Source organism: Variovorax sp. GW821-FHT09D05 (assembly GCF_059416325.1).
The window spans coordinates 333,765-443,767 of the sequence record NZ_JBWKOZ010000006.1 but is presented as its reverse complement, the minus strand read 5'-3'; the positions used below and the strand labels follow the sequence as shown (position 1 = coordinate 443,767).

Annotated in this window: 109 protein-coding genes (2 of these 109 cut by a window edge); 40 read left to right on the top strand and 69 right to left on the bottom strand. The window is 67.0% G+C overall.

Annotated features, from left to right (window positions below; genetic code table 11):
• On the top strand, positions 1-1,276 hold the final stretch of the coding sequence (locus AC07O3_RS19115) for an amino acid adenylation domain-containing protein (protein WP_495340040.1). The gene continues 2,759 nt to the left of window position 1, outside the view; only the last 1,276 of its 4,035 coding nucleotides appear in the window; its start codon lies beyond the left edge, outside the window; it ends in the stop codon at positions 1,274-1,276.
• A gap of 47 nt (positions 1,277-1,323) precedes the next feature.
• Here the strand turns inward: AC07O3_RS19115 and AC07O3_RS19110 are convergent, their stop codons facing one another.
• The 4 genes from AC07O3_RS19110 to fhuF form a co-directional block, all read right to left on the bottom strand.
• Complete coding sequence (locus AC07O3_RS19110) at positions 1,324-3,714, bottom strand: TonB-dependent siderophore receptor (RefSeq protein WP_354337786.1); 2,391 nt, start codon at positions 3,712-3,714, stop codon at positions 1,324-1,326.
• A gap of 167 nt (positions 3,715-3,881) precedes the next feature.
• Entirely contained in the window at positions 3,882-5,183 is a 1,302-nt protein-coding gene (locus AC07O3_RS19105; protein ID WP_495340039.1) for a lysine N(6)-hydroxylase/L-ornithine N(5)-oxygenase family protein, read from the bottom strand.
• A 91-nt stretch (positions 5,184-5,274) separates the two neighbouring features.
• On the bottom strand, positions 5,275-6,111 hold the full coding sequence (locus tag AC07O3_RS19100) for a formyl transferase (protein WP_093077844.1): 837 nt from the start codon (positions 6,109-6,111) through the stop codon (positions 5,275-5,277).
• A gap of 62 nt (positions 6,112-6,173) precedes the next feature.
• Positions 6,174-6,914, bottom strand: a complete 741-nt coding sequence (gene fhuF / locus AC07O3_RS19095; protein ID WP_495340038.1) for a siderophore-iron reductase FhuF — start codon at positions 6,912-6,914, stop codon at positions 6,174-6,176.
• A gap of 268 nt (positions 6,915-7,182) precedes the next feature.
• On the opposite strand from fhuF, the gene AC07O3_RS19090 reads away from it, so the two are divergent.
• From AC07O3_RS19090 to AC07O3_RS19060, 7 genes are all read left to right on the top strand, one after another.
• On the top strand, positions 7,183-8,874 hold the full coding sequence (locus AC07O3_RS19090) for a cyclic peptide export ABC transporter (RefSeq protein WP_093077841.1): 1,692 nt from the start codon (positions 7,183-7,185) through the stop codon (positions 8,872-8,874).
• On the top strand, positions 8,871-9,455 hold the full coding sequence (locus AC07O3_RS19085; protein WP_495340037.1) for a Fur family transcriptional regulator: 585 nt from the start codon (positions 8,871-8,873) through the stop codon (positions 9,453-9,455). Before AC07O3_RS19090 ends, AC07O3_RS19085 begins: the two co-directional genes overlap by 4 nt.
• Positions 9,456-9,476: 21 nt before the next feature.
• On the top strand, positions 9,477-10,640 hold the full coding sequence (locus tag AC07O3_RS19080; RefSeq protein ID WP_495340074.1) for an efflux RND transporter periplasmic adaptor subunit: 1,164 nt from the start codon (positions 9,477-9,479) through the stop codon (positions 10,638-10,640).
• Positions 10,637-12,649: an ABC transporter permease gene (locus AC07O3_RS19075; protein ID WP_426389447.1), complete on the top strand. Its 2,013-nt coding sequence runs from the start codon at positions 10,637-10,639 to the stop codon at positions 12,647-12,649. Before AC07O3_RS19080 ends, AC07O3_RS19075 begins: the two co-directional genes overlap by 4 nt.
• Positions 12,646-14,133 carry an efflux transporter outer membrane subunit gene (locus AC07O3_RS19070; protein WP_495340036.1) on the top strand — a complete coding sequence of 496 codons (1,488 nt, stop codon included), beginning with the start codon at positions 12,646-12,648 and terminating at the stop codon, positions 14,131-14,133. Before AC07O3_RS19075 ends, AC07O3_RS19070 begins: the two co-directional genes overlap by 4 nt.
• Positions 14,134-14,309: 176 nt before the next feature.
• On the top strand, positions 14,310-14,489 hold the full coding sequence (locus tag AC07O3_RS19065) for a hypothetical protein (RefSeq protein WP_093077835.1): 180 nt from the start codon (positions 14,310-14,312) through the stop codon (positions 14,487-14,489).
• Between the two features lie 11 nt (positions 14,490-14,500).
• Positions 14,501-14,713, top strand: coding sequence for a hypothetical protein (locus AC07O3_RS19060; RefSeq protein ID WP_143696781.1), 213 nt, complete (start codon positions 14,501-14,503; stop codon positions 14,711-14,713).
• 13 nt (positions 14,714-14,726) lie between these two features.
• Here the strand turns inward: AC07O3_RS19060 and AC07O3_RS19055 are convergent, their stop codons facing one another.
• Positions 14,727-15,791: a FecR family protein gene (locus tag AC07O3_RS19055; RefSeq protein WP_495340035.1), complete on the bottom strand. Its 1,065-nt coding sequence runs from the start codon at positions 15,789-15,791 to the stop codon at positions 14,727-14,729.
• Positions 15,788-16,405 carry an RNA polymerase sigma factor gene (locus tag AC07O3_RS19050; RefSeq protein ID WP_093051594.1) on the bottom strand — a complete coding sequence of 206 codons (618 nt, stop codon included), beginning with the start codon at positions 16,403-16,405 and terminating at the stop codon, positions 15,788-15,790. Before AC07O3_RS19050 ends, AC07O3_RS19055 begins: the two co-directional genes overlap by 4 nt.
• Before the next feature lie 311 nt (positions 16,406-16,716).
• Between AC07O3_RS19050 and AC07O3_RS19045 the strand changes: the two genes are divergently transcribed.
• Positions 16,717-17,469, top strand: coding sequence for a siderophore-interacting protein (locus tag AC07O3_RS19045; protein WP_495340034.1), 753 nt, complete (start codon positions 16,717-16,719; stop codon positions 17,467-17,469).
• A 23-nt stretch (positions 17,470-17,492) separates the two neighbouring features.
• On the opposite strand, the gene AC07O3_RS19040 is transcribed toward AC07O3_RS19045, so the two are convergent.
• Together AC07O3_RS19040 and AC07O3_RS19035 are read right to left on the bottom strand one after the other, a co-directional pair.
• Positions 17,493-18,926 (bottom strand): FAD-binding oxidoreductase, encoded by a 1,434-nt coding sequence (locus AC07O3_RS19040; RefSeq protein WP_495340033.1) that lies wholly within the window; start codon positions 18,924-18,926, stop codon positions 17,493-17,495.
• Positions 18,923-19,396: a DUF2069 domain-containing protein gene (locus tag AC07O3_RS19035; protein ID WP_307614962.1), complete on the bottom strand. Its 474-nt coding sequence runs from the start codon at positions 19,394-19,396 to the stop codon at positions 18,923-18,925. Before AC07O3_RS19035 ends, AC07O3_RS19040 begins: the two co-directional genes overlap by 4 nt.
• Between AC07O3_RS19035 and AC07O3_RS19030 the strand changes: the two genes are divergently transcribed.
• Positions 19,395-20,606 carry a YihY family inner membrane protein gene (locus AC07O3_RS19030; protein WP_093051585.1) on the top strand — a complete coding sequence of 404 codons (1,212 nt, stop codon included), beginning with the start codon at positions 19,395-19,397 and terminating at the stop codon, positions 20,604-20,606. The two genes, AC07O3_RS19035 and AC07O3_RS19030, sit on opposite strands and share 2 nt — an antisense overlap.
• On the opposite strand, the gene AC07O3_RS19025 is transcribed toward AC07O3_RS19030, so the two are convergent.
• Positions 20,603-20,941 (bottom strand): Mpo1-like protein, encoded by a 339-nt coding sequence (locus tag AC07O3_RS19025; protein WP_093176935.1) that lies wholly within the window; start codon positions 20,939-20,941, stop codon positions 20,603-20,605. The two genes, AC07O3_RS19030 and AC07O3_RS19025, sit on opposite strands and share 4 nt — an antisense overlap.
• Before the next feature lie 123 nt (positions 20,942-21,064).
• On the opposite strand from AC07O3_RS19025, the gene AC07O3_RS19020 reads away from it, so the two are divergent.
• Together AC07O3_RS19020 and AC07O3_RS19015 are read left to right on the top strand one after the other, a co-directional pair.
• A complete protein-coding gene (locus AC07O3_RS19020; protein WP_093077829.1) occupies positions 21,065-21,451 on the top strand; it encodes a thioredoxin family protein in 387 nt (128 codons plus the stop codon).
• A 14-nt stretch (positions 21,452-21,465) separates the two neighbouring features.
• Entirely contained in the window at positions 21,466-22,128 is a 663-nt protein-coding gene (locus AC07O3_RS19015) for an NAD-dependent epimerase/dehydratase family protein (RefSeq protein ID WP_495340032.1), read from the top strand.
• Between the two features lie 9 nt (positions 22,129-22,137).
• Here the strand turns inward: AC07O3_RS19015 and AC07O3_RS19010 are convergent, their stop codons facing one another.
• The gene (locus tag AC07O3_RS19010) at positions 22,138-23,079 is read right to left on the bottom strand and encodes a LysR family transcriptional regulator (RefSeq protein ID WP_093176940.1); all 942 of its coding nucleotides are present in this window, start codon (positions 23,077-23,079) and stop codon (positions 22,138-22,140) included.
• A 116-nt stretch (positions 23,080-23,195) separates the two neighbouring features.
• On the opposite strand from AC07O3_RS19010, the gene AC07O3_RS19005 reads away from it, so the two are divergent.
• Both AC07O3_RS19005 and AC07O3_RS19000 read left to right on the top strand, forming a co-directional pair.
• Positions 23,196-24,623, top strand: a complete 1,428-nt coding sequence (locus AC07O3_RS19005) for a M20 family metallopeptidase (RefSeq protein WP_495340031.1) — start codon at positions 23,196-23,198, stop codon at positions 24,621-24,623.
• Positions 24,624-24,631: 8 nt separating this feature from the next.
• Positions 24,632-25,621 (top strand): Bug family tripartite tricarboxylate transporter substrate binding protein, encoded by a 990-nt coding sequence (locus AC07O3_RS19000; RefSeq protein ID WP_093176943.1) that lies wholly within the window; start codon positions 24,632-24,634, stop codon positions 25,619-25,621.
• Positions 25,622-25,633: 12 nt separating this feature from the next.
• On the opposite strand, the gene AC07O3_RS18995 is transcribed toward AC07O3_RS19000, so the two are convergent.
• Positions 25,634-26,440, bottom strand: a complete 807-nt coding sequence (locus tag AC07O3_RS18995) for an alpha/beta fold hydrolase (RefSeq protein ID WP_495340030.1) — start codon at positions 26,438-26,440, stop codon at positions 25,634-25,636.
• A gap of 1 nt (position 26,441) precedes the next feature.
• The gene (locus tag AC07O3_RS18990) at positions 26,442-27,752 is read right to left on the bottom strand and encodes an O-acetylhomoserine aminocarboxypropyltransferase (RefSeq protein WP_093051563.1); all 1,311 of its coding nucleotides are present in this window, start codon (positions 27,750-27,752) and stop codon (positions 26,442-26,444) included.
• Between the two features lie 164 nt (positions 27,753-27,916).
• Here AC07O3_RS18990 and AC07O3_RS18985 point away from each other — a divergent pair, with 164 nt between their 5' ends.
• Positions 27,917-28,369, top strand: coding sequence for a CBS domain-containing protein (locus tag AC07O3_RS18985; RefSeq protein WP_093051560.1), 453 nt, complete (start codon positions 27,917-27,919; stop codon positions 28,367-28,369).
• A 15-nt stretch (positions 28,370-28,384) separates the two neighbouring features.
• Here AC07O3_RS18985 and AC07O3_RS18980 read toward each other — a convergent pair whose 3' ends face one another.
• From AC07O3_RS18980 to AC07O3_RS18970, 3 genes are all read right to left on the bottom strand, one after another.
• Positions 28,385-29,410, bottom strand: coding sequence for a nucleoside hydrolase (locus AC07O3_RS18980; RefSeq protein WP_495340073.1), 1,026 nt, complete (start codon positions 29,408-29,410; stop codon positions 28,385-28,387).
• Between the two features lie 70 nt (positions 29,411-29,480).
• The gene (locus AC07O3_RS18975) at positions 29,481-30,458 is read right to left on the bottom strand and encodes a Bug family tripartite tricarboxylate transporter substrate binding protein (protein ID WP_256216819.1); all 978 of its coding nucleotides are present in this window, start codon (positions 30,456-30,458) and stop codon (positions 29,481-29,483) included.
• 8 nt (positions 30,459-30,466) lie between these two features.
• On the bottom strand, positions 30,467-31,567 hold the full coding sequence (locus AC07O3_RS18970; protein ID WP_495340029.1) for an adenosine deaminase family protein: 1,101 nt from the start codon (positions 31,565-31,567) through the stop codon (positions 30,467-30,469).
• A gap of 88 nt (positions 31,568-31,655) precedes the next feature.
• On the opposite strand from AC07O3_RS18970, the gene AC07O3_RS18965 reads away from it, so the two are divergent.
• On the top strand, positions 31,656-32,618 hold the full coding sequence (locus AC07O3_RS18965) for a LysR family transcriptional regulator (RefSeq protein WP_093176949.1): 963 nt from the start codon (positions 31,656-31,658) through the stop codon (positions 32,616-32,618).
• On the opposite strand, the gene AC07O3_RS18960 is transcribed toward AC07O3_RS18965, so the two are convergent.
• Complete coding sequence (locus tag AC07O3_RS18960; protein WP_093051548.1) at positions 32,615-33,835, bottom strand: polyhydroxyalkanoate depolymerase; 1,221 nt, start codon at positions 33,833-33,835, stop codon at positions 32,615-32,617. The two genes, AC07O3_RS18965 and AC07O3_RS18960, sit on opposite strands and share 4 nt — an antisense overlap.
• Before the next feature lie 81 nt (positions 33,836-33,916).
• Between AC07O3_RS18960 and AC07O3_RS18955 the strand changes: the two genes are divergently transcribed.
• Positions 33,917-34,573: a glutathione S-transferase gene (locus AC07O3_RS18955; protein ID WP_093051545.1), complete on the top strand. Its 657-nt coding sequence runs from the start codon at positions 33,917-33,919 to the stop codon at positions 34,571-34,573.
• 10 nt (positions 34,574-34,583) lie between these two features.
• Here the strand turns inward: AC07O3_RS18955 and AC07O3_RS18950 are convergent, their stop codons facing one another.
• Positions 34,584-35,411 carry a helix-turn-helix domain-containing protein gene (locus tag AC07O3_RS18950; protein ID WP_495340028.1) on the bottom strand — a complete coding sequence of 276 codons (828 nt, stop codon included), beginning with the start codon at positions 35,409-35,411 and terminating at the stop codon, positions 34,584-34,586.
• A 110-nt stretch (positions 35,412-35,521) separates the two neighbouring features.
• Between AC07O3_RS18950 and AC07O3_RS18945 the strand changes: the two genes are divergently transcribed.
• Together AC07O3_RS18945 and AC07O3_RS18940 are read left to right on the top strand one after the other, a co-directional pair.
• The gene (locus tag AC07O3_RS18945; protein WP_495340027.1) at positions 35,522-36,508 is read left to right on the top strand and encodes a tripartite tricarboxylate transporter substrate binding protein; all 987 of its coding nucleotides are present in this window, start codon (positions 35,522-35,524) and stop codon (positions 36,506-36,508) included.
• Positions 36,509-36,526: 18 nt separating this feature from the next.
• Positions 36,527-37,843, top strand: coding sequence for a Rieske 2Fe-2S domain-containing protein (locus AC07O3_RS18940; RefSeq protein WP_495340026.1), 1,317 nt, complete (start codon positions 36,527-36,529; stop codon positions 37,841-37,843).
• Here the strand turns inward: AC07O3_RS18940 and AC07O3_RS18935 are convergent.
• From AC07O3_RS18935 to AC07O3_RS18910, 6 genes are read right to left on the bottom strand one after another with little or no spacing between them, the layout of a single operon-like run.
• The gene (locus tag AC07O3_RS18935) at positions 37,840-38,187 is read right to left on the bottom strand and encodes a DOPA 4,5-dioxygenase family protein (protein ID WP_093051535.1); all 348 of its coding nucleotides are present in this window, start codon (positions 38,185-38,187) and stop codon (positions 37,840-37,842) included. The two genes, AC07O3_RS18940 and AC07O3_RS18935, sit on opposite strands and share 4 nt — an antisense overlap.
• 7 nt (positions 38,188-38,194) lie before the next feature.
• Complete coding sequence (locus tag AC07O3_RS18930; protein WP_495340025.1) at positions 38,195-38,824, bottom strand: DUF4166 domain-containing protein; 630 nt, start codon at positions 38,822-38,824, stop codon at positions 38,195-38,197.
• On the bottom strand, positions 38,821-39,855 hold the full coding sequence (locus tag AC07O3_RS18925) for an SRPBCC family protein (protein WP_495340024.1): 1,035 nt from the start codon (positions 39,853-39,855) through the stop codon (positions 38,821-38,823). Before AC07O3_RS18925 ends, AC07O3_RS18930 begins: the two co-directional genes overlap by 4 nt.
• 43 nt (positions 39,856-39,898) lie before the next feature.
• Entirely contained in the window at positions 39,899-40,855 is a 957-nt protein-coding gene (locus AC07O3_RS18920) for an SAM-dependent methyltransferase (protein WP_495340023.1), read from the bottom strand.
• A gap of 35 nt (positions 40,856-40,890) precedes the next feature.
• Entirely contained in the window at positions 40,891-41,301 is a 411-nt protein-coding gene (locus AC07O3_RS18915) for a thiol-disulfide oxidoreductase DCC family protein (protein ID WP_495340022.1), read from the bottom strand.
• Between the two features lie 60 nt (positions 41,302-41,361).
• Entirely contained in the window at positions 41,362-41,955 is a 594-nt protein-coding gene (locus AC07O3_RS18910; protein WP_495340021.1) for a GbsR/MarR family transcriptional regulator, read from the bottom strand.
• A gap of 120 nt (positions 41,956-42,075) precedes the next feature.
• Here AC07O3_RS18910 and AC07O3_RS18905 point away from each other — a divergent pair, with 120 nt between their 5' ends.
• Entirely contained in the window at positions 42,076-43,170 is a 1,095-nt protein-coding gene (locus AC07O3_RS18905) for a PA0069 family radical SAM protein (RefSeq protein WP_093051516.1), read from the top strand.
• Here the strand turns inward: AC07O3_RS18905 and AC07O3_RS18900 are convergent.
• Positions 43,167-43,721, bottom strand: coding sequence for a MarR family winged helix-turn-helix transcriptional regulator (locus AC07O3_RS18900; RefSeq protein ID WP_093051513.1), 555 nt, complete (start codon positions 43,719-43,721; stop codon positions 43,167-43,169). The genes AC07O3_RS18905 and AC07O3_RS18900 overlap by 4 nt on opposite strands.
• Before the next feature lie 311 nt (positions 43,722-44,032).
• On the opposite strand from AC07O3_RS18900, the gene AC07O3_RS18895 reads away from it, so the two are divergent.
• The 6 genes from AC07O3_RS18895 to AC07O3_RS18870 all read left to right on the top strand — a co-directional run bounded on the left by AC07O3_RS18895 (position 44,033) and on the right by AC07O3_RS18870 (position 48,360).
• Positions 44,033-44,965, top strand: a complete 933-nt coding sequence (locus AC07O3_RS18895; protein ID WP_426389414.1) for a LysR family transcriptional regulator — start codon at positions 44,033-44,035, stop codon at positions 44,963-44,965.
• 429 nt (positions 44,966-45,394) lie between these two features.
• Positions 45,395-46,069, top strand: a complete 675-nt coding sequence (locus tag AC07O3_RS18890; protein WP_495340020.1) for a hypothetical protein — start codon at positions 45,395-45,397, stop codon at positions 46,067-46,069.
• Positions 46,066-46,608, top strand: a complete 543-nt coding sequence (locus tag AC07O3_RS18885) for a GTP-binding protein (protein ID WP_093077800.1) — start codon at positions 46,066-46,068, stop codon at positions 46,606-46,608. The genes AC07O3_RS18890 and AC07O3_RS18885 overlap by 4 nt, the downstream gene beginning before the upstream one ends.
• A complete protein-coding gene (locus AC07O3_RS18880; protein ID WP_093051489.1) occupies positions 46,605-47,000 on the top strand; it encodes a roadblock/LC7 domain-containing protein in 396 nt (131 codons plus the stop codon). Before AC07O3_RS18885 ends, AC07O3_RS18880 begins: the two co-directional genes overlap by 4 nt.
• 48 nt (positions 47,001-47,048) lie before the next feature.
• The gene (locus AC07O3_RS18875; RefSeq protein WP_093051487.1) at positions 47,049-47,408 is read left to right on the top strand and encodes a hypothetical protein; all 360 of its coding nucleotides are present in this window, start codon (positions 47,049-47,051) and stop codon (positions 47,406-47,408) included.
• A 28-nt stretch (positions 47,409-47,436) separates the two neighbouring features.
• Positions 47,437-48,360: a LysR family transcriptional regulator gene (locus tag AC07O3_RS18870; RefSeq protein WP_093176966.1), complete on the top strand. Its 924-nt coding sequence runs from the start codon at positions 47,437-47,439 to the stop codon at positions 48,358-48,360.
• Positions 48,361-48,384: 24 nt separating this feature from the next.
• On the opposite strand, the gene AC07O3_RS18865 is transcribed toward AC07O3_RS18870, so the two are convergent.
• The 3 genes from AC07O3_RS18865 to AC07O3_RS18855 are packed head-to-tail and all read right to left on the bottom strand — an operon-like array spanning position 48,385 to position 54,349.
• A complete protein-coding gene (locus tag AC07O3_RS18865) occupies positions 48,385-49,875 on the bottom strand; it encodes an efflux transporter outer membrane subunit (RefSeq protein WP_256216818.1) in 1,491 nt (496 codons plus the stop codon).
• Positions 49,872-51,137, bottom strand: coding sequence for an efflux RND transporter periplasmic adaptor subunit (locus tag AC07O3_RS18860; protein WP_093176969.1), 1,266 nt, complete (start codon positions 51,135-51,137; stop codon positions 49,872-49,874). The genes AC07O3_RS18865 and AC07O3_RS18860 overlap by 4 nt, the downstream gene beginning before the upstream one ends.
• Positions 51,134-54,349 (bottom strand): efflux RND transporter permease subunit, encoded by a 3,216-nt coding sequence (locus tag AC07O3_RS18855; protein ID WP_495340019.1) that lies wholly within the window; start codon positions 54,347-54,349, stop codon positions 51,134-51,136. The genes AC07O3_RS18860 and AC07O3_RS18855 overlap by 4 nt, the downstream gene beginning before the upstream one ends.
• 109 nt (positions 54,350-54,458) lie before the next feature.
• Between AC07O3_RS18855 and AC07O3_RS18850 the strand changes: the two genes are divergently transcribed.
• Complete coding sequence (locus tag AC07O3_RS18850) at positions 54,459-54,965, top strand: gluconokinase (RefSeq protein ID WP_256216817.1); 507 nt, start codon at positions 54,459-54,461, stop codon at positions 54,963-54,965.
• Here AC07O3_RS18850 and AC07O3_RS18845 read toward each other — a convergent pair.
• On the bottom strand, positions 54,955-55,440 hold the full coding sequence (locus tag AC07O3_RS18845; RefSeq protein ID WP_495340018.1) for a MarR family winged helix-turn-helix transcriptional regulator: 486 nt from the start codon (positions 55,438-55,440) through the stop codon (positions 54,955-54,957). The two genes, AC07O3_RS18850 and AC07O3_RS18845, sit on opposite strands and share 11 nt — an antisense overlap.
• A 57-nt stretch (positions 55,441-55,497) precedes the next feature.
• Between AC07O3_RS18845 and AC07O3_RS18840 the strand changes: the two genes are divergently transcribed.
• Entirely contained in the window at positions 55,498-56,025 is a 528-nt protein-coding gene (locus AC07O3_RS18840; RefSeq protein WP_093077792.1) for a thioesterase family protein, read from the top strand.
• Between the two features lie 3 nt (positions 56,026-56,028).
• On the opposite strand, the gene AC07O3_RS18835 is transcribed toward AC07O3_RS18840, so the two are convergent.
• Both AC07O3_RS18835 and gnd read right to left on the bottom strand, forming a co-directional pair.
• On the bottom strand, positions 56,029-56,586 hold the full coding sequence (locus AC07O3_RS18835; RefSeq protein WP_440532031.1) for a GNAT family N-acetyltransferase: 558 nt from the start codon (positions 56,584-56,586) through the stop codon (positions 56,029-56,031).
• A 4-nt stretch (positions 56,587-56,590) separates the two neighbouring features.
• Entirely contained in the window at positions 56,591-58,018 is a 1,428-nt protein-coding gene (gene gnd, locus AC07O3_RS18830; protein WP_093176976.1) for a decarboxylating NADP(+)-dependent phosphogluconate dehydrogenase, read from the bottom strand.
• 154 nt (positions 58,019-58,172) lie between these two features.
• On the opposite strand from gnd, the gene AC07O3_RS18825 reads away from it, so the two are divergent.
• Entirely contained in the window at positions 58,173-59,132 is a 960-nt protein-coding gene (locus tag AC07O3_RS18825) for an AraC-like ligand-binding domain-containing protein (protein ID WP_495340017.1), read from the top strand.
• 8 nt (positions 59,133-59,140) lie between these two features.
• Here AC07O3_RS18825 and arsH read toward each other — a convergent pair whose 3' ends face one another.
• The 4 genes from arsH to AC07O3_RS18805 are packed head-to-tail and all read right to left on the bottom strand — an operon-like array spanning position 59,141 to position 61,889.
• Positions 59,141-59,860 carry an arsenical resistance protein ArsH gene (arsH, locus tag AC07O3_RS18820; RefSeq protein WP_489013576.1) on the bottom strand — a complete coding sequence of 240 codons (720 nt, stop codon included), beginning with the start codon at positions 59,858-59,860 and terminating at the stop codon, positions 59,141-59,143.
• Positions 59,844-60,275, bottom strand: a complete 432-nt coding sequence (gene arsC, locus AC07O3_RS18815) for an arsenate reductase (glutaredoxin) (RefSeq protein WP_495340016.1) — start codon at positions 60,273-60,275, stop codon at positions 59,844-59,846. Before arsC ends, arsH begins: the two co-directional genes overlap by 17 nt.
• A 19-nt stretch (positions 60,276-60,294) precedes the next feature.
• On the bottom strand, positions 60,295-61,578 hold the full coding sequence (locus AC07O3_RS18810; RefSeq protein WP_495340015.1) for an arsenic transporter: 1,284 nt from the start codon (positions 61,576-61,578) through the stop codon (positions 60,295-60,297).
• Positions 61,572-61,889 carry an ArsR/SmtB family transcription factor gene (locus AC07O3_RS18805; protein WP_495340014.1) on the bottom strand — a complete coding sequence of 106 codons (318 nt, stop codon included), beginning with the start codon at positions 61,887-61,889 and terminating at the stop codon, positions 61,572-61,574. Before AC07O3_RS18805 ends, AC07O3_RS18810 begins: the two co-directional genes overlap by 7 nt.
• 143 nt (positions 61,890-62,032) lie before the next feature.
• On the opposite strand from AC07O3_RS18805, the gene AC07O3_RS18800 reads away from it, so the two are divergent.
• Entirely contained in the window at positions 62,033-62,761 is a 729-nt protein-coding gene (locus AC07O3_RS18800; RefSeq protein ID WP_093051448.1) for an alpha/beta fold hydrolase, read from the top strand.
• A 15-nt stretch (positions 62,762-62,776) separates the two neighbouring features.
• Here AC07O3_RS18800 and AC07O3_RS18795 read toward each other — a convergent pair whose 3' ends face one another.
• From AC07O3_RS18795 to AC07O3_RS18750, 10 genes are read right to left on the bottom strand one after another with little or no spacing between them, the layout of a single operon-like run.
• Entirely contained in the window at positions 62,777-63,385 is a 609-nt protein-coding gene (locus AC07O3_RS18795) for a 3'-5' exonuclease (protein WP_495340013.1), read from the bottom strand.
• Positions 63,382-63,792 (bottom strand): TfoX/Sxy family protein, encoded by a 411-nt coding sequence (locus AC07O3_RS18790; RefSeq protein WP_489013567.1) that lies wholly within the window; start codon positions 63,790-63,792, stop codon positions 63,382-63,384. The genes AC07O3_RS18795 and AC07O3_RS18790 overlap by 4 nt, the downstream gene beginning before the upstream one ends.
• The gene (locus tag AC07O3_RS18785) at positions 63,789-64,178 is read right to left on the bottom strand and encodes a VOC family protein (protein WP_495340012.1); all 390 of its coding nucleotides are present in this window, start codon (positions 64,176-64,178) and stop codon (positions 63,789-63,791) included. Before AC07O3_RS18785 ends, AC07O3_RS18790 begins: the two co-directional genes overlap by 4 nt.
• 22 nt (positions 64,179-64,200) lie before the next feature.
• Positions 64,201-64,695: a GNAT family N-acetyltransferase gene (locus tag AC07O3_RS18780; protein ID WP_256216816.1), complete on the bottom strand. Its 495-nt coding sequence runs from the start codon at positions 64,693-64,695 to the stop codon at positions 64,201-64,203.
• A gap of 48 nt (positions 64,696-64,743) precedes the next feature.
• Positions 64,744-65,622 carry an S-formylglutathione hydrolase gene (gene fghA, locus AC07O3_RS18775; RefSeq protein WP_093176985.1) on the bottom strand — a complete coding sequence of 293 codons (879 nt, stop codon included), beginning with the start codon at positions 65,620-65,622 and terminating at the stop codon, positions 64,744-64,746.
• On the bottom strand, positions 65,619-66,542 hold the full coding sequence (locus AC07O3_RS18770; protein ID WP_495340011.1) for an alpha/beta fold hydrolase: 924 nt from the start codon (positions 66,540-66,542) through the stop codon (positions 65,619-65,621). The genes fghA and AC07O3_RS18770 overlap by 4 nt, the downstream gene beginning before the upstream one ends.
• A gap of 19 nt (positions 66,543-66,561) precedes the next feature.
• The gene (locus tag AC07O3_RS18765) at positions 66,562-67,668 is read right to left on the bottom strand and encodes an S-(hydroxymethyl)glutathione dehydrogenase/class III alcohol dehydrogenase (protein WP_097201034.1); all 1,107 of its coding nucleotides are present in this window, start codon (positions 67,666-67,668) and stop codon (positions 66,562-66,564) included.
• Positions 67,669-67,720: 52 nt separating this feature from the next.
• On the bottom strand, positions 67,721-68,368 hold the full coding sequence (locus AC07O3_RS18760; protein ID WP_495340010.1) for a glutathione S-transferase family protein: 648 nt from the start codon (positions 68,366-68,368) through the stop codon (positions 67,721-67,723).
• Positions 68,365-69,207 (bottom strand): aromatic ring-hydroxylating dioxygenase subunit alpha, encoded by an 843-nt coding sequence (locus AC07O3_RS18755; protein WP_495340009.1) that lies wholly within the window; start codon positions 69,205-69,207, stop codon positions 68,365-68,367. The genes AC07O3_RS18760 and AC07O3_RS18755 overlap by 4 nt, the downstream gene beginning before the upstream one ends.
• A gap of 9 nt (positions 69,208-69,216) precedes the next feature.
• Positions 69,217-69,894 carry a Rieske 2Fe-2S domain-containing protein gene (locus AC07O3_RS18750; protein WP_495340008.1) on the bottom strand — a complete coding sequence of 226 codons (678 nt, stop codon included), beginning with the start codon at positions 69,892-69,894 and terminating at the stop codon, positions 69,217-69,219.
• A gap of 109 nt (positions 69,895-70,003) precedes the next feature.
• Between AC07O3_RS18750 and AC07O3_RS18745 the strand changes: the two genes are divergently transcribed.
• Both AC07O3_RS18745 and aroQ read left to right on the top strand, forming a co-directional pair.
• On the top strand, positions 70,004-70,972 hold the full coding sequence (locus tag AC07O3_RS18745) for a LysR family transcriptional regulator (RefSeq protein WP_495340007.1): 969 nt from the start codon (positions 70,004-70,006) through the stop codon (positions 70,970-70,972).
• A 27-nt stretch (positions 70,973-70,999) separates the two neighbouring features.
• Positions 71,000-71,440 (top strand): type II 3-dehydroquinate dehydratase, encoded by a 441-nt coding sequence (gene aroQ, locus AC07O3_RS18740; protein ID WP_093051415.1) that lies wholly within the window; start codon positions 71,000-71,002, stop codon positions 71,438-71,440.
• 11 nt (positions 71,441-71,451) lie between these two features.
• On the opposite strand, the gene AC07O3_RS18735 is transcribed toward aroQ, so the two are convergent.
• The 19 genes from AC07O3_RS18735 to AC07O3_RS18645 all read right to left on the bottom strand — a co-directional run bounded on the left by AC07O3_RS18735 (position 71,452) and on the right by AC07O3_RS18645 (position 93,137).
• Positions 71,452-72,984: a SpoVR family protein gene (locus AC07O3_RS18735; RefSeq protein WP_093051412.1), complete on the bottom strand. Its 1,533-nt coding sequence runs from the start codon at positions 72,982-72,984 to the stop codon at positions 71,452-71,454.
• Complete coding sequence (locus tag AC07O3_RS18730; RefSeq protein WP_093051409.1) at positions 72,981-74,273, bottom strand: YeaH/YhbH family protein; 1,293 nt, start codon at positions 74,271-74,273, stop codon at positions 72,981-72,983. Before AC07O3_RS18730 ends, AC07O3_RS18735 begins: the two co-directional genes overlap by 4 nt.
• Before the next feature lie 51 nt (positions 74,274-74,324).
• Positions 74,325-76,247, bottom strand: coding sequence for a PrkA family serine protein kinase (locus AC07O3_RS18725; RefSeq protein WP_093051862.1), 1,923 nt, complete (start codon positions 76,245-76,247; stop codon positions 74,325-74,327).
• Positions 76,248-77,009: 762 nt separating this feature from the next.
• Entirely contained in the window at positions 77,010-78,149 is a 1,140-nt protein-coding gene (gene dnaJ / locus AC07O3_RS18720; protein WP_093051406.1) for a molecular chaperone DnaJ, read from the bottom strand.
• 108 nt (positions 78,150-78,257) lie between these two features.
• Positions 78,258-80,195, bottom strand: coding sequence for a molecular chaperone DnaK (dnaK, locus tag AC07O3_RS18715; protein WP_093051403.1), 1,938 nt, complete (start codon positions 80,193-80,195; stop codon positions 78,258-78,260).
• 121 nt (positions 80,196-80,316) lie between these two features.
• Positions 80,317-80,889 carry a nucleotide exchange factor GrpE gene (gene grpE / locus AC07O3_RS18710; protein ID WP_093051400.1) on the bottom strand — a complete coding sequence of 191 codons (573 nt, stop codon included), beginning with the start codon at positions 80,887-80,889 and terminating at the stop codon, positions 80,317-80,319.
• A gap of 151 nt (positions 80,890-81,040) precedes the next feature.
• Positions 81,041-81,391, bottom strand: a complete 351-nt coding sequence (locus AC07O3_RS18705; RefSeq protein ID WP_013540334.1) for an FKBP-type peptidyl-prolyl cis-trans isomerase — start codon at positions 81,389-81,391, stop codon at positions 81,041-81,043.
• A gap of 84 nt (positions 81,392-81,475) precedes the next feature.
• Positions 81,476-81,907, bottom strand: coding sequence for a winged helix-turn-helix transcriptional regulator (locus AC07O3_RS18700; protein WP_093077949.1), 432 nt, complete (start codon positions 81,905-81,907; stop codon positions 81,476-81,478).
• 136 nt (positions 81,908-82,043) lie between these two features.
• Positions 82,044-82,895, bottom strand: coding sequence for an archaetidylserine decarboxylase (gene asd / locus AC07O3_RS18695; protein WP_495340006.1), 852 nt, complete (start codon positions 82,893-82,895; stop codon positions 82,044-82,046).
• 104 nt (positions 82,896-82,999) lie between these two features.
• Positions 83,000-83,995 carry a Bug family tripartite tricarboxylate transporter substrate binding protein gene (locus AC07O3_RS18690; protein ID WP_495340005.1) on the bottom strand — a complete coding sequence of 332 codons (996 nt, stop codon included), beginning with the start codon at positions 83,993-83,995 and terminating at the stop codon, positions 83,000-83,002.
• A 36-nt stretch (positions 83,996-84,031) separates the two neighbouring features.
• A complete protein-coding gene (locus tag AC07O3_RS18685; protein WP_495340004.1) occupies positions 84,032-85,099 on the bottom strand; it encodes a lactonase family protein in 1,068 nt (355 codons plus the stop codon).
• Between the two features lie 11 nt (positions 85,100-85,110).
• Entirely contained in the window at positions 85,111-86,088 is a 978-nt protein-coding gene (locus AC07O3_RS18680) for a Bug family tripartite tricarboxylate transporter substrate binding protein (RefSeq protein WP_093051388.1), read from the bottom strand.
• Positions 86,089-86,168: 80 nt separating this feature from the next.
• On the bottom strand, positions 86,169-86,930 hold the full coding sequence (locus tag AC07O3_RS18675) for an SDR family NAD(P)-dependent oxidoreductase (protein ID WP_093077767.1): 762 nt from the start codon (positions 86,928-86,930) through the stop codon (positions 86,169-86,171).
• A gap of 34 nt (positions 86,931-86,964) precedes the next feature.
• Complete coding sequence (garD, locus tag AC07O3_RS18670) at positions 86,965-88,548, bottom strand: galactarate dehydratase (RefSeq protein WP_495340003.1); 1,584 nt, start codon at positions 88,546-88,548, stop codon at positions 86,965-86,967.
• Positions 88,549-88,562: 14 nt separating this feature from the next.
• Positions 88,563-89,858, bottom strand: coding sequence for a TRAP transporter large permease (locus AC07O3_RS18665; RefSeq protein ID WP_093051379.1), 1,296 nt, complete (start codon positions 89,856-89,858; stop codon positions 88,563-88,565).
• Positions 89,859-89,864: 6 nt separating this feature from the next.
• Complete coding sequence (locus AC07O3_RS18660) at positions 89,865-90,353, bottom strand: TRAP transporter small permease (RefSeq protein WP_093051376.1); 489 nt, start codon at positions 90,351-90,353, stop codon at positions 89,865-89,867.
• Positions 90,354-90,417: 64 nt separating this feature from the next.
• On the bottom strand, positions 90,418-91,395 hold the full coding sequence (locus tag AC07O3_RS18655; protein ID WP_093051373.1) for a TRAP transporter substrate-binding protein: 978 nt from the start codon (positions 91,393-91,395) through the stop codon (positions 90,418-90,420).
• Positions 91,396-91,435: 40 nt separating this feature from the next.
• Positions 91,436-92,332 carry an SMP-30/gluconolactonase/LRE family protein gene (locus AC07O3_RS18650; RefSeq protein ID WP_495340002.1) on the bottom strand — a complete coding sequence of 299 codons (897 nt, stop codon included), beginning with the start codon at positions 92,330-92,332 and terminating at the stop codon, positions 91,436-91,438.
• Complete coding sequence (locus AC07O3_RS18645; protein WP_426389386.1) at positions 92,322-93,137, bottom strand: NAD-dependent epimerase/dehydratase family protein; 816 nt, start codon at positions 93,135-93,137, stop codon at positions 92,322-92,324. The genes AC07O3_RS18650 and AC07O3_RS18645 overlap by 11 nt, the downstream gene beginning before the upstream one ends.
• Before the next feature lie 224 nt (positions 93,138-93,361).
• Here AC07O3_RS18645 and AC07O3_RS18640 point away from each other — a divergent pair, with 224 nt between their 5' ends.
• From AC07O3_RS18640 to AC07O3_RS18610, 7 genes are all read left to right on the top strand, one after another.
• Positions 93,362-94,228 carry a FadR/GntR family transcriptional regulator gene (locus AC07O3_RS18640; protein ID WP_495340001.1) on the top strand — a complete coding sequence of 289 codons (867 nt, stop codon included), beginning with the start codon at positions 93,362-93,364 and terminating at the stop codon, positions 94,226-94,228.
• Positions 94,229-94,340: 112 nt separating this feature from the next.
• Complete coding sequence (locus AC07O3_RS18635; RefSeq protein WP_093051361.1) at positions 94,341-95,339, top strand: Bug family tripartite tricarboxylate transporter substrate binding protein; 999 nt, start codon at positions 94,341-94,343, stop codon at positions 95,337-95,339.
• Positions 95,340-95,393: 54 nt separating this feature from the next.
• Positions 95,394-96,305 carry a 5-dehydro-4-deoxyglucarate dehydratase gene (gene kdgD / locus AC07O3_RS18630; RefSeq protein WP_093051358.1) on the top strand — a complete coding sequence of 304 codons (912 nt, stop codon included), beginning with the start codon at positions 95,394-95,396 and terminating at the stop codon, positions 96,303-96,305.
• Positions 96,306-96,350: 45 nt separating this feature from the next.
• On the top strand, positions 96,351-96,800 hold the full coding sequence (locus tag AC07O3_RS18625; protein WP_093051355.1) for a nuclear transport factor 2 family protein: 450 nt from the start codon (positions 96,351-96,353) through the stop codon (positions 96,798-96,800).
• Positions 96,801-96,805: 5 nt separating this feature from the next.
• Positions 96,806-97,792: a Bug family tripartite tricarboxylate transporter substrate binding protein gene (locus AC07O3_RS18620; protein ID WP_093051351.1), complete on the top strand. Its 987-nt coding sequence runs from the start codon at positions 96,806-96,808 to the stop codon at positions 97,790-97,792.
• Positions 97,793-97,808: 16 nt separating this feature from the next.
• Complete coding sequence (gudD, locus tag AC07O3_RS18615; RefSeq protein WP_495340000.1) at positions 97,809-99,170, top strand: glucarate dehydratase; 1,362 nt, start codon at positions 97,809-97,811, stop codon at positions 99,168-99,170.
• A 13-nt stretch (positions 99,171-99,183) separates the two neighbouring features.
• Positions 99,184-100,620, top strand: a complete 1,437-nt coding sequence (locus AC07O3_RS18610) for an aldehyde dehydrogenase family protein (protein ID WP_093077759.1) — start codon at positions 99,184-99,186, stop codon at positions 100,618-100,620.
• Between the two features lie 7 nt (positions 100,621-100,627).
• On the opposite strand, the gene AC07O3_RS18605 is transcribed toward AC07O3_RS18610, so the two are convergent.
• Entirely contained in the window at positions 100,628-102,181 is a 1,554-nt protein-coding gene (locus AC07O3_RS18605; protein ID WP_093051342.1) for an ABC transporter permease/substrate-binding protein, read from the bottom strand.
• Between the two features lie 105 nt (positions 102,182-102,286).
• Between AC07O3_RS18605 and AC07O3_RS18600 the strand changes: the two genes are divergently transcribed.
• Positions 102,287-103,357, top strand: coding sequence for an ROK family protein (locus AC07O3_RS18600; RefSeq protein ID WP_489013528.1), 1,071 nt, complete (start codon positions 102,287-102,289; stop codon positions 103,355-103,357).
• 13 nt (positions 103,358-103,370) lie between these two features.
• Here the strand turns inward: AC07O3_RS18600 and AC07O3_RS18595 are convergent, their stop codons facing one another.
• From AC07O3_RS18595 to AC07O3_RS18575, 5 genes are all read right to left on the bottom strand, one after another.
• Positions 103,371-105,038, bottom strand: a complete 1,668-nt coding sequence (locus tag AC07O3_RS18595) for an Ig-like domain-containing protein (RefSeq protein ID WP_495340072.1) — start codon at positions 105,036-105,038, stop codon at positions 103,371-103,373.
• A 280-nt stretch (positions 105,039-105,318) separates the two neighbouring features.
• Positions 105,319-106,851, bottom strand: a complete 1,533-nt coding sequence (locus tag AC07O3_RS18590) for an efflux transporter outer membrane subunit (protein WP_495339999.1) — start codon at positions 106,849-106,851, stop codon at positions 105,319-105,321.
• A gap of 15 nt (positions 106,852-106,866) precedes the next feature.
• Positions 106,867-107,994: an ABC transporter permease gene (locus AC07O3_RS18585; RefSeq protein ID WP_495339998.1), complete on the bottom strand. Its 1,128-nt coding sequence runs from the start codon at positions 107,992-107,994 to the stop codon at positions 106,867-106,869.
• Between the two features lie 11 nt (positions 107,995-108,005).
• The gene (locus tag AC07O3_RS18580) at positions 108,006-109,142 is read right to left on the bottom strand and encodes an ABC transporter permease (protein WP_495339997.1); all 1,137 of its coding nucleotides are present in this window, start codon (positions 109,140-109,142) and stop codon (positions 108,006-108,008) included.
• On the bottom strand, positions 109,139-110,003 hold the 3' end of the coding sequence (locus tag AC07O3_RS18575) for an ATP-binding cassette domain-containing protein (RefSeq protein WP_495339996.1). 926 nt of this gene lie beyond the right edge of the window; 865 of the gene's 1,791 nt are visible here — the last part of the coding sequence; its start codon lies beyond the right edge, outside the window; the stop codon is at positions 109,139-109,141. The genes AC07O3_RS18580 and AC07O3_RS18575 overlap by 4 nt, the downstream gene beginning before the upstream one ends.

The window sequence follows — 110,003 nt, the reverse complement described above, 5'->3', positions numbered from 1 at the left end:
AAGCGGAGCCCGACTGGTGGGCTATGTCTCCGCCCACGCCGGGCAGGCCATCGAGACAGCCGTGTTGCGTGAACGTCTTGCCGGGGCGTTGCCGGACTACATGGTGCCGGCGGCGCTGGTGGTGCTGGATACATTGCCGCTGAACGCCAATGGCAAGGTCGACCGCAAGGCGTTGCCGGCGCCGGAGTTCGGGGAGGCGCGGGCAGGCGAAGAGCCACAGGGGTTGGTGGAGGGCGCACTGGCAGCGATCTGGGGGCAGGTGCTGGGCGTGCCGCACGTGGGGCGCCACGACAACTTCTTCGAGCTCGGTGGCGATTCCCTTGTCGCGCTCAGGCTGCTGGCCAGGATCAACAAGTCGCGTGCGCTGGGCGTGAAGATCTCCCTGCAGGACCTGCTTCAGAAGCAGACGATCGCCAGGCTGGTTGCACAGCTGGACATCGGAGCGACTCCGCAGCCTGTCCAGTTGCTGAACGCGTATGCCGGGCCGGCAGAAGCGATGCCGCTCTTCTGCGTGCCGCCCGGGCTGCGCCATCCGGTCGACTATCGGCCGATGGCGCGCCACCTGGAAGACTCGCGTGCCGTCTACGGCCTGAGCTACACGGACGACATCACCGGGCTGGAGTCGATCGGGCAGATGGCCCGGTACTACGTCGATCTCATCCGCAAGACGCGGCCGCAGGGTGCCGTTGGCATCGTCGGCTGGTCACTGGGAGCGGTTGTTGCAGTGCATGTCGCCAGCCTGCTGGAGCAGGAGGGCGTGGACGTCGCCTTCCTCGGCATGGTCGACAGTTTCCTGCTGGACGAGGGCTTCGATCCGGACGGCTGGTATCAGGACTTCCGCGATTTCGTTCTGGACACCGCGAACGGCAGCATGGGCCGCGAGGCCGTCGAAGCGATGCTCGACAGGTTCGAACCGATCCGCTCAGCATCGGACGAGACCGTGCGCGACGCTGTCGAAGAAATCGTGGCCGCGGCCGGCATGAGCATGAAGACGGCCGACATCGTCCAGGGGATCGTCGCAACCCGGCGCATGAACGCGATCACGGAAAAGATCGCCGCGTTCCCGCGCCTGAACGTGGCGCCGCATTTCTGGTGGAAGAAGGGAAGAGCGGCTGCGGAAAAGGCCGCGCTCCTGTCGCAGTTCGACGGCGAAGCGCGTGCTTCAGTCGAAGTGGATGCCGACCATCAGGGCATCGTGCGCCACGCTGCGATGTTGAGCCATCTGCATGCGGCCATGTGCGATGCGCAGGACAGGGAGACAGCAGGCGCGCGCTGATGGATGGCCTCGCCCCCCGCATTCACGCGGGGGGCGAGGCTGATCGATCAGAACTTGTACCGGGCGGTCAGGGTCGCCGCGCGAAGGGTGCCCTGGTAGCACTCGCCGTGGTAGCAGATCGAGTTGTACTTCTTGTTCGCCAGGTTGGAGACGTTGAGCGCGAAGCGCCACGGGCCGGTTTCGTAGTGCACGGCCGCATCGACGAGCGTCACGCCGCGTTCGAACGTGGTGTTGTACTCGTCGTTCTGGCGCTTGCCGATGTAGCGCACGCCGCCGCCGAAGCCCAGGCCGTTGCCCAGGGTGTAGTCGAGCCACACCGAGGCGGACTGCTTGGGCACGAGCGGCGGGATCTTGCCGATTTCGTCCGGATCGGCGCTGGCGAGCACTTTCATGTCCAGCCAGGTGTAGGCAGCAGCGATGTTCAGGCCCGGTGCGAGTTCGCCCTTGGCTTCCAGCTCGATGCCGCGTGAGCGCTGCTTGCCGATCTGGCGCCCCTCGGAGGTTGCCGGGTCGTAGGTGACCACGTTGGTCTTGCGCAGGTCGAAAGCCGCGGCGGTGAACAGGGTGCGCGTGCCTTCGGGCTGGAACTTGACGCCGACCTCGACCTGCTTGCCGCGGCTGGGATCGAAGGGCTGGTTGTTCGCGTCGACGCCGCTGTTGGGCAGGAAGGACGTGGTGTAGCTCATGTAAGGCGCCCAGCCGTTGCCGAGCAGGTAGCTAAGGCCTGCCCGGCCGCTGAACGCACTGTCCGACTTCCGCGTGAAGGTCTCGCTCAGGTAGTTGCTGGTGCTCTGGCGTACCTGATCCTGGCGGCCACCGACGGTGAAGACCCATTTGTCGCCGAACTTGATCTGGTCCTGGGCGTAGATGCCGATCTGGCGCGTCGACTGCGACAGATCAGTCACCGGGATGGTGGGCGTTGCCACGGCCTGGCCGTAGACGGGTGCGAGCACGTCGAGGTCCGGTGCCGCGCCGCGGAAACGCCGCTGCTTGCCGTTCTGGTCGGTGTAGTCGAAACCGAGCAGCACCGTGTGCTGGACGGAGCCGTACTGCAGCTTGCCCTGCACGTTGGTGTCGAGCGTTGCCAGGTTCACGGGGTCGTTCCAGCTTCTGGCAACGCGGGAGAGCGTGCGCTGGTCATCGCCGAGCGAGCCGGCCCAGACTGCTCGCCTGTTCAAGTCGATCCTGCTGTAGCGGAAGTTCTGGCGGAGGGTCCAGGTGTCGTTCAGGGCCGTTTCGAAGCGGTAGCCGATGGCGGCCTGTTTCTGCTTGAGCTGGCCGAAGCTGTAGTCGCCCACCTTCACGGGGTAGAGAACGTAGTCCTGGGTGAGGTAGTACGGGTCTTCAGACGTGTTGTTCTTGAGGTACTCCGCAAAGACGGTCAACGAGGTCGTTGCATTGGGCTGCCAGCGCACGGAAGGCGCGATGTAGGTGCGCGTGTGGTTCAGCTTGTGGCCGTCGGGGTATCTGTCCTGGTCGTTGCTGTCGAGGCCTACGCCAACCAGGCGATAGCTCAGGTCGGTGTTGTTGCCGATCTTGTCGCCGAGGTCGAACGCCAGTTGCTTGCGTTGGTAGCTGCCGTACTGGAGTTCGATTTCGCGGCTCTTCTCCCCGGTCGGCTCCTTGCTCACGCGGTTGACGATGCCGCCTGCGTCGCCCTGGCCGAACACCATCGACGACGGGCCGCGCAACACCTCCACGCGCTCCAGCCCATACGGTTCGCTCAGGTAGTAGGTGGGGCCGAACGCCGGCTGGGCGAGCCCGTCCCGATAGACGCCGTTGGCGGAAGTGCTGAAGCCCCGCAGCAGGATGTATTCCCAGCCACGGTTGTCGGGGCCGTACGTGTTCGTCGTGACGCCAGGCGTGTAGCGAATGGCCTCCATGACGTCCTGCGCGCCGCGCGCCTCCATTTCATTGCGGCCGATGATGGAGATCGACTGCGGCACTTCGAGCACCGGCGTGTCGGTCTTGGTGGCCGTGCTGCTGCGGCGGGCCACGTAGCCGGTGACCGGGCCGGTGGGCGATTCGTCGGCGTTGGCCACCACCTGCACCGCGGGCAGAGTGCCCTGGGAGCTGGCAAGGTCGGCGGTGCGGCGGATCGTGAAGCTGCCGTTGGCGGCGCGCGTCGCCTCGAGCGAGGTGCCGGCGAGCATCTGGCCCAGGGCCTGATCGACCGTGAGCTTGCCTTGCACGGCGCGCGAGTTCTTGCCCGCGACCACCTCGCCGGCAGCAAACACCTGCACGCTGGTCTGGCGCGAGAGCTCGTTGAGCGCTGCACCGAGTGCCTGCGACGGCACTTTCACGTCGAACACCTGCGCCGCGGCCTGGCCGGAAGCCTGCGCTTGCGCTGAAGCCAGTGGGGCCCAGACGGTGAGAACGGAACCGAACGCCGCGGCAAGCGCGGCATTCAGCAGATGTTGACGAGGCAGGGGACGCATAAAAGAACAACTCCAGTTTTTTGAATTACGACGCATTCACATTCAGGTGCGGATGCCGGCCCAACTTCCGGTCTCTGGCGCATCTATGAGTAAGACGTTCGAACTCATCAAACAGAGACACTCTCCCTGCACAAATCTTTAGTACGCCGGGGTGCGGCGCCGGAATTTCAGTTCTGGACGGCCTCGGGTTCCGGCCGGAGGTGCACTGCCGCGCCGGCCGGCGTGGCCAGCAGGGCGCTGCCGATTTCGCCGGTTCTGACCGAGGTGACGGACAGCAGGGTGTCGCTCAGGCCATGCGAATCCTCGCAGGCGCCTTGCAGGTAGATGGCCGGATGGAAGTCGGGCGTGGCCAGGACGCGGTAGTGCCGGTCGACCTCGTAGCTGCCGAGATAGCCCGCCAGCGGCGCGAGCAGAGCCTTGTGGTGCTCCCGGACATAGCCGGTGGCGAGCACCACGGCGTCGTAGCGCACGGCGTGCTCGCGCAGGGCGTTCTGGTCCCACAGCGTGAGGTGCACGCCCTGGTCGTCGGCCATGACGTTGCGGATGTCGTGCCGGCGCAGGAAGCGCAGGCGGTTGCCGCCGGTCACCCGCTGTTGGTAGAAGGCCTTGTAGATCTGCTGGATCAGCTCCAGGTCGGCCACCGCATAGTTGGTATGCCAGAACTCGTCGAGCAGCGCGGCGCGTTCCTCGTCGGAGCGGCTGAAGGTGTAGTCGGTGAACTCGGCGTTGAAGATCTCGTTCACGAAGGGGCTGTCGTCGGCCGGGCGGATCGAGCGCGAGCGCGTGACGAGGTCGACCTGCGGCGCGCCGGGCCGGCCCTGCAGGTCCATGAAGATCTCGGCCGCGCTTTGCCCCGCGCCCACCACGGCGATGCGGCGGGCGTCCGGCAGCTGTGCGATGTCCTGCAGGTAGCTGCTCGAATGGAAGACGCGCGGGTCGTTCCGGAGCGTGCGAAAGCCGTCGGGGATGTTCGCCATGCCGCCGATGCTGACCACGAGGTTGCGCGCGAGCCGCTCGACCAGCTTGCCCGCATGGTTGCGCGAGCGCACGCGCAGCAGGGCCACCTCGCCGCCCTTTTCTTCGGGCAGCACCTCGAACACCTCTTCGCCGTAGGCGCAGGCGTCTTCGAACTGCTCGGCGGCCCACGAGAGGTAGTCGTTGAACTCGTGGCGGCTGGGGAAGAAGCTCTTCAGGTTGGCGAAGTCGGTCAACCGGCCTTTTTCGTGCAGGTAGTTGATGAAGGTGAAGCGGCTGGTCGGGTTGCGCAGCGTCGCCAGGTCCTTCAGGAAGGAGATCTGCATGTGCGCGTGGTCCAGCAGCATGTGCGGGTGCCAGGCGAAGCTCAGCTGCTTCTCGATGAACAGCGCGTCGAGCGGGCGGCCGGCATGGCGCTTTTCGTCGAGGGCGATGGCCAGGGCGATGTTGGACGGGCCGAACCCGATCCCGACCAGATCATGGACGTGTGGCATTGAAATCAACTCCTGTGGTGGAGGGCGGCGCGCCGCATGCGGCAGCCCACCCTGGGCCGTGTGTAAGAAGACGCTCGGCGGCGCGGGATGTTCACGCTTCCACGGTCTCGGCCATCAGGGCCAGGCCCTGGTGGAGCGCGGGAAAGAGGCTGCGGTTGAAGTTGTTCCAGCGCAGCTCGAGGATGGTGTCCGCGGGGTCGATGTCGGTGCCCAGCACGTCGAAGATGACTTCGCCCGAATCGATGCCGGTGTCCACGTAGTGGAAGGAGGCGCCGGTCTTCAGCACCGGCTCGATCGCGACCGTCTCGCGCGTGCGCCAGTCGACCACCCGCTGGCCCTTGGCGCCGTACAGCGCGTCGAGCGTGGCCCAGGCGCCGCGGCGCTCGAACGGCGACTCCAGGCGCGTGATGCCCGGATGGATGTTCACGATCCGGCGGAAGAAGGGACTTTCGGGGCGCGCCAGCTGGTCGAGGATCACCAGCAGGCCGTCGAGCACGACAAGGTCGGCCTCCAGCGCGGTGAGCCGCTCGAGCAGGCGCTGCTCGAACTCCTTCTTTCCGGCTGCGCGCTCGGCGGCCGCGTCCAGCGGCAGCCGCCGGTAGGTCGACGGTACGTTGTGGAAGATGTCGTTGGCCCGGCGGCCCTGCACCTGCAGATCGCCCGGGTAGATCCATTGGCGGGCCGGATCGAAGCCGAAGCCGTAGTCCTGCAGCGCCTGGCGGTCGCGCGGCGAGCCTTCGTCGTCGTCGAAGAGCACGGCCTCCAGCGAGTAGGCATCGCCCAGCGGCGTGCGCTCGAGTGCCTCGGCCAGGTACTCCAGCGGGGACTTCATGTAGCGCTGCCCGCCCTTGTAGTCGATGTACTGGCCGGCCTTGTCGGCCGCCGCATTCCTCAGGGACATGATGTAGACGAGTTTTGCCTTGGACATGGATATGCGCTCGATGGATGGGTGGATGGAAGAAGTGATGACTTGATGACGTGATGGCGTTGTCAGCGGTGCGCCGGCGACAGCGGGCAAGCGCCGCAGTAGCCTTCGCGTGGCAACAGATGGAAGAGGCAGCACTGGCGGTGCAGCTTCACGGTCCGCTCGCGACCCTCGAGGCGCACGCGGATTTCGCGTTGCCGGCCGGGCAGGGGGTTGCTCCACGCCGGCCAGGCGGGGTTGTGCAGCAACTGCTGCCTGTCGCCAGCGATCGGCGGCGACCCGCCGGTCAACGCAAGCGCCTGGTCGAGCACCGGTTCGAGGTTGCGCGCCGCGTTGCCCCAGAGGATCTTGGCGGCGATGCCCGTCAGGCGGCACAGCGCCGAGAACAGCGGCTCCAGGTGCTGCCGCAGCAGCGCCGAGTAGCGTTCTTCGGTGGTCGCGCCGCGTTGTGGCTGGCCCAGTTCGCGGATGTGGAAACTCAGTGGGTGGGCGTGCGGGCCGAGGCGCACCCAGACCTGGTCGGGGGCAACGGGAAATCCATGCTGCAGCACGCTGGCCGCGGCCGCGACCGGCGGCAGCAGCATGCCGAGGTAGTCCAGGCTCCAGGCCGAAGCCACCGCGCGCAGGTCCTTGCCCTCGACCCCCAGGTGCGACGCATGCAGACGCAGTACACGGCCCAGCAGTTCGGGCGAGTGCACCAGGTCGGCAACGCGCAGCGCGCCCGCGGGCGGCTGCGGCGCGCACTGCAGCGCCTCGCCATGCGGCGCCAGGTTGCCCTGGAACAGGGGTTCCAGCATGGCGATCATGGCGTCGTCGCGAAAGAGGGGGCGCCGGCGGTGCGGCGGTTTGCAGGGGGCATGAAGCTAGGACGGATGGGCCGCGCAGGTGTTCATGCCGCGCGGCGTGAACATTTGCGCGGGCCACCCGTCAAGTGGGGTACAGGCGGTCCGTTGCCGCCCGCAGCCCTGTGGCCCAGTCGGCGCGGCAGGGGTGCATCCATCCGTTTCGCGTCCGGCGGCAGGGCTTGCCCATGCCGCCGGACCCCAGTCGCCCAAGGGCGGAAAGAGTTCTTGCATGACAACTGCCCCCGCTCCCGACGGCGAGTTCGCACGCCTGCTCAAGCCGTTCCTGCCGTGGATCCTGCTGTCGGCGGTCATGGGCATCGGCGCGGGCGCGGCCACGGTCGCGCTGCTGAGCACCATCAACCAGGTGCTCAACCGGCAGGGCGGCCTGTCCGGCGGCCTGCTGCTGACGTTCATCGGGCTGTGCGCGGTGGCGCTGTTCGGGCGCATGGTGTCCGATGTCTCGACCAACTTCGTCGGCCAGCGGGTGGTTGCGCAGGTCCGCAAGAGCCTGGCGCAGAAGATCCTTTCGGCGCCCATCGATGCGCTGGAGCGCTACCGTACCCATCGGCTGATGCCTGTGCTGTCGCAGGACGTGGACATGGTCAGCGACGTGGCATTCGCGCTGTCCGCGACGCTGATCGCCTGTGTCACCGCGCTCGGCTGCCTGGCCTACCTGGCCTACCTGTCGCTGCCGCTGTTCGGTGTGCTGCTGGTGGCGCTGGCGATCGGCGCGACGGTGCAGGCCATGGCGCAGTTCCGCGGAGTGAGCGGTTTCTGGAAGGCGCGCGAACATGAAGACCAGCTGCACAAGGCCTACCGCGCGATCAGCGAGGGCGCCAAGGAGCTGCGCATGCACCGCGTGCGCCGCCAGCGCATGTTCGGCGGCCAGATCGAGCGCATCGTCGACAACATCCGCACGGTCAACGGGCGCGCGATCAACACCTTCGTCATTGCCGCCGCATTCGGTTCGGGCCTGTTCTTCCTGCTGATCGCGCTGATCCTGGGCTGGGCCTCGTTCCGGCCGACCGAGCCCGCGGTGCTCAGCGGCTTCGTGCTGGTGCTGCTGTTCCTCAAGGGGCCGATGGACCAGATCGCCGGTGCCCTGCCTGCCGTGGGTCGAGCGCGGGTCGCATTCCGGCGCATTGCCGACCTGTCGGCGCGCTTCGCCACGCCGGAGCCGCACCTGCACGTCGGCCATGCGGGCAGCGAGCTGAAGTTCGAGCACGAGATCGCGCTGCGCGGCGTGCGCTATGCCTTCGATGCGCCCGAGGGTGGCGAGGCCTTCGCGCTCGGGCCGATCGACCTGCGGCTTCGCCGCGGCGAGATGGTGTTCGTGGTGGGCGACAACGGCTCCGGCAAGACCACGCTGATCAAGCTGCTGCTCGGCCTGTACGCGCCGCACGAAGGCGAGGTGGCAATCGACGGCACTCCGGTGGGCCCTGAGCGCCGCGACGACTACCGCCAGCTTTTCACCACGGTGTTTTCCGACTTCTACCTGTTCGAGGACCTCGCAGCCGGCCCGGACGAAGAGCAGGGCGAGGCCAGCATGCAGGTGCTGCCGCAGCGCGCCTTGCCCTACCTGGAGCGCCTGGAAATCGCACACAAGGTGAGCCTGAAGAACGGTGCGTTCACCACCACGGACCTGTCGACCGGCCAGCGCAAGCGACTGGCGCTGGTGCACGCCTATCTCGAGGGGCGCCCGGTGCTGGTGTTCGACGAATGGGCCGCCGACCAGGACCCGACCTTCCGCCACCTGTTCTATACCGAGCTGTTGCCCGAGCTGCGTGCCAAGGGGCACCTGCTGGTGGTGATCTCGCACGACGACCGCTACTTCCACCTGGCCGACCGCATCATCACCATGAGCGCCGGCCGCATCGCGGACGACCGGCCCCGCGCCCACCTGGAGAGTCTTGCTGCATGACCGACGGCCCGCAAACCAACGATACGCAGCGGCCGGTGTTCATGTCGCAACTGCGGGCGGCGCGAATCCGGCCGTCCGTGGTCCGGCTGTGCGTGCTCCAGACGCTGGCGGACGCGGGCAGCGAATGGCAGCGCGGTGAAGAAGTCTTTCGCCGCATGCTGCTGCGCGGCACCTCGGCCAGCCTGACCACGGTCTACCGCATCCTCAAGGAGTTCGAACATTCGGGGCTTGTCGAGCGCGAATGGGCGCGCAGCCGCGGCGGTGCGCTGGCGGTGTTCCGCTACGCCGCGCCGGGTGCGAATGCCGATGCCTTGAGCGTGCGCATGCGCTGCAACGGATGCGGCACGTTCACCGAGGTGCAGGACCGCGAGCTTCACGAGGCGCTGATGCGCGTGGCCCAGAGCAAGGGCCTGCCGCTGGCGGGCACCTTCGACGTGCAGATCCACGGCTCATGTTCGTCCTGCGAGCACCGGTCCGCGGGGGAATCGTCGAGCGAGCACCAGTCGTCGCGCGAGCACGGCAGGATGCTGCCGCTCGCGGGCTTCCGCGCTCGCCCGCGCGCGCAGCGCCTTGCCGCTTGACGAGGAGCCGGCGTGAGTGATGTGCGTCAAGGCGCCTGGCGCCGCCGTGCGGTCGCCGCGGTGCTCGTGTCTCTTTGCGCGGCGGCCGGCGCGGGGTTGCTCTGGGGAAGGGGCGAGCCGATGGACGTCGACTCCGTGCCGGTCGCGCGCGGCACCATCGAGTCCAGCGTCTCGGCACTCGGGGTGCTGCAGCCGCGGCACTACGTGGACGTGGGCGCGCAGGTCTCCGGGCAGATCCTTCGGCTGCATGTGCAGCCGGGCGACGTCGTCAAGCGGGGGCAGTTGCTGGTGGAGATCGATCCCAGCGTGCAGCGGGCCACGGTCGATGCGGGCCGAGCCTCGCTGGCGGGGCTGCGCGCGCAGCGCGACGACCAGCAGGCCCAGCACGTGCTGGCGCAGCAGCAGCATGCGAGACAACGCCAGATGGCTGCCGACGGCGCCACGCGGGACGAGGACGTGCAGGCCGCGCAAGCCGCGCTGGCGTCGGCCGGCGCGCGCGTGAGACAGCTCGAGGCGCAGATCGCACAGACCCAGGCGACGCTGAAGGCTGACGAGGCCCGCCTCGGCTACACCAGCATCTACGCGCCGATGGCCGGCACCGTCGTGTCGGTGGAGGCGCGCGAGGGCCAGACGCTGAACGCGACCTACCAGACGCCCAATGTGCTGCGCATCGCAGACCTGTCTTCGATGACGGTGTGGTCGGAGGTTTCCGAGGCCGACGTGCGGCGCATCAAGACCGGCATGCCGGTCTACTTCACCACGCTCGGCGAGAGCCAGCGCCGTTGGCAGGGACACGTGCGGCAGCTGCTGCCCGCGCCGCCGGCGCCCGAGAGCAAGACGGGCAGCGACAGCAGCGCCAAGCCTTCCGCCGCGGCGAGCAAGGTGGTGGTCTACACGGCGCTGTTCGATGTCGACAACGCCGACGGCGAGCTCATGCCGCAGATGACGGCCAAGGTCGCCTTCGTCGAGTACGCCGAAAAAGACGCGCTTTCGGTGCCGCTCGCCGCGCTGGTGCCGGTGGCCGGCAGCAGCGACCGCTTCACGGCACGCGTGCTTCGCCCCGATGGCAAGGTCGAGGTCCGGCAACTGCGCGTCGGCGTGCGCAACCGGCTCGCTGTGCAGGTGCTGGAAGGCGCGCAGGCCGGAGACCGCATCGTCATCGCCGCCAGGGCTTCGAAGCCATGACGACCGCGGCGCGTGCGCCGGGCGATGCGCCGCGGCCGCTGATCGAACTGCAGGACATTCGCAAGTCGTACGGCGGGCGCGGTGGCCGGGGCGGCAAGGAAGCAGGGGCGGGCAGCCCGGCAACGACCGTGCTGCATGGCATCTCGTTGCGCCTGTACGCGGGCGAGTTCGTGGCCGTCGTCGGTGCTTCGGGCTCCGGCAAGTCCACGCTGATGCACATCCTGGGTTGCCTCGATCGGCCGAGCGCCGGGCGCTACCTGTTCGACGGCCAGGACGTGGCCAGCTTCGATGCCGACGCGCTCGCCTGGCTGCGCCGCGAGGCCTTCGGTTTCGTGTTCCAGGGCTACCACCTGGTGCCCAGCGAGTCGGCGCGCGAGAACACGGAAATTCCCGCGCTCTATGCCGGCATGCCGGAGGCCGAGCGGCGTGCGCGCGCCACCGCACTGCTCGAACGGCTGGACATGGGCGCGCGGCTCGACCATCGCCCGCACCAGCTGTCGGGCGGGCAGCAGCAGCGCGTGGCGATCGCGCGTGCGCTGATGAACGGCGGGCGCATCATCCTGGCCGACGAGCCCACCGGCGCGCTCGACAGCAAGAGCGGCGCCGAAGTGATGGCGCTGCTGCACGAACTGGCGGATGCGGGCCACACCATCATCCTCATCACGCACGACCGCTCGGTGGCCGCGCAGGCGCGGCGGATCATCGAGATTCGGGACGGGCGCATCGTGGCGGACTCGGGTGAGCACACAGGCGAAGGCGCGGCGGCAATCGCTGCCGCGCCTTCGCCGGTCTTCAGTCGCCCATCGGTCACTGGCGGCGCCTCGCTGCCTGCCGACATTCGCGAGGCGACACGGGCCGCGTGGCGCGTGATGTGGAGCAACCGGTTCCGCACCGGGCTCACGCTGCTGGGCATCGTGATCGGCGTGGCCTCGGTCATCGTGATGCTGGCGGTCGGCGGTGGCTCGCAGCGCAAGGTGATGGCGCAGTTCGAGACCTTCGGCACCCGCACCATGTTCGTTTCCGTGCAGCTCGCCAGCCTGCGCAACCCGAGCGCGCCGCTCACGCTGGACGACGCGCTGGCCGTTCGCGCGCTGCCCAATGTCGAAGGCGTCGCGCCCTACATCGAGGACAGGGTGGTCGTGCGCCGCGGCAATATCGACCACCTCACCGAGGGCGGCGGTGCCACGGTCGATTTCTCGCGAGTGCTCGGCTGGGGCGTGAGTCGGGGAGTGATGTTCGACGCCGAGGACGAACGGCGCATCGCCAAGGTCGCGGTGATCGGCGAAACGGTGCGCCAGCGCCTGTTCGCCGACGGGCAGGACCCCGTCGGACAGGACATCCTGGTGGACAAGGTGCCGTTCCAGGTCGTCGGCGTGCTGGCGTCGAAGGGCGCCACCAACGGCGAGGACCAGGACGACCGGGTGGTGGTGCCGCTGTCTTCCGCGGCCACGCGCGTCTACGGCCATCCCCACCCGACGTGGCTTGCAGTGCAGGTGCGCGACATCGACAAGGCGCAGGAAACGGCCACCGCCATCGAGGCGCAGCTCGAACGCCAGCAGGCCGGGCGCCACGTGCTGATATGGAACCGCGTCGAGGCGCTGCGCGTGCAGACCGAAACCGCGCGCGCCATGACGCTGATGTTGGGGCTGATCGCCATCGTGTCGCTGATCGTGGGCGGTATCGGCGTGATGAACGTGATGCTCATGACGGTGCGCGAACGCACGCGCGAAATCGGCATCCGCGTGGCGACGGGCGCGCGCCAGCGGGACATCCTGCGGCAGTTCATGACCGAGGCGGTGCTGGTGACGTCGGTGGGCGGCACCGTGGGCGTTGTTGCCGGGCTGGGCATCGTCGTGGGGCTGATGCTGGCCGGCGTGCCGGTGCTGTTTTCGCTGGCGGCGAGCGTGGGCGCCTTCGGCTGCGCGGTGCTGACGGGCGTGATCTTCGGGTTCATGCCGGCGCGCAACGCTGCGCGGCTGGACCCTGTGGTGGCGCTGGCGGGGGAATGACGGTGTTGTTGCGAACGCGCTCTGGATGCGGCTGGTGGGCGGCTTTGTTGTGTGCGGCGCTGTCGTCGGGCTGCGCGCTGCATGGCGATCGCGCCGAGCGCGCGATAGAGCTCCCCTCTGCATGGCGACATGCGCAGGTATTCGGCGACACGGGGCCGGTCGATGCGCAGTGGTGGCGCAGTTTCGGCAGCACGGAACTCGACACGCTGATTGCGCGCGCGCAATCGCAAGGCAACGATCTCGCAGCCGCTGTCGCGCGGGTGCGGCAGGCCGACGCGCGGGCGCGCATCGCCGGCGCGGCGCTGCGGCCGCAGGTGACGGGCACTCTCGGCGTCAGTCGCGAGGGCCGCCTGGGCGGCAATGCAACGGTTGCCGGCAGCACTTATGCGGCGGGTTTTGCCGCCAGCTATGAACTCGACCTGTGGGGCCGCGATGCCGCGCTGCGCGACGAAGCGCTGCAAGGCCTGCGCGCAAGCGCCTTCGACCGCGACACGGTACGGCTCACCGTGACGGCCGATGTCGCCGCCACCTGGCTGCTGGCGCTGGCCCTGCGCGAACGCGCCGAAATTGCGGCACGCAACCTCGACAACGCGCGCCGCGTGCTGGCGCTGGTGGAGGCCCGCAGCCGCGCCGGCGCGGTGTCGCCGCTGGATCTTGCACAGCAGCGCGGTCTGGTGGCCGCGCAGCAACGTGCGCTCGCAGCGCTGCATCAGCAGGCGGGCGACGCCGAGACCGCGCTGGCGCTGCTGCTGGGCACTGCGGCGCCGGCGTTCGAACTGCGGGGGCCGCGGCTCGATGCGCTTCAGGTTCCCGTCGTTGGCGCGGGCGCGCCTTCTGCATTGCTGGTGCGGCGCCCGGACATCGCACGCGCGGAGGCTCATCTGGCTGCGGCCGATGCCAACGTGCTGGCGGCGCGCGCTGCGCTGCTGCCGACCGTCTCCCTGAGCGCCACGGTAGGCACCGGAGATAGCCGCTTCGGCAGGCTCTTCGACAACCCGCTCTACAGCCTGGCTGCCGGCCTGACCGCGCCGGTTTTCGACGGTGGGCGACTGGCGGGCGGCCAGCACCTGGCCGAGGCGAAGCGCGAAGAATTGCTGGCCGCCTACCGGGGCGCGATCGTCGGTGCGTTCGCGGACGCGGAGACTGCGCTGAACGGCGTGTCGGCCATCGATGCGCAGGCAACGGCGCAAGGCGCCGAACTGGCCGAGGCGCGCCGCGCGGCAGATCTGTCGGAGGCCCGCTACCGTGCGGGCGCAGAGACACTGCTGACCTTGCTCGACGCGCAGCGCACCCTCTACACCGCGCAGGACCTGGCGGTCCAGTTGCGCATGGCGCGCTTGCAGGCACGGGTCTCGCTCTACCGTGCAATGGGCGGTGGATGGCGGCAGGCCCGGTGCGCGGATGCCGCACCCGCCGCAGTCGAAGGACATGCCGAATGCGTTTTGGACGCTCGTGGCCCTGCATCGCCGGGCCGGCCTCCTTGAACATTCGGGGCCGCGGATCGTCTTTTTCTCTAGACGCCTGCGCGCCGGCATTTTCCGGTGCGCATCGGCCTCGACGGTCATCCCCCTGAATCAACAACACAGCGCCTGGAGTAGCAGTGGCCCCGCAAAACCATCCGGAGGCGCCGTCCGCCGAGGAGACCGCATGGCGTCTCTACATGGACCTCCGAGAGAATCCATGCCGCACGGGCGCGTTGAAGCTGACGCACTGGCTGCGGGAAGACCAGGCACATCCGCCCGCATTCGACCGCGCCCTGCGCCTCTGGGCACTGGCGGGCGCCGCTCTGGTCGTCAGCCGCCGCAGGAATTTTCATCCGCCCACGGGCGGGCTCGAATGAGGCGCGCCGGGTTGGCCGCGCACTGCCTCGTGCCCGATGAATGCGTCCGCACCGCGGCGTCGCTTTTCGCTTGCATGCACGCCTCGCCGACCCTGCAGAACACGGAGGAACTGGCCCGATGGCTCGGGAAAGACCCCCGGCACCTGCGCGCGCTCGACATCGCGCTGGCGGAGTGGGGCCTGGTGCAGTCCGGCCACCCCGTGGGGAATGTGCGCGGCGCCTGACGCGGCGAAGGACTCAGCGCGTTCGCAGGGTCACGCTGCCGTCCGGCTGCGGTTCGGCGGCCAGAGGCAGGATCGTCGGCAGGGCGGCCACGAGGCCGTCGGAATCGTTGGTGCGGAAACGGCCCGACAGCCGCATCGCGTCGACGCGCGAACTCGTGCTGACGATGGGCCGTGCGCGATAGCTGTTGACCGCGGCCAGAGCGTCGCCGAGCGGTGTGTTCTCGAAGACGAGCCAGCCATTGCGCCACGCAGACAGGGCTGCCGTGTCGGTTTGCCGCACTGCGGCGGCACGGCCGTCATCGATTTCAAGCAGCTCGCCCATGCGCAGGTCGATCACTTCCGTCTCTGCGCCGGTGGACCCGTCGCGCGGCGGCATGTGCACGCGCACATGGCCATGCTCCACGCCCACGGTGATCGGGCCGCCACGGTCGCGCACGGTGAACGCGGTGCCGACCACTTCGATGGTGACGCCGCGCGTGCGGACCCTGAAAGGGCGGTCTGCATCGCGCGCCACCTCGAAGCGCACTTCGCCGTGCGCCATGTCGACGGCGCGGTGCTGGCGATAGAGCGCCACGTCGATCGCGCTCTGCGGTGCCAGGTCGAGTAGGCTGCCGGGCGCGCCGCTGCGGCCGTCGGTCAGCGTCACCTTCAGCATCTGCGCGGTACGGGTTTCGTAGGCTGCGCGGAACACGGGTTGCTGCCAGTACCACTGCACGCCCCGGCCCGCGACCAGGCCAGTGCCCAGCAAGGCGGCGACCGAAAGCAGCATCTTGCGGCGCTGCTGCCGGTGCGTCGATGCGGCGGCAGTGGCGGCTGCGTTGGCCATCAGCGCGGCGTCGGGTTCGTCGAAGTGCGCGCGCAAGTCGTTCGCCATGCCGCCGAGTGCGTCCCAGCGCTCGCGTGCCTCCTGCACGGCCGCTGCATGTTCCGCCGATTTGCCGCGCCACTGGTTGAGCAACGCGCGGGCGCGGCCCGCGGCCTCGCCGGGTGCGATCTCTCCTTCGACGATCAGCGCGAGCGCGCGCTCGATCAGCCGTTCGCGCGGAGGAGCGCCTGCCGCCATGCTGTCGCCGTTCACGAGAAGTCTTCGGCCAGCGCCGCGTCGAAGCCCGGCCGGCTCAGCACGACCTGCGGCTCGATCAGCTCCGAGCGCAGTTCGGCGAACACGCGCGAGCAATCGATGGTGGCGCGCAGCAGGTGCTTGGCCACGGCCATCTCGGTGATGTTCAGCCGCTGCGCAATTTCAGCGCGCGTGTGGCCGTAGGCGCGGAACAACAGGAACACCTCGCGCCGGCGCGGCGGCAGTTGTTCCATGGTTTCGACCACTCGCGCCAGCACCCGTTGCTGGGCCACGACGTATTCGCTGGACTGGGCCGTCTGGTGCGTGCCGATGCCAGCATGCGTGCTGACCCATTCCTGCGCGACCTTGCGCCGGCGTGCATCGTCGACGCACAGGTTGCGCGCCACGCGAAACAGCAGGGCGCGGGGCGATTCGATGGAATAGGCGGCGTCCTGCAGATCGGGCAGGGCATCGCCGCGATTGCCGCCGCGCGTCTTGAGCGACGCCGCATAGACCCGCTCGAAGCTGGACTGCGCGATGTCGGCCGCGTAGTGCGGGTCTCTCAGGTCGCGAGTGAGCTGCCGGCGCAAGTCCGCGTAGTGAGCTACCAGTTCCTGAACGAGGTCGCGCATCCGGCCGCCTTCTCGCAAGCATCGACGATGGACCCCGGGGTCGTTCGCCAGAACGCACCGACGGATTCGCCCCGACTTCCGCATGGGAAGAGGCGAGCTGGCCGCAGAAGCATTTGGTTTTGAAAATCCCCGGGAAGGGTGAATAAGAACTATTCTTATTGGAGTGTATCACTGAATTGTTAGCTGAAGACATGACTGTGGCGCGTCGCGGATGAGCCGCCTTTGCCACTTTTGCCAATGGCTGTCGAAACTAACTTGTCAGGTTCTCGCGGCGTTGCCGCATCCACTCACTGTCCAGAGAGTTCCTTCTTATGTCTTCTTCCCGTTTCGCGGCGCCTTCGCCTGATGCCCCCCAACCCGGGCTGATCGAACGCACGTTCACCCGCCTGTTCCTGCGTCCGGTGCGTGTCATTGCGGCCACCAGCCTGTCGACGCACTTCCGGTTCATCGACCTCGAAGGCGCGGCTTTCGAAGGCCATCGCTGGTCGCCCGGCCAGAAGCTCCAGATCAAGGTCGGCGGCACATTCGAGGCGCGCACCTACACCCCCGCGTCCTTGGATGTGGCGCGCGGTGTCATGCGCATCGTGGCGTTTGCGCACGGCGAGGGGCCGGGCAGCGAATGGGTGCGCCGCACCCGGCCCGGCGACGAACAGCAGGTGTTCGGGCCGCGCCGCTCGCTGGAACTCGAGCCGCTGCCGGCATCGACGATCCTCTTCGGCGACGAGACCTCCTTCGGCCTCGCGGCGTCGCTGTGCGGCAGGGATGCGCCCGGGCAGGGCGTTCGCGCCGTGTTCGAGGTGAACGCCATCGCCGAATCGCGTCAGGTGCTGGATGCGCTGGGCGTCCAGCCGCTCGCGCTGATGGAGCGCCGCGCCGACGATTCGCATATCGGCGAGCTGCTGGCCGCGATGGTGCCGCCCATGGAAGGCAGCACGCACTATGTGCTGACCGGCAAGGCCGCGTCGATCCAGCAGGTGAGTCGGGCGCTCAAGGCGCAGAGCGTCGAGGCGCGGCGCATCAAGGCCAAGGCCTACTGGGCACCGGGGAAGACCGGGCTCGACTGAACGCAGTCCGCAAGCGGGCCAGGCTAGACCCGGATCACGCGGCCCGGGTTGAGGATGTTCTTCGGATCGAGCCCGCGCTTGATCGCCCGCATCATCTCCAGCGCCACCGGCGACTTGTGCTTTTCCAGCTTGTCGACCTTGAGCGAGCCCACGCCATGCTCGGCCGAGAACGAGCCGCCGAACTTCTCGACCGCGTCGTACACCAGCGTGTTGATGCGCTCTTCTTCGTTCTTCAGGAACGCCTTGGTGTCGATGTTCTCCGGCGCCTGCACGTTGTAGTGCAGGTTGCCGTCGCCCAGGTGGCCGAAGTTCACCAGCCGCACGCCGGCAATTTCACGCGCCAGCAGCGCATCGGTTTCTGCCACGAAGGCCGGGATGCGCGACACGGGAATCGAGATGTCGTGCTTGATGTTCAGGCCTTCCTCGGCCTGCGCGAGCGGAATGCTTTCGCGGATGTGCCACAGCTGGTGCGCCTGCGTGAGGTTCTCGGCCACCACCGCGTCGGTGACGCAGCCGTCTTCGAAGGCGGTTTCGAGCAGCGCCTCGAAACGCGCACGTGCGTGGTCTTCGGATTCGCTGTCGGAGTTTTCGAGCAGCACACAGTACGGCACGGCCTCATCCTCGATGAAGGGCACGCGCAGCTGCGGCATGTGCTTGTCGACCAGGCTCAGTGCAAACTTGCCCATCACCTCGAAGCCCGTGAGGCCCGAGCCCAGGTGCTTGTGCGCAAGGCCCAGCAGCGTGACCGCATGGTCGAGCGATGGCACCGCCGCCCAGGCCGTGAGCTGCGCGGCCGGCAGCGGGTAGAGCTTCATGGTCGCGGCGGTGATGATGCCGAGCGTGCCTTCGCTGCCGATGACGAGGTCGCGTAGGTCGTAGCCGGTGTTGTCCTTGCGCAGGCCGCTGGTGCCTTCCCAGATCTCGCCCTGCGGCGTGACCACTTCGAGGCCCAGGCACAGCTCGCGCGTATTGCCGTAGCGAACCACCTGCGTGCCGCCCGCGTTGGTCGCGAGGTTGCCGCCGATGGTGCAGCTGCCTTCGGCAGCGAGGCTCAGCGGGAAGAGGAAGCCGGCCTTCTCGGCGGTCTCCTGCAGCGTTTGAAGAATGCAGCCGGCCTCGACGGTCATCGTGAGGTTGGCGCCATCGATGGTGCGGATCGCGTTCAGGCGCTGCAGGCTCAGCACCACCTGCGTGCCGCTCTCGTCCGGAATGGAGCCGACCGCCAGGCCAGTGTTGCCGCCCTGCGGAATGATGGCGGTGCCGGCGGCCGCACAGGCCTTCACCACGTCGGCCACCTGCTGCGTGGTGCCGGGCCGCACCACGGCCAGCGACTTGCCGCGCGCGCGCTTGCGCCAGTCCTGCTCGTAGGCAGTGAGGTCGCCCTCGTTCAGCACGTTCGCCGCGCCGACGATGGCGCGCAGTTGATCGATCAGGGAAGAAGAAGCAGCAGTGGTCATTGGGCGGAAGCCTCCAGTTGGCGGGCAGCGTTCTTGGCGTGGCGCAGGCGCAGCCGCACATGCCATGCGCAGGCCGCGAAGAGCACGAGGCACAGCAGCACCTCGACGAGCGCGAGCACCTGGCCCACGCCGTTGGTGTCGCTCCAGGCGCGCACAACGCCCTCGGTGAAATAGAGCCAGATCATCAGGCTGACCCAGCGGTAGGTGTACATGCGGTTCTTCCACAGACCCGCGAGCGGAATGACGAGCGGCAGCACCTTCAGCGCCAGCAGCGAGCCACCCGGGCGCAGCGGCGCCAGCCACAGCTCCCAGGCCAGGCCCAGCACGATGAGGCCGACGAGGCTGCCCACGGCGGCCCAGCGGGTCGCGCGAACGGAAGAGGGCGGGAGCGGAGTGTCGGACACGTTGGGCGGCGAAGAGAAGAGAGCGCCCGGCAGGCGGCCAGCGGCGACAAAAAGAGCGGATGGCATGATAGCCGCCATGAATCGCAGGCAACTCTGGAGGGATCTTTCGCGCTTTCCGTGGCGCAACACCGCAGCGGTGCTGGGCGAGCGTTTTCGCGAAGACCGGCTCGGCCTCACGGCCAGCAGCCTGACCTTCACCACCACCATCGCGATGGTGCCGTTCTTCACGGTGGCGCTGGCACTGTTCACCGTGTTCCCGATGTTCGCGAAGATGCAGGGCCGACTGCAGCGCTGGCTCATCGAGAGCCTGATTCCCGACAACATCGCACGGCAGGTGCTGGGCTACCTGAACCAGTTCGCGAGCAAGGCCAGCGGGCTGGGCATCGCGGGCCTGATCGTGCTGCTGATCACCGCCATCGCGCTGATCCTCACCATCGACAAGACGCTCAACAACATCTGGCGCGTACGCTCGCCGCGGCCGTTCGCGCAGCGGGTGCTCATCTACTGGGCGGCCATCACGCTGGGGCCGATCATCCTTGCGGTGAGCCTGTCGACCACTTCGTACGTGGTCTCGGCCACCAGCGACGTAGTGGGGCGCGGCATGGTCAAGCTGTTCTTCGACACCTTCGAGTTCGCGCTGCTCGCGGTCGGCATGGCGTCGCTCTACCACTACGTGCCCAACACCAATGTGCGGTGGTCGCATGCATGGGCCGGCGGCATCTTCGTGGCGGCCGCCATCGAAATCGCCAAGCGCGTGCTGGCCTACTACCTGAGCCTGGTGCCGACCTATTCGGTGCTGTACGGCGCCTTTGCCACGGTGCCGATCCTGCTGGTATGGATCTACGTGGCCTGGGTGATCGTGCTGCTCGGCGCGGTCATCGCGGCCTACTTGCCGAGCCTGCTCACGGGCGTGGCACGGCGCGGCGGCACCGCGGGCTGGCCCTTGCAACTGGCAATGGAAGCGCTGCAGCACCTGGCCCGCGCGCAGGCCACGCCGGCCAAGGGCATGGGCGCGACCGAACTGGTCACGCGCATGCGGGTCGATGCGCTGCAACTGGCGCCGGTGCTCGAAACGCTGGTGGCACTCGACTGGATCGCGCCGCTGGCGGAAGAGCCCGCCAACGAAGACCCGCGCTACGTGCTGCTCGCTGACCCTTCGACGCCCATCGAGCCGCTGCTGAAGGAACTGCTGATGCCGCAGGCCGAGCCGCTCGAAGACCTGTGGCAGAAAGGCCCATTGCGCTCGCTGCGCCTGGGCGACGTGCTCCTGATCTAGATCTTCACCCGACCGAGCCAGATGTCGCGGTACATCGCCCAGTCGCCCATGAAGGAGTAAAGCGGCCGCTTGAACGAGGCCGGCTTGTTCTTCTCGAACCCGAAGTGCCCGACCCAGGCAAAGCCGTAGCCCGCCACCAGCCCGGCCAGCAGCCACAGCGGGTTGAGCGTGACCACCAGCGCCACCAGGCACAGCAGCGAAATGGTCGAGCCCGCGAAGTGCAGCCGCCTGCAGGTGAGGTTGGCGTGCTCGGTCAGGTAGAAGGGATAGAACTGCGCAAAGCTCTTGAATTGACGCGGATCGACGGCAGATCCTGGGGCAGTCGTGGTGTTCATCGTGCGAGTCTCCTGTGCCCCTGAAACCCGGTGGTCCCGGCGGATGAGGGCTTTGTCCATAATAGCCACGACCTTCCGGCCGCACCACCCCGGCCTTCCGATCACACCACCGACGCATCAGCCTTGAGCGCCCTTCCAAGCACCCCCGAATCCGTCGAGCCGGCCAGCAACGATGCGCCTTGGGTCGTGTGCCTTTGCGCCGAATGGTGCGGCACCTGCCGCGACTACCGGCCGCTGCTCGAAGAGGTGGCGCGCGCGCACCCGCAGTTCCGCTTCGCCTGGGTCGACATCGAGGACCACGCAGACATCGCCGACGCCTTCGACGTAGAGACCTTCCCGACCCTGCTGGTTGCGGGCGCCGACGGCACGCGTTTTCTGGGCCCGCTGCTGCCGCATGCCGAGACGCTGTCGCGCATGCTCTCCGCGCTGCAGCCGCCGAAGCCTTCGAGTCTGGACGTCGACCTGCTGCTCGCCGTGCTCAACAAGAAACCGGCCGTCTTCACGGTCTGACCGGAAGCTCCGTCATGAAAATCCTGATCTTCGGCGCCACCGGCATGGTGGGGCAGGGTGTGCTGCGCGAGTGCCTTCTGGCGCCCGACGTCGAGAGCGTCGTCGCGGTCGGCCGCAATGCCACGGGGCAGCAGCATCCCAAGCTGCGCGACCTGGTCCACAAGGACATGTACGACTACAGCGCCATCGAGCCGCAACTGCAGGGCTTCGACGCCTGCTTCTTCTGCCTCGGCGTGTCGTCGGTCGGCATGAAGGAGCCTGAATACAAGCGCATCACCTACGACCTGACGCTGGCCGCCGCCACCGTGCTCGCGCGGCTCAACCCGGCCATGACTTTCACCTACGTGACGGGTGCCGGCACCGACAGCAGCGAGCGCGGCAGCAGCATGTGGGCGCGCGTGAAGGGCGCGACCGAAAACGCCTTGTTGCGCCTGCCGTTCAAGGCGGCCTACATGTTCCGGCCCGGCATGATCCAGCCGCTGCATGGCATTCGCTCGAAGACGCCGCTCTATGACGCTGCGATCGTCGTGCTCAGGCCCGTGCTCGGGCTGGCCCACAGCCTGTGGCCGAACAAGGTGACGACCACCGAGAAGATCGGTCGCGCCATGCTGGCCGTGGCGCGCAACGGCGCATCGAAGGTGCTGCTCGATCCGGCGGACATCAACGCGCTGGGCTGAAGAGCTTCTTCAGGCTGCCGCAGCCCGCGCGCGCCCCAGCTTGCGCCGGCCCGCGCTGGCGATCGCGCTCACCAGGTGCCGGACGAAGTCCTGCGCCAGCGGCGGCAGCGTGCGGCCTTCGAGCGCCAGCACCTGCAACTGCCGCTGCTGCAGCGGCGCCTCCGCAAAAGGCCGCGCCACCACCGTGCCCGCGTCGATCAGGTGCATCACCGTGAGCAGGCCCGACAGCATCACGTCGGGTGTGCGCAGCAATGGAAGCAGCACTGAAGAGAAATTGCTCACGAACAGCGCGTGGTACTGCAGCCCCTGCAGGCTGCAGGCCTGGTCGAACAGCTGGCGCGCGGTCACGCCCCTGTCGCCCACGGCCAGCGGATAGCGCACCGCATCGGCCACCGACACCACGCGCTGGCGCGCCAGCGGATGGTCGGGGCGCAGCACCGCGTACACCGGCGCGGTGGCCGTGTGCTCGATCTTCAGGCCCGGCTCGGGCGCAACCACGTACTTGAGTGCGATGTCGGTCTCGCCGCGTGCCAGCAGCGCGCTCACGCCGTCGGGCGAGCCCACGTGCAGTTCGAGCTGGCAGCCCGGATTCGCCGTCTCGAAGCTGCGCATCACCAGCGGCATGAAATGCCCCGCGAAGCCCTCGGTGCAGGCCATGCGAATGCGCCGCGCGCGTTGCCCGCCGAGGTCGCGTACCTGCTCGACCACCTGCTCGATGTCGAGCTGCGCATTGCGCAGGTGCGCGGCCAGCCGTTCGCCGGCGGCCGTGAGCGCCATGCCGCGCGCATGCCGTTCGAACAGCGGCGTGCCCAGGCTGTCTTCGAGCTTGGCGATCTGCCGGCTCACCGCCGAAGACGCCACGAACAGCCGCGCCGCCGCCTGGTTGACCGAGCCGCTGCGCGCCACTTCGAGGAAGTGGCGCATCGGGATGCTGAGAAGCGGGAGAGTCATGACGCCAGGGTGTTGCCTTCAAGGCAATGGTAGCTTGCCAAAACGATGCTGGAAGCATCGGCCTTCAGGCCTTGTACTTGCTGCACCCGATGGACAGACAGACAAGGAAGCTCTTCATGCAACGCACAGACAGCCTGGCCGCTGCCGCCGCCTACTTCGACGGGGGCGGCTTCTTCGCCGACCTCCGGCGCCGCATCGCCTTTCGCACCGAGAGCGACACCGGCGCCGCAACGCCCGCGCTGGAGGCCTACCTGCGCGAAGAATTGATGCCGCCGCTCGCGGCGCTCGGCTTCGCCTGCGAGGTGATCGCCAACCCGGTGCCCGGCGGCGGGCCGTTCCTCATCGCGCGCCGCATCGAAGACCCGGCCCTGCCCACGGTGATGACCTACGGCCACGGCGACGTGGTCAGCGGGCAGGACGCGCACTGGGAAGAGGGCCTCGCCCCGTGGGCGCTGACCGTGCGCGGCGAGCGCTGGTACGGGCGCGGAACCGCCGACAACAAGGGCCAGCACAGCATCAACCTCGGCGGGCTTGCTGCCGTGCTCGAGGCGCGCGGCGGGCGCCTGGGCTACAACATGACGTGGCTCGTCGAGATGGGCGAGGAGGCCGCCTCGCCCGGCCTGCACGCGGTGTGCGCGCAGGAACGCGACAAGCTGCGCGCCGACGTTTTCATCGCCAGCGACGGCCCGCGCGTGAGCGCCGCGCGGCCCACGCTGTTCCTCGGTTCGCGCGGCGCGGTCAACTTCAGCCTGCGGCTGCGCGCCCGGCCGCGCGGCTACCACTCGGGCAACTGGGGCGGTGTGCTGGTCAATCCGGGCACAGTGATCAGCCATGCGGTGGCCTCGCTGGTGGATGCGCGCGGCCGCATCCTCGTCGAAGCGTTGCGCCCGCCGCCGGTTACGCAGGCCGTGCGCGATGCGCTGGCCGACATCGCCATCGGCGGCGGCGCGGACGACCCCGCGGTCGACGAGGGCTGGGGCGAGCCCGGCCTGAGCCCGGCCGAACGGCTGGTGGCGTGGAACACCATCGAAGTGCTGGCGCTCGGCGCGGGTTCGGCGCAGCGTCCCGTCAACGCGATTCCGTCTGAAGCCGTGGCGCATTGCCAGCTGCGCTTCGTGGTCGGCACGCCGTGGCAAGACCTGGAGAAGATCGTGCGCGCGCACCTGGATACGCACGGCTTCGGCCAGGTCGAGGTGCAGATCACGCTGACCGGCGCGGCGACGCGGCTCGATGTCGAGAACCCGTGGGTGGGCTGGGCGCGCCACTCCATCGCGCAAAGCAGCGGGCAGCGCGTCGACCTGCTGCCCAACCTGGCGGGCTCGCTGCCCAACGACGTGTTCGCCGACCTGCTAGGGCTGCCCACGCTGTGGGTGCCGCATTCGTACCCGGCCTGCGCGCAGCACGCGCCCAACGAACACCTGCTCGCGCCGCTGGCGCGCGAGGGCCTGCAGATCATGGCCGGCCTCTACTGGGACCTGGGCGAGCCGGGGCTCGCGCCGTGGGCCGCCGGGCAACTGCCGCCATCCGTTTCTTCCCTTTCCTGACACGCACCATGAACCTCGTCATTTCCCGTCGCGCCTTCGGCCTGCTGCTTTCCGCTTCCGCCGTCCTGGGCGCCCAGGCACCCGCCTTCGCGCAGAGCGCATGGCCTGATCGGCCGGTCAGGCTGGTCGTGCCCTTTCCGCCGGGCGGCGGCACCGACATCGTGGCGCGGGCAATGGGGCAGACGCTGTCGGAGCACCTCGGCCAGCCCATCGTGGTCGACAACAAGCCCGGCGCCTCCACCATCATCGGCACCGATGCGGTCGCCAAGGCCGCGCCTGACGGCTACACGCTGCTGCTCTCGGGCTCTACCAGCTACAGCGTGAACCCGGCCCTGCGCGCCAAGCTGCCGTACGACCCGGTGCGCGACCTGGCGCCCATCGCCATCGTGGCGCGCACGCCGCTGGTGCTGGTGGTGGGCAAGGGCACGCCCTGGCACTCGATGCCCGAGCTCATCGCCGCGGCCAAGGCCAAGCCGAAGAGCATCCGCTACGCCACCTTCGGCTCGGGTTCGGGCCCGCACCTGGCCGGCGAACTGCTCGCGCTGGCCGCCGGCATCCAGCTCCAGGACATTCCGTACAAGGGCAGCAGCCAGAGTTCGATGGCGGTGATCGGCGGCGAGATCGAGATCGGCATCGACACCGTGGCCGCCGTGGCGCCACATGTGCGCTCGGGCAAGCTGCGCGCGCTCGGCATCGTGGGCGCGACCCGCTCCAGCATGCTGCCCGAAGTGCGCACGCTGGCCGAGCAGGGGCTGCCCGACGCCACCTTCGATGCCTGGTATGGCTTTGCCGCGCCAGCCCGAACCCCGGCGCCGGTGATAGACAAGCTCGCCCGCGCGGTCACCGCGACCATGGGCAACCCTGCGCTGCAGGCGCAACTGCGAGCGCAGGGCATGGAGCCGGTGGCAATCGGCGCAGCGGCGTTCCGTACGCAGATGGAGGGCGAGATCTCGCGCTACCGTGCGCTCGCACACCGCGCGGGGATCGCGGCGGAATAAGGGCGTGCCTGCTCAGGCTGTCGCGAAGTCGCGCAGCGCGAACAGCACCTCGTCGGGCGCCTCGCTCATCAGCGAGTGGCCGGCATGCACCATCACCACCTTGGCGTTGCGCGCCTTGCCCACCAGCGCCTTGGTGGCGCGCGGCGGCGTCATCTGGTCGGCATCGCCGAGCAGGAACAGCACCGGGCACTGCACCCTCTCCATCGCGGCCTCGCCGTTGGCGTAGTCGTTGCAGGCCTTGAAGCCGATGTGGAACACGTTCGCATCGCGGTTGCTCGCGAGCACGCGGCGCATCAGCGCGCGCGAGCTGCCGTAGAGCCAGGTGCCCGGGCCGAGCGAGGAGGGCGGCGGCGCCAGCAGCGAGTGCGAGAAGGTGTTGACCATGGCGATGGCGCGCTGCGGGTCGCTCACCGAGCTTTCGAGCAGCGCGGGCGACACCACCATCGGGTAGGCCGTGCCGACCATCGCGAGGTGCGTGATGCGGTCGGGTGCGCGCGAAGCCGTTTCGAGTGCGATCAGCGAACCGAAGCTGTGGCCGACCAGTGCGGCCTTCTGCACGCCGGCCGCGTCGAGCAGCGCAATGACGAACTGCGCCGCGTCCTCCACGCTGGCGGGTGGCGGGCCTTCGCTCTTGCAGTGGCCGGGCAGGTCGACTGCGAGCACGTTCCAGCCGTGGTTGGCGAACCAGCGGCTCTGCAGGATCCACACGCTGTGGTCGTTGAGCACGCCGTGGATGAACACCACGGTTGGCTTGGCCGCATCGAAGGGCTTGCCGCCGGTGTAGCAGTAGGTGGTGTGGCCGTTGACGGTGTAGTTCATGTCAGGCGCCCGCCTTTTCCGCGGCCTTCAGGGCACGCTTCAGGTCGTCGATCAGGTCGGCCGGGTCTTCGAGCCCGATCGACAGGCGAATCGTGCCTTGCGAGATGCCCGCACCCGCCAGCGCCTCGTCGGTCATGCGGAAGTGCGTGGTGCTCGCGGGGTGGATCACCAGGCTGCGGCAGTCGCCCACGTTGGCCAGGTGGCTGAAGAGCTTCAGCGCCTCGATGAAAGCCTTGCCCTGCGCGCGGCTGCCCTTGATGTCGAAGCTGAACACCGCGCCCGCGCCGCGCGCGCCATGGCGCAGCAGCTTCTGCGCGAGCACGTGGCTCGGGTGCGATTCGATCAGCGGATGTCCCACGCGCGACACGAACGGGTGGGTGGACAGGAACTCGACCACCTTCTGCGTGTTGTCGATGTGCCGCTCCATGCGCAGTGGCAGCGTCTCGATGCCCTGCAGGATCAGCCAGGCCGTGTGCGGGCTCATCGAGGCGCCGAAGTCGCGCAGGCCCTCGCGGCGGGCGCGCAGCAGGAAGGCGCCGACGGTGCTTTCCTCGCTGAACACCATGTTGTGGAAGCCGTCGTAGGCCTGGGTCAGCTCGGCGAATTTGCCGGACTTTTCCCAGTCGAAGCTGCCGCCGTCGACCACCACGCCACCGATGACGGTGCCGTGGCCCGACAGGAACTTGGTGGCCGAGTGATAGACCAGGTCGGCGCCCCAGTCGAAGGGCTTGATCAGGTAGGGCGAGGTGAGGGTCGAGTCGACCAGCAGCGGCACGCCGGCCTCGTGGGCGATGTCGCTCACCGCCGGAATGTCGAGCACGTCGAGCCCGGGGTTGCCCACGGTCTCGCCGAAGAACAGCTTGGTCTCGGGGCGTACCGCGGCGCGCCAGCCGTCGAGGTCGCCGGGCTTCACGAAGGTGGTGTCGATGCCGAAGCGCCGCATCGTGTAGTGCAGCAGGTTCTGCGAGCCGCCGTACAGGGCTGTGCTGGCCACGATGTGCGAGCCAGCGCCCATCAGCGTGGCCACCGACAGGTGCAGCGCCGCCTGCCCGCTGGCGGTGGCGATGGCGCCGATGCCGCCCTCGAGCGCAGACACGCGCTGCTCCAGCACCGCATTGGTCGGGTTGCTGATGCGCGAGTACACGTGGCCCGCGCGCTCCAGGTTGAACAGGGCGGCCGCGTGGTCGCTCGACTCGAAGACGAAGGAGGTGGTCAGGTGGATCGGCACCGCCCGTGCGCCGGTGGCGGGGTCGGGCGCGGCGCCGGCGTGCAGCGCGAGGGTGTCGAAACCGGGGTCGGAATAACCGGGCATGAGGGCCTTTCTGGGTCTGAGCAGTTGTCTCCTGGCAATGCCCCGTTACGTATGCAATTCATGCGTCCGCGACATGGGCGCTCAGGTCGGCGTCGATTGTGGGCTATATTCAAAAACGGCACGCCCGCCTAGATAGCCGAGATTGAGTCCGAGAGGAGCACACGATGAAAGTCAGCGACATCCTTCGCGTCAAGGGCAATACGCTCTTCACCATCACGCCAGACGACCTGCTGGCAGAAGCCGCCAACACCATGGCGGAAAAGGACATCGGTTCGCTGGTGGTCATGGAGCACGGCGACCTGGTCGGCATGCTCACCTTCCGGGAAGTCATCGTGGCCATCGTCGGCAACGGCGGCCAGGTCGGCACCACGCTGGTCCGCAAGGCCATGGACGACGCCCCCGTCACCTGCACGCTGGAAACCGACCTCGACGAAATCCGCCGCATCATGCTGGAGCGCCACGCGCGCTACATGCCCGTGATGGACAAGCGCATGCTGATGGGCGTGATCAGCTTCTACGACGTGGCCAAGGCCGTGGTGGACAGCCAGAACTTCGAGAACAAGATGCTCAAGGCCTACATCCGCGACTGGCCGGCGGAAGACGAAAAGGCCGGCTGATCCTGGCCAGCCCGCTCAGGGCAGCCGCGCGATCTGCGCGCGCAGTAGCGCGTAGAAGCCTTCGGTATCGGCCTCGCTGATCCACAGCGTATTGGGCGTGCGGCGGTTGTAGCCGCGAAAGTCGACCACCGTCGCGCCGGTCGTGAACTCGCCCTTGGTCTCCACGTCGACGCTCACCTTCGCGCCCTTGAAGAGTTCGGGCTTGAGCAGATACGCGATCACGCACGGGTCGTAGATCGGCCCGACCGCCACGCCCCGGCGGCGCTGGCCGTACGCCATCATCGAATCGAAGATATCCGCCACCACCTTGCTGGCGTTGTTGCCCATGGTGCGGAAGGGCCCGATGCGCTCGGGCGTCAGCAGCACGCGGCGCGCCGCGTCGTGCGACATGGCCGTGACAGGCACGCCGCTGCGGAACACGATCGATGCCGCCTCGGGGTCGGCGTACACGTTGAAGGTGGCGGCGGGCGTGATGTTGCCGCCTACGCCCCAGGAGCCGTCCATCACCACGATCTCGGCAATGGCTGGCTTGATGTCGGGCGCCGAGTTGAGCGCCGCCGCGAAGTTGGTCAGCGGCCCCAGGCCCACGAGCGTGATGCTTTTCGGCGCTGCGGCGCGCAGCGTGTCGATGAGGTACTGCACCGCGTGCGTGGGCATCAGCGGTCCGCGCGGCTCGTGCAGCGTCGGGCCTTCCATGCCGGTCTTGCCGTGTACGTCGTCGGCGAAGATGGGTTCGCGCACCAGCGGGCGCGGGTAGCCGGCGTAGACCGGAATCTCGGGCCGGCCTGCCCAGTCGCGCACGATGCGCGCGTTCTTCTCTGTCACCGTCAGCGGCAGGTTGCCCACGCTCACCGTCAGCGCCTTGATGTCGAGCCGGTCGGTCGCGGCCATGGCCATCAGCAGCGCGATGGCGTCGTCCTGGCCGGGGTCGGTGTCGATGATGACCTGGCGCTTGCCTGCCACGGGCGGCAACCGCGTGGCGGGCGTGCCGGCAAGCGCCTGTGCCAGTTCTGCGGGGCTTGGGCTCTGCGCGAAGGCCATGCTGGCGAGGCCGGCGGCGGACACGCCCAGCAGGGCGCGGCGGGACAGCTTGGGCGTCGTCTTCACGCGCTCACTCCTTGATGTTGGCCGTCTGCACGATCTTCTGGTTGCGCGCGTACTCCGTCTGCACGAACTTCGCGAAGCTCTCCGGCGTGCCGCTGCCCGGCAGCGCGCCTTGCTCCATCAGCTTGCCGCGCACGCCTTCTTCCTGCAGCACCGCGTTGAGCTCGTGGTTGATCTGCGCGACCACGGCCGGCGGCGTTTTCGCAGGCGCGAAGATGCCGGTCCAGCTCACCATGTCGAAGCCCTTGAGGCCGGGCATCTCGTCGAAGGTAGGCACGTTGGGCAGCGCGGCCAGCCGCTTGCTGCTGGTGATGCCGAGCGCCTTCAGCCGCTTTCCGTTCACGTGCGGAATGGCGCTGGTGCTCACCAGCATCGCCAGGTCGACCTGGTCGCCGATCACGTCGGTGGCAATCTGCGCGCCGCCGCGGTAGGGCACGTGCGTGACGAAGATGCCGCTGCGTTCCTTCAGCAGTTCCATGGCCAGTTGCAGCACCGTGCCCACGCCCGAGGTCGCGTAGTTGTATTTGCCGGGCTTGGCCTTCGCGAGCTTCACGAAGTCGGAGAAGGTCTGGGCCTCGAGGCCGGGGCGCGCCACCAGCACCATCGGCGCGGTGTTGAGCAGGCCGACCGGCGCCAGGTCTTTCAGCGGATCGAAGCGGAAGGCCGTGGGGTTGACCAGCTTGCCGATGGCGATGGCGCTGTCGGGCCCCACCACCAGCGTGTAGCCGTCGGGCGTGGCATTCACAGCCTTGGCAACGCCGATGGCGCCGCCCGCGCCACTCACGTTCTCGATGACGACCGACTGCTTGAGCCGCTCGCCAAGGCGCTGTGCGACGAGGCGCGCGTTGACGTCCACGCTGCCGCCGGCTGTGTAGGGAACGATCAGCGTGATGGGCTTGGCAGCGGGCCATGCCTGCGCGAGGGCCGCGGTGGGAAGCGCGGCGCAGAGTGCGGCGGCGAGAAGCAGGCGGCGGGGTGTGTTCATGGCGTGGGTCATTCGAGGGTGGTGGGGGCGGGTTCGGTATCGAGGCGGGCGCGCAGCGTGTCGAATTCATCGCTCCACTGCGTGCGCCATGCGCGGCGCTGCGTGTCGTCGATCCACGCACCGTCCAGGCCGTTGTGCATGAAGCCGCGCAGGTCGTCCAGGCCGAAGCCGAAGTCGCGCACCATCATCAGCCAGGCCTGCGTGGGCGTGACCTTGTGCAGCGTCGGGTCGTCGGTGTTGGGGTGGATGCGCAGGCCCAGGCCGGGCATGCGGCGGATCGGATGATCGATGGCCCATCGCTCGGGCGGCAGCGTGCGCAGGTAGTACGAGTTGGTCGGCACTACCGTGAAGATCACGCCGCGATCAGCACATTCGCGCGCGAAGTCTGGCTGGTCGACCACCGTGTAGCCGTGGTCGATGCGGTCGACCTGCAGCACGTCGAGCGCAGTGCGCACGTTGGTCCAGGGCATGCCGAACTCGCCCGCGTGCGCGGTGGTCTTGAGGCCCGCCTTCTTCGCATCGGCATAGGCCTGCGTGAACAGTTCGGGCGGACGGTCGACCTCGCGGTAGTCGATGCCGATGCCGATCACCTCCTCGCAGCGATGCGCCTTGACCCACTCGACCATCTCCACGGCCGCCTCGGGCCTGGCTTCGCGGTCGATGGCGGCGATGAGGCGGCCGACGATGCCGAATTCTTGTTGCGCGTCCTGGATCGCGCGGACGATGGCGCCTTGCGCGAGCGGGTAGGCAATGCCCGACTCGTGCACCGTACCGGTCGGGTTCCAGAAGAACTCGGCGTAGCGCACGTTGTGCGAGGCCGCGTCCTGCAGGTATTCGAGCGTGAGCTGATAAAGGTCGCCGGCGCTGCGCACCAGCTGGGCGTCGAGCGCGCGCAGCACCCGCAGCACGCCGACGGGCTTTTCGCCGCGCGTGTAGAAGCCCTCGATTTCGTCGGCTGCCAGCGGCGAGCCGGCGCGCAGGTTGAGCTGCTTGAAGGTTTCGTGGCGCACCGTGCCGAACAGGTGGCAATGCAGCTCGGCCTTGGGCATGGCGCGGAGCATCGATTCCAGCGTGAGGGGCGCGTGGGGAGCAGGCGTGGGGCTGGTCATGCTGACCAGTCTAGTAACGGCGCTCTCATAAAGAAAATTTTGAATTTCTATAATTTGATTCACTGAATCAATAACCGGGGATTCGCCCATGGCCGCCTTGCCTCTGCGTGCACTCACGTTGCGCCAGCTGCAGTTCTTCTCGGTGCTGGTGGAAGAAGGCCAGTTCGGCCGCGCCGCGCGCCGGCTGGCCATCACGCAGCCGGCCTTGAGCAACGCCATCAAGCAGATGGAGAAGCTGCTCGGCGCCGAACTGCTCACGCGCTCCACCCACCGGCTGGAGCTCACGCCCGTGGGCGCCGAGGTGCTGGCGCGCACCGACTTCCTGGTCAATACCTTCGAGGTGGCGCTGCGCGACATCGAAAGCACGGTGCAGCGCGGCCGCGCCTTCGTGCGCATCGGCGTGATTCCCTCGGCCAGTGCGCGCGTGGCGGCGGCTGCCAGCGAGTTTTTGCAGAGTGGGCAGCGCGAGGTGGAGCTGGCCTGGCGCGACGCCCCCTCGAACACGCTGCTGGCCGAACTGCGCAGCGGGCAGATCGACATGGCGGTGGCCGCCATCACCGAGCCGCCGGGCGGGCTGACCTGCATCGACCTGTTCCGCGACCCGCTGGTGCTGGTGGTGCGGCGCGACCACGCACTGGCAGCGGCCGGCGATGCCCAGTGGGAGGCCATCGGCAAGGAGCGGCTGGTGCTGTTCGAACGCGGCAGCATGCCTGCGCTGGGCAACCCGGCGCGCGCGCAGTTCGCGCAGGGCCCGGAACCGTACCGTGTGAGCTATTCCGAGACGCTCTATGCGCTGGTGCGCAGCGGGCAGGCGCTGGGCCTGATGCCGCGCCTGTACACCTCGTCGCTGCGCGACCCCGAACTGGTGGTGGTGCCGCTGCTGAAGCCGCGCGTCGAGCGCCGAGTAGTGCTGGCCTACCTGCCGGGGCCGATGCGCAACGTGGTGGCGCAAGAGCTGATCGCGTTCCTGCGCGAGCGCCTGCCGCAGGCCGGCGAGGCGACAGTGCGGCGCGTGAGCGGCAAGGGCGTGCGCGCGCGGCGCCAGTCCTAGCCGTTCAATTCAGCCGCGGCGTGGATCGTCTCGCGCACGCGCGGATAGATCTGCGCATTCCACTTGCTGCCGCTGAACACTCCGTAGTGCCCCACGCCGGCTTGCAGGTGGTGCGTCTTGAGGTACGGCCGGATGCCCGTGCAGAGGTCTTGCGCCGCCACCGTCTGGCCCACGGCGCAGATGTCGTCGCGCTCGCCTTCCACCGTCAGCAGCGCGGTGCGGCGGATGGCGGCGGGGTTCACGGTGCGGTCGCCCACGGTGAGCACGCCTCGTGGCAGGTCATACGTCTGGAAGACTCGTTCGACGGTCTCCAGGTAGAACTCGGCCGGCAGGTCGTTCACGGCCAGGTACTCGTCGTAGAAGGTGCCGATGGTGCGGGCCTTCTCGATGTCGCCCTCGACCAGGTGGCTGTACATGTCCTCGAACTGCTTCTTGTGCCGCTCGGGGTTCATGCTCATGAAGGCCGAGAGCTGCAGGAAGCCCGGGTACACGCGCCGCATCATGCCCGCGTGCGGCCACGGCACGTGGCTGATGAGGTTGCGCCTGAACCACTCGATGGGCTTGCTGGTGGCCAGCGTGTTCACGCCGGTCGGATTGATGCGGCAATCGACCGGGCCGGCCATCAGCGTGAGGCTGCGCGGCGTGGCGGGGTTGTCGTCTTCGGCCATCAGTGCGGTGGCGGCCAGCGCGGCCACGCAGGGCTGGCAGACCGCGACCATGTGCACGCCCGGCCCCACGGCCTCCAGGAAGCTGATGAGCTGCCGCGTGTAGTCGTCCAGGCCGAAGCCGCCGTGCCACAGCGGCACGTCGCGCGCGTTGTGCCAGTCGGTCAGGTACACGTCGTGGTCGCGCAGCAGGGTGCGCACGGTTTCGCGCAGCAGCGTGGCGAAATGGCCCGACAGTGGTGCGGCCAGCAGCACCGGCGGGTGCACCGCATCGGTGTCCTTGCGGAAATGCAGCAGGGTGCCGAAGGGCGAAACGAGGGTCGTCTCCTCGTGTACGGCCACTTCCGCGCCGTCGACCATGACGCTGTGTATGCCGTAGTCGGGCCGCGTGTGGGTCAGCCGCATGCGCGAGAACACCTCGAACTGGGCGGCCATGCGCCGCAATATGGTGCGCTCCGTGCCGTCTTTCCACAGTGCCTTGCTCATGTACTGCGCCGCGAGCCGCGCCGGAGAGAGCAGGTCGGCTTGGTTCTGGTAGGCCCGGTACAGCATGAATACCTCGCAGGCAAGTTGCGGGCCAACCGCATGGCATGGCGCTTGCACGCAACAGCACAACGCCCAAGGAGCTTCACGATGGCCAAACCCGTTCTCACCATCAGCAGCAAGAACTACGGCGCGTGGGCGCTGCGCGGCTGGCTGATGTGCAGGCTGGCCGGGCTGGACTTCAGCGAGAAGGTCATTCCGCCCGACGATCCGGCCATGAAGGCCGAGATGCTGCTGCTGTCTTCGTCGATGCTGGTGCCCTCGCTGCAGCACGGCAGCGTGAAGGTGTGGGACACGCTGGCCATCGGCGAATACCTCAACGAGATCAAGCCCAAGGCCGGCCTGCTGCCAGACGACGTGGCGGCCCGCGCCCATTGCCGCGCCATCTGCGGCGAGATGCACTCGGGCTTCGGCTCGATGCGCGGCGCGCTGCCGATGAACATCAAGGCCCACTTCAAGAACTTCAAGGTGTGGTCTCGCGCGCAGGCCGACATCGACCGCATCGTCGCCATCTGGCGCGAATGCCTCAAGGCGTACGGCGGCCCCTTCCTGTTCGGCAAGCAGCCGGGCATGGCCGACGCGATGTACGCGCCGGTGGTCACGCGCTTCCTGAGCTACGACGTGGCGCTAGACAGCGTGTGCGCGGCTTACTGCAAGCGCGTGATGGAGCTGCCGGCCATGAAGGAATGGGTGACGGCCGCGAAGCAGGAGCCGGAAGAGATCGACGAGCTCGACGCAGAGTTCTGAGCCGCGCGCTTCATGAACTCGCTGGGGGCGGCTCGAAGCCGGCCTGCGCCAGCTTGCGCTCGATGTTCTGCGCGGCCTGCTGCAGGTCGGCCAGGTGGGCCGAGACGATCTCGCGCTCGCTCTTCACCGCCGGCAGCCAGGCGCAGCTGAGGCAGCCCACCACCAGCTCGCCTTGGCGCAGTGGCACTGAGATCGCGCCGAAGCGGTCGGGCGAATCCATGCTGGTCGAAGTCGGGTCGCGCGCCACGTAGCCGAGGTCGCGCGCGTGCGCCACCATGCGCCGGATGTTTTCGGGCCGCCGCGCGCTGCGGTCGAAGTCGTTGGGCGAACGCGCCAGCGCCGCGAGGATTTCGCGTCGCTCGTCTTCCGGGCAGAACGAGAGATAGCAGCGCCCCAGTGAAGACAGCAGCATCGGCGGACGAAAGCCCAGTGCACGGTAGTTGACGGCCAGGCCGTTGCGCGGCCGGTCGGTGTCGAGGATGAGCATGGCCGTGCCGTCTCGCACGCCCAGGTCGATGGGCCACGGCACCACCCGCTGCAGCGTGGCGCGCGCGGGCGCCGCCAGCGCTGACAGGCGCGTGCGCCATGCCATTGCAGGCCCCGACTGCCCGGTGGCCGACGTGGGCACGTAGCGCCTGTCGTGCTCGCTGCGCTCGGCCCAGCCCGCCTGCTGCAGTGTCTTGAGGATGCGCAGCAACGTGGCCTTCGACAGGCCGGTCTGGCGGTGCAGCTCCTGCAGCGTGACGGCCGACGAGCGCTGGATGGCCAGCATCACGTCGAGCCCGCGGCGCAGCGCGTCGATGGCTTTCACGCTCTGCGCGCCTGTGGTGTCCGACATGCCGGTCTCCGGAAAAAAGTTCACTGAGTGAAACTATATCTTCTGGCTTCGAGGCCCCGTTCCTACAGTGCGGACGACACCAACGTCGTCCCACCGAGAAGGAAAAGAGCATGATGTTTCACCCGCGGAACGCGGTCCGTGCCGCTGCAGCAGCCGTTCTTTCGCTATGCGCCGCCACCGCGGCCATGGCGCAGGCCTGGCCCTCCAAGCCGATCACCATCGTCGTGGCCTACCCGGCCGGCGGCGACACCGACGCCATCGCGCGCACCTATGCCGAGAAGCTGTCGCAGCGCATCGGCCAGCCGGTGCTGGTCGACAACCGGCCCGGCGCGAGCGGGATGATCGGCAACGTCTGGGTCGCCAAGGCGCCGGCCGACGGCTACACGCTGCTCTTCACGCCCAGCACCTTTCCCATTGCGCAGCACGTGCTGAAGACCGGCCCCGGCGTGGCGCACGACGTGGTGAAAGACTTCACGCCCATCGTGAAGACCGGAAACATCCCGCTGCTGCTGGTGACCGCGCCGTCAACCGGCATCCAGAGCGTGGCGCAACTCGTTGCCGGCGCGAAGGCCGGCAAGACCACGACCTACGGAACGCCCGGTGCCGGTTCGCCGATGCACATTGCGGGCGAACTGCTCAACAAGGACGCGAGCATCGCGGCCACGCACGCGCCCTACCGCGGTGTGGCGCCGGTGGTCAACGATGCATTGGGCGGCCATGTCAGCGTGGGCTGGATCACGCCCGGCGCCGTGGCAGGCCACATCGCCGCGGGCAAGCTGATTCCGCTCGCCGTCGCGGAACGCCAGCGAACGAAGCTGATGCCCAACGTGCCCACCTTCATCGAGCTGGGCTTCAAGGACGTGGACGTGAGTGCCTGGATGGGGTTGCTCGGCCCGAAGGCGATGCCGGCCGAAGTCGTGCAGGCGCTCAACAAACACTTCAACGAAATCCTGAAGATGCCCGACGTGCAGGCAAAGATGGCCGCGCTCGGCATCGAGCCCGTGGGCGGCGCGCCCTCCGTGCTGGCGCAGCAGATTGCAGACGACGACCAGCGCTTCGGCAAGCTGGTGCGCGAGTTCGGCATCCGCGCCGATTGAAGAAGAAGGAGACGATGCATGTTGAGCGAAGAAAAGAACCGCCTGCTGACCGAAGTGGGCCCCGGCAAGCCGATGGGCGACTACCTGCGCCGCTACTGGCACCCGATTGCCGGTGCGAGCGAGTTCGACGACAAGGCCGTGAAGCCGCTGCGCATCCTCGGCGAGGACCTGGTGCTCTACAAGGATCTGAGCGGCAACTACGGCCTGGTCGACCGCCGCTGTCCGCACCGCAATGCCGACATGTCGTACGGCTACGTCGAGCAGTGCGGCCTGCGCTGCAGCTACCACGGCTGGCAGTACGACCAGAGCGGCCAATGCGTGCACCAGCCCTTCGAGGAAACGCTGGACCCCGGCGCGCGCATGCGCAAGAACACGAAGATCAAGGCCTACCCGGTGCAGGAGAAGGCCGGCCTGCTATGGGCCTACATGGGCCCGCAGCCCGCGCCGCTCTTGCCCGACTGGGAGCTGTTCAACTGCAGGAACGGTTTTGCGCAGGCGGTGTTCGCGGAGATTCCGTGCAACTGGTTCCAGTGCCAGGAAAACTCCATCGACCCGGTGCACTTCGAGTGGACCCACAACAACTGGACCACGCGCCTGCAGGGCGAAGAAGGGCCGTACGTGCCCACGCACCTGAAGCTGGCCTTCGAGGAATTCGAGCACGGCTTCGTCTACAAGCGCCTGCGCGGCGGCGAGCGCGAAGACAACGTGATGTGGACCACCGGGCGCGTCACGCTGTGGCCGAACGGCTTCTTTCTCGGCCATCACTTCGAATGGCGCGTGCCCATCGACGACCATCACACGCTCAGCGTGCTGTGGGTGCTGAGTCGCGTGCCGAGCGAGCAGGAGCCTTATGTGCAGGAGTGCATTCCTTCTTGGTACGGGCCCATCAAGGACCCGGCGACGGGGCGGTGGATTACCAGCCACGTTGCCAACCAGGACTTCGTGGTGTGGGTCGGGCAGGGCGCCATCACCGACCGCACGCGCGAGAAGCTGGGCCAGAGCGACAAGGGCATCGTGATGATGCGCCGCCGCTTCTTCGAGGAACTCGAGGCGATGCAGGCCGACCCGGCGCACGAGCCCAAGGGGCTGATCCGCGATCCCGAGAAGAACCGCGATGTGTTCCTGCCGTCAGCCTGCCGCGACGAGATGCTGAACGGCTTGCCGCGTGCCGAGCTGGCCGCGCATCCGCTGCTGGGGCCGTATCTGAAGGATTTCTTCGGCCAGGCCGGGCAGCCTGAGGACGTGCGCGCGGCCTATGAGAAGGCCATTGGCCAGAAGGTCGAGGGCGCGACCTTCTTCAAGGTGCACGGCGCCGGGGTCGAAGAAAAGGCCTAGTGGCGGAACATCCGCAGGTCGAGCGCGCTTTCTTCGCCCAGCCACATGGCATGGGCTGTGTGGTCGGCAAAGTCGTCGCCCGTCACGCCGTGCACGAACACGTCGAGGCCGTTGCGGTTGGCGTCGAGCCAGCCGATGACCTGGTCGAACTCGGCGGCGTCGAAGGCGAGCTGGCAGCTCCAGTGCGGATGCGGCCCCACCAGCCGCTCGTGCACGCGGCCGACCACCACCATCAGCTCGTGGCCCGCACGCTCGCAGAGGGCGCGCGCCTGCGCCACCGTGTCGGGCGCGAAATAGACGTGGGCGTGGTACTGGGCGTAGAGGTTTTCAGGGCGGCGTGGCATGGTGCGCTCATTGTGGCCCTAACCGCGGGCCCAGGTGAAAACGCCCGCTGTAGCGGAACACGTCGCCGAACCAGCGGTGGCGCAGCAGCATCTTCATGGTGAAGTGGTCGGCATCGGCGGGGTCGGGCCGCTCCTCGACATAGGCGGTGCCGAGAAAGAGGCCCAGCGGCAGCGGAATGCGCAGCCCCGCGATGCGCCAGATGTAGCCCATGTCGCGGAACACCACCGCGCCGTCTTCTGCGCTTACCGCCAGGCGCATGCCGATGCCGAAGCGCACGTATTCGATCACCTCGCTGCCTTGCTTTGCATCGTGTTCCATGTGCGAGCGGAAATGGAAGGGCGGCTTTCCCGGAAAGTGGAAGATACGGTCCCAGTAGAGATTGGCGTCGTCGGGGTGGCAGCGGTAATGCACCTCGATCGGCACATTCGTGCCCTGGTGCGGAACGAGCGCGCCGAACAGCCGGCCGAAGGGCATCAGCAGCGCGGCCCAGGGGGCGTGCCAGACCTCGTTCATCGTTCCGCGCACGCATACGTAGTCGCCGGAGAACGGCGTCATCGCGTAGTGGCGGCGGATGACGTCGCCGAGCCGGTCCCACGCGGGGCCGAGCGCCTGCTGGAAGACGGGTTGCATCGTCATCCTGCTGCCGCCGTTGCCGTGGCTTCGCTGCGCGCCTTGTAGAAGCGCAGGATGTTCTCCGAGGCGTCATTGAGCAGCATCTGCATGACCCGGTCCGCATACCAGTTGAAGCGCGTGCTCAGGCGCCACGACACTTCTACGCGCAGCTCGGTGCCGCCCTCACGCGGGGTCAGCGTGTAGGTGGCGTCGCGCAGGTCGAAATACTGGCCGCCGATCATGACGTGGTCGTCGAGCGCCCCGGCGGGGAAGGAGTCGGGCGAGAAGCGAAAGCGCCACTTCAGCAGGCGGTTGGGCTGCCACTCGGTGACGATTTCTTCGAAGTGCACGTTCTTCTGCCATTGCACCTGGCGCACGCGGCCCTCGGGCGTGTCGACGGTCACCCCGGACACCGGCATCGGCACGCCGATGCGGTAGGCCCATGCGTCGCCGACTTCGGCGGGGCGGATGTCGCGCGCGGCATTGAGTTCGTGCCACACGCGCTCGGTCGGCGCGGCAATGAAGAGCGTGCGCGAGGTGTTCGAGAACTGGTCCGGGTTGGGCAGTTGCGGCTCGATGCCGCCGAGCAGCAGCGGCATCAGGGCGAAGCTGTACAGCGCGGGCTTGGGCCAGTTGGTGATGCGGCACACGATGCCCATTGCCAGGCCGCCGACGCTGCCCATCACCGCGAACAGCGGAATGATGACGATGGCGCAGATGATGCCTTCGATGAACACCGCCAGCGTGCCGGTGACGAACAGCGCTGTCGCCACCCAGGGTGCCCAGAGGTAGTAGCCCCAGCTGCGCCGCTCGATGCGCTCGGCCAGGTAGACCGTGACCGCGCCGCACACGGCGGGCACGAAGTACACGAACGACCCGAGCATCGGGGAGAAGCGCTGGCCAGGCCCGCCGCTGAAGACGACACGCAGCACCAGCGCGACGAGCGCGCCCGCCAGGATCGGCCAGAACCATGCGAAGGGCATGCGGCGCCGGGCCTCGGCCTGCTCGGCGGGGGCGAGTTCGGAGAGCCTGCTTTCTTCGTTGTCGTTGCTCATGTGGAAACCTCTTCTCCTCGTTGTGCTTGTGTTGTTCGTTCTGTCAGTCGGCACGGCGCTTCGCCGTGACCATGCAGTAGTCGAAGTCGCGCCAGAACATGCCCAGCGCGAGCGCGCAGTAGCTGGCCACGATGTGCTTGCGCCGCCACGGGCTGAGCTTGCCGCGCGCCTTCCAGAGCTCGGCCAGCGTGAAGCGGGTGGCCAGCACCGGGATGTGCAGCGCGCTGGGCGCCACGCGCCAGCGCAGCGACTTCACCTCGATGTCGTCGAAGCCGTGCTCGCGCAGCGCGGCGACGAAGTCTTCGCGCACGGCCAGCGTGGGCACGGCCCAGCTGTCGGCCCACAGGCGGTGCAGCCAGCTTGCCAGGCGGCCGGGCCGGGGCCGCAGCAGAAAGCCGTCGACAACAGCCAGCCGCGCACCGGGCTTCAGCAGCCGTGCGGCTTCGCGGATGAAGTCGGCCTTGGCGGTGCCGTCGGCATAGCAGGCGCTCTCGACGGCCCACGCGCCATCGGCCTGCGCGGCGGGCAGGCCGGTGCGCGTGTAGTCGGCTTCGAGGTGCGCCATGCGGTCGGCCACGCCAGCAGCGGCGTCGAGCTTTGCGGCGATGCGGTTCTGCACGGCGACGTTGGTCACGGTGATGGCGTAGAGCGACGGATCGTCGCCGACCAGCGTGCGCGCGGTGGCGCCGGCGCCGCAACCCATGTCGATCACGCAGCGGCGGTGCGCGGTGCCGGGCTGTGCGTCGCCGAGCTGCAGCGCACGGCCGACCGCGCGGTTCATCTCCACCAGCATGCCTTCGCGCCGCAGCGGGTTCAGGCCCACGCGCCAGAAGCCGAAGTGCATGTTGTAGCTGGGGCTCCAGGCGCTGTAGTCGGTCGCTACTTCGGTGAAGTAGTCCTGCGTGTCCTCGGTCGTGATGGGCGCGCTGGCGTGGCTTGCCGGGGTGCGCAGGGGCGTTTCGTGCGGCACGCGAAAGTCGGGCTGGAAGACGGTGGGCATGGCGATTCCCTCGGTGGTTGCTTGTTCGTTGGTTCTCAGAGGCGGCAGTTGCCGTCGTCGCAGGAAGGCGCGACGCGCCCGGCCAGCCAGCGCGGAATGCGGTAGCGGTTGCGGGCCAGCAGTGCATAGGCGCGGTCGGCCAGCGGCGCGACGATCGGCAGGTCGAGCAGGAAGCTGCCGCTCGACAAGCCGACAGCTGTGCGGCAGATGCGGATCGCGGGCACGCCGACGAACACCCGGCCTTCGGCGTCCGACACGTGGATGGCCGCCATCAGCGCGTCGCGCGGAGCAGGGCCGCTGCTGAATGCTACTGGCGAGCAGTCGACCAGTTGCAGCCGCCCCCCCGCATCGCGCGCCTTGAGGCTGCCCATTTCGGCCGAGCAGATCGCGCAGCTTGCGTCGAAGTAGATCGTGAGCGGGTAGGCAGGAAGGGCGGTGTGGCTCATGTTGCTTTTGGTTCTCGATATTTCTGTCAAAACAGAAACTGAAAGGCAAAAAAAGGGGCCTCAGATCATCGGCAGGCTGGCATGGTGCGCGTCCGGGTCTTCGTCCTTGCCGCCCTTGCCGGTCGCAGCGGTATCGCCGCGCACGAACCTCTGCACGCTCGCGCCCAGCGTCATCACCTTGTCGAGCGTGCCGGGCGACAGCCGCAGCATTTCGTCGGCCCAGGTGGCGAGCTTGTCCATGAGTTCCATGGTGGAGCGGATGCGGTCCTGTGCATCTGCGGGTTCCTTCTGGAAGTCGGGGCTGGAGACCAGCTCGCGCAGCACGCGCACGGTGGGGTCGAATTCGCGTTCCTTGCGTTCGCGCACGACGGTGCGGAACAGCTCCCACACGTCGACGCTGGTCTCGAAATAGTCGCGCCGGTCGCCCAGCGTGTGGGTTACGCGCACGAGATTCCAGGCCTGCAGCTCCTTCAGGCTGTTGCTGATGTTGGAGCGGGCGACGCCGAGCGTGTCGCTCAGCTCCTCGGCGTTCATCGGCTTGCCGTGTGCGAAGAGCAGGGCGTGGATCTGCGAGACGGTGCGGTTGACGCCCCACATGGAGCCCATTTCGCCCCAGTGCAGGACGAACTTGCGTTGAATGTCGGTGAGTTCCATGGCGTCGAGTTTAGGATTTATGAAATTTCTGTCAATAGAGAAACTGAAAAACTGGCGACAACGGTGAATCAGTGGAATACTGTATGAATAAACAGTAAATCAAGCCTCGAAGGAGTTGCCATGCCAGCTGCCCGGATCCCCATTCACGCCATCAAGGGCCGCGGCGCGGCCACGCATATCGCGCATCGCTTCTCGAAGGACGAGCGCAACGCCTTCGACGACGGCTGGGGCACGCTCGAAGAAGGCGTGGCCGAGGCCGATGAGCTCCAGCCCATTGCCACCGAGGTGCGCTTCGAGGACGTGAAGTCGGTGCTCAACGGGAACGACTCGCCCGACATCTACTTCGACCGATCGCTCAATCCCTACCGCGGTTGCGAACATGGCTGCATCTACTGCTTCGCCCGGCCCACGCACAGCTACCTGAATCTCTCGCCCGGCCTCGACTTCGAGACCAAGCTGATCGCCAAGCGCAACATCGTCGAGGTGCTGCGCACCGAGCTCGGGCGCAAGAGTTACAAGCCCAGCTACATCGCCATCGGCACTGCCACCGACTGCTACCAGCCCATCGAGCGCGATCTGCGGCTCACGCGTTCGATCATCGAGTTGCTACAGGAAACGCGGCATCCGTTCGCGCTGGTGACCAAGTCGAGCGCCATCGAGCGCGACCTCGACCTGATCGCGCCCATGGCGGCCGACCACCTGGTGGCCGTGTACGTGACCGTGACCACGCTCGACGGCGAACTCGCCCGCAAGCTGGAGCCGCGCGCCGCCGCGCCGCATCGCCGGCTGCGCACCATCCGCACGCTGACCGACGCCGGCGTGCCGGTCGGCGTGAGCGTGGCGCCGCAGATTCCCTTCGTCACCGAAGACATGGAGCAGGTGCTCGAAGCCGCTTGGGAGGCCGGCGCGCGCAGCGCCTTCTACACGGTGGTGCGGCTGCCGTGGGAGGTGGCGCCGCTCTTCAAGGAATGGCTGATGCTGCACTACCCGCAGCGCGCCGACCGCATCATGGCGCGCATCCACGAGATGCGCGGCGGCAAGGACTACGACGCCGACTTCGCCACGCGCATGAAGGGCTCGGGCCTGTGGGCCGACCTGATCCACCAGCGCTTCGAGAAGGCCACGAACCGCCTCGGCTACAACCGTGAGCGCATTCCGCTGGATGTCACCGCGTTCCGGCCGCCTGGGGCTGCGGGGCAGGGCAACTTGTTCTAGCCGTACTCAGGCGCGCACTCGGGCCATCGATGGCGCGTGCCGCCCGAGCGGCGGTCGGCTTTTTCCGGGACCACGCCCAGCGCGCTCAGTTCCCTGCCGCGCAATTCGAGCCGGTGCAGGCACTCGAGAAAGATGTCGAGGTGCTCCGCGTCGATGCCGTCGAGAAGATCCATGTTGAGGCGGGCGACCCGCGGAAACAGCGCGTCGCAGAGCTCGCGGCCGGTGGAGCTCAGGCGCACATGTACTTCGCGGCCGTCCTGCGCATCCTGGCGCCGCTCCACCAGTTTCTTCTCGCTGAGGCTGCGCAGGCCGCGCGAAGTGCGCACACGGTCCAGTTGCAGGCGCTCGGCAAACGCGGAGGAGGTGATCTCGCCGATCTGCGCGAGCATGCCGATCATTCCCCACTCGCGATGCGTGATGCCGAAGCCGCCCTCGACCAGGCGGGTTGCCATGCCGCTGCAGGCACGAACCGCGCGCGACAGCCGGTACAGGAGCAGGTCGTCCAGGGAGCGCGGATCGCGCAAGGCATCTGCATTGGGAAAAGCTTGCATGCGAGTCGGAAATGAAGAACTGTGGCCAAGCCGCTTTGGCGGCAAGTGATTGATTAGATTAACTATTGACTGCCTGTTTATAACAAAGCAACAAAGGATAAATAGTGCCGGAGTAAGTATTGATATGCAGGTTTTTTTGAACACTCGTCAAGGTCAATTGGTCAGCTTCTGCTCAGTGTCGATGTAATCGTGCCTGTGCCGAATGGCACCGTGTGATTGCATTTCAGTTATCGATCGATAGCAATTGAGAAATTGAAAAATCCGAACGCCGCGAGCGAATTGTATTTCCGCCATTCACAGAAAGAATATCCGTGCTCGACCTGAACGAAGTCGCAATGTTCGTGCAAGTTGCGCGCCTCGGCAGCTTTGCCGAGGCCGCGCGGCAGCTGCGCATGCCATCGGCAACGGTGAGCCGGCGCATCCAGCAGCTCGAGGCGCGCCTGGGCACCCGGCTGATGCAGCGCTCCACCCGCAAGCTGACGCTGACGAGCGCGGGCCAGACCTTTCATGAGCGATGCGGCCCGGCGGTCGAGGAACTGATCGAAGCCGGTCAATCGCACGTCGCGGATAGCCAGGAGCCGAGCGGCGTGATCCGGGTGGCCGCCTCGGCCAGCTTCTTCGAATACTTCGAAATGGAATGGGTGTCGGCCTTTCTCGCTGCGCACCCCCTGGTGCAAATCGACTTTGTTCTCAGCGATATCACGGCCGACCTCATTGCCGACCGCATCGACGTCGCGTTTCGCATCGGATCCCTGCCGGACTCCAGCTACGTTGCCCGCAGGATCTTTGCAAGCTACGGGGGGCTTCTTGCCAGTCCTGCCTATCTGGCGGCGCATGGTGCGCCCGCCGATCTGGAGGAATTGAGCAGGCACGCGTGCGTGACACAGCCGCCAGAGACCGGAAATCTCGCCATCTGGCGCCTCCAGGGTCCTGACGACGTGGAGGAAGAAGTGCGGGTGAGAGGGGCCTTCACCAGCAACATGCAAGTGGCGCTGCGCGAGGCCGCTTGCGCCGGGCTTGGCATCGTCGCGCTGCCGTCGATCCTGACGGCGGCGGAGGTGGCCGCCGGCCGGCTGGTGCCAGTGCTGCCGCAATACATGCGGGCGGGCCGCGGCTTGAGCGTCGTCTACCCCAGCCGCCAGCAGCGGCCGCTGGCAGTCTCGGCGTTCGTCGACATGGCCGTGGAAAAGCTCAGCCTGCAGGAGTGGACACCGTCGTCCCCCGCATTAATTGACATCTCGTAATTCATTGGTGAATCGCATTTCGCGATTCGCCCAATTGCGGGCGCCGGGTGAGCCATATTGGGCGTAGATGCACCAATTTGGTGTGGTTTGCATTGACTGCCACCAGGATTGCCTCGAAAACTGAGCGGCTGAATTTCATTCCGGGTGCTAGCGGAGAGTACCAAAGTTCGTAAACAATTGTCACACGCCATCTCTCGATAGAGCGGCGTATTGCTGATCCATTTCCGCTCCGTTGGGAGCGTATCTCGGGATCGCCTCGAATTGGACGAGTCTTTCGGTGCAGCCCAATTCATTCGTCTTCGTCGTTCCTCCGATCTGGAGATGAACGGATTTTCTTTGTTGCAAGGATGGACAGCGGATGCACACACGGTCTTTGAGCGCAGCGAAACAACCGGGATTCGAACGACTCGGGCATCGCGTCACGTGGTCATGCTGAGGCTCGGCGTCTACAAGTTGCCGGTCGCCGAAGTCGTGGTGATCCAGACGATCGTCCGGCTGTATGCGAGCGACGCTGCCTTTCCGTGGCAGCTGGTCAACGCGCCGCCGTACGACGCGCTGCTTGTCGATGCCGCCGCCGTGGAGCATGAATATCCCACGGTGGTCGGCATGGCCGCGGCTGTGCTCAGGCTCACGCGCATGAATTCGGGTGGACAGCCCAACGCGCTGGAGCGGCCGATACGTGCCGACAAGCTGCAGTGCTGGCTCAAGAGCACCGAGCAGGCACTGCGCGAGTCGCGACCCGCGGGGCCGACGCTGGACGAGCAGACCGCCCTGGAGGTCGAGGTTTCCGATGCGGTCCGCTTCATGCTGCGCCGCTGGCCACCGGCCACGCTGTTGCGCAACGACCTCGACAACATCCGCATGGCGAGCCTGCTGGCGCGGCGCGCGCTGAATGCGAGTGAGCTGGCCGAGATCAGCCAGCTTCCATTCACCCAGTGCGCCGCGTTCCTGCAGGCGCTGCGAACGGCCGGCGTGCTGGAGCTGCATGTCGAGCAGGCCCTGCCGCCGTCGTTCATACCGCAATCCGACAGGCCGATCCGCAGCGACTTCGCGCGAAGTCTCCTCGATGGCATTCGTCGCCGGCTGGGCCTGCGAGCGTCATGAAGGAATACAAGATCCTTCTCACGGGCACTGTGGGCGCGGGCAAGACGACGGCGATCGGATGCGTGAGCGAAACCTCGCCGGTCATGACCGAGGTGCCGAACTCCGATGCGGCCATCGACAAGGAGCGCACCACCGTGGGCCTCGACTTCGGCCAGCTAACGCTGGACAACGGGGACCGCGTTCGCCTGTTCGGCACGCCCGGGCAGGCCCGCTTCGAATTTCTCTGGAAGATTCTCGTCAGGAACGCGCTGGGCGTGATCGTCCTGATGGACAACTCCCGGCCCGACCCGCTGGGCGACCTGTCCATGTACATGCAAGGCTTCGCCGAAGCCCTGCGGACCCTGCCTTGCGTGATCGGCGTGGGACGGATGCACCGCCACCCTGTGCCGACCCTCGACGACTACGCGCAACGACTCGAGTCAACGGGCCGGGTGTTTCCGATTCTCGATGTGGACGTGCGAAGCAGGGCCGATGTGATCCTGCTGATCGACACGCTGCTGATGCAACTTGAAGCCGACATGCAGGGAGAGACAGAGTGAGTGTTCGACATGGCTTGTCCAGGACGGCAACCGCGCACGCGCAACGCGAGGTGCAGAAACTGGTCGACGAACTGAACGGCGTGACGGCTGCCGTGGTGGCTACCGTGGACGGTTTCGACGTGGCGTCCACAACCATCGGCGATGCCGATCCTGCCCGCATGGCTGCCATGGCCAGCTCCATCGTGGCGATCAGCGGCGTTGTCGCCGAAGAGGCACGCCTCGGCCGCCATCAGAGCGTGATGGTCCTGACGGATTCGGGCTTTGCGGTTTTCCACAGCGTGCACCGGCGCGACGGCGAACTCGTCATCAGCGTGCTCGCCCGCGACAGCGCGGTTCCGGCACTGGTGGCCTACAAGGCCGCTCAACTCGCGAAGACCCTCGCCGAGGCATGACGGCAGATTTCCACAACAACCTTTTCAACCATCCGACAGGAGAACAACTTGGCATCCATCAAACAAACGCTCGACGACATCCTCACCATCGACGGCGCCATGTGCGCCGCCGTTGTCGACTCGGGCAGCGGCATGATCCTCGGCGCCGTGGGTTCGGGCGTGGACATGGAGATTGCCGCCGCCGGCAACACGGAAGTCGTGCGCGCCAAGCTCAAGACCATGCAGGCTCTGGGCCTGAGCGACGTGATCGAGGACATCCTGATCACCCTGGGCAAGCAGTACCACATCATCCGCCCCTCGGCATCGAAGGAGGGTGTCTTTCTCTACGTCGTGCTCGACAAGCAGCGCGCCAACCTCGCGCTGGCCCGCCGCAAGACGCAGGACGTGGACAAGCTGATGGACTTCTGAGATCAGCGGAAAGGCAGAAAGAATCTCCGTGCTCGACCTGAACGAAGTCGCAATGTTTGTGCAAGTGGCGCGTCTCGGCAGCTTCGCGGAAGCCGCGCGGCAGCTGCGCGTGCCGTCGGCGACGGTGAGCCGGCGCATCCGGCAACTCGAGGCGCACCTGGGCACCCGGCTGTTGCAGCGCTCCACCCGCAAACTGGCGTTGACCAACGCCGGCCAATCTTTCCAGGAACGATGCGGCCCGGCGGTCGAAGCGTTGATAGGCGCTGGGCGGCTGCAGGTCGAGGGCGGCCAGGAACCGAGCGGCCTCGTACGCGTGGCCGCGCCGGCCAGTTTTTTCGATTTCTTCGAGATGGAATGGGTTGCCGATTTCCTGGCCGCGCATCCACGGGTGCGGCTGGACTTCGTTCTCGACGATGTCGTGGCCGACCTCATCGGCGATCGTATCGACGTCGCCTTTCGCGGCGGGCCCCTGCAGGACTCGAGCTTCGTGGCCCGCAAGATCTTCGCAAGCTACGGCGGCCTTCTTGCCAGTCCCGCCTACCTGGCGGCGCGGGGCACACCCGGCAGCCTGCAGGAGCTGCTCGAACACGACTGCGTGACGCAGCCACCGGACAGCGGCAATCTCTCGACCTGGCGCTTGCAAGGCCCCGACGGTGTGGAAGAAGACGTGCGGGTGAGGGGGCGCTTCATCAGCAACGTGCAGGGCGTGCTGCTCAAGGCTGCGTGTGCAGGGCTGGGCATTGCCGCGCTGCCGTCGATCCTGACGGCGTCCGACGTGGCGGCCGGCCGGCTGGTGCCGGTGCTGCCGCAGTACATGCGGGCAGGGCGCGGCCTGAGCGTCATCTACGCCAGCCGGCAGTACGTTCCGCAGGCGGTGTCCACGTTCGTCGATATGGCGATGGAGAAGCTCAGCCAGCAGGACTGGGCGCCCGCAGCCAGGCTGGCTGCCTAGCGTCGCCGCCTGCGCCTGTCGCGTTCAACCCGCCTTGGCGGAACGATCTGCGACGGCGGTGGGGCAGGACGAGGGCGTTGCACCGGTCGCGTCGGCACCGCACCAGTCGCCGCCCAGCGCCTTCACCAGGAACACCGAGGTCAGCAGCCGCTGCCCCTGCAATTGCGCGGCCTGGCGCTCGACCGTCAGCAGCGACTGCTGCGCGGTGATCACGTCGAGATACGTCGAGGCGCCGCCTTCATAACGGCTGGTCGCCATGTCGAGCACGCGCCGCGCCGCCGTCACGGCCGACTGCGCCTGCGTGGTCGCGCTGTCGAGTGCCGACAAGCCGGTGATGCCGTCTTCCACTTCCTGCATCGCCGTCAGCACGGTGCGGCGGTAGTTGCCCACGGTGGCGTCGTAGCCGGCCTTGGCGAAGTCGACGTTGGCACGCACGCGCCCGCCGTCGAACAGCATCTGCGTGGCCGATACTCCCACCGACCACAGCAGGCTGGGCCCGTTGAACAGCGACTCGATCAGGCGGCTGTCCACGCCCACGGTCGGCGAGATGATGAAGCTCGGATAGAAGGCCGCGGTGGCCACGCCGATCTGCGCATTGGCCGCGGCCATCGCGCGCTCGGCCGAGGCCACGTCGGGCCGGCGCTGCAGGATTTCCGAAGGTACGCCCAGCGGCACTGCGGGCGGCTTGATCTCGCGCAGGTCCACCGGCAGTGCGAAGTTCGGCGCGGGCGTGCCGGTGAGGGTGGCCAGCGCGTGCTCGTACTGCGAGCGCTGCTTCTTCAGCACGTCGACCTGCGTCAGCGTGGTTTCGAGCAGCGCCTGCTGCTGCGCCACGTCGAGGCCCGACACCGCGCCCAGGTCGTGCCGCGCCGTGACCAGTTCCAGCGCGCGGCGTTGCAGCCCGATGGAGCGCGAGAGCACGTCGAGCTCGATGTCGGTCGAGCGCAGGTTGAAGTAGTTGCTGGCCACGTCGGCGCTCAGCAGCAGCCGCGTGTTGGCCAGGTCGGCGGCCGATTGCTCGGCGGAGGCCGAGGCGCCCTCGACGGTGCGCTGCACGCGGCCCGCGAGGTCGAGCTCATAGCTGGCGTTTAGCGAAACCGTGAAGTCGTTCTGCACCGTCGACGCATTGGCGGTCGCGTAGTTCGTCAGCGGCCGGTTGGCGGAAATCTTCAGGCGCGAGGCGCGCGTGCCGAGGCCCAGCTGCGGGTACTGGCTGGCCGCGTTGGACGCCAGCGCGGCGCGCGCCTGCGCCAGCCGCGCGTTGGCAATGACCAGCGTCGGGCTGCCGGCCAGGGCCTGCGCCTGCAATGTGTCGAGCGTGGCGTCGTCGAAGCGCTTCCACCAAGGGCCCTTGTCGGCGCTGTCGCTGGGCGTGCTCATGCGCCAGGGCTCTTCGAGCTTCCAGCTGACGGGCAGGGGCGTGTCGGGCGTCTTGTAGTCGGGGCCGACCGCGCAGCCCGCGACGAGCGCGAGCACCGCAGCAGCCACTGCAACGGCTGGCGATCGCAATGTCACGCCGGTTCCTTCTTCGGCATGACGGGCGGGGCAGCCTTTGCGGCGGCCGGCGGCGCTTCGGGCGCGACGGCCACGATGTCGCCTTCGGCCAGTGAGTCCGAAGGGTTCAGCACCATGCGGTCTGTGCCTTCGAGCCCATCGATCACTTCGACGTTCTCGCCGTAGTTGCGCCCCAGCGTCACGGCGCGCAGGCCGACGCGGCCCTTCGCATCGACCACCGCGATGCGCGTGCCCTCGGCGCGGAACAGCAGCGCGTTCGACGGCACGGTGAGCGTGCGGCTCGCGGCCAGCGGCAGCGACACCTGCACGTAGGCACCCGGCAGCAGCGCGCCGTCCTTGTTGGGCAATGACACCTCGACCTGCATCATCCGCGTGGTCGTGTCGATGGAGCCTGCGGTGCGCGCCACCTGGCCCTTGAAGCTCTGGCCGCGCAGTTCGGCCTGCGTGACGACCACCGGCTGGCCTGCCTTCACGAGCTGCGCGTAGGCCTGCGGCACGTTGATGTACACGCGTAGCGGGTCGGTCTGCGCGAGCAGGAAAAGGGCGCGCCCGGCACCGCCGCCCGCGCCCGCGTCGATCAGGTCGCCCACGTCGACGTTGCGCCGCGTGATCACGCCCGCGAACGGCGCCACCACGCGCTTGAAGCCTTCGGTCTGCTTGAGCCGCTGCACGTTGGCATCGGCCGCCGCCACGTTCGAGGTGGCCTGCGCCACGGCGCTGCGGCGCTCGTCCAGGTCTTGCTGCGAAACCACGTCTTTCTTGCGCAGCGCTTCCCAGCGGTCGGCGGTGCTGCGTGCCAGCTCCAGCCCCGAGGCGGCCTGCGCGCGCGCGGCCACGGCCTGCGACAACTGCTGGTCGATTTCGGGCGTCTCGATTTCGGCGAGCAGCTCGCCCTTCTCGACGCGGCTACCGATGTCCTTGGTCCAGCGCTTGAGGTAGCCGCTGGCGCGCGCCGAAATGGGCGACTGCACGAAGCCCTGCAGCGTGCCCGGCAGCGCCAGCGTCTGGCCGGCGGTGGGCACGCGGGGCAGGGCGGTCTGCACGTACTGCCTGGCGCGCTCGCTGGTGCCCGCTTCGAGCGCGCGAGCGTTGGCGATGCGCACGAACACGGTGCGCGCCGCACCGAGCGCCAGCAGCACCAGCACGATCAGCACCAGCCAGCGCGTGCGCCGCACGATCTGCCGGCGGCGCAGCAGTTCACCCTCGCCCTCTTCAACGGCGATGGGGTGGATGGCCAATGCCGAATGGCGTTGCTCCGTCATGAAATCAGTTCTCCTGGGGCGTTGCGCCCGCTGGCGGTTGATGCGGCTGCCCGGCGGTGCGCAAGCCGACTGTGCACCCCCGCGAACACGGCGGGTACGAAAAACAATGTCGACACCGTGGCAAAGATCAGGCCACCGATCACCGCGCGGCCCAGCGGTGCGTTCTGCTCTGCGCCTTCGCCCAGGCCCAGCGCCATAGGGATCATGCCGATGATCATTGCCAGCGCCGTCATCAGCACTGGCCGGATACGGGTGGCGCCGGCTTCCAGCGCGGCCGACAGCGGCGGAATGCCCGCCTGCAGCCGCTCGCGCGCGAACGACACCAGAAGAATCGAGTTGGCCGTTGCCACGCCCATGGTCATGATCGCGCCGGTCAGCGCCGGCACGCTCAGCGTGGTGCCGGTGATGAACAGCATCCACGCAATGCCCGCCAGCGCGGCCGGCAGAGCGGTGATGATGATGGCCGCATCCAGCCACGACTGGAAGGTGACGACGATCAGCAGGTACACCAGCACGATCGCCATCGCGAGGCCGACGCCCAGGCCGATGAACGACGACTGCATGGTCTGCACCTGCCCGCGGATCTCGACCCGGCTGCCGCGCGAGAGCTTGGGCCGCATCTCGTCGACCAGCTTCTGCACCTTCGACGCCACGCTGGCGAGGTCGGTGCCCTGCACGCTCACGTACACGTCGATCACCGGCGCGATGTTGTAGCGCGACATCACCGCCGGCTGGCGGTCGGCCTGCGTGCTCACGAGGTTGCCCAGCAGCTGCTGCGCGCCGGTTCCCCCCGTTGCTGCGCCTGCGCCCGCACCAATCGGAATGTTCAGCAGCGAGTCGAGCGAGTCGACGGTGTACTGCGGCGTCTGCACCGCGATGCTGTAGACCACGCCGTTCACCGGGTTCAGCCAGAAGGCGGGTGCCGTCTGCGAGCTGCCCGACAGCGCGATGAGCACGTTCTGCCCCACGTTGGAGGCGGTCAGGCCGTACTGCTGCAGCCGCGTGCGGTCCATCTGCAGGCTCAGCGCCGGGCCGTCGAGCCGCTGGTGCACGTGGGCGTCGACCGCGCCCGGAATCTGGCGGATAGCCTTGGTCAGTTCGGCCGCGCGCAGGGCGTTGCCGGCCATGTCGTTGCCGCTGAACTGCACGTCAATGGCGGCAGGCAGGCCGAAGTTCAGGATCTGCGTGACGATGTCCGCTGGCTGGAAGAAAAACTCGATGCCCGGAAAGCGCTTTGGCAGTTCGGCCCGCAGGAGCGACACGAACTGCTCGGTCGGCTTGTGGCCCTCTTTCAGCGACAGCAGCAGCTCGCCGTCAAAGGTGCCGATGGTGCCGGCATTGCTGTAAGACAGGTTGATGCCGCTGTTGGGCACGCCCAGGTTGTCGAGGATGGTTTCGAGCTGGTCCTGCGGCACCAACTCGCGAATGGCGGCCTCCACCTGGTCGGTGAGGCGAGCGGTCTCTTCGATGCGCGTGCCGGTGGGCGCACGCAGGTGCAGGCGGATCTGGCCGGCATCGACGGTCGGGAAGAAGTCGCGCCCCAGCGCGGGGTAGAGCAGGCAAGACAGCAGGCAGAAGCCGAGGAACAGGCTGATGAACCCGGCACGCTTCGACAGCACCGCAGACAGCACCAGCGTGTAGGCGCGGCGTACGCGTTCGAAGCGGCGGTCGAAGGCGCGGTACAGGCGCTGCAGGGCGCTCTGCTTCGCGCCTTCCGCCGGTGCATGGCCGCCGCCGTGCGAGCCGCCCATCAGCAGCATCACCAGCGTCGGCACCAGCGTGCGCGAAAGCAGGTAGGAAGCCAGCATGGCGAACACCACCGCTTCGGCCAGCGGCACGAACAGGAAGCGCGCCACGCCCGAGAGGAAGAACATCGGCACGAACACGATGCAGATGCACAGCGTGGAAACGAAGGCCGCCGAGCCGATCTCGCCCGCGCCGACCTCGATGGCCTCTTTCAGCGGCGTGCCCATGTGCAGGTGCCGCTCGATGTTCTCGATGGTCACGATCGCCTGGTCGACCAGGATGCCCACCGAGAGCGCCAGCCCGCCCAGCGTCATGAGGTTGAGCGTTTCGCCCAGCGAGTACAGCACCAGGATGGACGCCAGGATCGACAGCGGAATGGTCAGCCCGATGATCAGCGTGCTGCGCCAGTTGCCGAGAAACAGCAGCACCATCGCGGCGGTGAGCGCGGCGGCCAGGATGGCTTCGAACACCACGCCCTTGACGGCCGCCTTGACGAACACCGACTGGTCGAACAGCGGCGTGATCTTGATGTCTTCCGGCATCGTCTGCGCGGCGATGGGCAGCATGGCGCGGATGTTGGAGACGATGTCCAGCGTGGAGGCGCCGCCGTTCTTCAGCACCGACAGCAGCACGCCGCGCACGCCGTCCTGGCGCACCACGTTGGTCTGCGGCGAGAAGCCGTCGCGCACGTAGGCCACGTCGCGCAGGTAGGTGGTGGCGCCGTTCACCGTGCGGATCGGCAGGTCGTTCAAGCCCGCGATGGCGTCGGGCGAGCCGTTCATCTTCACGTTGTATTCGGTGGCGCCGAACTTGGCCGTGCCCGACGGAAGAATCAGGTTCTGCGTGTTCACCGCGTTCACCACGTCGGCCGGCGAGAGGCCGCGCGCCTGCATCGCCTGGGTGTCGAGGTCGACCGAAATCAGCCGGTTCTTGCCGCCGTAGGGAAAGGGAATGGCCGCGCCCGGCACCGTGATGAGCTGCGGGCGCAGCTGGTTGACGGTGGAGTCGAACAGCGAGTTTTCAGAGCGGGTGGGGCTCGACAGCGCCAGCTGGATCACCGGCACACTGGAGGCCGAATACTTGATGACCAGCGGCGGCGTGATGCCCGGCGGCAGCTGCCGTACCTGCGCCTGCATCGAAGCCACCACCTGCGAGATGGCCATCTCGATATTGGCCGTGGGCTGGAAGAACACCTTGATGATCGACACGCCCGCCAGCGATTGCGATTCGATGTGCTCGATGTCGCTCACCGTGGTGGTCAGCCCGCGCTCCACCTGTCCCGAAATGCGCTGCCCCATTTCCTGCGCCGGCAGGCCGGTGTAGTTCCAGATGACGCTGACCACCGGGATGTTGATTTCCGGGAAGATGTCGGTCGCCATGCGTGCGAGGACAAAGGGCGTGGCCAGCACGATCAGCATCGCCATGACGATGAAGGTGTACGGACGACGCAACGCAAGCTGGACCATGGAGGGGGCTCTCTGCTTCCGACGGAAAAAGGTTTTGCATCATAAGGAAGTAGATTTAAGTTTGCCGACTCCGTTAAATAGGGTGTGGCGCTTTACCAAAAGGGTGCATATGGACAGGGTCTGGCTGGTAGTGATGGGCGTTTCGGGATGCGGCAAGTCGAGCCTGGGCGCGGCGCTGGCCACCGCCCTTGACCTGCCGCTCATAGAAGGCGACGACCACCATCCGCCGGCCAACGTCGAGAAGATGAGCCACGGCATCGCGCTGACCGACGCCGATCGCGCGGGCTGGCTTGCAACCCTGGGCCGCGCGCTGGCCGATGCACCGCAGGGCGCGGTGCTGACCTGCTCGGCGCTCAAGCGCATCTACCGCGAGCAGCTGCGCGCGGCCGCGCCGGGGCTGCGCTTCGTGTTCATGGCAATCGAGCGGGCCGAGGCCGAGCGCCGCGTGGCCGCGCGGGCCGGGGCGGGGGAGCACATGTTTCCCGCCAGCCTGGTAGCCAACCAGTTCGCCACGCTGGAGTCGCCTGTGGGTGAGGCCGGTGTGCTGGCTGTGGATGCAACGGCGCCGCTGGCGCAGTCGGTGGGGGCCGTGAAGGCGTGGCTGGTCAGCCCTTGAGTTCGGCGCGCATGCCTTCGAGCGTGGTGGCCACGCGGCCCATCACGTCGGCCACTGCGTCCAGTTCGTCGCGCGTGGCCGGCGCGACCATCGCGGTCACCATCTCCGCCTGAACCGCCAGGCACTTCTTCGCCATTGCCATGCCGTCGTCGGTGAGCGTGAGGCGCCGCACGCGCGCGTCGGCGCCATCGCTGTCGCGCCGCACCCAGCCCCTGGCCTCCATCTGCGTGAGCAGCATGCTGACGCCGCTCTTCGCCACGAAGCAGCGCGCGGCCAGCGCCTGCTGAGTGATGCCCGGCGTGGTCGCGATGGTGGCCAGCACCTCGTGCTCGCCCACGCGCAAGCCTATGGCGGCGAGCCGTGCCGTCATCACCGCATCACAGAGGTTGTAGGCCCGCACCACTGCCAGCCATGCGGCCGTGCCGTGAGGGGAGGAGGGGGCCTTGCCGGGCTTGGAGGACTTTGCTGCGGGCATCGAGATAGTTCAATCTTGAACTAGAATGTTCTGAATTGAACCAATTCTAGGCTGTCCATGAATCTCTACCTGCGCTTGCTGATGACCCTGCTGCGCGCCTGGCGTGCACCGCGCCTGGCGCCGGGCGACACGCTGGAGCGGCAACTGCGCGTGCTGCCGAACGACCTCGACATCAACGGCCACATGAACAACGGCCGCTACCTGACGGTGGTCGACCTGATGCTGGTCGAGTACTTCGTGCGCACCGGCTTCGCAACAGCCATGCTGCGCCAGGGCTGGAGGCCGATGTCCGGCGGCTCGCTCATCAGCTACCGGCGCGGGCTCAACCCCTTTCAGGTGTACACGCTGCGCTTTCGGCTCGACGCCACCGACCAGCACTGGAACTACATGCGCTTCGAGTTCGTGCGTGGCGACAGGGTGTGCGCGGCCGGCTACATGAAGGGCGCAGCCGTGGGGCGCGGCGGGCTGGTGCCGAACCAGGAGTCGTATGCGGCCATGGGGCTCGTGCCGCCGGCGCATGCACTGCCGTTGCCGGTGCGCGACTGGATCGCAGCCGAGCAGGGCGTGATGAACGCGGCCTGGTAAGGCTCAGCGCGTTGGCGGCGCATCGAGCGCCAGGCGCAGCCGCGTGACGTTCGGGTTGCCCGGATCGCGCTGCAGCTTGAAGCCCAGCTTGCGCGCCAGCGCCAGCATGCCGATGTTGTCGTAGAGCGTGATGTCCGCCAGCTGCTTCACGCCGGCTGTCGCGGCCGCGTCGATCAGCCTGCGCATGAGCTTGTGGGCAACGCCGTGGTGCTGCCAGGCATCTGCAATGACGACGGCGAATTCAGCGACGTGCGCGGTCTCGGGCGTCTCGCCGCGCACGTAGCGCACCACGCCCATCTGCTGCTCCACGCCATCGACCTCGGTCGTCGCGATGAGCGCGAGTTCGTGGTCGTAGTCGATGTGCGTCATGCGCCACAGCTCGTCGGGCTGCGGCTTTCGCGGCGACAGCAGGCGGTGGTAGCCCGTCTCTTTCGAGAGGCCGTCCACGAAGGCCGTGTGCATCGCCAGATCGTCGGCGCGGATCGGGCGGATCCGCACCGGCGTACCGTCGCGCAGTTGCCAGTCCTCGACCAGGTGGCTGGGGTAGTCGAGGGCCGGCATGGCATCAGCCGATTACTTCAGGCCAATCGGTGTGGAAGAACTGACCTTCGGGCTTGTCGGTGCGCTCGTAGGTGTGGGCGCCGAAGAAATCGCGCTGCGCCTGCAGCAGGTTCGCCGGCAGGCGCTCGGTGCGGTAGCTGTCGTAGTAGGCCAGCGAGGCGCTGAAGGCCGGCACCGGAATGCCGTTGCTCACCGCCAGCGCCACCACTTCGCGCCAGTTCTGTTGCGTGCGGTTCAGCAGGTCCTTGAAGAACGGGTCGAGCATCAGGTTGCCCAGGGCAGGATCGGTGCGGAAGGCGTCGGTGATGCGGTTCAAAAAGCGCGCGCGGATGATGCAGCCGCCGCGCCAGATCGATGCGATGCGGCCCAGGTCGAGGCCCCAGTTCTTCTTGTCGCCCATGGTCTTGATAAGGTCGAAGCCTTGCGTGTAGCTGATGACCTTCGACGCATAGAGCGCGTCGTGCACCTTGGCCACCAGCGCCTTCTTCTCGACCGACAGCTCGATCTTCGGCCCCTGCAGCAGCTTGCTGGCCGCCACGCGCTGCTTCTTCTGCGAAGACAGCACGCGCGCCTCCACGGCCGCGTTGATGGTGCTGATGACCACCGCGTTCTCGGCCGCGTTGATCAGCGTCCACTGGCCCGTTCCCTTCTGGCCAGCCTTGTCGAGAATCACGTCGACGATGGGCTTGCCCGTCTCCGGATCTTTCTGTTCGAGCGCCTTGGCGGTGATCTGGATCAGGTAGCTCTGCAGCTCGCCGTCGTTCCACTCGTTGAAGATGGCAGCCATCTCGTCGGTGCTGAAGCCGGCCGCCTTGAACAGGCTGTAGGCCTCGCAGATCAGCTGCATGTCGCCGTACTCGATGCCGTTGTGCACCATCTTCACGTAGTGGCCGGCGCCGCCGGGGCCGATGTGAATGACGCAGGGCTCGCCGTCCACCTTGGCCGCGATGCTCTCGAAGATCGGCTTCATCACCTCCCAGGTGGAAAGCGGTCCGCCCGGCATGATCGACGGCCCCTTGCGCGCGCCTTCTTCGCCGCCCGACACGCCCGCGCCGATGAAGCGCAGGCCCTTGCTGGAGAGGTACGCGTCGCGGCGCTCGGTGTCGGTGTAGAGGCTGTTGCCGCCGTCGATGACGATGTCGTCCTTGTCCAGCAGCGGAATGAGCTGCTCGATCACCTGGTCGACCGGCGCGCCAGCCTTCACCATGATCTGGATCTTGCGAGGCTTGGCCAGGCTCTGCACAAACTCTTCCAGCGTCTTCGCGCCGACCAGCTTCTTGCCGGGGTTGGCGGCGATGAAGGCTTCGGTGGTGGCCTCGGTGCGGTTGTACACGCTGACCTGGAAGCCGCGGCTTTCCACATTCAGCACGAGGTTCTGGCCCATCACGGCCAGGCCGATCAGTCCGAAATCGCTTTGCTTGTTGCTGCTCATGACCCGTCTTGCCCTTCTTTCATGTGCGTGCGCCGGAATGTCCCGCGCACGGGTTGGTTCGCGGGTCATTTTGCCGGTGCCGGGCGCAGGGTGGCGTCGGAGACGGTCTATACCCGCTTGGCAAGCGGGCACGGCATGGGTATGTTTGGCACGCATGAGCGAAGCCATCGACACCATCCACCGCTGGTCCACCGACGCCGTGCCGCCCGCGCAGCGGCTGGACTACTGGGTGGGCGCGGTCTGCGAGGGCTTCCTGGAGATGGACGTGACCAGCCCGGTGGCCGGCAGCTTCGGCGCCACGCTCGAATCCGCGCCGCTCGGCCCCATCGTCGTCAACCAGGTGCGCGGCAGCGCACAGGACGTCTACCGCACGCGCCGCGCCATCGCCCACAGCCGCAACAACTACTTCTACCTGCTCTGCAAGACCGACTCGGCCTGGGTGGCCGTGCAGGACGGCCGTTCTGCGCGGCTGCTGCCCGGCGATGCGGTGCTGGTCGACTCGCGCCGGCGCTACGAATTTCACCTGCTGCAATCGGCCGACACCATTTCGCTCGAACTGCCGACCGCCTGGGTCGATGCATGGATTCCCGACGCGGGCGACCAGGTGGCGCGGCGCATCGACGGGCAAACAGGGTGGGGCGGCGTGCTGTGCAGCTTCGTGCGGCAGCTGACACCGCAGATGGCAGCAAAGCCGCCACTGCCGGCGGCGTTGCTGGGCGACCAGCTCGGTAGCCTGCTGGCACTGGCCACGGGGCACAGCCCTTCAGAGTCTGGGAGCGAAGGGCGCGCCGCGCTGCGCCGCCGCGTGCTCGACACCACGCGCGAGCGCCATGCAGAGCCGGGCCTTACGGCCGCGGGCGTGGCGCGCGAGCTGGGCATTTCGGAGCGCAGCCTGCACCGCTGCCTGGGCGAAGGCGGTACCACCTTCGCCACCGCGCTGGCGGGCTTTCGCATGCAGGCGGCGCGGCGCATGCTGGCCGATGCACGCTTCGATCGCCTGGGCATCGCGGAGATCGGCTTCCGCGTGGGGCTGACCGATGCCTCGCACTTCGTTCGCCAGTGCCGCAGGCATCTGGGCGCCACGCCGGGTGAGCTGCGCCGCTCGCGGCACTGAGCCGTCGCTCAGATGCTGCGCAGGTTGACCCGCTTCGACAGCGCCTCCGCACTCTCGCGCCGCTCGCTGTAGCGGTCCACAAGGTAGCCCGCGCAGTCGCGCGTGAGCAGCGTGAACTTGACCAGCTCTTCCATCACGTCGACCACTCGCTCGTAATACGGCGAGGGCTTCATGCGGCCGTTCTCCTCGAACTCGAGGAAGGCCTTGGCCACCGACGACTGGTTGGGGATGGTGAGCATGCGCATCCAGCGGCCGAGCACGCGCAGCTGGTTCACGGCGTTGAACGACTGCGAGCCGCCCGACACTTCCATCACCGCAAGCGTCTTGCCCTGCGTGGGCCGCACCGAGCCGACGGACAGCGGGATCCAGTCGATCTGCGCCTTCATGATGCCGGTCATGGCACCGTGGCGTTCGGGTGAAGTCCACACCATGCCCTCGGACCATTGGGCGAGGTCGCGGAGCTCCTGCACTTTCGGATGGTCTTCCGGCGCGTCGTCGGGCAGGGGCAGGCCGCGCGGGTCGTAGATGCGCGGCTCCGCGCCCAGGGCCTGAAGCAGCCGCGCGGCTTCTTCGGTGAGCAGCCGGCTGTAGGAGCGCTCGCGCACCGAGCCGTAGAGCAGCAGGATGCGCGGCGCGTGCGTGGCGCGCTCCGTGGGCAGCAGTTGCCGCAGGTCCGGCCGGTGGAAATGCCCGGCGTCGATGTTCGGCAGTTCAGGGCTTGACGACACGCTGGCCCTTTGCGTCGATGACGGCCTCGCCGTCTTCCTTGGAGAAGGCGCCTTGCTGCGGCCGCGGCAGGATGTCGAGCACCGCTTCCGAAGGCCGGCACAGCCGCGTGCCGAGCGGCGTCACCACGATCGGCCGGTTGATGAGGATCGGGTGCTGCAGCATGAAGCCGATCAGCTCATCGTCGCTCCACTTCGCATCGTCGAGGCCGAGTTCGTCATAGGGCGTGCCCTTGCGGCGCATGACTTCGCGCACCGGCATGCCCATTGCCGCGATCAGTTGCTTCAGCGTCGCGCGATCGGGCGGGGTCTTCAGGTACTCGATGACGGTGGGCTCGTCGCCTGTGTTGCGGATCAGCGCGAGCACGTTCCTCGACGTGCCGCAGGCGGGGTTGTGATAGATCGTGATGTCGTTCATGGAAGTGTGGTGTCGGGTTTCAAAGACTCAGTCGAAGCGCCAGTGCCGCCAGGGTGACCAGCAGCACGGGCAGGGTCAGCACGATGCCGACCTTGAAGTAGTAGCCCCAGCCGATTGCCATGCCCTTCTTCGCGAGCACGTGCAACCAGAGCAGGGTGGCGAGGCTGCCGATGGGCGTGATCTTCGGGCCGAGGTCGCAGCCGATCACGTTGGCGTAGACCATCGCTTCCTTCACCGCGCCGCTCGCGCTCGACGCGTCGATGGACAACGCGCCCACCAGCACGGTGGGCATGTTGTTCATGACCGACGAGAGCAGCGCCGAGAGAAAGCCCGTGCCCATCGCCGCGCCCCAGACGCCGCCTTGCGCGAACACATTCAGCAGCGAGGCGATGTAGCCGGTCAGGCCGGCGTTGCGCAGCCCGTAGACCACGAGGTACATGCCCAACGAGAAGATCACGATCTGCCAGGGCGCGCCGCGCAGTACCCCGCGGATGCCGATCACCGGGCCGCGCCCTGCAACAGCCAGCAGCACGACCGCGCCGAAGGCGGCCACCGCGCTGACCGGCACTCCCAGCGGCTCCAGCCCGAAGAACCCGACGAGCAGCAGCACCAGCACGACCCAGCCCGCGCGGAAAGTCGCGGGGTCGCGGATCGCATCCGCAGGCGCCTTGAGTTGGGTCGCGTCGTAGCTTGCCGGGATGCCGCGGCGAAAGAAAAGCATCAGCGCCAGCAGGCTCGCGAGCACCGCCGCGATGTTCACGGGGAGCATGACCGAGGCGTACTTGCCGAAGCCGATGCGGAAGAAGTCGGCCGACACGATGTTCACTAGGTTCGAGACGATCAGCGGCAGGCTGGCCGTGTCGGCGATGAAGCCAGCCGCCATCACGAAGGCGAGCGTGGCAGCCGGCGAGAAGCCCAGCGCCACGAGCATCGCCATCACGATGGGCGTAAGGATCAGCGCCGCGCCGTCGTTGGCGAACAGTGCCGACACGGCGGCGCCCAGCAGCACGATGAACGCGAACAGCAACCGCCCGCCCCCGCCGCCCCAGCGCGCCACGTGCAGCGCGGCCCATTCGAAGAAGCCCGCCTCGTCGAGCAGCAGGCTGATGACGATCACGGCGATGAAGGTGGCGGTTGCGTTCCACACGATGCTCCAGACGACGGGGATGTCGGACAGCTGGACCACGCCGAGCAATAGCGCGATGACGGCGCCGAGCGAGGCGCTCCAGCCGATGCCCAGCCCGCGCGGCTGCCAGATCACCAGCACGAGCGTGAAGACGAAGATCGCAACGGCGCTCAGCATGTCGGCGGGCATCCGACAGCGCAGGTTTCTCCCTCGCAGCAGTTCTCGGTGAGGTAGGCCAGCAGTCCATTCATCTGCTCGAACGCCGCGCGGTAGATGAGGTTGCGGCCCTGCCGCTCCTGCGAGACCAGCCCCGAATGCACGAGCTCCTTGAGATGGAACGACAGGCCCGTGGCCGGCACCTCGAGCGCTTCGGTCAGCGCGCCGGGCGTGAGTCCGGCGGGGCCTGCCACCACCAGCGCGCGAAACACTCGCAGGCGAACGGGCTGCGCCAGTGCGGCAAGGGATCGGACAACGTCGTTTTCTTCCATATTTCAAGTATCGTTGAATAATTGAATCGAAGCAACACGGCTGGCGCGAATCGGCCATCGCGCTGGCACGCATCGGCCATGCGCAAGTCACCGATGTTCCTTACAGTCGTGCTCCGTCACAAACAAAAGGAGACACACCCACCATGTCCGACACCTATGTTCTCGTCCACGGCGCCTGGCACACCGGCGCAGAAATCGAAGCCGTGGCCGACGGCCTGCGCGCAGCAGGGCACACCGTGTATTGCCCGACGCTCGCTGGCAACAACCCCGGCGACGATCGCTCGAGCATTGGCCTGGAAGACGCCATCGCTTCCGCCGTGCGCTACATCGAGGAAAAGAATCTCACGCAGGTGCGCCTCGTGGGCCACAGCTACGGCGGCATGGTGATCTCGGGCGTGGCGGACCGCATTGCGCCGCGGCTGAAGCGGCTGGTGTACATCAACGCCTTCGTGCCGCTCGATGGCGAATCGCTCAACGACATGGTGCCGCCGCATTACGTGACGATGTTCGACGCCGTCGCGGAGGCCAACGGCAATGCCGTGACCTTGCCCTTCGAGATCTGGCGCGAAGCCTTCATCAACGATGCGGACCTGGCGACCGCGACGGCCGCCTACGGCAAGCTCAACCCGCATCCGTACCGCACCTTCACCGACAAGATCAGGCTGCAGCAGCCGCTGGCCGCGCTGGCGCTGGGCAAGTCGTATGTCAACTGCCTGCAGGACACCGCACTGCCGCACGGCATGCCGTGGCATCCGCGCCTGTCGGAGCGGCTGGGCCTGTTCCGGCTGGTGGAGTGCCCTGGCAGCCACGAGATGTTCTTCTCGAACCCCCAGAGGCTCGCGCAGGCCATTCTGGAGGCGGGGCGCGACTGACCCCGTTTCGAACGGTCAGTTGCTGCTGAAGAGCGCGTCGTACACGCGTATCGACGCATAGGCGTCGTTCGCGGCATAGCGGATCTGCGCCTCGGTGAGTTGCTTGTTGGCCCAGTTCGAAGTGGTCGCCTTGCGCGACTTGATGAAGCGGCGGTTGAACACCAGAGCCACCGCCGCCTTCACGCCGACCGACTTGCGGTAGCCGCGGTGGCGGAATTCGTTGTCGATGTCGAACACCGCCTTCGGCTCGATGTTGAGCCGGTTGCGGATCAACGTGAGGTCGCCCGACAGGCCGAAGCCGACCTTGCGCAGCTCGGTGGAGGCGATCAGCGCGGCCACCACCGGATTGCACTCGGTGCGGTGAAGCTGAAACAGCCACGCCGTGTCGCGCGTGGAGAACTGCACCACGTGCGGGCCGCCCGACACCTCGTTCTTCGCGAAGGTGGGCTTGGATTCGGTGTCGAAGCCGGCGATGCCCGCGGCGAGCAGCATGGCGGCGGCACGTTCTGCATCTTGCAGTGTCTGCACGACCACGATGTCTTTCAGGCCGAGGCCTTCGAAGGGTTCGAGCAGCGCGATCTGTTCGCGCTCGGGCAGGGGAGGGAGCTTGGGGTTCTCGCTCACCGGGAGGCTGCTTTCGCTGTCTTTTTCTTCACTGAGGTTTTCTTCACTGCGGCTTTCTTTGCGGGTGTTTTCTTCGGCTTCGGTGGCTGGCCCGAGCGCAGCGCTGCTTCATATGCAAGGCGGCCCCACAGGGCGGCTTCCTCGCGGTCTTCGAAAAGATCCGCCGGGGCTTGCCGGTACGACATCGGCATCGACTTGCCCTGGCGCACGTAGGTGAAGGGCGGCAGGTTCAGCTTGTCGAAATGCGCGGCGCTCTCGGCATCGGCCTTGAGGTAGAGCGTGTCTTTGGCGACCAGCGCGATCATGCGACCTTCGTGCCAGATGCCGTGGCCGCCGAACATGCGGCGCGTTTCGATGCGGCCGAGCCGCTCGAAGGTTTCGTGCAGGCTTTCGACGAATTCGCTCATGCGGTGATCTCGATGCGGTTGCCGTCCGGGTCGAGCACCACGCTCTCGTAGTAGCCATCGCCGGTGCGGCGCGGGCCGTCGAGCAGCGGGTAGCCGTCGGCCTTCAGGCGCTGCGTGAGTTCGTCGACCGCGGCGTCGGAGCCCACGCTGATCGCCAGGTGCGTCCAGCCCATGCGCTGCGCGCCGGCTTCAGCGGTTACGGGCGAGAGCGTGCTCGTCGCCATGGCCTCGATGCGCGCGCCGTCGCCCAGGCTCAGGAAGCACGAGGCGAAGCCCTTGGCCGGGTTGACGTAGCCTGCGCCGGCGGTGGCGCCGAAGTAGTCGACATAGAAGCGCTTGCAGCGTTCGAGATCGGTGGTCCAGAGTGCGATGTGGTCGATACGCATGGGCACGAAAAGAAGATGGGGTTCAGCCGATGCGCCACGGCGGGCGCGAGGGCGACCAATGGTAGGCGATGCGTTCGCGGCCGCTCGAGGGGTGCCGATCGACCGCACCGCGCTCGAGGCCATAGCGCTCGTAGAAGCGCTGCGCCGACGTGTTGGTGGAGGCAACGTGCAGCCACCAGCCTGTGGGAATGCGCACGCAGGCCTCGTCGAGCAAGGCCTTGCCCAAACCCTGGTTGCGCAGATGGGGCTCGACGAAGAGCTGGGCCACGTATTCGCGCCGCTCCAGCAGCACCATGAACGCCAGTACCTGCCCGTCGCGCTCCGCCAGCACCACTTCGGCGGGCGGGCCGAACTCGGTCTGCACGCGGTGCAGCCAGTAGCCGATCGGCTCGAAATGGGGGACGCCCCGGTTGGCCGCGATCCAGGCGCGGCGCCAGATGCCGGCCAGCACCATGTTCTCTTCGGCGCTGCCTTCGCGCAACCGCAGGTGGAAGGCGGGAATTTGGGCGGCGGACATGCGAACCATGATACGGCGCGGGGCCGCTGTGGTCGATGAGGCGCGGCCCTAGGAGCGCAGGGTTTGCGCGTGGTGCGCGATGTGGTCGGCCATGAAGCTCTGGATGAAGTAGTAGCCGTGGTCGTAGCCCGCGTGGCGGCGCAGCGTGAGCGGCTGGCCCGCCGCGAAGCAGGCGGCCTCGAAGGCCTCGGGGTGCAGCTGCTCGGCGAGGAATTTGTCGGCCAGGCCCTGGTCGATGAGGATGCCTTGCGGGTAGGGCGCCACCACCTGCGACTTCATGAGCGCGCTGGCGTCGTGCGCCAGCCACTGCGCACGGTCGGCGCCGGGCTGGCCCAGATAGCCGCCGAGTGCCTTCTCGCCCCATGGGCACTGCGTGGGCGCGCAGATCGGCGCGAAGGCCGAGAGCGACTTGAAGCGCCCCGGATGCCGCAGCGCCAGCGTGAGCGCGCCGTGGCCGCCCATCGAGTGGCCGAAGATGCCGATGCGCTCGCCGTCGATGGCGAAGTGCTTCGCGACCAGCGGCAGCAGTTCGTGCACGACCCAGCTTTCCATGCGCCAGTGCGTGGCCCATGGCTCGACGAGCGCGTCGAGGTAGAAGCCGGCGCCGATGCCGAAGTCCCAGTCGTCCTTCGCACCCGGAATGCTTTCCGCTTCGCGGCCGCGCGGGCTGGTGTCGGGCGCGATCAGCGCAAGGCCCAGGCTCGCGGCCATGCGCTGCGCGCCGGCCTTCATCGCGAAGGTCTCCTCGTTGCAGGTCAGGCCCGCGAGGTAGAGCAGGGCGGGCACCCGCTCGTGCGCGACCTGCGGCGGCAGGTAGACCGAGAAGCGCATCGGCAGGCCGATTTCATGCGAGCGGTGTTCGAGAAAGCGCTGCACGCCGCCGAAGGCGTGGTGCTCGGAAAGAGTCTTCGGAGTGTTGTCGGTCATTGCGGGTTCTTGCCGCGCAGGGCGGGCACGAGTTCGAGCACGGCGTCGGCAAAGGTACGCGGCGCTTCCTGCGGCATGTTGTGGCCCGCGCCGGGCACGAGCCGGTGCGAACGCGGGTCGCTGAAACGGTGTGCGTGGGCCGATGCGTCGGCGGGCGGGCGCACGCCGTCGTCGATGCCGTCGAAGGTGATGGCGGGCACGGTGATCGTGGGCTGGACTGCAAGGCGGCGTTCGATGTCGGCGTAGGCCGGGTCGCCCGGCACGAGGCCGAAGCGGTGGCGGTACGACTGGATCACCACGTCCACGAAATCAGGGTGGTCGAAGGCGGCGGCGCTGCGCTCGAAGGTGGCGTCGTCGAACTTCCAGGTTGGCGACCAGAGCTTCCACAGCAGCTTCGTGAGCGCCTTGCGGTCTTTTTCGAGGCCGGCGCGGCCGCGCTCGCTGTGGAAGTAGTACTGGTACCAGAGGCTGTGCTCGTTGGCCGGTGTGTCCGGCTCCATCGCCTTCGCGATGTTCTGGATGTTGTAGCTGTTGAGGGACACCAGCCCCGCACAGCGTTCGGGCCACAGCGCCGCGACCACGCAGGCGGCACGGCCGCCCCAGTCGTAGCCGGCCAGCACGGCACGGTCTATCTTCAGCGCGTCGAGCAGCGCGAGCAGGTCGGCGCCCAGCGCGGCTTGTTCGCCCGAGCGTGGCGTGGCTTCGCTCAGGAAGCGCGTGGCGCCGTAGCCGCGCAGGTACGGCACGATCACGCGGCAGCCCTGGTCGGCCAGCATTGGCGCGACTTCGGCATAGGTGTGGATGTCGTACGGAAAGCCGTGCATCAGCAGCACGGGTGGGCCGTCGGCGAGGCCTGCTTCGAAGTAGGCGATTTCGAGAACGCCCGCTTCGATCTTGCGCAGGGGTTCCATGCGATTCATGGCCAGCGCCTCCCGGGGTTTAGTAGAGAACCACGCCGCGAATGGATTCGCCGCGCTTCATCAGGTCGAAGCCCTTGTTGATGTCCTCCAGCGGCATGGTGTGCGTGATCAGGTCGTCGATGTTGATCTTGCCTTCCATGTACCAGTCGACGATCTTCGGCACGTCGGTGCGCCCGCGTGCGCCGCCGAAGGCCGAGCCTTCCCACTTGCGGCCCGTGACCAGCTGGAACGGCCGCGTGCTGATCTCGGCGCCCGCCTCGGCCACGCCGATGATGATGCTGCGGCCCCAGCCCTTGTGCGTGCATTCGAGCGCCTGGCGCATCACCTTGGTGTTGCCGATGCACTCGAAGCTGTAGTCGGCGCCGCCGTCGGTCAGCTGCACGATGGCGTCGACGACGTTCTCGGTGTCCTTGGGGTTGATGAAGTGCGTCATGCCGAACTTGCGGGCCATGGCCTCACGCTCGGGGTTCAGGTCCACGCCGATGATCTTGTCGGCACCCACCATCTTGGCGCCCTGGATCACGTTCAGCCCGATGCCGCCGAGGCCGAACACCACCACGTTGGCGCCGGCTTCCACCTTGGCCGTGAAGATCACCGCGCCGATGCCGGTGGTGACGCCGCAGCCGATGTAGCAGACCTTGTCGAAGGGCGCGTCCTCGCGGATCTTGGCCAGCGAGATCTCGGGGGCGACCGTGTAGTTGCTGAAGGTCGAGGTACCCATGTAGTGAAAGATCGGCTTGCCGTCGAGGCTGAAGCGCGAGGTGGCGTCGGGCATCAGGCCCTTGCCCTGCGTGCCGCGGATCAGCTGGCACAGATTCGTCTTGCGGCTCAGGCAGAACTTGCACTGGCGGCATTCGGGCGTGTACAGCGGGATGACGTGGTCACCCTTCTTGAGCGTGGTGACGCCGGGGCCGACGTCGACCACGATGCCTGCGCCTTCATGGCCGAGGATCGCGGGGAAGATGCCTTCGGGGTCGGCGCCCGAGAGGGTGTAGTAGTCGGTGTGGCAGATGCCGGTGGCCTTGATCTCGACCAGCACTTCGCCGAATTTCGGGCCCTCGAGGTCCACGGTTTCGATGGTGAGCGGGGCCCCGGATTTCCAGGCGACGGCGGCTTTGGTTTTCATGGCGAGTGTGATTCTTCAGAAAGGCGAAGCGGTAAGGATACCCAGACGACGTTCAAACAGGGCCGGCAGGAAAGATTCCCGACATTCCCACAAAGCCGGGCAGGTGGCGAAAGTCCCAGACCCAGTTTCGCAGTGCGGGAAATTCATCGAGAGAAATGCCGCCTTCGCCCGCGAGCGCGACGTAGGGGAAGCAGGCGAGGTCGGCAATGGTCGGCTCGGGCGCGGATGCGAGCCAGCGCAGGCCCGCGCTGGCCTGTTCGGCAAGATGGTCGTCGAGCACGCGGAACACGGCGCGGGCGCCGCTGCGGCAGGCTTCGACGTCGAGGTGGTGGTAGCCCAGTGCGTCGTGCAGCCGTGCGGCCGAGGCGGTGCGGGTGATGTCGTCGGCAGTGGCGAGCCACATCGCGACCTGGCCGCGCAGCTTCGGGTCGTCGGGGTACCAGCGGCCTTGCGCGTCGTAGCGGCTTGCCAGGTAGACCAGGATGGCCTGTGCGTCGCGCAGCACGAAGCCGTCGTCGTCGATCACCGGGAGCTGGCCGAGCGGGTTGATGTTCGCCAGGAATACGGCGGATTTGTGCTCGCGGCCGGGAAAGAAATCGACCGGCACGGTTTCGTACGCAATGCCCAGCCAGGCCAGCATCTGCCGCACCTTGAAGCAGTTGCCCGACAGCGGGTAGTCGTACAGCTTCAGCGTCGTCATGCCGCTGCCCTCACGCCGAAGCGCATGCCGCGCTCGCGCAGCCATCGCCGATAAGTGACGGAGGATGTGTCGCCGCGCGTCGGCGTTTCGGCACGGCCTTCGAGCGGCATGCGCTTGAAGGCGTGGTTTTCCAGGATGGGCTTGTCCTGGCCGAAGATGGTGTGCTGGAAGGCGATGAGCTCGGCATCGGTGGAGTCGTCGTCGTAGCAGGCGAGCAGCGTGTGGGCGACAACGTGCTCGTCGTCGATGGGCTGAAGAAAGAGGCCGATCGCGTCGAGCGCGCCCGCACGGAAGCTCGATTTGTAGAGCATGGCCGAGAAGGGCTGCATCACGCGGTACTTGTAGAGCACCTCGCTGCCCGAATCGTGCGCGGCGGAAGCGCGCGGCTGCCAGAAGCGGCAGTCGGTGGCCCAGATTTCGCCGGTGGCGGACTCGACCTGTACCTGGTACTGCGCCACCTCGGTGTGCGGCACCTTGCCGAGGTAGTCGGCATGCACGAAGGGAAAGTGTGCCATGTCGAGGAAGTTCTCGATCACGCGCAGGCCCGACACCGCGACGCCGATTCCGCCGCAGTCGATGATGCGGCGACCGGGCTCGCTGTACTCCGGGAAGTCGAACAGGGCGCGCGCGGGTTGGCCGCTGGGGCAGACCCAGAAGTAGCCGTAGCGCGACTGCACAGTAAGCGGCTGGTCGCCGAGGCGGCATTGGGGCGTGCCGTCGGCGTCGGTCCAGAGCTGCACGGTTTCGCCGAGCAGGCGGGTCGTGCGGGGCGTGGTCGTCGCGGGTCCGACGACCAGCCAGTCGTCGAGCATGTTGGGGTCGTCGGTAACGAAGGGCATGGGGTGCTTTCAGCCTTGGGGCAGGGCTTCGAAGCCGGCGCGCAGTTCGCGGGCGGCGGTGTGCAGGGTCTTCATGGCGGGCGAGCCGGGCGCTGCATCGGTCCACAGGTGGACGAAGGCAAGCCGGGGCTGGGCGTCGAGGACGAGGGCGACGGTGTTCACGTCGTCGAGCAGGCCGCGCCAGGCAGCTGAGACTGCATCGGCTGTCAGGCCGCGCTGTGCCAGCGTTTCTCGCACCGTGCCGGCGGGCGCACGCACGGTCAGCGTGCGGCAGAAGTGCCAGCCGGTGGGGATGGCGCCTTCCAGTTCGGCGGGCGCGGGCGGCACTTCGGGCGACAGGTGAACCCACAGCATCCCTGCGGCCTCCATCGTGCCGAAGGTCTTCGCGCAGACGTTGCGCGGAGCCTGCATGGCCGGATGCGCCGGAATGCTGGTGCACTGCCCGCTGCCCGCCGCGTACTGCCAGCCGTGGTACGCGCAGGCCAGGCGGTTGTCGACGACCTGGCCCAGCGTGAAGCGCACGCTGCGGTGCGGGCAGCGGTTCTCCCAGGCCTGGGCGGTGCCGTCGGCGGCGCGCCAGAGCGCGAGCTCCTGGCCCTCGGCAAAGCCGGCGACGATGTTGGCGCCGGGGCGCAGGTCGGCCGAGCGCGCGACGGGGTGCCAGGTGGCGGTGTTCTGTGTGTTCATGGATCGTGGGGGAGCAAGGCTGGACGCCGGTGATACCGTAACGCTTCCGCCGCACCGATGAAAGCCACATGAAGAGACGCTACTTTTCATTCCTGCAACGCCGGGCCTCATGAGCCGGATCGATCTCGCCCTGGTCGAGGCCTTCGTACTGATCGCCAGGAGCGGCAGTCTCACCAAGGCTGAAAGCCTCTCGGGTGTCTCCAAGGCCACTTTGAGCCGGCAGCTCACGCGGCTGGAGAAGTTGCTCGGCGCGCAGTTGCTGATGCGCAGCCCCCGCCGCATTGCGCTCACCGAGGCCGGCCGCGCCTTCTTCGCACGCGGCGAAGGGCTGCTCGACGAAGTGACGGGCCGGCTCGAAGCGGCCAGCACCGAGATCCACGCGCTGACGACGGGCGTTTCGGGCAGCCTCTCGCTGCTGTCGGACACGCAGTTCAGCACCTCCTTCGTCTGCCATGTCGTCAAGCTGTTCCTGGAAATGCACCCGGACGTGCGCTGCCAGCTCGACGTGGCGAACGGCTTTCATGCGCCGCAGATCGGCGATGTCGACTGCTACGTGTGCTCCGAGCCGCCCGATGCGCCGAACCTCGTGGCCAACCTGCTCGGGCGGCTGAACTACGGGCTGTATGCGAGCCCGCAGTACCTGGCGCGCCGCGGCACGCCGTCGTCGCCTGAAGAGCTGGCCACGCACCAGTCCATCGTGATGAAGGAGCCTTCGGTGCGTTCGCAGGTGCTGCTGGTGTCGGGTGCATCGAGCTTTGCCTTCCAGCCCGAGCCGGCCTTCGAGACCAACGACCACTGGGTCATGAAGACTTTCTGCATCGACGGCCTGGGCATCGCGCTGCTGCCGGCCTTCTTCGTGCGCCCGGAGCTGGAGCAGGGCGTGCTGGTGCCGGTGCTGCAGCAGTGGCAGCCCGAGCCGCGGCGCATCTACTGTGCCTACCAACGGCAGCGCTACATGGGGCAGAAGCTGCGCTCGTTCGTCGACCTGATGGCGCGCTGCGTGGTCGACATCGATTCGTACAACTACTACGTCGGATCGTCCACGGCGCGGCGCCGCAGGACGGCCGCGAGACCATAATTGCAGACCGCCAGACCCTCATCCATCATGAAGAAAATCCTCGTCCTCAACGGCCCCAACCTCAACCTGCTCGGCACGCGCGAGCCCGAACAGTACGGACGCGACACGCTGGCCGACGTCGAGCGCCTGTGCAAGGACACGGGTGCGAAGCTGGGCGTGGAGATCGAATGCCGCCAGTCGAACCACGAAGGCGTGCTGATCGACTGGATCCAGGAAGCCGGCCGCGAAGTGGCGGCGGGCAACATGCTCGGCGTGGTGATGAACCCCGGCGCCTACACCCACACGTCGATCGCGCTGCACGATGCGATCAAGGGCGCGAGCGTGCCGCTGATCGAGCTGCACATCTCCAACGTGCACGCGCGCGAGGAGTTTCGCCACCACTCGTACATCTCGCCCGCGGCGAAGGGAATCATCGTGGGGCTGGGCGTGAAGGGCTACACCTTGGCCATCGCGGCCCTGGTGCCCTGACCCTCGTACTTCTAGTAGAGCTGCTTCGGCGCCGTGGCCTTCCAGCTGCGGCTGATGCGCCCGGCGCTGTCGATGCTTTCGAGGTGCACGTCGAAGCCCCAGAGCCGCGCGACGTGCTTCAGCACTTCTTCCGCCCCGTCGTGCAGCGGCAGGTTGTTGCGCTGCGTGTGACGCAGCGTCAGCGAACGGTCGCCGCGCGTGGCCACGCTCCACACCTGGATGTCGGGCTCGCGGCTGCTGATGTCGTACTGGCGTGACAGCGATTCGCGCAGCGCCTGGTAGCCGCTGTCGTCGTGGATGGCGGATACCTCCAGCTCGGCCTCGCTCTGGAAGTCGCGGATCGAGAACAGGCGGAAGTCGCGCATCGTCTTCGGGCTCAGGAACTGGCCGATGAAGCTCTCGTCCTTGAAGTTGCGCATCGCGTAGTCGAGCGTCTTGAGCCAGTCGCTGCCCGCGAAGTCGGGGAACCAGCGGCGGTCTTCCTCGGTCGGCTTCTCGCAGACGCGCCGCAGGTCGGTGTACATCGCGAAACCCAGCGCATACGGGTTGATGCCGCTGTAAGCGCGGTGTCCCACTGGCGGCTGGAAGATCACGCCCGTGTGCGAACTGAGCCATTCCATCATGAAGCCGTCGGCCAGCTGGCCGCGGTCGTACATGGTGTTGAGCAGCGTGTAGTGCCAGAAGGTGGCCCAGCCTTCGTTCATCACCTGGGTCTGACGCTGCGGGTAGAAGTACTGCGCGATCTTGCGCACGATGCGCACCACCTCGCGCTGCCAGGGTTCGAGCAGCGCGGCGTTCTTCTCGATGAAGTAGAGCAGGTTCTCCTGCGGCTCCGATGGAAAGCGTTTTGACGAATCGGACTCGGCTGCCTGCTCGCTCTTGCGCGGCAGCGTGCGCCACAGGTCGTTCACCTGCTGCTGCATGTGGCGTTCGCGCTCGGTACGTTGGGCGCTTTCTTGCGCCAGCGAGCGCTTCTGCGGGCGGCGATAGCGGTCGACGCCGTAGTTCATCAGCGCATGGCAGGAGTCGAGCAGTTCCTCGACCGCGTCGAGGCCGTGGCGCTCCTCGCACTCGGCGATGTAGTGCCGTGCGTAGACGAGGTAGTCGATGATGGACGACGCATCGGTCCACATGCGGAACAGGTAGTTGCCCTTGAAGAAGCTGTTGTGGCCGTAGGCCGCATGCGCGATCACCAGGGCCTGCATGGCCATGGTGTTTTCTTCCATCAGGTAGGCGATGCACGGATCGGAGTTGATGACGATCTCGTAGGCCAGCCCCATGTGCCCGCGGCGGTAGTTCTTCTCGGTGGCGATGAACTGTTTGCCGTACGACCAATGGCGATAGATCATCGGCATGCCCACGCTCGCGTAGGCGTCCATCATCTGTTCGGCCGTGATGACCTCGAGCTGGTTCGCGTACACGTCGAGGCCATAGCCCTTGGCGGTCTTGGCGATCTCGGTGTGATATGTCTCGATAAGGTCGAATGTCCAGTCGGAAGGGCTGGGCAGGCGTTCGAGCCGGGGGGGGACGATGATGGCGCTCATGACGTGACCCCTTCCTTCTTGAACAGGTCGCGGAAAACCGGATAGATGTCTTGCGCGTCAGACACCTTGCGCATGGCGAAGTTGGGCGCGACGCCCTCGAGCTGCTGGTACTCCTGCCACAGGTTCTGCTCGGTCTCGGCCACCTGCACGTAGGCGTAGTAGCGCACCACCGGCAGGATGTTCTCGACCAGCAGCTCGCGGCAGCGGCCGCTGTCCTGGTGCCAGTTGTCGCCGTCGCTGGCCTGCGCGCCGTACACGTTCCACTCGCCGCTGGGGTAGCGCGCCTTGATGATCTCGTCCATCAGTACCAGCGCGCTCGACACCACGGTGCCGCCGGTTTCGGTGGCGTGGAAGAACTCTTCTTCAGTCACCTCCTGCGCCTGCGTGTGGTGGCGCAGGAACACGAGGTCGATGGTCTCGTAGTGCCGCGTGAGGAACATGTACAGCAGCATGAAGAAGCGCTTGGCCATGTCCTTGCGCGCCTCGTCCATCGAGCCCGACACGTCCATGAGGCAGAACATCACGGCCTTGGCACTGGGCACCGGCGTCTTCACGCGGTTGCGGTAGCGCAGGTCGATGGGGTCGATGTAGGGCACGTGCCGCATGGTGCGGCGCAGCTCGGCGATGCGCTCTTCGGTCTCGCGGATTTCCTTCTGGATGAGCGCTGAAGTGACCTGCGGATGCAGCTTCAGGTGTTCGAGGTGCGCTTCCAGGCGCTTGAGCTCCTTGCGCGGTTCGCCGCCCAGCGCGATGCGGCGGGCGAGCGCACCGCGCATCGAGCGCACCACGTGCAGGTTGTTGGGAGAGCCATCGCTGGTGAAGCCGGCGCGGTGGCTCTTCCATTCCGGCACGTCGGCGATCTGCGTGCGAATGAGGTGCGGCAGCGCGAGGTCGTCGAAGAACACGCGCATGAACTCTTCGCGCGTGAGGCGGAAGACGAAGTCGTCCTCGCCTTCGCCGCTGTCGCTGGCCTCGCCGCTGCCGGAACCACCGCTGCCCCCGCCTTCGGGGCGCTTGATGCGGTCGCCTTTCAGGTACTCCTGATTGCCTGGGTGCACGTACTCGCGGTCGCCGCCGCGTGCATGCCCGAACACCGGCTCGGACACGTCGTGGCGCGGCAGGGTCACGTCTTCGCCTTGCTCCAGTTCGCGGATGTTGCGGCCGCTGACGGCGCGCCTCACCGCTTCCTGGATCTGCCCCTTGTAGCGCCGAAGGAAGCGCTCGCGGTTGCCAATGGACTTGTTCTTGCCCGATAGCCGGCGGTCGATGATCTGCTGCAGGATGGCCACGATGTTGTCAAAGCTCCTTGCAAAGAGAGAACGAACGAAGGGTCGTCTTTTTTATGAACTCTTGCGCACCCGCAGATACCACTCGCAGAGCAGGCGAACCTGCTTGGCCGTGTAGCCCTTCTCGACCATGCGGGTCACGAAGTCTTCGTGCTTCTTCTGTTCGTCGGCGCTGCTCTTGGTGTTGAAGCTGATCACCGGCAGCAGCTCTTCGGTGTTGGAGAACATCTTCTTCTCGATCACCGCGCGCAGCTTTTCGTAGCTGGTCCACGCCGGGTTGCGCCCCGCGTTGCCGGCCCGTGCGCGCAGCACGAAGTTGACGATCTCGTTGCGGAAGTCCTTCGGATTGCCGATGCCGGCGGGCCGCTCGATTTTTTCGAGTTCGCCATTGAGCGAGGCGCGATCGAACACTTCGCCGGTGTCGACGTCGCGGAACTCCTGGTCCTGGATCCAGTAGTCGGCGTAGGTGACGTAGCGGTCGAAGATGTTCTGGCCGTATTCGCTGTAGCTCTCGAGGTAGGCGGTCTGGATTTCCTTGCCGATGAACTCGGCATAGCGCGGCGCCAGCAGCTCCTTGATGTAGCTGATGTACTTCTGCTCGATCTCGGGCGCGAACTGCTCGCGCTCGATCTGCTGTTCGAGCACATACATCAGGTGCACCGGGTTCGCGGCCACTTCCGAGCTGTCGAAGTTGAAGACCTTCGAGATGATCTTGAAGGCGAAGCGCGTGGACACACCGCTCATGCCTTCGTCGACGCCCGCGTAGTCGCGGTACTCCTGGATCGACTTGGCCTTGGGGTCGGTGTCCTTGAGGTTCTCGCCGTCGTACACCTGCATCTTGCTGAAGGTGCTGGAGTTCTCGGGCTCCTTCAGGCGCGTGAGCACCGAGAGCTGGGCCATCATGCGCAGGGTGCCGGGAGCGCAGGGCGCCTGGGCCAGCGACGAGTTGCGCACCAGCTTCTCGTAGATCTTGATTTCTTCCGAGGCGCGCAGGCAGTAGGGCACCTTGACGATGTAGATCCGGTCGAGGAAGGCCTCGTTGTTCTTGTTGTTGCGGAAGGCCTTCCACTCGCTCTCGTTGCTGTGCGCGAGCACGATGCCGTCGAACGGGATGGCGCCAAAGCCTTCGGTGCCCTTGAAGTTGCTTTCCTGCGTTGCCGTGAGCAGAGGGTGCAGCACCTTGATGGGCGCCTTGAACATTTCCACGAACTCCAGCAGGCCCTGGTTGGCCAGGCACAGGCCGCCGGAGTAGGCGTAGGCGTCCGGATCGTCCTGGGCATAGGTTTCGAGCTTGCGGATGTCGACCTTGCCGACCAGCGAGGAAATGTCCTGGTTGTTCTCGTCGCCGGGCTCGGTCTTGGCGACGGCGATCTGCCGCAGCACCGACGGGAAGCGCTTGACGATCTTGAACTGGCGGATGTCGCCGCCGTACTCCTCAAGCCGCTTGACGGCCCAGGGCGAGAGAATTCGATTCAGGTACCGGCGGGGGATGCCGTATTCTTTTTCAAGGATCTCGCCGTCTTCGAGCGTGTCGAAGAGGCCGAGCGGGGATTCGTTCACCGGCGAGCCCTGGATGGCGTAGAAGGGCACGTGCTCCATCAACTGCTTCAGGCGTTCGGCGATCGAGCTCTTGCCGCCACCGACCGGGCCCAGCAGGTAAAGGATTTGCTTCTTTTCTTCCAGCCCCTGGGCTGCGTGTCGGAAATAGGACACCACCTGTTCTATGGCGTCTTCCATGCCATAGAACTCCTTGAACGCCGGATAGATCTTGATGACCTTGTTGGCGAAGATGCGCGAAAGACGGGGGTCGTTGCGCGTGTCGACCAGCTCCGGGTCGCCGATGGCCTTGAGCATGCGCTCGGAGGCAGTGGCGTAGGCCGTGGGGTCACGCTTGCAGATATCCAGGTAGTCCTGCAGCGAGATGACTTCCTCGCGGGTGCGCTCGTAGCGGGCGGCAAAGTTGCTGATCACATCCATGGTCACGCCTCCATCAAGTCAGTGGGCTTTTAGCCCGATGGCGTGCAGCAAAGGCCTTGCGCAACATTTAAAGGTGTGCCTGCCCATGGCTGCATGCCGCGGAAAACTCCCTTACAACAATCTGCTAACAATCAGCATAAAGCAAAGATTGAACCCGGCAAATCATTTGTTAATTCAGAACCACACGGACGAGTAAAGTTCAACGAAAAACAAGGAACAAATTTCCGGATTTCAGTTAAATTCAAAGGCTCGCTTTCCCAATTCTCCCCGGGTGAAAACACCTATGCCAAATGGCTATCGTCCGTTTTTGCCTTTTCTCCGGGAAAGCATCGCCTATTGAGCCTCGGGGCTCAAAAAAACGGGCGTCTCCTGCAATAACGCGCGGTCTGTCGTTTGGTTTATTGCACAGCCAAAAAAAATATAAAAGCAATCCTCGCGCCACTTTTTGATGGGCCGCTTGCGCGTGTTGGCGTGGGAAGGAAGCTTGGGCGCGGGTCGGCATGTACCGCGGAGGTGCAAGACGCACTGCCAATGTGCCTGCTACGGGCCTGGGAGGCCTGGATGCACCAGTCCGGCGACTCAAGCATGACAAAGGGCCGCTAAGCGGCCCTGGTTGGAGGTGGTGGCATCCACTGAAGTGAAGCCCCCGGCGTTACATATCTCAGATGGAGAACAGGTCCGACGTGTAACGCTGGCGCCGGATCAGGCAGGGATTCAGGCAGCCGGCCAGTCCCCGCACGCCTTTGGTGCTCACAAGCCAGCTCAGCTGAAGAATTCCTTCGCCTTGTCGAACCAGCCCTTGTCGGTCGGGCTGTGCTTCTCGCCGCCCTTCTTGAGCGACTCGTCGAGGTCCTTCAGCAGCTTGCGCTGGAACTCGGTGAGCTTCACCGGCGTCTCGACGCGCACGTGGCAGTAGAGGTCGCCGGGGTAGCTCGAGTTGACGCCCTTGATGCCTTTGCCGCGCAGGCGGAACTGCTTGCCGCTTTGCGTGCCTTCGGGAATGTCGATGGCCGCCGCGCCCTTGAGCGTGGGCACGTTGATCTCGCCGCCCAGTGCCGCCGTGGTCATGCTCACAGGCACCACGCAGTGCAGGTTGTCGCCGTCGCGCTCGAAGATGTCGTGTTTCCTGAGCCGGATCTCGATGTACAGGTCGCCCGGCGGGCCGCCGTTGACGCCGGGCTCGCCGCTGCCGGTCACGCGCATGCGCTGGCCGTCGTCGATGCCTGCGCGGATCTTCACTTCGAGCGTCTTGTTGCGCTTGATCTTGCCCTGGCCGTGGCACACGGTGCAGGGCTCGGGAACGATCTTGCCGCTGCCGTGACAGGTAGGGCAGGTCTGCTGCACGCTGAAGAAGCCCTGGCGCATTTGCACCGCGCCCGCGCCGTGGCAGGTCGTGCAGGTGATGGGCTTGGTGCCGGGCTTCGCGCCCGAGCCATGGCAGGTGTCGCACTCGTCCCAGGTGGGGATGCGGATCTCGGTGGTCTTGCCTTCTGCAGCCTCTTCGAGCGAGATCTCCATCGCGTAGCTCAGGTCGCTGCCGCGGAATACCTGGCGGCCGCTGCTGGTGCGGCCTCGGCCGCCGCCACCGAACACGTCGCCGAAGATGTCGCCGAAGGCTTCCGCGAAACCGCCGAAGCCTTCCGCGCCCGGGCCGCCGCGCATGTTGGGGTCGACGCCGGCATGGCCGTACTGGTCGTAGGCCGCGCGCTTCTGTCCGTCGGACAGCATTTCGTAGGCTTCCTTCACCTCCTTGAACTTGGCCTCGGCCTCCTTCGAGGTGTCGCCGTGGTTGCGGTCGGGGTGGTGCTTCATCGCAAGCTTGCGATAAGCCTTCTTGATTTCTTCCTCGCTCGCGTTCTTGGGGACGCCGAGGGTTTCGTAGTAGTCGCGTTTGGTGGCCATGGCAGGTCGATCAGCAGATCAGGGAAGCAGCGGGAACTCGGGTAACTTGAAGCGAGAAAGGCTGGAGCACCTTTTCAGGTGTTCCAGCCTTGCTCAAGGGACTGAAGATCAGCCCTTCTTGACTTCCTTCACTTCGGCGTCGACCACGTTGTCGTCGGCCTGCGCGCTTGCAGCAGCTTCCGCGCCACCCGGGCCGGAGGCGGCCGAGGCGCCGGCCGCGGCCTGCGATTCGGCGTACATCTTCTCGCCCAGCTTCTGGCTTGCGGTCATCAGCGTGTTGGTCTTTTCCTCGATCGCGGTCTTGTCTTCACCCTTGAGGGCTTCTTCCAGGTCCTTGATCGCTGCTTCGATCGCGTCCTTCTCGGCGGCTTCGAGGCTTGCACCATGTTCGCCCAGCGACTTCTTCACGCTGTGCACCATTGCCTCGCCCTGGTTGCGCGCCTGCACGATTTCGAGCTTCTTCTTGTCGTCTTCGGCGTTGAGTTCGGCGTCCTTCACCATCTTCTGGATCTCGTCCTCGGACAGGCCCGAGCTCGCCTTGATGGTGATCTTGTTTTCCTTGCCGGTGCCCTTGTCCTTCGCGCCGACGTGCAGGATGCCGTTGGCGTCGATGTCGAAGCTCACCTCGATCTGCGGCGTGCCGCGCGATGCCGGAGGAATGCCTTCAAGATTGAATTCGCCGAGCGCCTTGTTGCCCGCGGCGATGTCGCGCTCGCCCTGGAACACCTTGATGGTCACGGCCGGCTGGTTGTCTTCGGCGGTCGAGAAGGTCTGCGCGAACTTAGTCGGGATCGTCGTGTTCTTGGCGATCATCTTCGTCATCACGCCGCCCATCGTTTCGATGCCCAGCGACAGCGGGGTCACGTCGAGAAGCAGCACGTCCTTGCGGTCGCCCGAGAGCACCTGGCCCTGGATGGCGGCGCCGACAGCCACGGCTTCGTCGGGGTTCACGTCCTTGCGCGGCTCCTTGCCGAAGAAGGCCTTCACCTTGTCCTGCACCTTGGGCATGCGGGTCATGCCGCCGACCAGGATCACGTCGTTGATGTCGCCCACGCTGATGCCGGCGTCCTTGATGGCCACGCGGCAGGGAGCGATGGTGCGCTCGATCAGCTCGTCGACCAGGCTTTCGAGCTTGGCGCGGGTGAGCTTGATGTTCAGGTGCTTCGGACCCGAGGCATCGGCCGTGATGTAGGGCAGGTTGATGTCGGTCTGCGCGCTGTTCGACAGTTCGATCTTGGCCTTTTCAGCGGCTTCCTTCAGGCGCTGCAGGGCCAGCACGTCCTTGCTCAGGTCGACGCCCTGGTCCTTTTTGAACTCACCGATGATGTAGTCGATGATGCGCTGGTCGAAGTCTTCGCCGCCCAGGAAGGTGTCGCCGTTGGTCGACAGCACTTCGAACTGCTTCTCGCCGTCGACGTCGGCAATTTCGATGATCGACACGTCGAAGGTACCGCCGCCGAGGTCATACACGGCGATCTTGCGGTCGGCCTTGTCCTGCTTGTCGAGGCCGAAGGCCAGGGCGGCAGCGGTGGGCTCGTTGATGATGCGCTTGACGTCCAGGCCCGCGATGCGGCCGGCGTCCTTGGTGGCCTGGCGCTGGGCGTCGTTGAAGTAGGCCGGCACCGTGATCACGGCTTCGGTCACGGTTTCGCCGAGGTAGTCTTCGGCGGTCTTCTTCATCTTGCGCAGGATGTCGGCGCTGACCTGTTGCGGGGCCATCTTCTTGCCGCGCACTTCCACCCATGCGTCGCCGTTGTCGGCCTTGGCGATGGTGTAGGGCATCAGGTCGATGTCCTTCTGGACTTCCTTTTCCTCGAACTTGCGGCCGATCAGTCGCTTGATCGCGTACAGCGTGTTCTTGGGGTTGGTAACGGCCTGGCGCTTGGCCGAGGCACCGACCAGCACTTCACCGTCTTCCTGGTACGCGACGATCGACGGCGTGGTGCGCGCACCTTCCGAGTTCTCGATCACACGCGTGGTGTTGCCTTCCATGATCGACACGCACGAGTTGGTGGTGCCGAGGTCGATGCCGATGATCTTTGCCATGTTCTTTACTCCTGAAAGCCTGAAAAATATGTTGTTATGAACTTGTGGATAACCCGTCGCGATTCAAGGTATGAAGCGGGGATTTCCTGTGGGAATCTTGTGTGCTGGCGAATGCCGCGGATTACTTCGGCGCGCTGACCGTGACCAGCGCCGGGCGCAGCACGCGCTCGTTGATGGTGTAGCCCTTCTGCAGCACGCTCACCACGGTGTTCGGCTCCTGGTCGGCGGGCACCACCGAGATGGCCTGGTGTTGGTGCGGGTCGAACTTGGTGCCGGGTGCGGGGGCCACTTCGATCACCTTGTTGCGTTCGAGCGCGCTCTTGAGCTGGCGCAGCGTGGCTTCGGCGCCTTCGCGGATCTGCTCGGGGGTGGCGTCCTTGATGGCCAGGCCGGCTTCGAGGCTGTCGGTCACCGGCAGCAGGCTCTCGGCAAAGGCCTCGACGGCGAACTTGCGGGCCTTGGTGATCTCGTCGTCGGCGCGGCGACGGGCGTTCTGCACATCGGCCTGGGCGCGCAGGTACTGGTCGGCCAGTTCGGCATTCTTGGTCTGCAGGGCGGCGAGCTCGCCTTGTGCCACGGCCAGGGCGTCGAGCGCCTCGGCTTCATTGGCGGCGTGCGCAGCCTCCAGTTCTTCGGGGCTTGGCTCGCCTTGCAGCATTTGAGAATTCTGTGCGGATTGTTGCGGGTCAGACATTTTTCAAAGAACCGGCGTGTGCCGGAAAACAAACGTTAGCCAGCCACATGGGGCTGGCCCAAAGCATTTCAAGCGAAAAAACGCGGCCAAAAGGGCCGCGGAGGCATGAAAAAGGCCCGGAATCGGGCCTTGGAGCCGTCGGCTCGAATGCTCAGTGTGCGTCCAGGAGCTCGACGTCGAACTTCAGCGTGGCGTTCGGCGGGATCACGCCGCCGGCGCCGCGAGCGCCATAGCCCAGCGATGCGGGAATGATCAGCGTGCGCTTGCCGCCGATCTTCATGCCGGCCACGCCTTCGTCCCAGCCCTTGATGACCTGGCCCGCGCCCAGCGAGAACGCGAACGGGTCGTTGCGGTCGCGGCTCGAATCGAACTTGGCGCCTTGCACGCCGTCGTTGTAGAGCCAGCCGGTGTAGTGCACGTGCACGTGCTGGCCAGCCTTGGCTTCGGCGCCGGTGCCGACTTCGGTGTCTTCGTATTGCAGGCCGGAGGGAGTGGTGGGCATGAGAAACGCTCCTTGCGTCGATGTGAGATCAGTGGATCGAAGGCGCGGAGTTTACCGATGCCGGACAGACAGGCCTGTGGTCCGTCAGCTCTGGCTGGTGTCGTCGGAAGGGGGCGCGGGTGTGGACGCAGGTGCCGCCACCGGGGCCGGAGCGGGTGCGGCCGCTGGAGAAACCGGCGCGGCGGGCGATGCGACCGCTGCAGGTGCCGCTGCTTTCTTGAGTTGTCCCAGTTGCCATTTGCCGGCAAAAGCCTGCAGGTCGGAAAGGCGCTTTAGCAGGTCCTGGCCGCTGAGCGTGAGGCTGTAGCCGTCGCTGCCGTGGCCGACGATGCCGGCTTCGCGCAGTTCCTTGATGCGGGTGTTGAGCGTGTTGGGAGTGATGCTGCCCACGCTGTCCTGAAGCAAACGGAAGGTCTGCGCATGGCCGTCGCGCAGGGCCCAGAGCACGCGCAGCGCGTAGCGGGCTTCGAGCAGGGCGAGCAACTGGCTGACGGCTGCGTTTTCCTTGGTACTCATCGACATCATCTCCTCGAAGCGTTCTTGTGGTTGGTATGAACCGTCTCGTTGGCCGGCGACTATAGCGCAATCGATGAGGATGCTACTAGTTTTATAGCTGTCAGGGCATGCTGCATGCGGGTTGTGAGACAAACACTCACAAATTGGTGTAGTTGGCCATGGCTTCGCCCAGGCGGATCGCGCGGGTGGGCGACCAGCCCGGGTTGAAGGCCAGCGCGGGCGCCGGGAACAGCATGACGACCGTCGACCCGAGCAAGAAACGGCCCATCTCGTCGCCCTTGCGGATGTCGATCTGCTGGTCGGTGTAGTGCCACTCGCGCAGCTCGCCCACGCGCGGCGGATTGACCACGCCATGCCACACGGTGGCCATGCTGCCGACGATGGTGGCGCCCACCAGCACCAGCACGAAGGGCCCATGCGCCGATTCGAAGACGCACACCACGCGCTCGTTGCGCGCGAACAGGCCGGGCACGCCGCGCGCCGTGGTGGGGTTCACCGAGAACAGGTCGCCCGGCACATGGATCATGCGCACAAGCCGCCCGTCGCAGGGCATGTGGATGCGGTGGTAGTCCTTGGGGCTCAGGTACAGCGTGGCGAAGCTGCCGTGCGCGAACTTCGCGGCCAGCGTAGCGTCGCCGCCAACCAGCGCGGTGGTCGTGTAGTTGTGGCCCTTGGCCTGGAAAATCTGGTCGCCCTGGATCGCGCCGAACTGGCTGATCGCGCCGTCTACCGGGCAGACCAGGTCGGCCTGCGCGAGCGGCCGCGCACCGGGCTTGAGTGCGCGCGTGAAGAACTGGTTGAAGCTCTTGTAGTGCTGGATGTCCGACTCGAGCGCCTCGCCCATGTCCACGCCGTACTTGGCCACGAAGCGCCGGATGATCCACGTCGTCACGGCGCCCCGTTCCTTGCCCGCAACCCAGCCGGCGAAATTGGTCAGGGCCTGCTTGGGGAACAGGTATTGGGGCAGTACGGCAGAGCGGTCGGACACGTGGGGAAGGCCTGGAATGCGGAATCGGAGGGGCATTCTATAAAGCGCTTCTTCCTCGGGGCGTAGGAAGCTTCCCTTGGTTCGCCCGGCCCGCAGTCAGCCGGTCAATCGGCCTTGATGCCTGCCGCCTTGATCACCTGCGCCCACTTCTCCACCTCGGCCTTCTGGAACGCCGCGATCTGCGCGGTGCTCAGGTCGGTCGGCTCCATGCCGAAGCCCTTGAGCTTGTCCTGCATCTCGGGCGTTGCGAGGATCTTGCGGATCTCGGTGTGCAGCCTGTCGACGACCGGTGCAGGCGTGCCCGCAGGCACGAAGATCGCCTGCCACGACACCACCTCGAAGTCTTGCAGTCCCGGCACGCCCGACTCGGCCACCGTCGGCACGTCGGGCATCGAGGCCAGGCGCTTCGACGATGTGACGGCAATCGCGCGCAGCTTGCCGCTCTGGATGTGCGGACCCGCGACCACCGTGGTGTCGAACATCATGTCGACCTGTCCGCCGATCACGTCCTGGATCGCCGGGCCGCTGCCCTTGTACGGAATGTGAGTGAACTTCACGCCCGACTTGAAGGCCAGCAGTTCCAGCGCCAGGTGCTGCGAAGTGCCCGTGCCGGCCGAGGCCGACGAGAGCCCGCCCGTCTTGGCCTTGCTGGCCGCGATCACGTCCTTCAGCGTCTTGTACGGGCTCGCTTGGTTCACCACCAGCACCACCGGGTTGGTGCCGATGAGCGTCACCGGCGCGAACGACTTCTGCGGGTCGTAGCCGATCTTTGGATACAGGCTCACGTTGATTGCGTGCGAGCTGATGGTGCCGCCGATCAGCGTGAAGCCGTCCGGCGCCGCACGCGCGCCGACTTCCGAGCCAACGCTGCCGCCGGCGCCGCCCTTGTTGTCGATGATCACGCTGGTGCCCAGCACGGTGCCGAGCTTCTGCCCGATCAGCCGGCCCAGCACGTCGGTGGTGCCGCCCGCGGGAAAGGGCACGAGGTAAGTGATGGCCTTGCCCGTCGGCCAGTTGTTGCTGCTCTGCGCGAAGGCCACCGGAAGACCGGCGGCGAGCGAAGAGGCGAGGGCGGTGCGAATGAGTGTGCGGCGTTGCATGCGAAGGTCTCCTATTGAAGTGTGGTGCGGTGCCCGTCAGGGCATGTCGACGATCTCGATCCAGTTCGGGTTCTTGCCCACGTCCAGGTGCTGGGGCTTGCCCAGCGCACCGGTGGCGACGTCGATGGTGTAGAGCGAGATGCCGTTCGACTCCTGCCCTGCGGCAATCAGGTAGCGGCCGGTGGCATCGATGGCGAAGCCGCGCGGTGTTTTCTCGGTCGGGGTCTGTCCGAGCGGCTGAAGCTGCCCCGTGGCGGCATCGACCTTGAATGTCGAGAGAGTGCTCGACGTGCGCTCCGACGCGTACAGGTAGCGCCCGTCGGGTGTCAGGTGCAGGTCGGCGGCCCAGGGCTTGCCGGTGAAGCCGGCGGGCAGCGTGGTCGTGCTCTGTTCGAGCTTGAGCGTGCCGCGCGCGGCATCCCACGCGAACACGTGCAGCGCCGCGTCGAGTTCGTCCAGCAGATAGACGTGCCGCTGCGCCTTGTCCCAGACGAAGTGGCGCGGGCCCGCCTTCGCGGCGGTGGTGGTCAGCGGCGGATCGTTGGGCGACAGCAATCCTTTCTCCGCATCGAAGCGCCAGCTCGACACGTTGTCGCCGCCGAGGCTGGTGGCGAGTACGAAACGATTGCTCGCGTCCGCATGGATCGCGTGCGCGTTGGGCCCGGTCTGGATCAGCTGGTGAATGGGGCCCACCACGCCGTCTTTGCCGATGGCATTGACCGTGATCTTGCCGCCCTGATACGAGGCCGCGAAGAGCCATTTGCCGCTCGCGTCCAGGTCGATGTTGGCCATGCTGTCGGCCAGCGGCGCCTCGCCGAGCTTCTGCAGTTTTCCGGTGGCGCCGTCGATCGACAGCGCGGTCACGCGAAACGGCTGCGAGCGCAGCGCGGCGTACAGCATGCGCTTGTCATGGCTCACCACCATCGGCATCACGGTGCCGCCGACGTTCAGCGTCTGAACGGGCTTGAGCGCGCCCTGGGCCCGGTCGAGTTCGAGCACCGAGATTTCCTGGCTGTCGGCGTTCGACACATAGACCCAGGTCGCGGCCGAGGCCTGGCCGATGGCGGCCAGCCACAGCAGCGATGCGATGGTTGTTTTCTTCATGGCTGTGCGGCTCAGGGCTTGATGTTGAGCTTGGTGATGAGCTGCTTGAAGTACACGTTGTCCTTCGCCAGCGTTTCCTTGAACACGGCACCGTCGGTGTAGACATAGCCCAGGTTCTGCTTGTCCATTACCTCGTGCATCAGCGGCTCGGCGGCGGTCTTCGCGGTGATCTCGCGCAGCTTCGCCATCACTTCGGGCGGCGTGTTCTTCGGCGCGCCGAGGCCGCGCCAGGTGCCGATCGACAGGTCGATGCCGCGCTCCTTGGCGGTAGGCACTTTCTCGAAGCCCTTCACGCGCTTGTCGGCCATCACCATCAGCACCTTGAGCTTGCCGCCCTGCACGTGCGTCGTCACCTCGGCCGGGCTCACCGCCACGGCTTCGATGTGGCCGCCGAGCAGCGCCAGCACGGCGGGTGCTGCGCCCTGGAACGGAATGTGGCCGAACTTGGCGCCGGTCTTGTCTTCCAGTGCTGCGGCAGCAAGGTGCCAGATCGAGCCGTTGCCCGAATTGCCCACGCGCACGCTCTCGGGTGATTTCTTCGCGGCGGCGAGGAATTCCTCGATGGTGTTCCACGGCGCGTCGGCCTTCACCGTGATCGCGGCCGGGTCGGCGTTGAGCTGTGCGATGGGCTGGAAGTCGTCGTAGTTGAACTTGGCCAGGCCCAGGTGCGGCAGCGTCAGCAGCTCGACCGTGAGCACCGCGAGCTTGTAGCCGTCGGGCTTGGCGTTGATCACTTCCGTCCAGCCGATGGCGCCGCCCGCGCCGGGGCGGTTGACGATCACGATGCTCTGCGAGATGTGCTTGCGGCTCGCCTCGGCGAATGCGCGCGCCAGCCCGTCGGTGCCGCCGCCGGGCTGGTAGGGCACCAGCAGCTCGATCGTGCGGTTCGGAAAATCGGCCTGCGCCGCGGCCGGCGCGGCCAGCCCGAGCGAGAGCACGGCCGTGGCCGAGAGGGCGGCGATGCCGCGAAGAAGTTGGCTTCTCTTCATGATGTCTTTGTCTCCGTTGTTGATCTGATCCTTCAGCCCCGGGGTGTTTCCTCTGTGGGCTTCCTCACTGTCCTCGCGCGTCAGGGCATGTACTGGCCTCCGTTCACCTCGATCACCTGCCCGGTGACATAGCCCGAGAGTTGTTCCGAGGCGAGATAGAGGAAAGCGCCCACGCATTCCTCGGGCTCGCCGATGCGGCCCATCGGAATGCTGGCGCGGAAGTTCTCCAGCATCGCGGGCGTCGAGAAGCGGTCCTGGAACGGCGTCTGGATGACGCCCGGTGCCACCGCGTTCACGCGGATGCGGTCGCCCACCAGTTCCTTCGCCAGGCCGTGCGTCGCCGTGCTCACGAAGCCCTTCGAGCCCGCATAGAGGTACGCGGCCGGCCCGCCGCCGGTGCGCGCCGCGACCGAGGTCACGTTGATGATGTTGCCGCCGCCCTGCGTGCGCATCAGCGGAACCACCTCGCGGCAGAACGCGAGCACCGAGCGCGCGTTGATGTGCATCACCTCGTCGAACAGCGCATCGTCGAACTCGGCGATGGGCACGCGCTTGACCAGGCTGCCGGCGTTGTTCACCAGCACGTCGATGCGGCCGAACTGCGCCGCGGCCTGCTTCACGCAGTCGCGGATCGCGGCCGTGTCGCGCACGTCGGCCTTCAGCGCGAAGGCCGTGCCGCCGGCCGCGCGGATGGTGTCGACCACGCGGTTCGCTGCATCGGCCGAGCTGTTGTAGTGCACCGCCACGCGCATGCCGCGTGCGGCGAATGCGATGGCCACCGCGGCGCCGATGCCGGTGCTGGCACCGGTGACGAGCGCGGTCTTGTCCTTGAGGTCTTCCATGTCGTCGCTCCGTGTCTGAAGGGAATGAAAAGAGTCAGGTGACCGGGGCCGGGTTGAACAGCACCAGTGCGTTGTGCAGCTTCCAGTGCTCGGCCCAGGTTTTCTTGCGGCCGCTGGCCACGTCGAGCATCAGGTGGAACATCTCCCAGCCGATGTCCTCGATGGTGGCGTCGCCGTCGGCGATGCGGCCCGCGTTCACGTCCATCAGGTCGTGCCAGCGGCGCGCGAGGTCGCTGCGCGTGGCGACCTTGATCACCGGCACTTCGGCCAGCCCGTAGGGCGTGCCGCGGCCGGTGGTGAACACGTGCAGGTTGATGCCGGCCGCCAGCTGCAGCGTGCCGCAGATGAAGTCACTGGCTGGCGTGGCGGCGTAGATCAGGCCCTTCTGCGTTGCCTTCTCGCCGGGCGCGAGCACGCCGGTGATAGGGGCCGAGCCCGACTTGACGATGGAGCCCATCGCTTTCTCGACGATGTTCGACAGCCCACCCTTCTTGTTGCCCGGCGTGGTGTTGGCGCTGCGGTCGACGCGGCCCTTCTCCAGGTAGGCGTCGTACCAGGCCATCTCGCGGATCATGGCCTCGGCCACCTCGGGCGTGGATGCGCGCGAGGTGAGCTGGTCGATGCCGTCGCGCACCTCGGTCACTTCCGAGAACATCACGGTGGCGCCTGCGCGCACCAGCAGGTCGGTGCAGAAGCCCACGGCGGGGTTGGCGGTGACGCCCGAGAAGGCGTCGCTGCCGCCGCACTGCACGCCCACCACCAGCTCGCTGGCGGGCACGGTTTCGCGCTTGCGCTTGTTGAGCCGCGCGAGGTGTTCCTCGGCCTGCCGCATGACCGAATCGATCATCGACATGAAGCCGACGTGCTCGTCGTCCTGCAGGCAGACCACGTCGAGTTCCGCGTCACCTTGCTTGCCTTCGTCTTCGCCGCGCTTGTCGACGATGGGAATGCTCCCCGGCGGCAGCAGGCGCTCGGGCTGCAGCTTCTCGCAGCCCAGGCTCACCACCATCACCTCGCCGCCGAAGTTCGGATTGAGGCTGATGTTGCGCAGCGTGCGGATCGGCACGATGGCATCGGGCGCATCGATGGCCACGCCGCAGCCGTAGGTGTGCGCCAGCGCCACCACGTCGTCGACGTTCGGGTACTTGGGCAGCAACTCGGCCTTGATGCGCTGCACCGCGAAGTCGGTCACGCCGGCCACGCACTGCACCGTCTGCGTGATGGCCAGGATGTTGCGCGAACCCACCGAGCCGTCGGCGTTGCGATAGCCCTCGAAGGTGTAGCCCTCCAGCGGCGGAAGGGCAGGGGGCTTGACCGTGGCGATGGGCAGGCCGTCGAGCTCGGGCGCGGTCGGCATGCGCATCACGCGCTCGTGCACCCAGCTGCCGCGCGGCAGCGCCTTCAGCGCGTAGCCGATCACCACGTCGTAGCGGCGGATGGCGTCGCCTTCGGCCAGGTCGACCAGCGCGACCTTGTGGCCTTGCGGCACGTTGTCCACCAGCCGAAGGCCGTCGGCGAACTCCGCGCCGGCCTTAAGCCCGCCGTCGTTCGCGACGATGGCCACGTTGTCTGCCGCGTGGATGCGGATGTAGAGCGGTGGGCGGGTGGGTTCGGACATCGTGGGCTCCTTGCTTACTTCACGACCATGAACATGCTGGGCAGCCAGGTCGAGAACGCGGGAACGAATGTGACCACTCCCAGCGCAAAGATCAATGCCCCGTAGAACGGCCAGATGGTCTTCATCACCGTGCCCACAGACACCCCGCCGATCGCGCAGCCGACGAACTGCGTCGTGCCCACCGGCGGCGTGTTCAGGCCCAGCGCGCAGTTGATCAGCATCACGATGCCGAACTGCACCGAGGTCATGCCGTAGTGCTGGGCAATGGGCAGGAAGATCGGCGTGCACAGCAGGATGGTGGCCGCCATGTCCAGGAAGGTGCCGAGCACGAACAGGATGATGTTGATCAGCAGGAAGATCACCCACGGCGTGCTGGTTACCTGCGACAGCATCTCGCCCGTGAGCTCGGCCACGCCGTACAGGCTGATGAGGTAGCCGAAGGTGCTGGAGATGCCGATCAGCAGCAGGATCACGCCCGTGGTGCGCACCGCCTTCGAGGCCGCCTTGATGAAGTGTTCCCACTTCAGCGTGCGGTACACGAAGATCGTGAGGCCCAGCGCATACAGCACGGCCACCGCCGCAGACTCGGTTGCCGTGAACACGCCCGACAGGATGCCGCCGAGGATCAGCACCACGATGAACAGGCCGGGCAGCGCCGCCGCGAACGAGCGCGCCACGATGGACCAGCCCGGGAAGCTGCCGGCCGGATAGCCGCGCTTCACTGCCACCAGGTAGGCGGCCGCGAGATTGCTGATGGTGAGCACGGCCGCCGGCAGCAGCGCCGCCAGGATCAGCGCCGCGATCGACACCTTGCCGCCCGCTGCCAGCGAATAGATGATCAGGTTGTGGCTGGTCGGCATCAGCGCGCCGACCAGTGCCGCATGGGTCGTCACGTTGACTGCGTAGTCGGCGTGATAGCCCTCCTTCTTCATCATCGGGATCATCACGGCGCCCATGGCTGAGACGTCCGCCACGGGCGAGCCCGAGACGCCGCCGAACAGCGTGCAGGCCACCACGTTCGACATGCCGAGGCCGCCGCGCACGTGGCCCACGAGGTCGCGCGCCAGGTTGACGATGCGGTCCGCGATGCCGCCGTAGAGCATCAGCTCGCCGGCGAAGATGAAGAACGGAATGGCCAGGAACGAGAAGATGCCCATGCCGGAGGTCATCTGCTGGAAGCCGACCGCCAGCGGCAGGCCTTCATAGAGCAGCGTGGCCAGGGCCGACAGGCCGATGGAAAAAGCGACCGGCACGCCCAGCAGCAGGAAGAGCGTGAACGAGATGCAGAGAATGAGCAGAGGAATGGTCATGGTGGCTCAGGCCCAGGCAGGTTCGACTTCGCGGCCTTGGGCGAGCGCGATGATGTGTTCGATGGAGAACATCACGATGAGGACGCCCGACACGGCGGCGGGCACGTACTTCCAGCCCTCGGAGATCCAGAGCGTGGGCAATCTGTAGTCCCACACCGATTCGGCGAGCGAGGCGCAGTTCCAGGCCATGGCAATGCCGAACAGCAGGATCAGTGCGTGGATGAGGTATTCCATCTTCAGCCGCAGCCAGTCGGGCGCGAGCACGAGGAAGGATTCGAGTCCGATGTGGCCCGCGTCGCGCACGCCCACGGCCACGCCGAGCATCGTGACGTAGAGCACCAGCAGCAGCGCGAGGCTTTCGGCCCAGGTAGGAGTGTTGTTGAGCACGTAGCGGCCGAACACCTGCCAGCTCACGGCGCAGATCACCGCGACGAGGCCGAAGATGCCCAACCACATGCAGGCACGTGCGAGGGTGCGGCAAAGTTTGGTGTACATAAATTTTCTTTGCCCTTCCCCCGAGGGGGAAGGAGGAGAGCGGGTCGAGTCGACGAGGGCGGGCTTACTTCGTGTCCTGCACGCGCTTGACGAGGTCTTTCAGCTTCGCGTCGGTGATGAACTTGTCGTACACCGGCTTCATCGCTGCCTGGAACGGAGCCTTGTCGACTTCGATGATCTCGGCGCCGCCGGCCTTCACCGTGGCCAGCGACTTCACTTCACGCTCTTCCCACTGCTTGCGCATGTAGGGCACTGATTCCTTGGCGGCCTGGCGGATCCAGCCCTGCTCTTCGGTCGAAAGCTTGTCCCACACGCGCTTGGAGAACAGCAGCATCTCGGGCGCCATGGAGTGCTCGGTCTTGCTGTAGTACTTGGCCACTTCGAAGGCGCGCGCGCTTTCATACGTGGGGTAGTTGTTCTCGGCGGCGTCGATGAGGCCGGTCTTCAGGCCCGTGTAGACCTCGCCCATCGGCATTGGCGTGGCGTTGGCGCCCATGGCTTCGAGCATCGACACCCACAGGTCGGACTGCTGCACGCGGACCTTCAGGCCCTTCATGTCGGCGAAGGTGCGCACCGGCTTCTTGGCCGTGAACATCGAACGCGCGCCGCTGTCGTAGTAGGCCAGGCCGATGAAGCCCTGCTTCTCGCACGACTTCAGGATCTCTTCGCCGATCGGGCCGTCGAGCACCTTGTGCAGGTGGTCGACCGAGCGGAACAGGAAGGGCATGGTCGGCACCTGCGTCTCGGCGCAGATGTTGTTCATGGGCGCGATGTTCACGCGCACCATCTGCAGCGCACCGATCTTGGTCTGCTCGATCGTGTCTTTCTCGCTGCCGAGCGAACTGTTGTTGAACACCTTGATGCTGTGCTTGCCGCCCGACAGCGCCTTCAGGCGCTCGCTCATGAACTTCACCGCGGTCACGGTGGGGTAGTCGTCGGGGTGGATGTCGGCCGAACGGAACTCGGTGGCGTGTGCAGCCAGTGTGGTCAGCGCGGCTGCGGCGCACGCGGAAAGTGCGATCAGGGTCTTGGTGAATTTCATTTGTCTCATCCTCTGCTTGGTGGTTGTCGAAAAAGGTTCTTCAGGTGCCGAAGGCCGGTTCGGGAACACCCGCGATGCCGGTGCCGGGCCGCAGCGCGAACACGCCGCCGGCCAGCGGCTGGTCGGACAGGTCGATGCCGCCGGGTCGTATGGAGGTGACGAACAGGGTGTCGAGGGCCGGGCCACCGAAGGCGCACATCGCGGGCTTCTTCACCGGCACTTCGAGCGAGCGGTCGAGCCGGCCGTCGGGCGTGAAGCGGTGCACCAGGCCCGCGTCGTTGCCGCAGATCCAGTAGCAGCCGTCGGTATCCATGGCGGCGCCGTCGGGGCGGCCGGGCAGGGGCTTCATGTCGATGAAGAGGCGGCGGTTGCTTGGCGCGCCGGTTTCCGTGTCGTAGTCGAAGGCCCAGACGGCCTGCACCGTGGGGTGCGAATCCGAGAGATACATCGTGCGGCCGTCGGGGCTGAAGGCCAGGCCGTTGGGCACGATGAGGTCGTCGAGGCGCAGAGCGGCGCTCTTGTCACCCTTGCCGTAGCTGTAGAGGCGGCCGACGCGTGCGCCCGCCGCCATGTCCAGCAGCATCGTGCCGGCCCAGAAGCGGCCCTGGCGGTCGCAGCGGCCATCGTTGAAGCGCATGGCCGGGGCTGCGTGTTCGACCGGGGCGAGCGAGGTGGCGGCCAGCGTGCCGTCGGCCTGCGGCTTCAGCGAGAACAGGCCGCTTTCCATGCCGGCGATCCATTCGCCCGGCGCATCGGCGCGCGGCGCGATGCAGGCGACCATTTCGTTCGCCGTCCACTGCGCATGGCCTTCGCTCGCGTGCCAGCGGTTCAGCGTGCGCGCGGGAATATCGACCCAGTAGAGCGCCTGTTCGACCGCGTGCCACACCGGGCTCTCGCCGGTGCCGTTGCGAGCGTCGAGAACGAGCTCAGCTTGCATCGCCGAAGGGGCCCTGTGCGGTGAAGGCTCCGCCCTGGTAGATCGCGTTCGGATCGGTCGGCGGGACGGGCGGCTGCGCCTCGACCTTGTCGCGGAACACCTCCGAGCTGTCCTGCGGCACGAAGCCCAGGTGCGCGGCCGCACTGTTGTCCCACCACACGTCGCGGTTGTTCGACATGCCGTAAACCACGGTGTGCTTCACGTCAGGCGTGAACAGCGACTTCTCGATCAGCGAGGTCAGGTCACGGTAGCTTAGCCAGGTGCTCATCATCCGGCGGTTGGCCGGCTCGGGAAACGAGGAGCCGATGCGGATGCTTACGGTCTCGATGCCCCAGCGGTCGAAGTAGAACTGCGCCATGTCCTCGCCGAAGGACTTCGACAGGCCGTAGTAGCCGTCGGGCCGGCGCACGGCATGCGCGTCGATGTGCTCGCTCTGCTTGTAGAAGCCGATCACGTGGTTCGAGCTCGCAAACACCACGCGCTTCACGCCGTGGCGGCGCGCGGCCTCGTAGACGTTGAAGATGCCCTTGATGTTGGCTTCGAGGATTTCCTCGAAAGGCCGCTCGACCGAGACGCCGCCCAGGTGGACGATGGCGTCGCAGCCTTCGAGCAGCGCATGCACCGCGGCCTTGTCGGAAAGATCGCACGGCACGACTTCCTCGTGCGCATCGGCGGCCGGGGCCAGCGACGCGATGTCCGACAGGCGCAGCACGTTTGCATAGGGCTTGAGCCGCTCGCGCAGCACCTTGCCCAGGCCGCCGGCCGCGCCGGTCAGGAGGAGGCGGTTCATCTTGTTGTCGTTCATCGTTGCCTGTCCATACACGGAAGAGTCATGGTTTCCGAGGGCCCGCCGTCACGGTGCTTTTCTGAAAGCGGCCGGTACGATGCCGACGGAGCAAGGTCGAAAGGGCGCTGCATGTCGGTGCCGTGGAGACCGGAAAGCCGCTGGCGGAATGGCCGGCGGCGCCAGGAGTTGAGTGATAAGTTATCTGTTGTCGTACAACTAGTTTGAGGATTATCATCGTGGCCATGGTTCAGACGACTGCGGGTAATCCCTTGATATCGGAAGCGGAGGCGCCGGCGGAAACGGCGTCTGCTGCTTTCGTGGGCCGTCCGCGCCAGCGCGCACGCGGCCTGGCGCATGGGCTGGTGGAAGACCTGGGCGAGAAGATCCGCAACCAGTCGCTGCGGCCCGGCGACAAGCTGCCGACCGAGTCGGCCATCATGCAGGCCTATGGCGTGAGCCGCACCGTGGTGCGCGAGGCGCTGTCGAAGCTGCAGGCCGGCGGGCTGGTCGAGACGCTGCACGGCGTGGGCACCTTCGTGCTGCAGCCGCGGGCCGGCGGGGTGTTCCGCCTCGATCCCGGCGAGATCGCCGCCTCGGTCGACGTGCTGGCCGTGCTGGAGCTGCGCATCAGCCTGGAGACCGAATCGGCCGGCCTCGCCGCCACCCGCCGCACCGACGAGCAACTGGTCGCCATGCGCCAGGCGCTCGACGACTTCGAGCACAACGTGGCAGCGGCGGGGGACACGGTGGCGCCCGACTTCCGCTTTCACCTGCAGATCGCGCAGTCGACCGGCAACCCGTATTTCGCCGACATCATGCGGCACCTGGGCACCACGCTCATTCCGCGCACGCGCATCAGCGCCATCCGAACGCACGAGGGTGGTGGCGCGCCTTACCTGAGCCGCGTCAATCGCGAGCACGAAGAAATCTACGCGGCCATCGCGCGCCGCGATCCCGAGTCGGCGCGCGCTGCCATGCGCATCCACCTGACCAACAGCCGCGAGCGGCTGCGCATGGCGCAAGAGGCCGCGCAGCAGAAGGCGAAAGCCGATGCGGCCGCCGGTACGGGTGCGGCTGCACCGGCGCCTGACGACGCTCCCTCCCGCTGAGTTTTTCTTGTCTTGCCCGCTGGACAAGTTGTTTTTCTAGTTGTACGATGACTGATAACTCGCACGGCCAGCCGTGCGCAGCCATGACGACCATCGAACAACAGGAGGCAGCATGTCCATCAACCGACGCGGCGCACTTGGCGCCGCACTGGCCACGACGCTGGCCGCCAGCCTGCCCCTGCGCGCCATTGCGCAGGGCACGCAGGGCGGCACCGGCAACTGGCCCTCGAAGCCAATCAGGATCATCGTGCCGTACCCGCCGGGCGGCTCGTCCGACATCATTGCGCGGGCCATCAGCCAGCCGCTGTCGGAGGCGCTGGGCCAGTCGGTAATCATCGACAACCGCGCGGGCGCCAACGGCAACCTCGGCGCCGACCTGCTGGCCAAAGCGCCGGCCGACGGCTACACGCTGATGCTGTGCGACCTCGGCGCGCTGGCCATCAGCCCGTCGCTGTACCCCAAGCTGCCTTTCGATCCGTCGAAGGACCTGCGCAGCGTGTCCATGCTGGCCTACTCGCCGCACCTGCTGGTGGTGCACCCCTCGGTGCAGGCCAGCACGCTGAAGGAACTGGTCGAGCTCTCGAAGAAAAGCGATCTCAACTTTGCCGTTACCGCCAGCGGCAGCACCGCGCATCTCGCGGGCATCGAACTGCAGCGCAAGGTCGGCGCCAAGTGGGAATACGTGCCCTACAAGGGCGGCGTGCAGGCAGTGCTCGACACCGTGTCTGGCCAGACTCAGGTGCTCATGAACGGCATGCTCGCCACCTACCCGCAGGTGCAGGCCGGCAAGCTCAAGCTGATTGCCGTGTCCAAGGCCACGCGCATGCCGCTGATCGGCAGCGTGCCCACCATCGCGGAGCAGGGCGCGCCCGGCTACGAGTCGGGGACGTGGCAGGGCGTGGTCGCGGCGCGCGGCGTGCCTGACGCGGTGATCGCCCGGCTCAACAAGGAACTGGTTCGCATCATCCGCACGCCCGACATCCGGGCCCGCCTCGCGGGGCAGGGCGCCGAGGTCGTGACCATGACCGCGCCCGAGCAAGACCAGTTCTTCGCCAAGGAGCGCGCGCGCTGGGCGCAAGTCATCAAGGAAGCCAACGTCAGGCTCGACTGACCGCCTGCTTCACCCCCTTTTTTCTTTTCTCAAATCTTCACTGGACGATTCCCGATGAACCCGCAAGAACTCAAGACCATCATGGGCTCCGGCCTGCTCTCGTTTCCGCTGACCGACTTCGACAGCAACGGCGACTTCAACCCGGCGGGCTATGCCAAGCGCCTCGAATGGCTCGCCCCTTACGGCGCGAGCGCGCTGTTCGCGGCCGGCGGCACGGGCGAGTTCTTCTCGCTCACCGGCGAGGAGTACCCCGGCATCATCAAGACCGCAGTGGACACCTGCCGCGGCGTGGTGCCGATCATTGCCGGCGCCGGTGGTCCCACGCGCTTTGCCATCCAGTGTGCGCAGGCTGCAGAGAAGGCCGGCGCGCACGGCATCCTGCTGCTGCCGCACTACCTCACCGAAGCCGGCCAGGAAGGCCTGGCCGCGCACGTCGAAGCCGTGTGCAAGAGCGTGAAGTTCGGCGTGATCGTCTACAACCGCGCCACCAGCCGCCTGAAGCCCGACACGCTGGCCGGCCTGGCCGAGCGCAACCCCAACCTCGTCGGCTTCAAGGACGGCGTGGGCGACATCGAAGCCATGGTCGCCATCTACCAGAAGATGGGCGACCGCTTCGCCTACCTGGGCGGCCTGCCCACGGCCGAGGTCTATGCCGCGGCCTACAAGGCAATGGGCACGCCGGTGTATTCGTCGGCCGTCTTCAACTTCATTCCGAAGACCGCCATGGATTTCTACAAGGCTGTTGCCGCCGACGACCTGCCCACGCAGCACCACCTGCTGAAGAACTTCTTCATGCCCTACCTCGAGCTGCGCAACCGCGTGCCGGGCTATGCCGTGAGCATCGTCAAGGCCGGCGCAAAGATCGTCGGCCACGACGCAGGCCCCGTGCGCGCACCGCTCACCGACCTGAAGCCCGCGGAGATGGAACAGCTCAAGGCGCTGATCGACGCGCTCGGCCCGCAGTAAGCCTGCAGCGTCGAACACCACAAACAACAACGGAGACAAGACGCCATGTTCCTCAAGAAGTTTTTCCTGATCGCCGCTTCGGCAGCCCTGTTCTCGGCCTGCTCGATGATGCCCGCGGGCAGTGCGGCACCGGCCGCACCCGAAGTGGCTGCCGCCGCCGAACGCCTGCGCATCGCGATGGTCGACCCAACCCCTGCCGCACTCGGCGCGCTGGTGTCCGACGACCTGAGCTACGGCCACTCGGGCGGCAAGGTCGACACCAAGGCCAGCTTCATCAGCGACCTGCTCGACGGCAAGTCGGACTTCGTGTCCATCGCCATCACCGAGCAGACCGTCAAGGTGGTCGATGCCAACACCGCCATCGTGCGCCACACGCTCACGGCCGACACCAACGACTCGGGCAAGCCCGGCAAGGTGGCGCTGAAGATCCTCGGCGTCTGGCAGAAGCAGGGCGGAAGCTGGAAGCTGCTCGCCCGCCAGGCCGTGAGGATCTAGTCCGCATGAAGAAGAGACTCCTTCTTGCCGCGGCCCTCGCAGCTGCCTCGACCGCGCTGCTGCCCCTGCATGCCTCGGCGCAAGCCGATGCATGGCCGCAGCAGAAGCCGGTGACCATCATCGTTCCGTTCCCGGCCGGCGGCTCCACCGACATGGTGGCGCGCGCACTCGCACTGCAGATGCAGACCAAGCTCGGCGGCAGCTTCGTCGTCGACAACCGGCCCGGCGCCACAGGCACCATCGGCACCGGCTTCGTCAAGCGCGCGGCGCCTGATGGCTACACGCTGCTGGTGTCCTCGCTCGGCGCCTTCGTCGTCACGCCGCACCTGCAAAAGAGCGTGCCCTACGACGCGACCAAGGACTTCGACTACATCAGCGTGCCCGTGCAGGCGCCCAACGTGCTCGTCGCCAACGTCGCGCGGCCCGAGCACACGGTGGCCGACGTGCTGGCGCTGCTGCGCAAGACGCCGGGCAAGGTCTCGTTCGCGAGCTCGGGCAACGGCTCGTCCGACCATCTCTCGGCGGAACTCTTCTGGCAGCAGACCAAGACCGAAGGCGTGCACGTGCCCTACAAGGGCGGCGCGCCGGCGGTCAACGACCTGCTGGGCAACCAGGTCGACTTCTCGTTCCAGAACGTGAATGCCGTGCTGCCGCACATCCGCGCGGGCAAGCTGCGCGCCATTGCCGTTACCGGCGACAAGCGCTCACCCGTGCTGCCCGACGTGCCCACGCTGGCCGAAGCCGGCGTGAAGGGTGCGGAGGTCTATTCGTGGCAGGGCATGGCTGCCCCCAAGGGACTGCCGCCTGCCGTCAAGAAAAAGCTGAGCGACGCCGCGATTGCCGCCATGCAAGACCCCGAGACGAAGAAGCGCATGCTCGACCAGGGCCTCGAAATCGTCGCCAGCACGCCCGAAGAATTCACCGCCTTCCAGTTGCGCGAATGGGCGCGATGGAAGACATTGATCGACACCCGCCACATCACCGCAGACTGAGGCACCGAGCCCGAAGATGACAAGTCCTGAATCCGTTGTTTCCAAAGTCGTGTCGGGCGCACCCGTCGTCACCGGCATGCGCGTGGTTCCCGTCGCGGGCCACGACAGCATGCTGATGAACCTCAGCGGCGCGCACGGCCCGTTCTTCACGCGCAACCTGCTGATCCTGACCGACAGCGCCGGCCACACCGGCGTGGGCGAAGTGCCTGGCGGCGAGAAGATCCGCCAGACGCTCGAAGACGCGCGCGACCTCATCGTCGGCCAGCCCATCGGCCGCCACAACGCGGTGCTCAACAGCCTGCGCAGCGCCTTTGCCGGACGCGACAGCGGCGGTCGCGGCCAGCAGACCTTCGACCTGCGCGTGACCATCCATGCGGTGACGGCCGTCGAGGCCGCGCTGCTCGACCTGCTCGGCCAGTTCCTCGAAGTGCCCGTGGCGGCCCTGCTCGGCGAAGGCCAGCAGCGCGACGCGGTGCAGATGCTCGGCTACCTTTTCTACGTAGGCGACCGCAAGAAGACCGATCTGCCGTACGAGACCGACCCCAACGCCGACAACGACTGGTTCCGCCTGCGCCACGAAGAAGCGATGACGCCCGAAGCCATCGTGCGCCTGGCCGAGGCCACGCACGCGCGCTACGGCTTTACCGACTTCAAGCTCAAGGGCGGCGTGCTGCGCGGCGAGGAAGAGGTCGAGGCGATCCGCGCGCTGCACGAGCGCTTTCCGAAGGCGCGCGTCACGCTCGATCCGAACGGCGGCTGGCTCCTGCAGGACGCGATTCGGCTGTGCCGCGACCTGCACGGCGTGATGGCCTATGCAGAAGACCCGTGCGGCGCCGAAGGCGTGTTCTCCGGCCGCGAGGTGATGGCCGAGTTCCGCCGCGCCACGGGCCTGCCCACCGCGACCAACATGGTGGCTACCGACTGGCGCGAGATGGTGCATAGCCTCTCGCTGCAGTCGGTCGACATTCCACTGGCTGATCCGCATTTCTGGACCATGCAGGGCTCGGTGCGCGTGGCGCAGTTGTGCCAGGCCTGGGGCCTGACCTGGGGCTCGCATTCGAACAACCACTTCGACGTGTCGCTGGCGATGTTCACGCACGTGGCGGCGGCTGCGCCGGGCAAGGTCACGGCAATCGATACGCACTGGATCTGGCAGGATGGCCAGCGCTTGACGAAAGCGCCATTGCAAATTGAAGGCGGCTTGGTGAAGGTGCCGACTCGCGGCGGCCTGGGCATCGAACTCGACATGGACGAAGTCGAGAAGGCGCACCAGCTGTACCTGAAACATGGCCTCGGCGCGCGCAATGACGCACAGGCGATGCAATATCTCATTCCCAACTGGACTTTCGACAACAAGCGCCCGTGCATGGTGCGCTGAAGGAAACGACGCAATGCAGAACTTCGACAACCTCATCGCCGGCGAATGGCGTGCTGGCGCAAGCTACAGCCCCAACGTCAATCCGAGCAACCTGTCCGACGTGCTCGGCCAGTACACGCAGGGCGATGCCGCCCATGTCGACGCCGCCGTGGCAGCCGCCACCGCAGCGTTCCCGGCCTGGGCCACGGGCAGCGTGCAGGCACGCTCCGACGCGCTCGACAAGATTGGCAACGAGATCCTGGCGCGCAAGGAAGAGCTGGGCACGCTGCTGGCGCGCGAAGAAGGCAAGACCAAGGCCGAAGGCATTGGCGAGGCCACGCGCGCGGGTCAGATCTTCAAGTTCTTCGCGGGCGAATGCCTGCGCCTGTCGGGCGAGTTGCTGCCTTCGGTGCGCCCCAACATCGGCGTGGAAATCACGCGCGAGCCGGTTGGCGTAGTCGGCCTCATCACGCCGTGGAACTTCCCTATTGCCATTCCCGCGTGGAAGATCGCGCCTGCACTGGCCTTCGGCAATTGCGTGGTGCTCAAGCCTGCCGACCTCGTGCCGGGCAGCGCCTGGGCTCTCTCCGAAATCATCAGCCGCTCGGGCATTCCGGCCGGCGTGTTCAACCTCGTGATGGGGCGCGGCAGCGTGATCGGCGAGGCGCTGGTCAACCACCCGGGCATTCATGCGATCAGCTTCACCGGCTCGGTGGGCGTGGGCCGCAACATCGCGATCCAGTGCGTCACCAAGCACAAGAAGGTGCAGCTCGAAATGGGCGGCAAGAACCCGCAGGTGATTCTTGACGACGCCGACCTCGCGCAGGCCGTGGAGCTCAGCGTACAGAGCGCGTTCTACTCGACCGGCCAGCGCTGCACGGCGTCGAGCCGCCTCATCGTCACCGAAGGCATCTATCCGAAGTTCATCGCCGCCATGAAGGAACGCATGGCGAAGATCAAGGTGGGCGACGCGCTCGCGCAAGGCACCGACGTGGGCCCGGTCTCGTCGAAGTCGCAGCTCGAGCAAGACCTGAACTACATCGAGATCGGCCAGAGCGAAGGCGCCACGCTGGCCGCCGGCGGTGAACGCCTGAAGCTGGAGACCGACGGCTACTACATGTCGCCGGCCCTCTTCAGCGAATCGGCCGCGGCCATGCGCATCAACAAGGAAGAAATCTTCGGCCCGGTGGCGAGCGTGATCCGCGTGAAGAACTACGAAGAGGCGCTGGCCACGGCGAACGACACCGAGTTCGGCCTGTCGGCCGGCATTGCTACCACTTCGCTGAAGTACGCCACGCACTTCAAGCGCCACAGCCAGGCCGGCATGGTGATGGTCAACCTGCCGACGGCCGGCGTGGACTATCACGTGCCGTTCGGCGGTCGCAAGGGCAGCAGCTACGGTCCGCGCGAGCAGGGCCGCTATGCGCAGGAGTTCTTCACGACTGTGAAGACGGCCTACACGCTGGCCTGATCGATCTTCAGGCGGGCGGCAGCGAGCTCGGCGGGGCTCGCCGCCTGCGCCGCATCAGGTACTCCACGAGCTCGAAGATCCCTTCGCTCAGCAGCGCCAATGCGGCTGCCGGCAGTGCACCCGCCACCAGCAGCTCGCGGTCGTTGAGCGCCAGCCCCGTCACGATGCGCTCTCCGAAGCCACCCGCACCAATGAAGGCCGCGATGGTCGCCGTGCCGATGGCAATCGCAGTGGCGGTGCGCACGCCCGCCAGCAGCGTGGGCAGCGCCAGCGGCAGCAGCACCAGCTGAAGGCTCTGCGGCGGCGTCATGCCGAGCGCGGTGCCGGCGAGCCGAAGGCCGTTGGGCACTTCGGCCAGGCCCGTCACCGTGTTGCGCATGATCGGCAACAGCGAATAGAGCGTGAGCGCAATCAGCGCGGGCAGCGCGCCGATGGCGCCCAGCATCGAGATCAGCACGGCCAGCAACGCGAGCGAGGGCACGGTCTGCAGCAGGCTCGCAAAGCCCAGCACCACAGCGCGCAACCGCACATGCGGAAACACAAGGATCGCGATCGGCACGCCGATCAGGATGGCGATGCCGACCGACAGCGCCACCAGCACCAGGTGCTGCCGCGCGAGCTTCCACAGGTCGGGCCCGAACAGCTTGGCCATGAAGCCGCGGCGCGCTTCCTGCGGCTGCGCCTTTGCATCCTTGCCCGTATTCGCCAGGAAGTCGCGCGCGATCACGTCGAAGGGCACGCTCTGCAGCTCGGCGCGCGCGTTCATCGCGATCATTGCGTGCTCGTCGACCTTGCCTTCGAGCGTCTGCAAAGCGGCCCAGGCCTTAGGCAGCCGCGTGGGCAGGTCCAGCTTGTAGAGCACCACGGCGTCGTAGCGCGGAAAGTATTTCTTGTCGTCTTCCAGCACGCGCAGGCCGAGGTGGTCGATCTTGGCGTCGGTGGTGTAGATGTCGATCACGTCGATCTGCTTGGCGGCCACGGCGTCGTAGGCCAGCCCGTGGTCGAGACCGGTGGGCACCTGCGTGAAGCCGTAGCGGTCGGCCAGGCCCTTCCATCCGTCGGCGCGGCCGATGAATTCGTTCGACAGGCCGAGCTTGAGTTCGGGGTGCTTCGCCAGGTCGCTCAGCGTGCGCAGGCCCAGCCGTTCGGCATCGGGCGCGCGCACCGCGAGTGCGTAGCCGTCGTTGAAGCCCAGCGGAATCGCCACGCCCAGGCCCATCGGCGCGAGTGCCGCGTTCATGGCCTCGCGCGTGTTGGCCGGCGAGCCCTTGAGGATTTCGAGCGCGATGGTGCCGGTGTATTCGGCGTACATGTCGATGGCGCCCGAGCGCAGCGCCTCGTAGACGATGGCCGTGTTGCCCAGCCCCTGCCGCACGACGGGGGGCGATGCAGTGTGCGGCGCCGCCGTCTGCGCCAGCAGCTCGGCCAGGATGTACGACTCGGTGAAGCGCTTGGAGCCGACGCGCAGCGTCTCGTCCGCGGCCCGAGCGGCGCCGGACGCGGCAAGCCAGGCAAGGGCGAACAACAGGGCGGCGCGCCAGAGGCTGCGGGGCAGATGCATCCGGGCCAGTGTATAGACAACGCCCTGTTCGGCGTACCCGTCAATCTCCTACACGCCGTGGTGCGCGGTGCCGATGCGGCGGGCCGCCGATCGGCCCCACAGTCGATGGCCATGAAGACCCAACCCAGGAAAGACAAGCTCCCCGGCCCCGACGTCCACGGCCTGCGCGAACTGCCGGGGGTGCAGGTCGACGGCTACAGCCTGCAGCTGCGCGACAAGGACGGTTTCGTAGGCGACCAGGCCAGCCAGACGGCCTTCCGCGAACTGCTCGAACGCTGGCGCAAGCGCCACCGCAGGAAGGGAAAAGACCCGCTGGGCCTCTCGCATTCGCGCGACCTGAGCAAGAGGGAGCTCGACCAGGCGCTGCAGGAAAAGAAGGCGTCCGAAGCCACCGACGTGATGCATGCAGCCATCGAGGAGTTCGCGCAGGAGCTGGCCTTCGTGATCCAGCGCTTCATGCGCCAGCCCTCGTGGCAGAAGGTGCAGCGCATCGTGATCGGCGGCGGCTTTCCCGAGAGCGACGCGGGCGAGCGCGCCATCCTGCAGGCCGGCGCCATCCTCGAAGAGATGGGCCTGCACGTGCAGATCGGCCGCCTCTCGCACGACGTGGACGACGGCGGCCTGATCGGCTGGGCGCACCTCGTGCCGCCCCACATGCTGAAGGGGCACGACGCGATCCTCGCGGTGGACATCGGCGGCACCAACGTGCGCTGCGGCATCGTGAAAACGCGCCACCGCAAGGCGCCCGACTTCTCGCTCGCGAAGGTGGTGCGGCGCGAGAAGTGGCGCCATGCGGACGAGGACCCCAACCGCGGCGGCATGGTCGATCACATCGCCGGCATGCTCGAGGACATGGTGCTCTACAGCGAGCGCAAGAAGATCCGGCTGGCACCCTTCATCGGCATCGGCTGCCCGGGCCTGATCCGGCAGGACGGCTCGATTGCGCGCGGTGCGCAGAATCTGCCGGGCGACTGGGAAGGCCACGCCTTCCACTTGCCGAGCCAGCTGTGGCGCCGCATGCCGATGATGGGCTCTGGCCCGACGCTGGTGCTGATGCACAACGATGCGGTGGTGCAGGGCCTGAGCGAGCTTCCCTTCATGCGCGACGTGCGGCACTGGGGCGTGCTGACCATCGGCACGGGGCTGGGCAACGCGAGCTTCACCAACCGGCCCTGAGGCCGGGCCAACGCTACAGGTCTTCGGGCCGCAGGCCTTCGATGCGCATGCTGGCGGAAGCTGTGGCGACGTTGCCTGCCGCATCGATGGCGCGCACTTCGATGTTCGCGGCGCCGGGCCTCTTCGGCGTCCACGTGCAGACGTACGGCGCGGCGTGCAGCGTGCACGCGGTCTTGCCGTCGATGACGAACTTCAGCTCGGCCACGGCCACGTTGTCGGATGCCGTGGCGGAAAGCCTTGTCGCCATGCCTGCCGCGGCGGTTGGCGGCGGGGCCAGCGCAACTGTCGGCGCCACCGTGTCGGAAGGCGGATTGACGATCACGTTGGCAGAGGCCACGGCGGCGTTGCCAGCCGCGTCGAGCGCGACCACCCGGATCGTCTGCACGCCGGGCGCGGTCGGCGTCCAGCTGCAGGTGTAGGGCGGGGCAGTGAAGGTGCAGATCGGGATGCTGTCCCGGCCCAGCACCTTGACGCCCCACACGCCCGCGTTGTCCACCACGGCCGGCGCGATGGTGGTGGGTTGGCCCACCACGGCCATGGAAGGCGCGGCCAGCGAAACGGTCGGCGGCGTCGCGTCGGTGCCGCCGAGCGCCAGGTCGATGGTGAACATCGGCTGGCCCTGCACGGCCTTCTGCTCGAACGCATCGAAGATGGTGAACCAGCTCGCGCCGGGCGCACGGTTGGCGGCGCGCGCCTTGACCAGCAGCGTCGTCTTGCCGACGGCAAAGCAGCTGAAGCCGCAGTTCCAGTCGAACACGAAGCGGCCCGACGCATCGGCCACGCCCGTCACCAGCATAACCAGCGGCTTGCCGGCCCCGGGGTCGCGCCACACCGACACCTGCGCGCCGGGCAGCGCGGCGCCAGTGTCGCGGTCGGTCACGCGCACCTGGGTGCCGGTGGTGGCCGCCATGAACTTCGAGCTGCCGAGCTTGGGCCAGTCGGTCCAGTCGGTGTCGATGTTGGCCTTGGTGCCGGCCGTGAAGCGGATCATCTCCAGCGTGGCGATGCGGTTGGCCGCAGGGTCGCGGCGCTGCTCGAAGACGGTGCCCAGCAGCGGGTCGAGCCGCCAGTGCTGGCGCGTCCACCAGTAGCGGTCGTTGTCGTTGGCCAGGGCGAGGTCGACGATGGGCGCGACGCCGGTGGTGTCGGCCACCGCAACGCCGTTGTAGTACTCGCCCGCGCCGGCGCCGAACACATGCTCCAGCTCGTGCAGCAGGGTCTTGAGCTGGCGGGCGAGGTAGTCCTTCTCGGTGGACTCGGGCGCGCCGGGGCTGGGCGCGCGCGACAGGCGCAGTGGGTCGTGGATGGCGATCCAGTTCAGGTTCCAGGTCACGCCTTTCTGCGGAAAGGTCCAGCTGGTAGACAGCCCGCCGTGGCTGTAGCCGCGGGTGGACTTCGATATGCACACCACCACTTCGCCGTTGACCAGGCCGTTGTAGCTGCACTGCGGCGCGGTGGCGGGCGCGGCGAGCTGCAGGTCGGCGGCGGGGTCGAAGGCAAAGCTGCGCACGGTCTCGCGCGTGAACACCGTGTTGACGTCGGCCACGTACTGCGCGAGCCGGCGGGCGGCTTCGGCGGGGCCGATGTCGGTGGCCAGTTCGGGGTCGACGATGAACTTCAGGCGATGGGTGCTGGGGGCGGCCCGGCCGACTTCGTCCATTGCGGCGAAGGCGGGCACCATTCCAGAAAGCGCGAACAGAGCTGGTAGCACGAACGCCAGACTCGCGAATGCACGCAGCGAGAAGAAAGCTCGCATCGGTTTTCCCCCGGGGCAGGGGCGCAGGACTCAAACGGATGACGCCTCGGTCGGCCTTTTCAGGGGCCGGGCCCAGGCGGGCTGCCCCGCGATGCAGGGGGTGCCGGAAGATCCGTTCACGTCTGCCCGATGACGAATCAGTGGGCAGGCAGGCTTGTCAATCCCGGAAACCGGTGGGTATTTTAGTCTGCATGTTCAACTTGTTTCAATTGTGTTGCATTTGTGCTTCTGACGCCACAGTGTCACCACCCAGCGCCTTGTAGACCGCCACCAGGCCCACCGAGAGACGGCTGGTGCTCTGTGCCTGGTCGCGCTGCGCCTGCAGCAAGGTGCGGCGCGCATCGAGTTCAACGCCAAAGTCGGTGAGCCCGCCCTTGTAGCGAGCCGCCGCCAGCACCAGCGCATCACGGCTGCGGCGTTCGCGCTCGGCCAGCTCGACCTGGCGTTGGCCCTCGGCGGCGTAGGCGTTGAGGGCTGAATCGATCTCGTGCCAGGCCTTGAGCACGGTCTGCTGGAACGCCACGGCCGCTTCCTGCTGCTGCAGCTCGCGCAGTTCGATGGTGGCGCGGCGGCGGCCGTTGTCGAAGATCGGCAGGCTGATCGACGGGCCCACGTGCCACTGCCGGCTGCCCCAGTCGCCGAAGCGCTCGCTGCCCACCGATTCATAGCCGAAGCCGGCGCCCAGCGTCACGCGTGGATAGAGGTCGGCCACGGCCACGCCGATGCGGGCTGTGGCGGCGTGCAGCTGCGCCTCGGCGGCTGCGATGTCGGGGCGGCGGCGTGCGAGCTCGGCGGGCAGGCCCAGCGTGAGTGCGGGCAGCGCGGGGGCGTCTGGTGTGTCGCCGGTGACGGTGTCTGCCAGCTCGGTGTTCAGTGCGCCAGGCGCGGCACCGGCCAGTAGCGTGATGCGGTTCATTGCATCGGCCTCTTGCTGCAGCAGCGCGGGAATGCGTGCGCGCAGTTCGGCCACCAGCGCACGCTGGCGCACCGGGTCCAGGTCGGTGACGAGGCCGCCGTCGGCGCGTGCCTGCACCAGTTCGAGCGACTCGGCGGCCGCCGCGATGTCGGCGCGCGCGATGCGCAGTTCGCGCTGTGTGCCGCGCAGCTCGAAATAGTTGCGCGCCAGTTCGGCCTGCACGCTGAGCCGGGCCTGCTGCAGCAGCGCAGCCGATGCGCTCGAGTCGGCATCGGCCGCCTCGATGGCGCGGCGCACGCGGCCCCACAGGTCGATTTCCCACGAGGCGTCGAAGCCGGCCTGATAGAGGTTGTAGGGCTCGCTGAGCGTGCGGATGAGCTGGTCGCGGTTGGAGACCGACGAGCCCAGCGCGTCGATCATCCGCGTGGCGGAGCCGCTCTCGCTCTGGCGCTGCCGCGTGACGCCGGCGCTCGCATTCAGCTGCGGCCCCTGCTGGGCTGCGGTGGTGGTGCGCTGCACGCGGCTTTGGGCGAAGCGCAGGGCGGCGGTCTGCAGGTCGGGGTTGCTCGCGAGCACCATGGCTTCGAGGCGGTCCAGCACCGGATCGCCGAAGGCTTTCCAGTCGCCGGATGCGATGTTGCCGACGGGCGCTGCTTGCCGCTCCGCACCAAGCAACGCGGGCGAACCGCCATGCCATGCAGACCAATCGGCGGGAGCGCGGGCTTCGGCCGGCTTGTGGTCGGGTCCCACGGCGCAGCCGACAAGAATGAAAGCGAGAGAGAGCGTGGCCGCGACGGAAGAATGAGGAAATGGAAGGGGCATGACGTGCTCCCGTTATCAGACAAGACGATTGCGGAACAGCCACGCCGCCAGCGGCAGCGTGATGGCGGCGATGACAGCAAGCGGAATCAGGTTGTGCCAGACCGTGCCCAGCCCCACGCCTTCGAGGTACACGCGCTGCACCAGGTCGATGGCAAAGCGCAGCGGGTTGGCCAGCGTTGCCACCTGCAGCGCGTGCGGCATGTTGCGCACCGGCGTGGTCAGGCCCGACAGCAGCATCAGCGGCATCAGCAGCACGAAGGCATAGAGCATGGCCTGCTGCATGTTGGCCGACACGGCCGAGATCGACAGGCCGATGCCCACGCTCGCCACCGTGAAGAACAGCAGCCCTGTGTACAGCGTGACGAGCGAGCCCGCCATCGGAATGCCGAACCAGAAGAGCGCCACCAGCAGGATCAGCGACGACTGCACCAGTCCCACCAGCACCGGCGGCAGCGCCTTGCCGATCATGATTTCGAGCGGCGACATCGGCGTTACCAGCAGCTGGTCGAAGGTGCCTTGTTCGCGTTCGCGCGCCACCGACAGTGCGGTGAGCAGCAGCGTCTGCAGCATGCTGAGCGCGGCGATCATGCCGGGCAGCAGGTTCCAGCGCGTTTCGAGATTCGGGTTGAACCACGCGCGCGATTCCACGACCAGTGGCGACGGCGGTGCGCCCACGCGCGTGCGCAGCTCGGCGTTGTAGCGCTCGACCACCGCACTCACGTAGCCGGCCGCCGAGCCCGCGGTGTTGGAGTTGCGCGCATCGAGGATCAGCTGGATGGCCGCCGTCTGCCCCGCGCTGAGCTGCTGCTCAAAGTTGGCGGGTATCTGTATGACCAGCAGTGCCTTCTCGGTGTCGATCACTTCGCGGATGTCGGCCTGCGAGCGCAGCGTGGCGACGCGGTGAAACACGCCGGTGCTGTCCAGATGCGCAATCAGCTCCGTCGACGCGCCGTTGTGGCTCTGGTCGAGCAGCGCATAGGGCACGTTGGTGAGGTCGTAGGTCGCGCCGTAGCCGAAGACCAGGCTCTGCATGATCGCCGGTGCGATCAGGATGGCGCGCGTGGCCGGGTCCTTGAGGATGGTCAGCAGCTCCTTGCGGCAGAGGTTGGCAACGCGCAGGAAGAAATCGATGAGGGCGTTCATGGCCGGGGCTTTCAGTCGAGGCTCTTGCGCGTTACCGCGCGCGCCACCAGCAACAGGCCTACCGCATACGCCATCAGGATCGCGCAGTTGCGCCAGATCAGCGGCCAGACGTCGCCCGCGAGAAACAGCGTCTTGATGAGGTCCATGAAGTAGGTGGCCGGCAGCAGGTGGCCGATCACCCACACGGCGGTGGGCACGTTGCGCAGGTCGAACAGGAAGCCCGACAGCATCATCGAGGGCATGAAGGTCGCGATCAGCGCCACCTGGCTCGCGAGAAACTGGTTGCGCGTGACCGACGAGATCACCAGGCCCAGGCTCACCGCCACGATCAGGTACAGCATCGAGCTGAACACCACCACGACCAGCGAGCCGTACATGGGCACCGCGAACAGGTAGCGCGCCGAGAGCAGGCACAGCGCAAGGCCCAGCATGCCGACCGCGAAGTACGGAATGATCTTGGCCAGCAGAATCTCGACCGGCCGCACGGGCGTGACGAACAGCGCCTCCAGCGTGCCACGCTCCCACTCGCGCGCCATCACCAGCGCGGTGAGAAAGGCGCCGACCAGCGTCATGATGAGCACGATGAGCCCCGGCACGAGGTACCAGGTGCTGGTGTTCGCAGCGTTGAACCACATGCGCTGCTCGACGGTGACGCTGCCGACGGGCGGGGCGTCGGCGCCGGAGGCGTTGCCGCTCCTGTCCATCTGCCGGATTGCCGATTGCGCGAGGGCGCCTGTCACGTACGCCTGGATGATGCTCGCGCGCCCTGCGTCCGAACCGTGCACGATGAGCTGCACGCGCGCATTGCCGGCAGCCAGCGCGCGCGAGAAATCGGAAGGCACGCGCACGATGCCGTCGACCTTGCGTTCGCGCATCAGCTCTTCGGCGTCGTGCATCGAGCCCAGCAGCACTGGCGCGATGGTGGGCGAGAGCTGCAGCCCGGCGATGGCTTCGTGCGCGGTGGGCGATGCGTCTTCCATCACCACCGCGACGGGTGCGTTCTTCACGTCGAGCGACATGCCGTAGCCGAAGATCAGGATCAGCACCATCGGCAGGAGGATGCCGATGGCCAGGTTGCTGCGGTCGCGCAGCAGCTGGCGGAATTCCTTGCGCGTGAGGGAGATCAGGCGGGACCAGAAGCCGCTCATGCCGTCACCTCTGTCTTTGTTTCTTGCCGCGCCTTCTCGACGATGCCGATGAAAGCCTGCTCCATGTCGATGCGCCTGCCGCTGTCTTCCTCACCGCCCAGCGCCTGCGCGCGCACTTCCTGCGGCGTGCCGATGGCCAGCACCTTGCCCGCATCCTGGATCACGATGCGGTCGCAGTATTCCGCCTCTTCCATGAAATGCGTGGTGATGACGACCGTGGTGCCGCCTTCGGCCAGCGCCGTGATGCGCCGCCAGAACTCGCGGCGCGCGAGCGGGTCGGCACCGCTGGTGGGCTCGTCGAGGAACAGGATCTCGGGTTCGTGCAGCAGGCCCGTGGCCATGGCCAGGCGCTGCTTGTAGCCGCCGGGCAACTGGCCGCTGGGTACGTCGAGCGAGTGGGCCAGGTCGAACTGGCGCAGCACCGTGTCCATGCGATCGCGCAGCTTCGCGCCGCGCAGGCCGTAGGCGCCGCCGAAGAACGAGAGGTTCTCGTGCACTGTGAGGTTGCCGTAGAGCGCGAACTTCTGCGAGACATAGCCGATGCGCTGGCGCGCCTGCGCGCGGGCATGCCGCAGATCGACGCCGGCCACGCGCAACTGGCCGCCGCTGGCGGGCAGCAGGCCGCAGAGCATGCGGAAGGTGGTGGTCTTGCCCGCACCGTTGGGGCCGAGCAGGCCGAAGATCTCGCCGCGCCGCACCGAGAAGCTGGTGCTGGCCACCGCCACGAAGTCGCCGAAGCGGCGTACGAGGTCCTTGACTTCGATGACCACTTCGCCGGGTTGGCCTGTGCTCGGTTGCGAAGTGGCCATGCTGGTGGCCCGGGTGGCGTCGGCGTTGGGCGATGGCTGCGCACGCAGCAGC

Excerpts from the sequence above, each read along its gene's own strand:
- AC07O3_RS19110 (WP_354337786.1), bottom strand. The coding sequence starts at position 3,714 with ATGCGTCCCCTGCCTCGTCAACATCTGCTGAATGCCGCGCTTGCCGCG.
- AC07O3_RS19105 (WP_495340039.1), bottom strand. The coding sequence starts at position 5,183 with ATGCCACACGTCCATGATCTGGTCGGGATCGGGTTCGGCCCGTCCAAC.
- AC07O3_RS19100 (WP_093077844.1), bottom strand. The coding sequence starts at position 6,111 with ATGTCCAAGGCAAAACTCGTCTACATCATGTCCCTGAGGAATGCGGCG.
- fhuF (WP_495340038.1), bottom strand. The coding sequence starts at position 6,914 with ATGATCGCCATGCTGGAACCCCTGTTCCAGGGCAACCTGGCGCCGCAT.
- AC07O3_RS19090 (WP_093077841.1), top strand. The coding sequence starts at position 7,183 with ATGACAACTGCCCCCGCTCCCGACGGCGAGTTCGCACGCCTGCTCAAG.
- AC07O3_RS19085 (WP_495340037.1), top strand. The coding sequence starts at position 8,871 with ATGACCGACGGCCCGCAAACCAACGATACGCAGCGGCCGGTGTTCATG.
- AC07O3_RS19075 (WP_426389447.1), top strand. The coding sequence starts at position 10,637 with ATGACGACCGCGGCGCGTGCGCCGGGCGATGCGCCGCGGCCGCTGATC.
- AC07O3_RS19070 (WP_495340036.1), top strand. The coding sequence starts at position 12,646 with ATGACGGTGTTGTTGCGAACGCGCTCTGGATGCGGCTGGTGGGCGGCT.
- AC07O3_RS19065 (WP_093077835.1), top strand. The coding sequence starts at position 14,310 with ATGGACCTCCGAGAGAATCCATGCCGCACGGGCGCGTTGAAGCTGACG.
- AC07O3_RS19050 (WP_093051594.1), bottom strand. The coding sequence starts at position 16,405 with ATGCGCGACCTCGTTCAGGAACTGGTAGCTCACTACGCGGACTTGCGC.
- AC07O3_RS19045 (WP_495340034.1), top strand. The coding sequence starts at position 16,717 with ATGTCTTCTTCCCGTTTCGCGGCGCCTTCGCCTGATGCCCCCCAACCC.
- AC07O3_RS19040 (WP_495340033.1), bottom strand. The coding sequence starts at position 18,926 with ATGACCACTGCTGCTTCTTCTTCCCTGATCGATCAACTGCGCGCCATC.
- AC07O3_RS19030 (WP_093051585.1), top strand. The coding sequence starts at position 19,395 with ATGATAGCCGCCATGAATCGCAGGCAACTCTGGAGGGATCTTTCGCGC.
- AC07O3_RS19035 (WP_307614962.1), bottom strand. The coding sequence starts at position 19,396 with ATGCCATCCGCTCTTTTTGTCGCCGCTGGCCGCCTGCCGGGCGCTCTC.
- AC07O3_RS19025 (WP_093176935.1), bottom strand. The coding sequence starts at position 20,941 with ATGAACACCACGACTGCCCCAGGATCTGCCGTCGATCCGCGTCAATTC.
- AC07O3_RS19015 (WP_495340032.1), top strand. The coding sequence starts at position 21,466 with ATGAAAATCCTGATCTTCGGCGCCACCGGCATGGTGGGGCAGGGTGTG.
- AC07O3_RS19010 (WP_093176940.1), bottom strand. The coding sequence starts at position 23,079 with ATGACTCTCCCGCTTCTCAGCATCCCGATGCGCCACTTCCTCGAAGTG.
- AC07O3_RS19005 (WP_495340031.1), top strand. The coding sequence starts at position 23,196 with ATGCAACGCACAGACAGCCTGGCCGCTGCCGCCGCCTACTTCGACGGG.
- AC07O3_RS19000 (WP_093176943.1), top strand. The coding sequence starts at position 24,632 with ATGAACCTCGTCATTTCCCGTCGCGCCTTCGGCCTGCTGCTTTCCGCT.
- AC07O3_RS18995 (WP_495340030.1), bottom strand. The coding sequence starts at position 26,440 with ATGAACTACACCGTCAACGGCCACACCACCTACTGCTACACCGGCGGC.
- AC07O3_RS18990 (WP_093051563.1), bottom strand. The coding sequence starts at position 27,752 with ATGCCCGGTTATTCCGACCCCGGTTTCGACACCCTCGCGCTGCACGCC.
- AC07O3_RS18985 (WP_093051560.1), top strand. The coding sequence starts at position 27,917 with ATGAAAGTCAGCGACATCCTTCGCGTCAAGGGCAATACGCTCTTCACC.
- AC07O3_RS18980 (WP_495340073.1), bottom strand. The coding sequence starts at position 29,410 with ATGGCCTTCGCGCAGAGCCCAAGCCCCGCAGAACTGGCACAGGCGCTT.
- AC07O3_RS18975 (WP_256216819.1), bottom strand. The coding sequence starts at position 30,458 with ATGAACACACCCCGCCGCCTGCTTCTCGCCGCCGCACTCTGCGCCGCG.
- AC07O3_RS18970 (WP_495340029.1), bottom strand. The coding sequence starts at position 31,567 with ATGACCAGCCCCACGCCTGCTCCCCACGCGCCCCTCACGCTGGAATCG.
- AC07O3_RS18965 (WP_093176949.1), top strand. The coding sequence starts at position 31,656 with ATGGCCGCCTTGCCTCTGCGTGCACTCACGTTGCGCCAGCTGCAGTTC.
- AC07O3_RS18960 (WP_093051548.1), bottom strand. The coding sequence starts at position 33,835 with ATGCTGTACCGGGCCTACCAGAACCAAGCCGACCTGCTCTCTCCGGCG.
- AC07O3_RS18955 (WP_093051545.1), top strand. The coding sequence starts at position 33,917 with ATGGCCAAACCCGTTCTCACCATCAGCAGCAAGAACTACGGCGCGTGG.
- AC07O3_RS18950 (WP_495340028.1), bottom strand. The coding sequence starts at position 35,411 with ATGTCGGACACCACAGGCGCGCAGAGCGTGAAAGCCATCGACGCGCTG.
- AC07O3_RS18945 (WP_495340027.1), top strand. The coding sequence starts at position 35,522 with ATGATGTTTCACCCGCGGAACGCGGTCCGTGCCGCTGCAGCAGCCGTT.
- AC07O3_RS18940 (WP_495340026.1), top strand. The coding sequence starts at position 36,527 with ATGTTGAGCGAAGAAAAGAACCGCCTGCTGACCGAAGTGGGCCCCGGC.
- AC07O3_RS18935 (WP_093051535.1), bottom strand. The coding sequence starts at position 38,187 with ATGCCACGCCGCCCTGAAAACCTCTACGCCCAGTACCACGCCCACGTC.
- AC07O3_RS18930 (WP_495340025.1), bottom strand. The coding sequence starts at position 38,824 with ATGACGATGCAACCCGTCTTCCAGCAGGCGCTCGGCCCCGCGTGGGAC.
- AC07O3_RS18925 (WP_495340024.1), bottom strand. The coding sequence starts at position 39,855 with ATGAGCAACGACAACGAAGAAAGCAGGCTCTCCGAACTCGCCCCCGCC.
- AC07O3_RS18920 (WP_495340023.1), bottom strand. The coding sequence starts at position 40,855 with ATGCCCACCGTCTTCCAGCCCGACTTTCGCGTGCCGCACGAAACGCCC.
- AC07O3_RS18915 (WP_495340022.1), bottom strand. The coding sequence starts at position 41,301 with ATGAGCCACACCGCCCTTCCTGCCTACCCGCTCACGATCTACTTCGAC.
- AC07O3_RS18910 (WP_495340021.1), bottom strand. The coding sequence starts at position 41,955 with ATGGAACTCACCGACATTCAACGCAAGTTCGTCCTGCACTGGGGCGAA.
- AC07O3_RS18905 (WP_093051516.1), top strand. The coding sequence starts at position 42,076 with ATGCCAGCTGCCCGGATCCCCATTCACGCCATCAAGGGCCGCGGCGCG.
- AC07O3_RS18900 (WP_093051513.1), bottom strand. The coding sequence starts at position 43,721 with ATGCAAGCTTTTCCCAATGCAGATGCCTTGCGCGATCCGCGCTCCCTG.
- AC07O3_RS18890 (WP_495340020.1), top strand. The coding sequence starts at position 45,395 with ATGCTGAGGCTCGGCGTCTACAAGTTGCCGGTCGCCGAAGTCGTGGTG.
- AC07O3_RS18885 (WP_093077800.1), top strand. The coding sequence starts at position 46,066 with ATGAAGGAATACAAGATCCTTCTCACGGGCACTGTGGGCGCGGGCAAG.
- AC07O3_RS18860 (WP_093176969.1), bottom strand. The coding sequence starts at position 51,137 with ATGACGGAGCAACGCCATTCGGCATTGGCCATCCACCCCATCGCCGTT.
- AC07O3_RS18855 (WP_495340019.1), bottom strand. The coding sequence starts at position 54,349 with ATGGTCCAGCTTGCGTTGCGTCGTCCGTACACCTTCATCGTCATGGCG.
- AC07O3_RS18850 (WP_256216817.1), top strand. The coding sequence starts at position 54,459 with ATGGACAGGGTCTGGCTGGTAGTGATGGGCGTTTCGGGATGCGGCAAG.
- AC07O3_RS18845 (WP_495340018.1), bottom strand. The coding sequence starts at position 55,440 with ATGCCCGCAGCAAAGTCCTCCAAGCCCGGCAAGGCCCCCTCCTCCCCT.
- AC07O3_RS18840 (WP_093077792.1), top strand. The coding sequence starts at position 55,498 with ATGAATCTCTACCTGCGCTTGCTGATGACCCTGCTGCGCGCCTGGCGT.
- AC07O3_RS18835 (WP_440532031.1), bottom strand. The coding sequence starts at position 56,586 with ATGCCGGCCCTCGACTACCCCAGCCACCTGGTCGAGGACTGGCAACTG.
- gnd (WP_093176976.1), bottom strand. The coding sequence starts at position 58,018 with ATGAGCAGCAACAAGCAAAGCGATTTCGGACTGATCGGCCTGGCCGTG.
- AC07O3_RS18825 (WP_495340017.1), top strand. The coding sequence starts at position 58,173 with ATGAGCGAAGCCATCGACACCATCCACCGCTGGTCCACCGACGCCGTG.
- arsC (WP_495340016.1), bottom strand. The coding sequence starts at position 60,275 with ATGAACGACATCACGATCTATCACAACCCCGCCTGCGGCACGTCGAGG.
- AC07O3_RS18810 (WP_495340015.1), bottom strand. The coding sequence starts at position 61,578 with ATGCTGAGCGCCGTTGCGATCTTCGTCTTCACGCTCGTGCTGGTGATC.
- AC07O3_RS18805 (WP_495340014.1), bottom strand. The coding sequence starts at position 61,889 with ATGGAAGAAAACGACGTTGTCCGATCCCTTGCCGCACTGGCGCAGCCC.
- AC07O3_RS18800 (WP_093051448.1), top strand. The coding sequence starts at position 62,033 with ATGTCCGACACCTATGTTCTCGTCCACGGCGCCTGGCACACCGGCGCA.
- AC07O3_RS18790 (WP_489013567.1), bottom strand. The coding sequence starts at position 63,792 with ATGAGCGAATTCGTCGAAAGCCTGCACGAAACCTTCGAGCGGCTCGGC.
- AC07O3_RS18785 (WP_495340012.1), bottom strand. The coding sequence starts at position 64,178 with ATGCGTATCGACCACATCGCACTCTGGACCACCGATCTCGAACGCTGC.
- AC07O3_RS18780 (WP_256216816.1), bottom strand. The coding sequence starts at position 64,695 with ATGTCCGCCGCCCAAATTCCCGCCTTCCACCTGCGGTTGCGCGAAGGC.
- fghA (WP_093176985.1), bottom strand. The coding sequence starts at position 65,622 with ATGACCGACAACACTCCGAAGACTCTTTCCGAGCACCACGCCTTCGGC.
- AC07O3_RS18770 (WP_495340011.1), bottom strand. The coding sequence starts at position 66,542 with ATGAATCGCATGGAACCCCTGCGCAAGATCGAAGCGGGCGTTCTCGAA.
- AC07O3_RS18765 (WP_097201034.1), bottom strand. The coding sequence starts at position 67,668 with ATGAAAACCAAAGCCGCCGTCGCCTGGAAATCCGGGGCCCCGCTCACC.
- AC07O3_RS18760 (WP_495340010.1), bottom strand. The coding sequence starts at position 68,368 with ATGACGACGCTGAAGCTGTACGACTACCCGCTGTCGGGCAACTGCTTC.
- AC07O3_RS18755 (WP_495340009.1), bottom strand. The coding sequence starts at position 69,207 with ATGCCCTTCGTTACCGACGACCCCAACATGCTCGACGACTGGCTGGTC.
- AC07O3_RS18750 (WP_495340008.1), bottom strand. The coding sequence starts at position 69,894 with ATGAACACACAGAACACCGCCACCTGGCACCCCGTCGCGCGCTCGGCC.
- AC07O3_RS18745 (WP_495340007.1), top strand. The coding sequence starts at position 70,004 with ATGAGCCGGATCGATCTCGCCCTGGTCGAGGCCTTCGTACTGATCGCC.
- aroQ (WP_093051415.1), top strand. The coding sequence starts at position 71,000 with ATGAAGAAAATCCTCGTCCTCAACGGCCCCAACCTCAACCTGCTCGGC.
- AC07O3_RS18735 (WP_093051412.1), bottom strand. The coding sequence starts at position 72,984 with ATGAGCGCCATCATCGTCCCCCCCCGGCTCGAACGCCTGCCCAGCCCT.
- AC07O3_RS18725 (WP_093051862.1), bottom strand. The coding sequence starts at position 76,247 with ATGGATGTGATCAGCAACTTTGCCGCCCGCTACGAGCGCACCCGCGAG.
- dnaJ (WP_093051406.1), bottom strand. The coding sequence starts at position 78,149 with ATGGCCACCAAACGCGACTACTACGAAACCCTCGGCGTCCCCAAGAAC.
- dnaK (WP_093051403.1), bottom strand. The coding sequence starts at position 80,195 with ATGGCAAAGATCATCGGCATCGACCTCGGCACCACCAACTCGTGCGTG.
- grpE (WP_093051400.1), bottom strand. The coding sequence starts at position 80,889 with ATGTCTGACCCGCAACAATCCGCACAGAATTCTCAAATGCTGCAAGGC.
- AC07O3_RS18705 (WP_013540334.1), bottom strand. The coding sequence starts at position 81,391 with ATGCCCACCACTCCCTCCGGCCTGCAATACGAAGACACCGAAGTCGGC.
- AC07O3_RS18700 (WP_093077949.1), bottom strand. The coding sequence starts at position 81,907 with ATGAGTACCAAGGAAAACGCAGCCGTCAGCCAGTTGCTCGCCCTGCTC.
- AC07O3_RS18690 (WP_495340005.1), bottom strand. The coding sequence starts at position 83,995 with ATGCAACGCCGCACACTCATTCGCACCGCCCTCGCCTCTTCGCTCGCC.
- AC07O3_RS18685 (WP_495340004.1), bottom strand. The coding sequence starts at position 85,099 with ATGAAGAAAACAACCATCGCATCGCTGCTGTGGCTGGCCGCCATCGGC.
- AC07O3_RS18680 (WP_093051388.1), bottom strand. The coding sequence starts at position 86,088 with ATGAAGAGAAGCCAACTTCTTCGCGGCATCGCCGCCCTCTCGGCCACG.
- AC07O3_RS18675 (WP_093077767.1), bottom strand. The coding sequence starts at position 86,930 with ATGGAAGACCTCAAGGACAAGACCGCGCTCGTCACCGGTGCCAGCACC.
- garD (WP_495340003.1), bottom strand. The coding sequence starts at position 88,548 with ATGTCCGAACCCACCCGCCCACCGCTCTACATCCGCATCCACGCGGCA.
- AC07O3_RS18665 (WP_093051379.1), bottom strand. The coding sequence starts at position 89,858 with ATGACCATTCCTCTGCTCATTCTCTGCATCTCGTTCACGCTCTTCCTG.
- AC07O3_RS18660 (WP_093051376.1), bottom strand. The coding sequence starts at position 90,353 with ATGTACACCAAACTTTGCCGCACCCTCGCACGTGCCTGCATGTGGTTG.
- AC07O3_RS18655 (WP_093051373.1), bottom strand. The coding sequence starts at position 91,395 with ATGAAATTCACCAAGACCCTGATCGCACTTTCCGCGTGCGCCGCAGCC.
- AC07O3_RS18650 (WP_495340002.1), bottom strand. The coding sequence starts at position 92,332 with ATGCAAGCTGAGCTCGTTCTCGACGCTCGCAACGGCACCGGCGAGAGC.
- AC07O3_RS18645 (WP_426389386.1), bottom strand. The coding sequence starts at position 93,137 with ATGAACGACAACAAGATGAACCGCCTCCTCCTGACCGGCGCGGCCGGC.
- AC07O3_RS18640 (WP_495340001.1), top strand. The coding sequence starts at position 93,362 with ATGGTTCAGACGACTGCGGGTAATCCCTTGATATCGGAAGCGGAGGCG.
- AC07O3_RS18635 (WP_093051361.1), top strand. The coding sequence starts at position 94,341 with ATGTCCATCAACCGACGCGGCGCACTTGGCGCCGCACTGGCCACGACG.
- kdgD (WP_093051358.1), top strand. The coding sequence starts at position 95,394 with ATGAACCCGCAAGAACTCAAGACCATCATGGGCTCCGGCCTGCTCTCG.
- AC07O3_RS18625 (WP_093051355.1), top strand. The coding sequence starts at position 96,351 with ATGTTCCTCAAGAAGTTTTTCCTGATCGCCGCTTCGGCAGCCCTGTTC.
- AC07O3_RS18620 (WP_093051351.1), top strand. The coding sequence starts at position 96,806 with ATGAAGAAGAGACTCCTTCTTGCCGCGGCCCTCGCAGCTGCCTCGACC.
- gudD (WP_495340000.1), top strand. The coding sequence starts at position 97,809 with ATGACAAGTCCTGAATCCGTTGTTTCCAAAGTCGTGTCGGGCGCACCC.
- AC07O3_RS18610 (WP_093077759.1), top strand. The coding sequence starts at position 99,184 with ATGCAGAACTTCGACAACCTCATCGCCGGCGAATGGCGTGCTGGCGCA.
- AC07O3_RS18605 (WP_093051342.1), bottom strand. The coding sequence starts at position 102,181 with ATGCATCTGCCCCGCAGCCTCTGGCGCGCCGCCCTGTTGTTCGCCCTT.
- AC07O3_RS18600 (WP_489013528.1), top strand. The coding sequence starts at position 102,287 with ATGGCCATGAAGACCCAACCCAGGAAAGACAAGCTCCCCGGCCCCGAC.
- AC07O3_RS18595 (WP_495340072.1), bottom strand. The coding sequence starts at position 105,038 with ATGGTGCCCGCCTTCGCCGCAATGGACGAAGTCGGCCGGGCCGCCCCC.
- AC07O3_RS18590 (WP_495339999.1), bottom strand. The coding sequence starts at position 106,851 with ATGCCCCTTCCATTTCCTCATTCTTCCGTCGCGGCCACGCTCTCTCTC.
- AC07O3_RS18585 (WP_495339998.1), bottom strand. The coding sequence starts at position 107,994 with ATGAACGCCCTCATCGATTTCTTCCTGCGCGTTGCCAACCTCTGCCGC.
- AC07O3_RS18580 (WP_495339997.1), bottom strand. The coding sequence starts at position 109,142 with ATGAGCGGCTTCTGGTCCCGCCTGATCTCCCTCACGCGCAAGGAATTC.